Source organism: Myxococcus sp. SDU36 (assembly GCF_030168875.1).
GTDB lineage: Bacteria > Myxococcota > Myxococcia > Myxococcales > Myxococcaceae > Myxococcus > Myxococcus vastator.
This window is the reverse complement of record NZ_CP077414.1, coordinates 2,460,953-2,576,295: the sequence shown is the minus strand read 5'-3', so window position 1 is coordinate 2,576,295 and position 115,343 is coordinate 2,460,953. Positions and strand designations below refer to the sequence as shown.

General features: G+C 70.0%; 85 protein-coding genes. 41 read left to right on the top strand and 44 right to left on the bottom strand.

Going from position 1 to position 115,343, the window contains the following annotated elements; all coding sequences use genetic code 11:
• Positions 1 to 72: 72 nt before the first annotated feature.
• From KGD87_RS09950 to ald, 3 genes are all read right to left on the bottom strand, one after another.
• Positions 73 to 981, bottom strand: a complete 909-nt coding sequence (locus KGD87_RS09950; protein ID WP_284667218.1) for an anti-sigma factor family protein — start codon at positions 979 to 981, stop codon at positions 73 to 75.
• A 22-nt stretch (positions 982 to 1,003) separates the two neighbouring features.
• Entirely contained in the window at positions 1,004 to 1,645 is a 642-nt protein-coding gene (locus tag KGD87_RS09945; protein ID WP_013940756.1) for a sigma-70 family RNA polymerase sigma factor, read from the bottom strand.
• A gap of 242 nt (positions 1,646 to 1,887) precedes the next feature.
• Positions 1,888 to 3,012, bottom strand: coding sequence for an alanine dehydrogenase (ald, locus tag KGD87_RS09940; protein WP_284667217.1), 1,125 nt, complete (start codon positions 3,010 to 3,012; stop codon positions 1,888 to 1,890).
• Between the two features lie 185 nt (positions 3,013 to 3,197).
• Here ald and KGD87_RS09935 point away from each other — a divergent pair, with 185 nt between their 5' ends.
• Entirely contained in the window at positions 3,198 to 4,502 is a 1,305-nt protein-coding gene (locus tag KGD87_RS09935) for a radical SAM family protein (protein ID WP_284667216.1), read from the top strand.
• Between the two features lie 55 nt (positions 4,503 to 4,557).
• Here KGD87_RS09935 and KGD87_RS09930 read toward each other — a convergent pair whose 3' ends face one another.
• Positions 4,558 to 5,415, bottom strand: a complete 858-nt coding sequence (locus KGD87_RS09930) for a response regulator (protein ID WP_284667215.1) — start codon at positions 5,413 to 5,415, stop codon at positions 4,558 to 4,560.
• Positions 5,416 to 5,585: 170 nt separating this feature from the next.
• On the opposite strand from KGD87_RS09930, the gene KGD87_RS09925 reads away from it, so the two are divergent.
• Genes KGD87_RS09925 through KGD87_RS09900 form a run of 6 tightly spaced genes read left to right on the top strand, consistent with a single transcriptional unit; the run spans position 5,586 to position 12,780 of the window.
• Positions 5,586 to 6,068: a chemotaxis protein CheW gene (locus KGD87_RS09925; protein ID WP_284667214.1), complete on the top strand. Its 483-nt coding sequence runs from the start codon at positions 5,586 to 5,588 to the stop codon at positions 6,066 to 6,068.
• Positions 6,065 to 6,439 (top strand): Frizzy aggregation protein FrzB, encoded by a 375-nt coding sequence (locus tag KGD87_RS09920; RefSeq protein ID WP_284667213.1) that lies wholly within the window; start codon positions 6,065 to 6,067, stop codon positions 6,437 to 6,439. Before KGD87_RS09925 ends, KGD87_RS09920 begins: the two co-directional genes overlap by 4 nt.
• 5 nt (positions 6,440 to 6,444) lie before the next feature.
• Positions 6,445 to 7,698 carry a methyl-accepting chemotaxis protein gene (locus KGD87_RS09915; protein WP_284667212.1) on the top strand — a complete coding sequence of 418 codons (1,254 nt, stop codon included), beginning with the start codon at positions 6,445 to 6,447 and terminating at the stop codon, positions 7,696 to 7,698.
• 33 nt (positions 7,699 to 7,731) lie between these two features.
• Positions 7,732 to 10,023: a hybrid sensor histidine kinase/response regulator gene (locus KGD87_RS09910; protein ID WP_284667211.1), complete on the top strand. Its 2,292-nt coding sequence runs from the start codon at positions 7,732 to 7,734 to the stop codon at positions 10,021 to 10,023.
• A 37-nt stretch (positions 10,024 to 10,060) separates the two neighbouring features.
• Positions 10,061 to 11,062, top strand: a complete 1,002-nt coding sequence (locus tag KGD87_RS09905; RefSeq protein WP_284667210.1) for a chemotaxis protein CheB — start codon at positions 10,061 to 10,063, stop codon at positions 11,060 to 11,062.
• Positions 11,056 to 12,780, top strand: a complete 1,725-nt coding sequence (locus KGD87_RS09900; RefSeq protein WP_284667209.1) for a CheR family methyltransferase — start codon at positions 11,056 to 11,058, stop codon at positions 12,778 to 12,780. The genes KGD87_RS09905 and KGD87_RS09900 overlap by 7 nt, the downstream gene beginning before the upstream one ends.
• Before the next feature lie 27 nt (positions 12,781 to 12,807).
• On the opposite strand, the gene KGD87_RS09895 is transcribed toward KGD87_RS09900, so the two are convergent.
• Positions 12,808 to 13,128 carry a polyhydroxyalkanoic acid system family protein gene (locus KGD87_RS09895; protein ID WP_284667208.1) on the bottom strand — a complete coding sequence of 107 codons (321 nt, stop codon included), beginning with the start codon at positions 13,126 to 13,128 and terminating at the stop codon, positions 12,808 to 12,810.
• Positions 13,129 to 13,232: 104 nt separating this feature from the next.
• Positions 13,233 to 14,699 carry a deoxyribodipyrimidine photo-lyase gene (locus tag KGD87_RS09890; protein ID WP_284667207.1) on the bottom strand — a complete coding sequence of 489 codons (1,467 nt, stop codon included), beginning with the start codon at positions 14,697 to 14,699 and terminating at the stop codon, positions 13,233 to 13,235.
• Between the two features lie 159 nt (positions 14,700 to 14,858).
• Between KGD87_RS09890 and KGD87_RS09885 the strand changes: the two genes are divergently transcribed.
• The 4 genes from KGD87_RS09885 (at position 14,859) to KGD87_RS37040 (ending at position 18,891) form a co-directional block, all read left to right on the top strand.
• Entirely contained in the window at positions 14,859 to 16,265 is a 1,407-nt protein-coding gene (locus tag KGD87_RS09885; protein WP_284667206.1) for an MFS transporter, read from the top strand.
• Positions 16,266 to 16,333: 68 nt separating this feature from the next.
• A complete protein-coding gene (locus KGD87_RS09880; RefSeq protein WP_284668610.1) occupies positions 16,334 to 17,479 on the top strand; it encodes a DUF1015 family protein in 1,146 nt (381 codons plus the stop codon).
• Between the two features lie 7 nt (positions 17,480 to 17,486).
• Positions 17,487 to 18,284 (top strand): tRNA1(Val) (adenine(37)-N6)-methyltransferase, encoded by a 798-nt coding sequence (locus KGD87_RS09875; RefSeq protein WP_284667205.1) that lies wholly within the window; start codon positions 17,487 to 17,489, stop codon positions 18,282 to 18,284.
• A gap of 400 nt (positions 18,285 to 18,684) precedes the next feature.
• Complete coding sequence (locus tag KGD87_RS37040) at positions 18,685 to 18,891, top strand: imm11 family protein (protein ID WP_502888037.1); 207 nt, start codon at positions 18,685 to 18,687, stop codon at positions 18,889 to 18,891.
• Positions 18,892 to 19,088: 197 nt separating this feature from the next.
• On the opposite strand, the gene KGD87_RS09865 is transcribed toward KGD87_RS37040, so the two are convergent.
• From KGD87_RS09865 to KGD87_RS09810, 12 genes are all read right to left on the bottom strand, one after another.
• On the bottom strand, positions 19,089 to 20,522 hold the full coding sequence (locus KGD87_RS09865; protein ID WP_284667204.1) for an ice-binding family protein: 1,434 nt from the start codon (positions 20,520 to 20,522) through the stop codon (positions 19,089 to 19,091).
• 222 nt (positions 20,523 to 20,744) lie between these two features.
• Positions 20,745 to 21,683: a pirin family protein gene (locus KGD87_RS09860; protein ID WP_284667203.1), complete on the bottom strand. Its 939-nt coding sequence runs from the start codon at positions 21,681 to 21,683 to the stop codon at positions 20,745 to 20,747.
• A 60-nt stretch (positions 21,684 to 21,743) separates the two neighbouring features.
• A complete protein-coding gene (locus KGD87_RS09855; protein WP_284667201.1) occupies positions 21,744 to 22,679 on the bottom strand; it encodes a LysR family transcriptional regulator in 936 nt (311 codons plus the stop codon).
• A 416-nt stretch (positions 22,680 to 23,095) separates the two neighbouring features.
• On the bottom strand, positions 23,096 to 24,832 hold the full coding sequence (locus tag KGD87_RS09850) for a HEAT repeat domain-containing protein (RefSeq protein WP_284667200.1): 1,737 nt from the start codon (positions 24,830 to 24,832) through the stop codon (positions 23,096 to 23,098).
• 406 nt (positions 24,833 to 25,238) lie between these two features.
• On the bottom strand, positions 25,239 to 26,636 hold the full coding sequence (locus tag KGD87_RS09845; RefSeq protein WP_284667199.1) for a DUF1552 domain-containing protein: 1,398 nt from the start codon (positions 26,634 to 26,636) through the stop codon (positions 25,239 to 25,241).
• Between the two features lie 5 nt (positions 26,637 to 26,641).
• Positions 26,642 to 28,960 (bottom strand): DUF1588 domain-containing protein, encoded by a 2,319-nt coding sequence (locus tag KGD87_RS09840; RefSeq protein ID WP_284667198.1) that lies wholly within the window; start codon positions 28,958 to 28,960, stop codon positions 26,642 to 26,644.
• A gap of 188 nt (positions 28,961 to 29,148) precedes the next feature.
• Positions 29,149 to 30,975 (bottom strand): monovalent cation:proton antiporter-2 (CPA2) family protein, encoded by a 1,827-nt coding sequence (locus KGD87_RS09835; RefSeq protein ID WP_284667197.1) that lies wholly within the window; start codon positions 30,973 to 30,975, stop codon positions 29,149 to 29,151.
• Between the two features lie 102 nt (positions 30,976 to 31,077).
• Positions 31,078 to 32,397 carry an ArsB/NhaD family transporter gene (locus KGD87_RS09830; protein WP_284667196.1) on the bottom strand — a complete coding sequence of 440 codons (1,320 nt, stop codon included), beginning with the start codon at positions 32,395 to 32,397 and terminating at the stop codon, positions 31,078 to 31,080.
• Positions 32,398 to 33,036 (bottom strand): hypothetical protein, encoded by a 639-nt coding sequence (locus tag KGD87_RS09825; protein ID WP_284667195.1) that lies wholly within the window; start codon positions 33,034 to 33,036, stop codon positions 32,398 to 32,400.
• Positions 33,033 to 33,524 (bottom strand): hypothetical protein, encoded by a 492-nt coding sequence (locus KGD87_RS09820; RefSeq protein ID WP_176421457.1) that lies wholly within the window; start codon positions 33,522 to 33,524, stop codon positions 33,033 to 33,035. The genes KGD87_RS09825 and KGD87_RS09820 overlap by 4 nt, the downstream gene beginning before the upstream one ends.
• Positions 33,525 to 33,699: 175 nt before the next feature.
• Complete coding sequence (locus KGD87_RS09815; RefSeq protein ID WP_284667194.1) at positions 33,700 to 34,749, bottom strand: aldo/keto reductase; 1,050 nt, start codon at positions 34,747 to 34,749, stop codon at positions 33,700 to 33,702.
• 34 nt (positions 34,750 to 34,783) lie between these two features.
• Complete coding sequence (locus tag KGD87_RS09810) at positions 34,784 to 35,584, bottom strand: SDR family NAD(P)-dependent oxidoreductase (RefSeq protein ID WP_284667193.1); 801 nt, start codon at positions 35,582 to 35,584, stop codon at positions 34,784 to 34,786.
• A gap of 122 nt (positions 35,585 to 35,706) precedes the next feature.
• Here KGD87_RS09810 and KGD87_RS09805 point away from each other — a divergent pair, with 122 nt between their 5' ends.
• Positions 35,707 to 36,615 carry a LysR family transcriptional regulator gene (locus KGD87_RS09805; protein WP_284667192.1) on the top strand — a complete coding sequence of 303 codons (909 nt, stop codon included), beginning with the start codon at positions 35,707 to 35,709 and terminating at the stop codon, positions 36,613 to 36,615.
• Positions 36,616 to 36,724: 109 nt separating this feature from the next.
• On the opposite strand, the gene KGD87_RS09800 is transcribed toward KGD87_RS09805, so the two are convergent.
• Positions 36,725 to 38,389 (bottom strand): Ig-like domain-containing protein, encoded by a 1,665-nt coding sequence (locus KGD87_RS09800; protein WP_284667191.1) that lies wholly within the window; start codon positions 38,387 to 38,389, stop codon positions 36,725 to 36,727.
• A gap of 104 nt (positions 38,390 to 38,493) precedes the next feature.
• On the opposite strand from KGD87_RS09800, the gene KGD87_RS09795 reads away from it, so the two are divergent.
• From KGD87_RS09795 to KGD87_RS09775, 5 genes are all read left to right on the top strand, one after another.
• Positions 38,494 to 38,874 carry a DUF4190 domain-containing protein gene (locus KGD87_RS09795; RefSeq protein WP_163780373.1) on the top strand — a complete coding sequence of 127 codons (381 nt, stop codon included), beginning with the start codon at positions 38,494 to 38,496 and terminating at the stop codon, positions 38,872 to 38,874.
• 124 nt (positions 38,875 to 38,998) lie between these two features.
• The gene (locus tag KGD87_RS09790) at positions 38,999 to 39,652 is read left to right on the top strand and encodes a hypothetical protein (protein WP_284667190.1); all 654 of its coding nucleotides are present in this window, start codon (positions 38,999 to 39,001) and stop codon (positions 39,650 to 39,652) included.
• 190 nt (positions 39,653 to 39,842) lie between these two features.
• Positions 39,843 to 40,259, top strand: a complete 417-nt coding sequence (locus KGD87_RS09785) for a hypothetical protein (RefSeq protein WP_284667189.1) — start codon at positions 39,843 to 39,845, stop codon at positions 40,257 to 40,259.
• Positions 40,259 to 41,284: a hypothetical protein gene (locus tag KGD87_RS09780; RefSeq protein ID WP_284667188.1), complete on the top strand. Its 1,026-nt coding sequence runs from the start codon at positions 40,259 to 40,261 to the stop codon at positions 41,282 to 41,284. The genes KGD87_RS09785 and KGD87_RS09780 overlap by 1 nt, the downstream gene beginning before the upstream one ends.
• Before the next feature lie 84 nt (positions 41,285 to 41,368).
• Positions 41,369 to 43,705 (top strand): exonuclease/endonuclease/phosphatase family protein, encoded by a 2,337-nt coding sequence (locus tag KGD87_RS09775; RefSeq protein ID WP_284667187.1) that lies wholly within the window; start codon positions 41,369 to 41,371, stop codon positions 43,703 to 43,705.
• Between the two features lie 51 nt (positions 43,706 to 43,756).
• Here KGD87_RS09775 and KGD87_RS09770 read toward each other — a convergent pair whose 3' ends face one another.
• From KGD87_RS09770 to KGD87_RS09760, 3 genes are read right to left on the bottom strand one after another with little or no spacing between them, the layout of a single operon-like run.
• Complete coding sequence (locus tag KGD87_RS09770) at positions 43,757 to 44,869, bottom strand: hypothetical protein (RefSeq protein WP_284667186.1); 1,113 nt, start codon at positions 44,867 to 44,869, stop codon at positions 43,757 to 43,759.
• A gap of 1 nt (position 44,870) precedes the next feature.
• Entirely contained in the window at positions 44,871 to 45,707 is an 837-nt protein-coding gene (locus tag KGD87_RS09765) for an ABC-2 transporter permease (protein WP_284667185.1), read from the bottom strand.
• Positions 45,704 to 46,591: an ABC transporter ATP-binding protein gene (locus KGD87_RS09760; protein WP_284667184.1), complete on the bottom strand. Its 888-nt coding sequence runs from the start codon at positions 46,589 to 46,591 to the stop codon at positions 45,704 to 45,706. Before KGD87_RS09760 ends, KGD87_RS09765 begins: the two co-directional genes overlap by 4 nt.
• Positions 46,592 to 46,891: 300 nt before the next feature.
• Here KGD87_RS09760 and KGD87_RS09755 point away from each other — a divergent pair, with 300 nt between their 5' ends.
• The 7 genes from KGD87_RS09755 to KGD87_RS09725 all read left to right on the top strand — a co-directional run bounded on the left by KGD87_RS09755 (position 46,892) and on the right by KGD87_RS09725 (position 53,144).
• A complete protein-coding gene (locus KGD87_RS09755; protein ID WP_255217069.1) occupies positions 46,892 to 47,101 on the top strand; it encodes a hypothetical protein in 210 nt (69 codons plus the stop codon).
• A gap of 62 nt (positions 47,102 to 47,163) precedes the next feature.
• Positions 47,164 to 48,132: a porphobilinogen synthase gene (hemB, locus tag KGD87_RS09750; RefSeq protein WP_284667183.1), complete on the top strand. Its 969-nt coding sequence runs from the start codon at positions 47,164 to 47,166 to the stop codon at positions 48,130 to 48,132.
• A 192-nt stretch (positions 48,133 to 48,324) separates the two neighbouring features.
• Positions 48,325 to 48,714, top strand: a complete 390-nt coding sequence (gene sglS, locus KGD87_RS09745; protein WP_255217070.1) for a type IV pili motility protein SglS — start codon at positions 48,325 to 48,327, stop codon at positions 48,712 to 48,714.
• Entirely contained in the window at positions 48,711 to 49,355 is a 645-nt protein-coding gene (locus KGD87_RS09740) for an RDD family protein (protein ID WP_284667181.1), read from the top strand. The genes sglS and KGD87_RS09740 overlap by 4 nt, the downstream gene beginning before the upstream one ends.
• Positions 49,340 to 51,529, top strand: coding sequence for a D-alanine--D-alanine ligase family protein (locus tag KGD87_RS09735; protein WP_284667180.1), 2,190 nt, complete (start codon positions 49,340 to 49,342; stop codon positions 51,527 to 51,529). Before KGD87_RS09740 ends, KGD87_RS09735 begins: the two co-directional genes overlap by 16 nt.
• 100 nt (positions 51,530 to 51,629) lie before the next feature.
• The gene (locus KGD87_RS09730; protein ID WP_284668609.1) at positions 51,630 to 52,982 is read left to right on the top strand and encodes a DmpA family aminopeptidase; all 1,353 of its coding nucleotides are present in this window, start codon (positions 51,630 to 51,632) and stop codon (positions 52,980 to 52,982) included.
• Positions 52,983 to 53,024: 42 nt separating this feature from the next.
• Positions 53,025 to 53,144, top strand: coding sequence for a hypothetical protein (locus KGD87_RS09725; protein ID WP_002636551.1), 120 nt, complete (start codon positions 53,025 to 53,027; stop codon positions 53,142 to 53,144).
• A gap of 31 nt (positions 53,145 to 53,175) precedes the next feature.
• Here the strand turns inward: KGD87_RS09725 and KGD87_RS09720 are convergent, their stop codons facing one another.
• Entirely contained in the window at positions 53,176 to 53,649 is a 474-nt protein-coding gene (locus tag KGD87_RS09720; protein WP_284667179.1) for a hypothetical protein, read from the bottom strand.
• A 104-nt stretch (positions 53,650 to 53,753) separates the two neighbouring features.
• Between KGD87_RS09720 and KGD87_RS09715 the strand changes: the two genes are divergently transcribed.
• The 3 genes from KGD87_RS09715 to KGD87_RS09705 are packed head-to-tail and all read left to right on the top strand — an operon-like array spanning position 53,754 to position 56,542.
• Positions 53,754 to 54,899, top strand: coding sequence for an AI-2E family transporter (locus tag KGD87_RS09715; RefSeq protein ID WP_284667178.1), 1,146 nt, complete (start codon positions 53,754 to 53,756; stop codon positions 54,897 to 54,899).
• Between the two features lie 60 nt (positions 54,900 to 54,959).
• A complete protein-coding gene (locus KGD87_RS09710) occupies positions 54,960 to 55,979 on the top strand; it encodes a hypothetical protein (RefSeq protein WP_284667177.1) in 1,020 nt (339 codons plus the stop codon).
• Between the two features lie 50 nt (positions 55,980 to 56,029).
• The gene (locus KGD87_RS09705) at positions 56,030 to 56,542 is read left to right on the top strand and encodes a hypothetical protein (RefSeq protein ID WP_284667176.1); all 513 of its coding nucleotides are present in this window, start codon (positions 56,030 to 56,032) and stop codon (positions 56,540 to 56,542) included.
• A gap of 16 nt (positions 56,543 to 56,558) precedes the next feature.
• On the opposite strand, the gene KGD87_RS09700 is transcribed toward KGD87_RS09705, so the two are convergent.
• Genes KGD87_RS09700 through KGD87_RS09690 form a run of 3 tightly spaced genes read right to left on the bottom strand, consistent with a single transcriptional unit; the run spans position 56,559 to position 58,104 of the window.
• Positions 56,559 to 56,894: a Carotenogenesis protein CarS gene (locus KGD87_RS09700; protein ID WP_284667175.1), complete on the bottom strand. Its 336-nt coding sequence runs from the start codon at positions 56,892 to 56,894 to the stop codon at positions 56,559 to 56,561.
• Positions 56,891 to 57,556, bottom strand: coding sequence for a DUF1109 domain-containing protein (locus KGD87_RS09695; RefSeq protein ID WP_284667174.1), 666 nt, complete (start codon positions 57,554 to 57,556; stop codon positions 56,891 to 56,893). The genes KGD87_RS09700 and KGD87_RS09695 overlap by 4 nt, the downstream gene beginning before the upstream one ends.
• Entirely contained in the window at positions 57,553 to 58,104 is a 552-nt protein-coding gene (locus KGD87_RS09690) for an RNA polymerase sigma factor (RefSeq protein ID WP_284667173.1), read from the bottom strand. Before KGD87_RS09690 ends, KGD87_RS09695 begins: the two co-directional genes overlap by 4 nt.
• Positions 58,105 to 58,296: 192 nt before the next feature.
• Here KGD87_RS09690 and KGD87_RS09685 point away from each other — a divergent pair, with 192 nt between their 5' ends.
• Positions 58,297 to 59,061, top strand: coding sequence for a ZIP family metal transporter (locus KGD87_RS09685; protein ID WP_350102512.1), 765 nt, complete (start codon positions 58,297 to 58,299; stop codon positions 59,059 to 59,061).
• Positions 59,062 to 59,076: 15 nt separating this feature from the next.
• Here the strand turns inward: KGD87_RS09685 and KGD87_RS09680 are convergent, their stop codons facing one another.
• Positions 59,077 to 60,273: a metallophosphoesterase gene (locus tag KGD87_RS09680; RefSeq protein ID WP_284667171.1), complete on the bottom strand. Its 1,197-nt coding sequence runs from the start codon at positions 60,271 to 60,273 to the stop codon at positions 59,077 to 59,079.
• 170 nt (positions 60,274 to 60,443) lie between these two features.
• Here KGD87_RS09680 and KGD87_RS09675 point away from each other — a divergent pair, with 170 nt between their 5' ends.
• From KGD87_RS09675 to KGD87_RS09660, 4 genes are all read left to right on the top strand, one after another.
• A complete protein-coding gene (locus KGD87_RS09675; protein ID WP_176416172.1) occupies positions 60,444 to 60,920 on the top strand; it encodes an FKBP-type peptidyl-prolyl cis-trans isomerase in 477 nt (158 codons plus the stop codon).
• A gap of 118 nt (positions 60,921 to 61,038) precedes the next feature.
• Positions 61,039 to 62,229 (top strand): cyclic nucleotide-binding domain-containing protein, encoded by a 1,191-nt coding sequence (locus KGD87_RS09670; RefSeq protein WP_284667170.1) that lies wholly within the window; start codon positions 61,039 to 61,041, stop codon positions 62,227 to 62,229.
• Between the two features lie 437 nt (positions 62,230 to 62,666).
• Entirely contained in the window at positions 62,667 to 64,775 is a 2,109-nt protein-coding gene (gene fusA, locus KGD87_RS09665) for an elongation factor G (protein WP_284667169.1), read from the top strand.
• Between the two features lie 325 nt (positions 64,776 to 65,100).
• Positions 65,101 to 66,588, top strand: a complete 1,488-nt coding sequence (locus KGD87_RS09660) for a DEAD/DEAH box helicase (RefSeq protein ID WP_284667168.1) — start codon at positions 65,101 to 65,103, stop codon at positions 66,586 to 66,588.
• 85 nt (positions 66,589 to 66,673) lie between these two features.
• Here KGD87_RS09660 and KGD87_RS09655 read toward each other — a convergent pair whose 3' ends face one another.
• The 6 genes from KGD87_RS09655 to KGD87_RS09630 form a co-directional block, all read right to left on the bottom strand.
• Positions 66,674 to 67,141: a DUF2269 family protein gene (locus tag KGD87_RS09655; RefSeq protein WP_284667167.1), complete on the bottom strand. Its 468-nt coding sequence runs from the start codon at positions 67,139 to 67,141 to the stop codon at positions 66,674 to 66,676.
• A complete protein-coding gene (locus KGD87_RS09650; RefSeq protein WP_284667166.1) occupies positions 67,138 to 80,568 on the bottom strand; it encodes a non-ribosomal peptide synthetase in 13,431 nt (4,476 codons plus the stop codon). The genes KGD87_RS09655 and KGD87_RS09650 overlap by 4 nt, the downstream gene beginning before the upstream one ends.
• On the bottom strand, positions 80,565 to 89,711 hold the full coding sequence (locus tag KGD87_RS09645) for a non-ribosomal peptide synthetase (protein WP_284667164.1): 9,147 nt from the start codon (positions 89,709 to 89,711) through the stop codon (positions 80,565 to 80,567). Before KGD87_RS09645 ends, KGD87_RS09650 begins: the two co-directional genes overlap by 4 nt.
• A complete protein-coding gene (locus KGD87_RS09640) occupies positions 89,708 to 96,166 on the bottom strand; it encodes a type I polyketide synthase (protein WP_284667163.1) in 6,459 nt (2,152 codons plus the stop codon). Before KGD87_RS09640 ends, KGD87_RS09645 begins: the two co-directional genes overlap by 4 nt.
• 723 nt (positions 96,167 to 96,889) lie before the next feature.
• Positions 96,890 to 97,162, bottom strand: a complete 273-nt coding sequence (locus tag KGD87_RS09635) for a M12 family metallopeptidase (protein ID WP_284667161.1) — start codon at positions 97,160 to 97,162, stop codon at positions 96,890 to 96,892.
• Entirely contained in the window at positions 97,122 to 97,511 is a 390-nt protein-coding gene (locus KGD87_RS09630; protein WP_284667160.1) for a hypothetical protein, read from the bottom strand. The genes KGD87_RS09635 and KGD87_RS09630 overlap by 41 nt, the downstream gene beginning before the upstream one ends.
• Positions 97,512 to 97,668: 157 nt before the next feature.
• Between KGD87_RS09630 and KGD87_RS09625 the strand changes: the two genes are divergently transcribed.
• Positions 97,669 to 98,205, top strand: a complete 537-nt coding sequence (locus KGD87_RS09625) for a DUF2378 family protein (protein WP_284667159.1) — start codon at positions 97,669 to 97,671, stop codon at positions 98,203 to 98,205.
• Positions 98,206 to 98,209: 4 nt separating this feature from the next.
• Here KGD87_RS09625 and KGD87_RS09620 read toward each other — a convergent pair whose 3' ends face one another.
• On the bottom strand, positions 98,210 to 101,812 hold the full coding sequence (locus KGD87_RS09620) for an ABC transporter permease/M1 family aminopeptidase (protein WP_284667158.1): 3,603 nt from the start codon (positions 101,810 to 101,812) through the stop codon (positions 98,210 to 98,212).
• A 9-nt stretch (positions 101,813 to 101,821) separates the two neighbouring features.
• On the bottom strand, positions 101,822 to 102,703 hold the full coding sequence (locus KGD87_RS09615) for an ABC transporter ATP-binding protein (RefSeq protein ID WP_284667157.1): 882 nt from the start codon (positions 102,701 to 102,703) through the stop codon (positions 101,822 to 101,824).
• A 66-nt stretch (positions 102,704 to 102,769) separates the two neighbouring features.
• On the opposite strand from KGD87_RS09615, the gene KGD87_RS09610 reads away from it, so the two are divergent.
• Entirely contained in the window at positions 102,770 to 104,041 is a 1,272-nt protein-coding gene (locus KGD87_RS09610; RefSeq protein ID WP_284667156.1) for a glycoside hydrolase 5 family protein, read from the top strand.
• Between the two features lie 16 nt (positions 104,042 to 104,057).
• Here KGD87_RS09610 and KGD87_RS09605 read toward each other — a convergent pair whose 3' ends face one another.
• The 3 genes from KGD87_RS09605 to KGD87_RS09595 all read right to left on the bottom strand — a co-directional run bounded on the left by KGD87_RS09605 (position 104,058) and on the right by KGD87_RS09595 (position 106,573).
• Entirely contained in the window at positions 104,058 to 104,798 is a 741-nt protein-coding gene (locus tag KGD87_RS09605) for a response regulator (RefSeq protein ID WP_284667155.1), read from the bottom strand.
• Positions 104,795 to 106,078 (bottom strand): sensor histidine kinase, encoded by a 1,284-nt coding sequence (locus KGD87_RS09600; RefSeq protein ID WP_284667154.1) that lies wholly within the window; start codon positions 106,076 to 106,078, stop codon positions 104,795 to 104,797. Before KGD87_RS09600 ends, KGD87_RS09605 begins: the two co-directional genes overlap by 4 nt.
• Before the next feature lie 108 nt (positions 106,079 to 106,186).
• Positions 106,187 to 106,573, bottom strand: coding sequence for a hypothetical protein (locus KGD87_RS09595; protein WP_284667153.1), 387 nt, complete (start codon positions 106,571 to 106,573; stop codon positions 106,187 to 106,189).
• 122 nt (positions 106,574 to 106,695) lie between these two features.
• Here KGD87_RS09595 and KGD87_RS09590 point away from each other — a divergent pair, with 122 nt between their 5' ends.
• The 7 genes from KGD87_RS09590 to larE all read left to right on the top strand — a co-directional run bounded on the left by KGD87_RS09590 (position 106,696) and on the right by larE (position 110,977).
• Positions 106,696 to 107,466 (top strand): HesA/MoeB/ThiF family protein, encoded by a 771-nt coding sequence (locus tag KGD87_RS09590; protein ID WP_284667152.1) that lies wholly within the window; start codon positions 106,696 to 106,698, stop codon positions 107,464 to 107,466.
• On the top strand, positions 107,454 to 107,693 hold the full coding sequence (locus KGD87_RS09585) for a sulfurtransferase TusA family protein (protein WP_163783391.1): 240 nt from the start codon (positions 107,454 to 107,456) through the stop codon (positions 107,691 to 107,693). Before KGD87_RS09590 ends, KGD87_RS09585 begins: the two co-directional genes overlap by 13 nt.
• 7 nt (positions 107,694 to 107,700) lie before the next feature.
• On the top strand, positions 107,701 to 107,973 hold the full coding sequence (locus tag KGD87_RS09580; protein WP_284667151.1) for a MoaD/ThiS family protein: 273 nt from the start codon (positions 107,701 to 107,703) through the stop codon (positions 107,971 to 107,973).
• A 5-nt stretch (positions 107,974 to 107,978) separates the two neighbouring features.
• On the top strand, positions 107,979 to 108,620 hold the full coding sequence (locus tag KGD87_RS09575; RefSeq protein WP_284667150.1) for a ThiF family adenylyltransferase: 642 nt from the start codon (positions 107,979 to 107,981) through the stop codon (positions 108,618 to 108,620).
• Complete coding sequence (locus KGD87_RS09570; RefSeq protein ID WP_502888013.1) at positions 108,578 to 109,030, top strand: M67 family metallopeptidase; 453 nt, start codon at positions 108,578 to 108,580, stop codon at positions 109,028 to 109,030. Before KGD87_RS09575 ends, KGD87_RS09570 begins: the two co-directional genes overlap by 43 nt.
• Positions 109,031 to 109,222: 192 nt before the next feature.
• Positions 109,223 to 109,981: an adenylyl-sulfate kinase gene (cysC, locus tag KGD87_RS09565; RefSeq protein ID WP_284667149.1), complete on the top strand. Its 759-nt coding sequence runs from the start codon at positions 109,223 to 109,225 to the stop codon at positions 109,979 to 109,981.
• A 99-nt stretch (positions 109,982 to 110,080) separates the two neighbouring features.
• Positions 110,081 to 110,977, top strand: a complete 897-nt coding sequence (gene larE / locus KGD87_RS09560; protein WP_284667148.1) for an ATP-dependent sacrificial sulfur transferase LarE — start codon at positions 110,081 to 110,083, stop codon at positions 110,975 to 110,977.
• 42 nt (positions 110,978 to 111,019) lie between these two features.
• Here larE and KGD87_RS09555 read toward each other — a convergent pair whose 3' ends face one another.
• The 6 genes from KGD87_RS09555 to tnpA all read right to left on the bottom strand — a co-directional run bounded on the left by KGD87_RS09555 (position 111,020) and on the right by tnpA (position 115,293).
• Positions 111,020 to 112,342 carry a hypothetical protein gene (locus tag KGD87_RS09555; RefSeq protein ID WP_284667147.1) on the bottom strand — a complete coding sequence of 441 codons (1,323 nt, stop codon included), beginning with the start codon at positions 112,340 to 112,342 and terminating at the stop codon, positions 111,020 to 111,022.
• Between the two features lie 124 nt (positions 112,343 to 112,466).
• Positions 112,467 to 112,748 carry a hypothetical protein gene (locus KGD87_RS09550; RefSeq protein WP_284662566.1) on the bottom strand — a complete coding sequence of 94 codons (282 nt, stop codon included), beginning with the start codon at positions 112,746 to 112,748 and terminating at the stop codon, positions 112,467 to 112,469.
• A gap of 67 nt (positions 112,749 to 112,815) precedes the next feature.
• Positions 112,816 to 113,493, bottom strand: a complete 678-nt coding sequence (locus tag KGD87_RS09545; RefSeq protein ID WP_284663043.1) for an IS66 family transposase — start codon at positions 113,491 to 113,493, stop codon at positions 112,816 to 112,818.
• 11 nt (positions 113,494 to 113,504) lie between these two features.
• The gene (locus KGD87_RS09540; RefSeq protein ID WP_284663042.1) at positions 113,505 to 114,476 is read right to left on the bottom strand and encodes an IS66 family transposase; all 972 of its coding nucleotides are present in this window, start codon (positions 114,474 to 114,476) and stop codon (positions 113,505 to 113,507) included.
• A gap of 58 nt (positions 114,477 to 114,534) precedes the next feature.
• Positions 114,535 to 114,906, bottom strand: coding sequence for an IS66 family insertion sequence element accessory protein TnpB (gene tnpB / locus KGD87_RS09535; protein WP_095959537.1), 372 nt, complete (start codon positions 114,904 to 114,906; stop codon positions 114,535 to 114,537).
• On the bottom strand, positions 114,907 to 115,293 hold the full coding sequence (gene tnpA / locus KGD87_RS09530; protein ID WP_284662560.1) for an IS66 family insertion sequence element accessory protein TnpA: 387 nt from the start codon (positions 115,291 to 115,293) through the stop codon (positions 114,907 to 114,909). It lies immediately after the preceding gene.
• Between the last annotated feature and the right edge of the window lie 50 nt (positions 115,294 to 115,343).

Sequence of the window (115,343 nt, the reverse complement as noted above, 5' to 3'; positions counted from 1 at the left end):
CGTCAATGCTTGGACCAGGCGGAGTTCCGCCCGCCCCGGAGGGGGAGCGCCGTCACGCAGCCGACGTTTCCGTCACTGGGGGTACGTCGGGTACGTCACCGGCTCGAAGGAGATGGGGGGCCGGGAGTACGGCGAGCGCGGCGTGGGCGGGAGCGAATACAGCGGCTCGTCGGCCTCCGGCGCGGACTGTCGCGCGAGCTTCTCTCCGCTGTCGCGCTCGGCGAGCATCCGGCGGATGTCGCTTTCGTCCATGTCCGTCACCATCTCGTAGACGATTTCATCGTCGCGCCAGGTGACGACATTGAAGCCCTGCGCGGAGTCCACTTCCACCGCTTGCAGGGCCTGGAACTTCGGGATGGCAGCTTCGTCGTGCCCAGGGAGCACGAAGACGCCCAACCGGCGGCTCGGCTCACCTTCATTGTCCGGAAGCGTCTCGTAGCTGATGTACGCGACTTCGCGGCCATTGAGGATGGAGATGCGCCCGCCCAGCGGCTTCGCCTTGGGGAGCTGCGGGACGGTGATGCGCGGATCCACCTTGTCCTTGAACCACTCCTCCACCTGCTCCGGCGCGTTGGAGGCAATCTCGAAGGGGAGCGCCTTGCTCTTGCTGTGGCGCTGCACCGCCTCCGTCCTGGCCGCGCTCAGGCGCTGCTCGGCGTGGAACGCGGCCCAGCCGCCACCCACCGTCACCACCACCAGCGCCATGGCCCCGGCGCGCAGCCAGACGCCGAACTGGACGCGGCGCTGCTCCTGCTTGAGGCCCACCTGGATGCCGGCCCGAAGCGAGGCGGGGGCCCGCATGCCCGAAACGGAGTGGCGCGCGGCTCGCCGCAGCGCCTGCTGCATCTGCTTCTCTTCCTCCGCGCGGCGCCCGCAGGCAGCGCACCCGGAGAGGTGGGTTTCGAGGTCCACTCGTTCCTCGGGCTGGAATTCGCCGTCGAGGTACGGATAGAGCAGCCGTTCGAGGTCCTGGCAGTTCATGGGGCGCGCTAGGAACGGCTTTCTAGCCTGTCTTCTTCCTGTGGCGATACTCTTCCAGGTCCGCGGGTGCGTTCACCGGCTCTCCGTCGTGCCGGAACACGCCCTGGCCCTCGGCGTACTCACGCAGGTTCTTCTGCAGGAGCTTGCGTCCGCGGAACAGGCGGCTCATCACCGTGCCGACGGGGCACTCGAGAATCTCCGCGATCTCCTTGTAGGAGAACTCCTGCAGGTCCGCGAGGATGACCACCAGCCGGAAGTCGATGGGCAGCGAGTCGATGGCTCGCAGCACGTCGTCCGACAGGAGCCGGTCGAAGAAGTACTGCTCCGGGTTGGCCGCGAAGTCCGTCGCGTCCCGGCTCACGAAGCGCTCGTGGACGGCCTCGCGCTCCACGCCTTCGACCACCGTGCGCTCCTTCACCTTCCGCCGGTAGCGGTTGATGAAGGTGTTGGTGAGAATCTTGAAGAGCCAGGCCTTGATGTTCGTCCCGCGCTCGAACTTGTCGAAGAAGCGGTACGCCCGCATGCAGGTGTCCTGCACCAGGTCCTCGGCGTCGCGCTCGTTCTTCGTCAGGCGCAGGGCCGCCGAATAGAGCGGATCCAGGTGGGCGAGCGCCAGCTCTTCGAATTCCTGCTTCGTCCGGTTGGGTTGCCTGAAGTCCAACATGTCCCGCCTTCCAAGGGCCCGAAACAAAAGGGGAATGAGTTGTCGCTTACCCGCCAAATGTATGCACGGGAACAACCAGGGCAACAACGGCATCCCACGACACCCGCCCGGACGCCCGCTTCGGGAATACACGACGCCGGCCGGGGAAACTTATTCCCCAGCAGAGATAACGGACGGGGAGGCCGGATGTCGTCATCCGAACCTCCCCGCCAGGAACCACGTCGTTTGCCTGCTTGTCGGGCTTACTTGCCAGCGAGCGCGTCGGTGATGGGCATGTAGGGGTAGCCCATGTCCTTCGCGACGGCCTCGTAGGTGACGTGGCCGTTGTAGGTGTTCAGCGCACGCGCGAGGGCGCGGTCGGACTTGACGGCCTCCACCAGGCCCAGGTCGGCGATCCTGCGCGAGTAGGGGCGGGTGACGTTGGTGAGAGCGTAGGTGGACGTCTGCGGCACGGCGCCGGGCATGTTGGCGACGCAGTAGTGGACGACGCCGTGGACCTCGAAGGTGGGGTTGTCGTGGGTGGTGGGCTTGCACGTCTCGATGCAGCCGCCCTGGTCCACCGCCACGTCGACCACCACGGCGCCCGGGGTCATCTCCGCGATGAGGGCCTCGGAGACGAGCTTCGGGGCCTTGCCGCCGGGGATGAGCACCGCGCCCACGACGAGGTCCGCCTCGCGCACGGAGCGGGCGATGCTCTCCGAGTCGGAGGCCAGCACGCCGACGCGGCCGAGGAACACGTCATCCAGGTAGGTGAGGCGCTCCATGTTGACGTCGAGGATGGTGACCTCGGCGCCCATGCCCACCGCCACCTTGGCGGCACACAGGCCCACCACGCCGCCGCCAATGACGGTGACGCGGCCGCGGCGCACGCCGGGCACGCCGCCCAGGAGGATGCCCTTGCCGCCGTGGGCCTTCTCCAGGCACCGGGCGCCCACCTGGATGGCCATCTTTCCGGCCACCTCGCTCATGGGCTTGAGCAGCGGCAGGCTGCCATCATCCGGCTGCAGCGTTTCGTAGGCCACGGCGGAGGCCTTCTTCTGGAGCAGCGTCCTGGTCAGCTCCGGATCCACGCCGGCCAGGTGGAAGTACGTATAGATGATCTGACCGGGCTGGATGCGCGCGTACTCGGGCGCGATGGGCTCCTTGACCTTGATGATCATCTCCGAGCGCTTCCAGACCTCGTCCGCGGTGGCGACGATCTGCGCGCCGACGCGCTGGAACTCCGAATCGGGGATGCCGGAGCCAACGCCGGCGTTCGTCTCGATCAGGACCGTATGACCCGCGGCGATGAAGGCGCTCACGCCAGCCGGCACCATTCCGACGCGGTACTCGCGGGTTTTGATCTCCTTGGGAACTCCGACGATCACGACTGCCTCCGAGAGGGGGACGTAAAAAGCGCGCGGACCCTAACGAGGGCCCAGGGGGGAATCAAGGCGCGGGCGGACAGCCCCGCATGGGCGCCATTCGCGGCAAACACCCCTGAAGACATGACGCGAGGCGTTGGATGCGATGCGTGATGAAGCGCGGGCCGCTCGTGTTAGTTACCCGGGACATGACGTCTGCCCCGAAGCTCCTATTCGCGGACCCCAAGGGACGGGTGATGGAACATCCGTACCTGCTCGCCACGCTGCGCAGCGGCGAAGAGCTCGTTCCTCCGCAGGACAAGCCCATCGCGCTGCCGTCCGCCGGGCGGCTCGTCCACCTGCCGGGCCGCCTCCCGGTGGGGCTGCATCCGGAGACGGGGGAGCTGGAGCTCGTCCGGGAGATGAAGATGGGGGGCAAGTCGTTTGTCCCCAACGCGGTGGGCGCGCTGCTGCCCCCGGGCTACACGCGGACGTTCCTCCCCGGCGAGGTGAAGGGCAGTGGCCCCGTCCTGCCTCAGTGGGCGTACACCGCCGCGGCCTGGGTGGGAGAGGGACCGGTGGCGTGGGCCATCCATACCGACCGTCGCTCCCACTGGGACCCGGAGCGGTTCTCCACGCCGGACATGAAGGACCTGGTGGCGAAGCACCTGGCGCGCTTCCCGGACAACCGGGTGCTGAAGCAGCTCAAGACGTGCGCGATGCTCTACCGGTGCTTCACGTCGCAGAACACCTTCTACGTGCGTGACGAGGCCGCCATCCCCGCGTCCGTCATGTGCAACGCGCGCTGCGTGGGCTGCATCTCCGACCAGCCCGCGGACGGCCCGCCAGCGTCGCACGAGCGCATGGATGACGGACCGACGGGAGAGGAGATGGGCCAGGTGGGCCTCTTCCACCTCGAGCACGCGCCGGGCCGCACCATGGTGAGCTTCGGCCAGGGCTGCGAGGGCGAGCCGCTCACCCGCTGGAAGCAGATTGCAGAGGCCATCCGCTACATGCGGGCGCGCACGCAGGCGGGCTCCATCAACATCAACACCAACGCCAGCCTCACGCGCGGCTTGGAGGCCCTCTTCGACGCGGGGCTGGACGCCGTCCGCGTGTCGCTCAACTCGGCGGTGAAGGACCTCTACGAGGCCTACTACAAGCCGGTGAAGTACGGCTGGGAGGACGTGGAGGCCTCCATCGCCCTGGCGCGTGAGCGCGGCGCGTACCTGGCGCTGAACCTGCTGCTGTTCCCCGGCGTCACCGACCGCGAGGGCGAGGTGCGGGCCTTGGAGCGGCTGGTGAAGAAGTACCGCGTGGACCAGGTGCAGACGCGCTCGCTGTGCATCGACCCGCTGCAGTACCTGGACGTGGCGCGCGAGCGCGGCGCCGGAGGCGAGCCGGTGGGCATCCGCACGCTGCTTCAGCGGCTGAAGGCGGCGCGCCCGGGGCTCATCGTGGGCAACTTCGCGCGCGGGCTGGAAGAGCGCGAGAACGCGGCCGGGCTCCGGTAGCGCCTCTTGGCGGAGGAGGGCGTTCCTTCCTCCGCCGACGGGGAGCCCCAGGGGACTACTCGTTGCCGGTGGGCATCAGCTCCTTGGCCACCAGGTTGCCCATCACCGCGTCCTTGGGGATGTAGCCGTCAGCGCCCGCCTCGCGGCAGATGCGCTGCAGCTCCTCGACGTTCTCCCCCGAGCACAGCAGCACCTTGATGCCCTTGAAGAGGCTGTTGCTCTTGATGAAGCGGCAGAACTGCTCGCCGTTCACGTTGGGCATGCGCACGTCCAGCAGCACCAGGTCCGGGCGCGTCTGCTTCTTGAGGATGATCTTCGTGGCCTTGTCGGCCGTGTCGGCGACGTGGACCTCGAAGCCCTTGGCCACCAGGTCCGCCTCGATGATGCGGGCCGTCATCTCGCTGTCATCCACGATGAGGATGCGCGGCTTGCGCCCGCCCGTGGTGGGCGCGGGCTTGAGGCCGGCCGCCGCCGCAGGGGCCGGGGCCGCGGGGGCCGACGCGGTGGGGGCCGCGGCCGGAGCGGGCGCCGCCGTGGGGACGCCCAGGGCAGGGGGGCCAATCAGACCCATGACCCCGCCGAGCACGGCTTCGAGCCCGCCGCTCTTCAGGATGTAGCCGTCCGCCCCCGAGGCCTTGGTCTTCCCGTCCAGCTCCGCCTCGGAGATGTCGGAGTAGAGGACCAGCTTCGCGGTGACCTTCTTCTGCCGGCGGAGGTACTCCACGACGTCATCGCCGAACATCTCCGGCATGTTGACGTCCATGAGGATGAGCGAGAACGGCCCCTCGGCGAGCTTCTGCTCAAGGCTGGCAAGGTCCTGCGCGCCGCTCGCCTGGTAGCCGGCGGCGGTGAGCGCCCGGACGGTGAGCTCCACCAGCATCGAGCTGTCATCAATGACCAGTACGCGCGACATCGGCCTCCTCAAGGGCTTCGCGGTGGAACCCTACACCTTTGGTGCAGCGCGGACCATCGAAACGGCGACCAGGCGGGCTGTCCGTCGGGTCCTCTTGACCGCTATTCGCCGCCTCCGGATACTTTGGCGCCTTGACCACGACCTCGACTCCCCTCCAGCGAGCACTCCGGATGGCTCCGGCCCGCGCCTTGGCCGCCCAGGCCCGGCCGGAGCAGGAGTTCTTCTGCTTCCGCGTGGGCGACCTGCGCCTGGGCGTGCCCAGTGAGAACGTGCTCGAAGTGCTTCGGGCCGGGCTGCTCACGCCCTTGCCCCGGACCCCGTCCTTCCTCATGGGGGTCACCGGCCACCGGGGCGAGGTGCTTCCGGTGCTGGACCTGCTGCGCTTCCTCTCCAAGGGAGAGGCCCGCATCGGCCCGCGCACCCGCCTGTTCGTCGGCATCACGGGCAGCTACGTGGCCGGCGTCGTCGCGGACACGGTGCTGGGCCTGCGCCGCATCCCTGTTTCGGAGATCCTCCCACCGCCCCTGGGTGGGGACGCCGCGGCCGAGCACCTGCTAGGCGTGGTGCAGGCCAGCGGCAACCACGAGGCCATCAACCTCCTCAACTTCTCCAAGCTGCTCCAGACGGCGCGGCAGCGGGCGGTGGCGCGGTGAACGACGACGCCATCCAGGAGAAGGAGGCGCAGGTAGACCTGCTCTTCTTCGACGTCGGCGCCACGCTCTACGGCACGGACGCGTCCCAGGTGCTGCGCATCGACCGCGCGCTGCCGGAGGACATCACGTTGCCGGAGCTGGGCCTGCTCCACCACGGCGGTCGCGCCATCGTCTTCGACACCCCGGAGGGTGAAGCCCACCTCAAGGTGGACGCCGTGCACGGCGTGCGCTCCATCCCCGTCAACTCCTTGCGCCGGATGCCCCCCACGGCCGGCGCCGCAGCCTACGCAGTCGGTGTGTACCTGGAAGAGGCCCGCACCGTGTTGCTCATCGATCTGGTCGAAACCGCAAGGACTCAAGGAAGGCACTGAGACACATGTCCCTGGACACCCCCAACGAGAAGCCCGCAGGCAAGGCGCGCGCCCGGAAGGCCCCCGCCTCCAAGGCCGGCGCCACGAACGCGGCGTCGACCGCTTCCTCCACCAAGGCCATCACCGACACGCTGCTGACGGTGCTGTCCGGCAACCTCCAGGCCCGCGTGCCCAAGGAGCTGGTCAGTGAGGCCGGCGCGGAGCTGGCGCACCTGCTCAATCAGGTGCTGGACCAGTTCGCGGCCTCCGAGCACCGCAAGCACGTGGCGGCGCAGGAGATTGACCAGGCGCTGGACGCGCTCATCGGCCTGGTGCGCGAGGGCGACCTGTCCCAGTGGAACACCACCACGGAAGACCCCCAGCTGGGGCCCCTGCTGGAGGGCTTTGGCAAGGTCATTGAGACGCTGCGCACGTTCGTGCGGGAGATCAACGAGGCGGCCCTGCGGCTGTCCTCGTCCGCCAACCAGGTGCTGGCGGCCTCCACGCAGCATGAGACGTCCTCCACGGAGCAGGCGGCGGCCATCCACGAGACGACCGCCACCATGGAGGAGCTGAAGCACGCGTCGGCGCAGATCGCGGAGAACGCGGGCAGCGTGGCGCGCGTGGCGGAGGAGACGCTGGGCGCGGCGCGCGCGGGCCGGGGCGCCATTGGCGAGTTCATCCAGGCCATGCAGCAGATCCGCAGCGACGGCGTCGCGGTGGCGGACTCCATCGCGAAGCTGTCCAAGCGCGTGGAGCGCATCGGCACGGTGGTGGAGGTCATCGACGAGATCGCGGACCGCTCCGACCTGCTGGCGTTGAACGCGGCGCTGGAAGGCAGCCGCGCGGGTGAGGCCGGCAAGGGCTTCTCCATCGTCGCGGCGGAGATGCGGCGCCTGGCGGAGAACGTCCTGGACTCCACCAAGGAGATCAAGAACCTCATCACCGAGATTCGCGAGGCCACGGCCGCGGCGGCCGGCGCCGCCGAGGCGTCCAAGGCCGCCACGGAGTCTGGTGAGAAGCTGGGCGCGGTGGCCGCGCAGGCGGTGGAAGGCATCCTCGCCGGCGTCCAGGAGACGAGCGACGCGGCCCGCGTCATCAACCTGGCCACGCAGCAGCAGCGCACGGCCACCGAGCAGGTGGTGGCCTCCATGGCGGAGATCGAGGACGTGACGCGCCAGACGACGCAGGCCTCGAAGCAGGCCACGGGCGCGGCCGCGGAGCTCACGCAGTTGGCCGGACGGCTGGCCGAGCTCATCAAGCGGTTCAAGGCCGACTAGCGCTTCCTGGAAGGGGAGGGGCGTACGTTGGCCATGGACACCGAGGCTCTCAAGAAATCCCTCCTGAAGAAGTTCCAGGAGGTCACCGCCGACCGACTCCAGAAGATTCAACTGGGGGTGTTGGACCTGGAGAAGGAGACCGCGGACCAGGCCGCGGAGGACGTCGCGCGCGAGCTGCACACGATGAAGGGCGAGGCCCGCATGTTGGGTCTTGCCGCCATTGGGCAGCTGGCGCACGCCGCCGAGGACGTCCTGCGCGCCGAGCGCGAGGGAAAGACGGCCACCGAGGTGGCCACCGACGTCCTGCTCAGGGCGTGCGACGTCCTCTCCGACCTCAACGAAGACCTGTCCGGCGCCAACACGGGCAACCCGGCCAGCGAGGAGATGGTCCGCATGCTCGCGGAGGTCTCCGGTCAGACGCCGCCGGCCATCGCTGGCGCGCGGCCCGCCGCGCCTCCGCCCACACCGCCGCCTGTCGCCGCGCCGCCCGTGCAGGCTTTCGTGGCCGCGTCCCCGCCACGGGCTCCCGGGGCAGCGTCGGTGGCGCACGCCGCGGCCTCCGCGCATCCGGCGGCCGGGGCGCACGGCCGTGACGAGGAGGCCCCGAGCGCCGCGAAGTCCGCGGTGGCCGACCGGAGCATCCGCGTCAACGTGGAGGTGCTCGACTCACTGGGGTTGCTCGCGGGCGACCTGCTGGTGGAGAGCGCCCGCGGCCGGCTGCGCAGCTCGGAGACGGAGGCGCTGTTCGAGCGCTTCAGCCGCCTGGGGGACCGCTTCCTCCGGCTGTCGGAGGTGGTCGACATCCCGAACGAGGTGCGCGAGCAGTTGGACCGCGTGGAGAGCGACCTCCACATGCTGCGCGACGACGCGTTCCGCTTCGTGCGCCGCAATGACGACGGCATCAACACGCTGCACGGCAACCTGGCGAAGATGGCGGACCACGTGGCCGAGGCGCGGCTGGTGCCGCTGGCCACCGTGTTCGATGCCTTCCCGCGCGCCGTTCGCGAGATGTCGCGCGCGCAGGGCAAGGAAGTGGACCTGGTCATCGAGAACGCCGACATCGGCGTGGACCGCTCCATGCTGAGCGACGTGCGCGACGCGCTGGTGCATCTGCTGCGCAACTCGGTGGACCACGGCGTGGAGTCCCCGGACACGCGCCAGCAGCTGGGCAAGCCGCTCAACGGCCGCATCCGCGTCCGCGTGCGCGTGGACGGCGACATGCTCCACATCGAGGTGGAGGACGACGGCCGCGGCATCGACCCGGAGCGGCTGCGCCAGGCGGCCATCTCCAAGGGGCTCATCAACGCCGTGCAGGCCGCGGCGCTGTCGGAGCGAGAGGCCATCGAGCTCATCTTCCGCCCTGGCTTCTCCACCCGCGACCAGGTCAGCGAGCTGTCTGGCCGTGGCGTGGGCATGGACGTGGTGAAGCGCAAGGTGGAGATGCTGGGCGGCTCGGTGGGCGTGAACAGCCGCATCGGCCGTGGCACCAACATCACCCTGCGACTGCCGCAGTCACTGGCGTTGATGAAGGTGCTGCTGGTGCGCCTGGGCGACGACGTCTACGGCATGCCCGCCGCGGACGTGGAGGCCGTCATGCGCGTCAAGCCGGATGACCGGCTGGAGATCTTCGGCACGCTGGCCGTGCGACACCGTGGCAAGCCCACGGCGCTGGTGGCGCTGGGGCCGCTGCTCGGCCTCAACGGCGGCAACCGCTTCGACAAGCCGCCCGCGGTGGTGGTGCGTCACGGCGAGGACCACGCGGCGCTGGTGGTGGACGGCTTCGTGGACGAGCGCGAGGTGGCCGTGAAGCCCTGCGGCGGCGAGTTCCTCAAGGGCGCGCCCTTCATCGCCGGCACCGCGGCGCTGGAGGACGGCCGCATCGCCGTGCTGCTCCACGTCCCGGACATCATGGCGGAGGTGCGCCGCATGGCCCGCCCCGTCACCCAGGCCCCCGCCGCCAAGCGCCTCCGGGTGCTGCTGGTGGATGACTCGCCCATCGCCCGCGCCACGGAAGGGGCGCTGGTGAAGGCGCTGGGGCACTCGGTGGAGGAAGCCCAGGACGGCGAAGAGGCCTACGTGAAGGTGCAGAACGACACCTACGACCTCATCCTCACGGACGTGCAGATGCCCAGGCTGGACGGGTTCTCGCTGACGCGGCGGCTCAAGTCGACGCCCGCGGTGGCCCGCATCCCGGTCATCATCCTGTCGTCGCTCGCCTCTCCCGAGGACAAGCGGCGCGGGTTGGATGCGGGCGCGGACGCGTACCTCGTCAAGGGTGAGCTGGGCGTGGAGGTTCTCGCGCAGGCCATCGACCGGCTGACCTGAGGAGCCAGGCTTGGGCGGTGGCGCGGCGGTCGCAGGAATGGCGTTTCGGGTGCTCATGGTGGGCAAGGGGCTGCGTGCGCTCGCGGCCCGGGGCCTGTTCGATGGGGACTCCCTTTTGCCCGTGGGGCCGGCGGAGGTGGACTTCGCCGGCGCCCTGGTGGCCGTGCAGCGGCACTTCCCGGACGTGGTGCTGGTGGACCTGAGCGCGCTGGACGCGCTGCCCGCCATCGAGCACGTCATGGTGGAGCGGCCGGTGCCGGTGCTGGCGCTGCACCCCGGGGTGTTGTCCGGCCAGGAGGCCTTCCAGGCGATGGTGGCGGGCGCGCTGGACGTGCTGGAGCGTCCGGCGAATCCCGGGCCCGAGTTCTGGGCGCACGTGTCGCGCAAGCTGGTGCTGCTGGCGCAGGTGAAGGCGGTGCGCCAGGTGCACACGCGGGCGCCTCCGCAGACGGCGCGTGAGACGAAGCCGCCGCCGTTTCCGCTGGTGGCCATCGCCGCGTCCCTGGGGGGGCCCAAGGCGGTGGCGCAGGTGCTGCGGATGATTCCGCGCGCCTTTCCGGCGCCCATCGCCTACTGCCAGCACATCAGCGACGGCTTCACGGAAGGGCTGGCGCACTGGCTGGCCAATGAAACGGCGCTGCGCGTGCTCGAGGCCGAACATGACGTGGTCATGGAGCCGGGGGCGGTGTACATCGCTCCGTCTGGCAGTCACCTCTTGGTCAGACCGGAGGGCAGGTTGGAACTGGACGCGGGCCCCGCGCTTCGCGGTTTCCGGCCGTCCTGTGACATGCTGCTGACCTCCGCGGGGGAGTCGTTCGGCCCGCGCTGCATCGGGGTCATCCTGACGGGCATGGGGCGCGACGGGGCGCGAGGGTTGAAGGAGATACGAGAGCGCGGCGGCCGGACCATTGCCCAGGACGAAGCGTCGAGCGCCGTCTGGGGCATGCCGCGCGAGGCGGTGTTGATGGGCGCGGCGCACGAAGTGCTGCCACTGAGCCGGATTGGCGCGGCGCTGATGCAGTGGGTGGACGTGTGCTGACGGCGAGCCAGAAAGTCCTGCAACAACTCGCCGCGCTGCTGCTGGAGCGCGCGGGGCTGAAAATCACGCCGGATGGCTTCCACAGCCTCCGGCTGGCGCTGTCCGCGCGCATGCCCGTGCTGGGCCTGGACGAGCCCGAGCACTACCTCCAGCGCCTGACGGGCCCGGGCGGCGAAGAGGAGCTGCGCTCGCTGTTGCCGCTGGTGACGGTGGGGCACACGGAGTTCTTCCGCGACGGCAAGCAGTTCCGCGCGCTGGAGAAGCGCGTGCTGCCGGAGCTGGTGTCCCGTTCGCGGCGGGAGATGCGCAAGGTGTCCATCTGGTCCGCGGGCTGCGCGACGGGCGAGGAGCCCTACAGCCTGGCCATGGTGCTGGCGGAGCTGGGCGCGCTGTCGCTGGAGGTGGACCTGTGGGCCACCGACCTCAACCTGGCCGCGGTGGAGGCCGCGAAGCAGGGGCGCTTCACCTCTCGGCGGGCCATCAGCATCAACCAGGACCGGCTGACGCGCTTCTTCAAGCCGGTGGAAGAGGGCTACGAGGCGCTGCCCGCGCTGCGTGAGTACATCCGCTTCGACGGGCAGAACCTGGCCGCGCCCGTTTTCGACAAGGTGGCCCTGTCGTCGCTGGACCTCATCCTCTGCCGCAACGTCATCATCTACTTCGACCTGCCCACCATCCGCGGGTTGATGGACCGCTTCCTCGCCGCGCTGCGGCCGGGCGGGTTGTTGTTCCTGGGGTACTCGGAGAGCCTCTTCAAGGTCTACGACCGCTTCGAGATGATCGAAGTCGAAGGGGCGTTCGTGTACCGCCGCCCGCTGAACGACAAGAGCATGCGGGTGCCGCCGCTGCGCATCACCCCGTACCCCGGCGAGCCCGACGTCTCCGTGCGCAAGCGGATGCAGCCCGAGGACGTCCCGTTGACCACGCGGCTGCCCGCGGTGTCGGTGGCGGCGCCTGGCGCGACGCTGCCGGCGGTGGGGACCTCCTCCAGTCCGCGCTCCGTGGTGCCGGGGCGGCTGCCCGCGGTGTCGCCTCACTCGCCGCTGCCGGCCATCGCCGCGCGCTCGCGGGTCACCTCGGAGCTGCCCTCGGTGGGGAGTGTGGACTCCGCCCGTCCGCGCATCACCACCGAACTGCCGGCGGTGGGCTCCTCGCTGAGCGCGCCCACCGTGGAGGTGCCCGCCTGGCCCACGCTGCTGCCTCCGGCGGAGCGGCTGGCCATGGCGGTGCGGAAGATGGCGCAGGGGGATTTCTCGGCGGCCATCGCCGGCGTGCAGCGGCTGCTCGCGGACGAGCCCAGTGATTTGGACGGGCTGTTGACGCTGGGCAACCTGTTCTCCCTCACCGGCCGCATCCCCGAGGCGCGCGAGGCCTTCGCGCAGGCCATTCAGCGCGAGCCGCTGTGCGTGGAGGCGCGGGTGTTCGGTGGGGTCGCCGCGTTGCAGGCAGGGGAGCTGAGCGAGGCGCGCTCCGAGCTGGGCAAGGCCCTGTTCCTGGAGCCCACGCTGGCCATTGGCCACTACCTCCTGGCGCAGGTGCACGAGCGCACGCAGGACCATGAGTCGGCGCGCCGCAGCTACCGCAACGCCATTGCCCAGCTTCGCTTTCCGCAGCGGCCCCTGGCGGGGCACTACCCGGAGATGCCGGACTCGGCGGATGCCATCTCTCGCGCGGCGCGCTACGCCCTGGCCGCGCTGGAGGAGCAGCCCCTGCGCTGAGGCAGGGGCCGCGTCCCGGGCTTCACGTCAGTCCAGGCTGCTCTTCACCTGGTCCAGGCTCTTGCTCGGGTCGAGCACCGCGCCGAACTTCTTCTGCAGGTAGCTCTTGGCCTGGCCACGCAGCAGCATGCCAGGGTCGGTGCCTTCACCCTCGACGGCCTTGTCGGTGATGACGAACGAGGCGTCCATCTGGATGCCCATCACCTTGCCGACGATTTTCGCGCCTTCCCCCTGCCAGTCCGCCTTCACGCCGTACTTGCCGCCCCAGTACTGGAGCAACTGTTCGACGCGCTGCTTGACCTCCTCCTTGGGGAGGGAGTGGGGGATATCGAACTTCATCATTCCCATGGCTGGCTCCAAGTCTCGGTGTCCCGCTTCGAGCGTTTAGCCGTGCCCGCGCGGGAATGGAACCGCCGTGTCACTTTTGGACGCGCGGATGTCAACAGGCTTGCTCACGGGCCTGCCGTCTTGCGGACGCGCTTGAGCTTCACCGGTGGGTCCTCCGGGCGGCCCCAGCGCGCCAGGTAGGGTGCCAGGTTGTACTTGGCCGCCGTGCGCAGGGAGCTCATGGGCCGCACCTTGCCCAGCACCTTCCGCTCCTGGAAGGGGCGGTCATGCAGTCCCAGCACCCACATGAAGTTGGCGACGCTCGCGGCGTCCCTGCCGTCCACCGCGTACTTGTCGTTGAGGAACGCGATGCGTTGCAGCGCTTCCTGGGGGGAGGGCGTCCACTCCAGGATCTTCTTCCCCCACAGCATGCGCAGGTAGTTGTGGATGCGGCCGCGCTCCACCAGCTCGCGTTGGGCCGCGTTCCACAGGCCGTCCGCGGTCCGCGCTGTCTCCAACTGCTTCAACGAATAGCGGTGCTCGCGCGCGTCCTTCTGGTGGTAGGTGAGCGTCTCCTTGGCCCACGGAGGCAGGGAGTCCATGGAGAGCTGCTGCGGCCCTGGGGTGTGGAAGCAGTAGTTGAAGCCCAGCTCGCGGCGGACGAGCAGCTCCTCCAGGAAGCCTTGCACCGAAGCGTCTTGAGCGCCGCGAGCGCGGATGGCGGCGCGCGCGGCCTCTCCGGCGAAGAGGTTGCCCCAGTGGAAGAAGGGGGACAGGTTGGACTGCTGCGCCAGGCCCGGGTCGCTCCGGCCTGCGTCATAGCCCTCCAGGCGTTGGTTCACGAAGGCCTGGAGCGCCTTGAGGCCCGCCTTGCGTCCGCCGCGCTCCGCGACGGGCGCCACCGAGTGGTCGAAGTCGAAGGCGGCCAGGGACTCGCGGGCCTCGCGTGCGTCCGAGGTGGCGAAGTCGGGCTCCAGCTTGCGTCCGGCCGCGGCGGCCTTCACCGCGCGGTTGGGCACGGCGCGGTCCAGGTACTCCGGCCACAGCTTCTTCAGCTTGGGCCGCAGGGTATAGGCGCCAATCTGCCGCGTGGCGATGCGCTGCATGGGCACCACGCAGGACGCATCCACGGCGAACAGCGGCACGTCCAGGGCCTTGGCGGCGCCGCGCAGGTGGCCCGGAATGATGAACGTGGGGAACAGGTCCGACACGATGGCGGCGGCGCGCCGGCCGAGCGAGGCCAGCCGGGGACGGTGCTCCTTCGCCGTCCGGGGCAGCTCCAGCCAGTAGGGCAGCCCGCGCGCGGCGCAGCCCGTGGCCATGTCCATCATCCCCTCCAGGGCCCAGGCGTGGAGCCGGTCCGACGCGTAGGGGTAGTCCGGCCGGATGGCCTGATAGACGACGACGGGCAGGCCCAGGTGGTTGCCCAGGGCGATGGCGGCATCCAGCGCGTGGTTCTGCTCGGCGCGGTGGTTGACCATGCACCAGTAGAGGACGAAGTCGCGGCGGCCGGAGGGAAGAGGGAGGTCCTTCACCACCTGCACGCGCGCTGAGTCGATGCCGAGTTCGGACCACGAGAAGCCTTCAGGCATGGGGCCACACTGATACGCGAGCCGCATTCGCGTCGCGGAAGAAAAGAAGTGCGTGGCTGTGAACGAGGGGACAGGGACGTTCGGAGGGCACTTCAATTTCCGGCACCCGAGGGCAGGTTGTGGTTTTCTGCCGCTCGGCCGGACCGAAGGAGTCCTTGCGTGTCATCATTGAGAAGCTGGAGCTGTCTCCCCATCACCGTCCTCGCTCTCGCGCTGGTCCTTCCGGAGCCCGCGAAGGCGCAGGCTGGCGGAACCTATCCATCCCCGGGGGCCGCGCAGCCGCCGTCTGCCCCCGCGGGTTATGCGGCCCCTCCGCAGCCCACGTATCGCCAGACGGAGCCGCCGCCGCCGGCGGACCCGTATGCGCCGCCGCCGTCGTCCGCGCAGCCGGTGGACCCGTATGCGCCGCCGCCGCAGACGCAGCAGCCGGCGGACCCGTATGCGCAGCCGCCGCAGACGCAGCAGCCGGCGGACCCGTATGCGCAGCCGCCGTCCTCCGCGCAACCTGCGGACCCGTATGCGCAGCCGCCGCCGCAGGGCTATCCCCCGGCGCAGAACGCCTATCCACCGTCGGATGCGCAGGACCCGGCTCGCTTTCCGGACGACTCCGCGACGGCGAGCGACGCGCCCACGCTGCCTCCGGATCCGGATTCGCTGCGGACGAAGCCGCAGTCGCCGCTGACGCCGGACGACCAGGCCATGGCGAAGCGGGGCGTGCCTCCCATCGAGGACACCGGGGTGATGCTGGACGGCAGGCCGCGCCAGGGGCCGTTCCTCTCCGGTCCGGGCAGCTTCAGCTTCATCGTGCACCACACGACGCTGGGCGCGCTGGGGGGCTTCTTCACGCAGGCGTTCGCCAGTGACTTCAACTTCGACAAGAGCTCGCGTGAGGCGATGCTCGCGGGCACGCTCATCGGCGCGGGTCTGGGCTTCGGCGCCTCGTCGTGGTGGCAGTTCAACAACTGGGTGGACCGCCCCATGGCCACCTTCGGCATCGCCAACTCGGTGGTGGGCGGCATGTTCACCGCGGGCCTGATGGACCTCTTCACGCAGGACGCGGGCATCCTGACGTGGTCCGCCTTCCTGGGCGCGGAGCTGGGCGCGTGGCTCACTGCGGGACTTGGCGGCGGACAGCTCCCGCTCAATGACGGCTTGCTGATTTCGTCCGGCGCGGGCTGGGGCGCGGCCTATGCGTCGCTGCTGTTGGCCATCGTCCACTTCTCCGGGACGCCCGTGTCCGGCAAGACGTGGCGGGACACGCTGTTGCTGGCGCCGGGCATCGGCGCGGGCGCGCTGGCGTTGGCCACCATGCGCTACAACCCGACGCCGTCTCAAATCGTCCGAGCCAACATCTTCGGCGGCGGCGTGGGCGCGGTGGTGCTGCTCCTCTCCGGCCTGGTGCTGGGTGGATTCGATCAGTCCACGCCGTACGTCCTGTCGTTCCTCGGTTCGGCGGGTGCCATCACCACGGTGAGCCTGCTGTGGGAGGAGAGCGTGGACCGCTCCGCCCTGAGGATGGCCGGCCGCTCAGAGAAGGACCGGCCGTACACGAACGTCTGGTGGTAGACGCGGCCTGAGGCAACCTGGCGAGCGCCATGGCACGGCGGGGCAGGAGGCACCACCTTCCCCCCGACATGGCGCGCGTCAATCCATTCTCGGCCCTCCTCGCCTCGCTGCAGCCCTCGCTGGAGCCCAGCAGCTACGTGCCGCGTGGCAACGCGGTCCCCCAGCCGTCCCACGTCCGGCCGCTGATGGAGGCGGCCAATCCCACGGCGGAGCTGCGGCGCCTGCGGGACTCGGGCGCGCTGCTGAAGGACTCACGCCCCGCCATGTACCTGGTGGAGGTGCAGGGCCCCGCTGGCAAGCTCGGCGGCCCACCGGTGCGCTTCCTCCTGTGTGCCTTGAACCCGGATGCGGGTGCCTCGCTGGAGCATGACCCGTACCGGCCCAGGGCCTGGGAAGCGGAGCCCGCCGTCACCCTGACGGCGGATGACCATGGCGTGCTGCGCGGCTTGCTCGCGGAGGCCTCCGAGCGCGCCATCGTCGTGTGGGAAGGGCGCTACGGGCAGAACACGCTGTCGCTGCGACGCATCGAGCCTTCGCCCGTGTCGAAGCGGCTCCAGGCCGTGTTGGATGAGGCGCCCATGCGCCCGCTGGCGGCGCTGGACGAGCGCGGCCCGACGCTGGCGGCCGTGGTGCCGCTGTCCGACCCAGGGCTGGAGTTGCTGCCCATCCACCGGGCGCTCAAGGGCGTGGAGACCTTCAAAGAGGAGACGTTCCTCACGCTGGTGACGGCGTATGCGCGCGTCTATGAGCTGGACGAGCCGCTGAACACGCCGCGCGGTCTGGCGGTGGCGCGTGAGCGTCTGGCCACGCTCATCAGCGGGCACCACGCGGTGCTGCTGGTGTTGCCGGGAGGGCGAGGCCGCATCCTCCGGTTCCGTCAGGGGTTGGACCTGGCGCATCTGAAGGGCGCGCCGCGCAATCCCACGCTGCGGAGCCTGGACCTGGCGCTGCTCAACGCGCTGGTGCTGCGGACCGTGCTGGGCATCAAGGACCCGGAGGCGCCGGGGCACTCTCAGGTGTTCCCGGTGCAGGGCCTGGAGTCGCTGGTGCAGGGCGTGGAGTCAGGGATGTTCCAGGCGGGCTTCGCCCTCAATCCGCCGCCGCTGTGGGAGGTGCGCGCGGTGATGGAGGCGCAGGCGACGCTGCCACCCAGCACGCTGCGGGTCCAACCGTTGCCGCCGGCGGGGCTGCTCTACCTGGACCGGGAAGCCTGACCTTGGCGTGAGGCTTCTGAGCCAAGACCCGCCGGAGGACCTTCCCCGGCGTGTTCCGCTCAAGCTCCAGCCAGAGCCTGGGGAGACGCTGGATTCGATTTGTAGCGGCAGGGTGCAGGTGCTGCAACGCCGTCAGGGGTACCGCTTCACGTTGGACCCGCTCCTGCTGGCGCACTTCGCCATTAATGAAGGCGCGGCGCAGCGGGGCCGGCTGATGGACCTGGGCACGGGCTGCGGAATCATCCCGCTGGTGCTCGCGCGCAGGCTGGGCCGCAAGGACATCACCGCGCTGGAACTCCGACCGCACCTGTTTTCCCTGGCCGAGCGGAACGTGTACCTCAACCGGTGCGAGCGCGAGGTGTCCCTGGTGCAAGGGGACCTGCGCCGGGTGGGGATGCAGTTCGCCGCGGGCAGCTTCGCGCACGTGCTGTGCAATCCGCCGTATCGGACGCAGGACTCGGGGCGCAGCAGCGTGTCCATGGAGAAGGCGATTGCGCGGCACGAGCTGGCGTGTGAGCTCCAGGACGTGGTGCGCGCGGCGGACCACCTGCTGGTGCCGCGAGGCACGCTGTTCATGGTGTACCCCGCGTCACGCTTCGGCGAGCTGACGTCCGTGCTGCGGGTTCATCGGATGGAGCCGCGCACCGTGCGGTGGGTGCATCCCCTGGCGGACCGGCCCGCGAAGCGGGTGTTGCTTCATGCCGTCAAGGCGGGCAGGGCGGACCTGACTGTACTGGCGCCCCTGGTGCTTCATGGGGATGACGAGCACGCGTTCACGGACGAGGTAAACGCGATGCTGATGTGAATGAAAGACGCAGGGGAGCACCTGCTCGGCCGTCCACGGATCTTCGAGCTTCCCCCGTCTTGTCCCGTTCTCATCCCTGCATGAGGGGCACACTGGGGGCACATGAGGCCCCACAGGGTCAACCGACTCGGTCGCGCTGGTCACGACGGGGGACGGCGAGTTCTTACCACTCGCTCTGGGGCGGCCCTCGCGCAGAGGCCAGGTGCGCACTCGCCGTGGGCAACCCCAGGTGCTCCAGAATCGCTCTCACCCCTCTTGCTCACTTCTTCAGGATTGCCGAGAACGTCCAGGCCGGTAACTGGTTCCTGGGGGACCCCGAGGACCCACGGGGCCAGGAAGTCCCTTGGATGTTCAGGGCAGGGCGGCCCATCCAGACTGCATCGACGAGAAGGCTTCCAAGGTGCAGTTCTGGAAGCCGGAAGACGGGCTGCCCGGGAAGGTAGGTCAGTACTACGCGGTGGATGACTTGCGCATCGACCCCAGCAAGGTGGGCGATGCGAAAATGTTCCGCACGGAAGGCTGGACCCTGTCCCTCATCGTCTCCGAGGACATCAAGCAGGCCCTGGAGCACATGAAAGCCACCGGCGTGAAGTTCACGCAGGGGTAGCCCGTGCAAACGCTCCCTTGTCCTCCGAAGGAAGGCAGGGATGGAGTTGGAGGACACTGAGAACATCGTGCCCATCCCCGGGCACAAAGGGCCTGAAAACCCAGGTGTCGGGGGGGCCGCTGCCCTTTGGCGAGAACTGAAACGCGCTCGGGGGACAGGCCACGTGGACCTGTCCCCCGAAGTTCAGCGATCCGGCTTTAGCGGGGAGGCTGGGTGAGCGTGGCCTTCTGCAGGGCCACCTGCGTCTGCGACAGGATGCGGCCGTTCATCGTCGCGCCCGTCTCCAGCGTGACGTCGGTCTTGCAGAGCAGGATGCCCTCGAAGTGCGAGCCGGCACCCATCGTCGTCCGGCCAGCGACCTGCCAGAAGACGTTCTTCGCCTGCGCGCCGCCGCTCAGGGTGATGCGCTGGGCCGCGCTCATGTTCAGGTCTCCCGTGGTCTGGAAGATCCACACGTCATTCGCGCCTCCCGAAAGCGTCACGTTCGACGGGAGGGTCACCGTGCTCGTCCACTTGTAGAGCCCCGGCGCGAGGGTCCTCCCGCCGATGTTGCCCGTGCCCAGTTCGAGGAAGTCGGGCGTCGGCCGGCTGGCGGCGTCGGTGTAGGCGCCCTCCATGTTGCCCACCGCCGTGGTCAGGTTGGAGGGCGTCGGCACCGCGTAGTTGGCGGCGTAGGCCTTGCCGACAATCTGGGGGGAGGAGGCGAAGACGTTCGTGGCGTCCGCGACCAGCGAGAAGCCGGTGAGGTAGCTCGCGGCGGCCGGGCCGAGCCCGATGTCGCCCGTCACCAAGGAAGCAGGAACCGTCGAGATGCCCGACTTCGCCAGGATGGCGTAGTTGCCCGCCGTCCCCAGCGACACCGGCGCGGGGCCCATCGCCGCCGACGTGCCCGTCGTGAAGCTCCAGGTGAAGGCGCTGGCCAGTCGATTGCCATTCAGGTCCTTGACGTCGGTGCTCACCGAGGCGGTGAGGAGGGCGCTGGTGGCCAGCGTGCTCTCAGGGGAGAACGTCGCGGAAGTTCCGGGGCCGTAGACCACGCTGCCCGGCACCAGCGTGCTGCCCTGCCGGACGGTGAAGGTGGCGGAGGTGAGGGAGAGCGGGTCCATCGCCTCGTTGAAGGTCACCGAGACCGTCCTGTTGATGGCCACGCCAGCGCTCTCAGCGGGCGGGGTCGTCGCGCTGACCTGGGGCGGGGTGGTGTCAGCCGCCACGCCCGTCGTGAAGCTCCAGGAGCGGGCCGCCGCGAGATTGGCGCCTTCCGCGGACCTGGCTCCGGCGGTGATGGTGGCGGTGTAGACGCTGCTCGCAGCCAGGCTGCTGGAAGGCGAGAAGGTCGCCGTCTTTCCATCGGCGCTGGTCGCCACGGCGCCCGCGACGTCAGTGGCTCCTTGCTTCAGCGTGAAGGTCGTCCCGCTGAGGGCCTCCATGGCCAGGTCGAAGGTGGCGGAGAGGGTCGCGTTGAGCGGCACTTCGGTGGCGGCGTCCACGGGGGAGGTCGCGGAGAGTGTCGGCGGCGTCGGGTCGGAATCGCCGCACGCGGAGATGGCGAGCGTCAGCAGGACGATGCCAAGTCGGGTCGCGAGGCTGCTTCGGACGGACGGGTGGCGTGAAGCGGAGGGAAAGACAGTCAAAGAGGCTCCGAGGAGGGGACCCACCTGGACGACGCGCAACAAAGCGCTTCGAGCCCAGGGGAGTTCGTGGGGGATGAATCCTTTGCCCCGAGCGAGTCTCGCCGGAGAAGATTCTGCTTTTACTATACCACGAGAATTGCTCACGTCAAGGCACAGACATGAGCAATCCAAGAAGTCAGAAGCGACTGCTGTCGCCTGCTCCGCAGCGTTGCTCGTGCCCCGCTATTCGGGAATCCCACCGAAGGCGCCCGACTCGAAGTCGTAGAGGGCCTGGATGAGCTCCCGGTGGTTGTTCATCACGAACGGCCCGGTGTGGGCGATGGGCTCGCGGATGGGCTCGCCCGCGAGGACGATGAAGTGCGTGTCCTCGTCGGCCCGGAGGGAGAGGGTCTCCCCGTCGTTGGCGAACACCGCGAGCTCACCGCTCTGGATGCGCTCCGCGTCCACCGTCACGCGGCCGTTGGCGACGAGCACCAGGGCGTTGTGGTTCGAGGGCAGCGACAGGTTGAAGTCCTCGCCCGCGCGCACCGTCACGTCGAGCATGGAGATGGGCGTGAAGGTCCTGGCGGGCCCCTTCGCGTCACCGTAGCTCCCGGCGATGATGCGCACCCGGCTGTGCTCCGTGGCCTCCCCGCCTCCTTGAACGGGGACCACCGGAATCTGCTCCTTCGTGAGGGGCTGGTAGCCCGGAGCGGACATCTTGTGCTCGCGAGGCAGGTTCACCCAGAGCTGGAGCATGTGGAACGTGCCCCCGCGCCGGGAGAAGTCGTGCTCGTGGTACTCCTCATGGAGGATGCCGGACGCCGCCGTCATCCACTGCACGTCCCCGGGACCGATGACGCCGGAGTGGCCCGCGTTGTCGCGGTGTGCGACGTGACCGTCGAAGGCGAGCGTCACCGTCTCGAAGCCACGGTGCGGATGCCAGCCGACGCCCCGCTGGCCCTTCGCCAGCGCGGGGTAGTCATGGGGCGGATGGTAGTCGAGCAGCAGGAACGGACTGGTCCGCTCCTGGCGCAGGCCGCCGCTCGGAACGAGGGTGTGGACGCGGAAGCCGTCACCCACCCAGTGCAGCTCGCCGCCACCATGGACACTCTCCAGGGTTCGGGGGCGGGAAGTGGCTCGAGGAGAAGTGGGGACGCTGACGTGGGTCGTGGTGCTCATGGCTCCAAACCTAAGCGCCGAGCCCCGTCTGTAAATCGCTCCAGGACGTGATGCTTTTCATCACGTCGTGTGATGGTCCGCGCCCCCGAGCGCGAGCTGGCACAGCGAGGTGAGCCGGTTCGAGGCCCACGTCGCCACCGGGCCCAGCGGCGTGCCCTTGCGGCGCACCAGGGCGAGCGGGCGCTGGGGTGGGGGACCTCCCTCCCAGGCCGCCAGTCGCAGCGCCACCAGCCGTCCGGCGGCGAGGTCGTCGCGGACGAGGTGCTCGGGCTCGTGGCCCCAGCCGACGCCGCCGACGAGGAGCGCGTGCTTGGTCATCAGGTCCGCGACACGCCAGAGACGCGAGCCGATGACGCCCCGGTCCGCCGTGCCCGTCTTGCCCGCAGGCAGCCGCTCGCTCAAGACGACTTGGATGGCGGAGGCGAGGTGCGCCTCCGTGAGGACGCCCTTCACCGCCGCGAGCGGATGCGAGGGCGCGGCGACGGGAAGCATCTTGAGGAGCGCGATGGGGCGCTGCTCCAGGCCGGTGAGGTCCAGGTCCGCGCCGGCGATGCCCAGCGTCGCGCGCCGCTCGCGCACGCGCTCCGTCACCGCGGACAGCAGCTCTACCTCCAGCGCCAGCTCCACACCCGGGTGCGTGCGCGCCAGCTCCCGCACGAAGTCCAGCAGTGCGTCGGTGGGGAACATGGCGTCCACCACCAGCGACAGCTTCGTCTCCTCACCGCTCTTGAGGCGGCCCACCACTGCCTGGAACGAGGCGATGTCCTCGTGGAGTCGCTGCGCCGCCGCGACGACGGCTTCTCCCTTCGCCGTCAGACGCGGGACGCGCCCGCTCCGGTCGAAGAGCCGCAGGCCGAGCTGCTTCTCCAGCCGCTGCATGGCTTGACTGACGGCGGGCTGCCCCTGGCCGAGCTTCCGGGCCGCCGCGGAGAAGCTGCCCTCCTCGGCCACCGCGCGGAGCGTGCGGAGCTGGTCGATGGTGACGCTTTCGAGCACCGCGTGACTGCATCACATCGACGGTGATGATGCACGCGCGCGTCCTCGCGCTCCTTCTTCGAGGGCAGCCAGGAGACGATGAGCGAGGCCGGCGTCGCGGCGGCGGTGCTCTCCGGGAGGGCGCCGCGGAGGGCCCCCGGGGGGCGGGCAATTCTGGAGCACCTGGGCTTGCCCACGGCGTATACGAGGTTGGCCCCGGCACGAGGGCCAGCCCAGGCCGCGTGGTGTTGAGGCTCAAGAGGCGCCAGCCGTCCAGGCCCCTGCCATGCACCTGATGGGAGCGCGGTCCGGGCAGGGGTGTACCCCCAGGGAGCTCAAGCGGCCTGTCCACCGGACGCGAGCATCCCTTGGGCGGCCCCATCAGCGGTCCTCCTCGGCCCTCTGTACCCTCTCCCTCGACCGGGCCCCCATCCCTCTTATGCGTTGCGGCTCACATGGTCTCCGCGCCGCGCCAGGTGATGTGTCCACTGTTCCTCGAGCTGGAGGGTGCATCCCAGCCGCACGCCCGCGTCGAGCAGAGCGGAGAGGTCTTCGTCCGTGCCAAGCCGGGAGAGCGCTTCGATGGCCGCCTCGACCTCGGGGGAGAAGACGGTTGGGAGGGAGGGGCAGCAGGGGAAGGGATGGCGGCTGCCCTTGGGGGAGGGCGCGCTGGCGAGCACCTGGAGGAACAGCGCCCGGCTGGCGTTTCCGTCCAGCCGGCCGAGCCAGCGGAGGGCCTCGGCGCGCAGGAAGGGGGTGGGCGCGTCCAAGGTCAGTTGCTGGAGCGGCGTCAGCCATTCGCGCTGGCCTTGCTGGACCAGTCCCGCGGCGGCGGGGATGCGGACCTCGGGATGAGGCTCGTGGGCCAGGGAGAGGAGCCGGTCGACCCATGCCGGTCTGGACTCTTCGAGCGCGAGCAGTCCTTCGACGGCCAAGCCGCGAATCCGTTCGTCCGGGTTTCTCAGCGCGGAGAGGAACAGCGGGCGGTCTCCGGGCGTGGGCGTGTTGAGCGCGGCATGCTGGACGACGGTGCCAATGAGTGGCGCGTTGCCGGGATATCTCTCAGCGATACATGCCCAGCGGACGGCGGCGGGGCGGTCATGGTCCGACAGGTGTTCGAGCAGGTGGCTCCGAACCTGCGGGGCCATCTCCGCGTCACACAAGAGGGGGTACAGCACACGGCGCCGGGCCACGTCCCATTGAAACAGCAGGTCATTGGCCCAGTGGAAGGCCGGGTGGTGCTCCACGAGGTTGTAGGGCACCTTGCATGCGACGCTCTCCGCGCGCACGACGCGTTCGAGCCGATGCAGCAGCTTCTCCTCGCCCCAGTGCGCAATCAGGTCTGGCAGGGGGAGCAGCAAGGCTTCCGCGGCACGGTGGTGGAGCGCCGGATGGGTGCGCGTGATTCGCGCCAGTTCGTCGCGAGAGACGCCCCAGTCCACTCGAATCAAGTCCCTTTCCAGTTCCTCCGCGCTCATGTCCTGACACCACTCGGTGAGCAATCGCCAGGCTTCGGGCCGCTCCTTCCACGTGAGGGCGATGCAGAGGTTGAGCCGTTCGTGGGGGTCCACCTCCTCGTGAATGACGTGACGGTCGGAGTGGAACCAGCGTTCGAACAGCCATTCCGCGAGCGCGTACGGCTGAGCAACGACGCCTTGCTCGGGGAAGGGGAAGCGAAAGGGATGGCGGTCAAGCCGGGCCTCCCTCGCGCGTTGCGCCTGTGTGCGTTCCGGGGACTGCGGGGCGCTGTGGCCGCGCCGCTGTGCGATGAGCAGTCTGCCGCGGGCTTTGGGCTCCAGTTGGAGGAGCGCCTCCTCCAGGTCTGGACTGAACGTCTCCAGCCTCACGAAGGAGAGGAGGTCGACCAGGGTGAAGCCTGGACCCATGCGTTCGCGATATTCCTCATCGAGTTGGATGAGTTCCCGTGCGGAGAGTTGGAGGCCGTGCCTCGCGCACGCGCGTTGTGCGAAGTCCCGGACGTTGAAGTCCTCGTTTGGGTCGAGCAGGAGGGCGCGGAAGAGGGGGAGTTGCTCGACGCCGCCGAAGCTGCCGAGCATCCAGACGATTCGGCGCTGGGTGTCGAAGTGCTCGGGCGGCGTTGCCTTCAGGAGGGAAATCAACTGCGCGCAGATGTTCTCGCGCGAGGACCACACCAGACTGGGAGACGAGGGCAATTCAGACGCCGAGTTGGGTCCGGCTGGCGACACCGGCTGCGAACACGCAGGAAGTACTGCGGAGACTAGCGACGGCGCTGGCTGTGCGCAATCCCTCGGCCCGCGGCGTGTGACGCGCGCGGACGGCTCGACGCCGTGAGTCAGTCTGCCCGCACTCTCCACTCCCGGAGATACCACCCGGGAGGGAGAGCGCATCTGGAGCGTTCGTAGCAGAAGGCGCCTTGTGCCTGTCACTCGACCGCAACCTGGCTCCAACCACACGCGCCTTTTCGAGAGAGCGGGCTCGTGCGCGGTGGGGGCGTGCCACGAACGAGCCCTTGGCTCACGTGGTGGGCCTGCCCGACTTGCCGAAGTTCAAGGAGAGCACCAGCTCCCGCGCGCCCGTGCTCCAGCTCGCGCTCACGGCTCAGCCATACAGCTCGCTCAGCGGTCCCGGCGCGATGCGCGTGCTGCCCTCCTGCCCGAAGGTGTTGAAGTCCGCGTCTCCGAACGCGTGGCCGAGCGTGTTGAAGAGGTTCGAGACCTGCCGGTTCCGGGCCGCGTCGTACTTGGGGTACACGACCGTACGCCCGTCGGTCTTCAGGCCCAGCGCGTTGCCGCCCACCACGAGCTTCGGCCACTCACGCGAGGTCGAGTGGTGCTGCTCGCCGTTGTCGGACATGAAGATGATCGCGGTGTGATCCAACATCGAGCCGCTCGCGCCGACCTCGGGCGTGGCGGCCAGCGTCCTCGCCAGGTTCGCCACCAGTTGCACGTGACGGCGGGTGACCTCGGCGACGCGATCCCAGTTCTGCCCCGCATCCAGGCCGTGCTGCAGGCTGTGTCGCGGGACGTCGGCCACGTCCGGGCCGTAGGCCACGTCGAAGCCCGAGGTCCCCGTCGCCAGCACCACCGTGTTCGTCAGCCCGCCCAGGAGCGCCGCCGTGGCGATCTGGAACTGCGCCTCGAACCACTTCAGCGAGTCGGGCGGTGCGCCCGCGCCGGTGATGAGCGGGTTGTCCTTCGGCGCCAGTGGCAGGTAGGGCCGCACGCGTTCCGCCATGCCTTCGAGCTGATCCTCCCGCGCGCGCAGCGACTCGAGCGAGGAGAGGTAGCGCTCCAGCTTCAGCCGCTCGTTGGAGTTGCCGCTGAACTCCGCCAGCGCCTTGCGCGAGTCGGCCAGCGCGAAGTCGAAGAGCATCTTGCGATCGCGTCCGTTCGTCGAGCCGCCGAGCAGCGAGCCGAAGGTGCTGTCGAACGCGAGCGACGGGTTGACGATGATGCCCGCGGGCTTGCGGGGTCCGAGCGCGCAGGTCTCGTACACGATCGACACGCGCGCGGAGCTGGTGCCCAGGCGCAGCACGTCGAACGGTGCACCACGGCGCAGGCGAGGTGCGATCACCGCGTCGAAGGTCGCGCCCGCGCCGTTCACCGCGCAGCTCAGCCCGCCCGTCCCGCTGGAGTGCCCGCCACCCGCGATGAGGTTCGAGAGCCCCAGCAGCACGGCGGAGCGGTTCACCAGGTCGATGTTGCCGGAAGACGCCGCCAGCGGCCCGAGGCTGATCGCGCTGGCGAGGTTGTCGCCCTCACGCACCAGCGGCGTGTCCTTGTACGCGTCCCAGAAGAGGCGGTCGGAGGTGTTGGCGCGCCCCCCCAGCGCCGCGCGGGTGCCCGTGCTCAGGAGCGCGCGGGGGTAGACGCCATTGCACTCGAGGACCAGCACCAGGCGCGCCGGCAACGCTGGCGACTGGGCGTAGACGTCGCGGAAGTAGGGCGCGAAGAGGCCAGCGGCCATGCCCTGCAGGACGGTTCGTCGCGAGAACATGGCAGTCACTCTCCAGCCTGCGGCACACGCCGCGTCTTCCAGGTGTCGCTGGTCATCAGCGTGGTCAGCATCTTGGAGAACGAGCCGTTGTTCTCATCATAGGCCTGCTCCATCCGCGTCAGCGTACAGGCGTCGCTCGGGTTCTCCGGGCGGCCCATGAAGTAGCGGAAGGCCTGCCGCATGAAGCAGCGTTTCACGTGCCGCGAGGTCGCCAGGCGCTCGCTCAACTCCACCGCGTCGCGCACCGGGCCGTCCAGCCCGGGGTCCGGCATCGACGTGAGCGTCGAGCTCCCGTCCGGCGTGGTCCAGCCTCCGCTGGGCGAGTGATCCCGCGCCCGCAGGAAGCCCGCATGGTTGTAGATCTCGAAGGGCAGGCCGAGCGGCTCCATCAGGCGGTGACAGCCCTGACACTGCGACCCGGCCGTCGCCTCCTGCAGGCGGCGGCGCGCGTTCTTGTCGGCGGCGTGCGCGCCGACCTGGGCTGCCACCTGCACGCTGCTGAGCGGTGGGACGAAGCCGCACAGGAGGTTCTCGCGCACCCACTTGCCGCGGTGGACGATGGACGGATCGTCCTCGAAGTTTCCGCCGTGCGCGGCCAGCCACACCGGGTGGGTCAGCACGCCCGCGCGCTCGGTGTCAGGCAGCGTCTTCCAGCGGCCCGCGACGGTCGCCGGGAGGATCTCGCTGACGTTGTAGGGGTGCGAGAGGCCCTTGTGCGAGTCGTACGCCGCGTGCTGCATGGAGGGCACGTAGAAGGTGCGCGTGGTGAGCAGGTTCGCCAGCACGTCCTGATCCTCGACGACCACCCGCGCGATCATGTCGTCGAACTGCTGGATGAAGGTCGGCTCCAGCGGATGGAAGTTGGTGAGCAGGTTGTCGTACGAGACCGAGCTGATGTAGCCGAGCCCCTCGAGCTCGAAGCGTGAGGTCGCCGCCGGGGACTCCTTGAACACCGCGGCCACGTGCTCGTAGCCGAGCCACTCGCGGAAGAAGCCCGCGACGCCGTCACCCAGCCAGTACTGCCCGCGCTTGGAGCGCTGCTCCTCGTTGTAGTCCTGAACCAGATCGAAGCGCGGCGTCCCGTTCTGGTGGGCGTCGACGCCGCCCAGGTACTTCTCAATCAGGGCGGTGGTCGTCGCATCCTGCTTGAGCGAGCCATCCTTCGCGGCGGTCGCCACGTCCGCCAGGTGCCCCTCGAGGGGCGCGGAGTAGTGCGGCCACACGAAGCTCGGCGTCGCCGAGGGCGCGCGCCCCGCCAGCGCGTAGGCCAGCTGCGCGCCCAGCTCCAGGCTGGTCAGCTCCACGCGACCGTCGGCCGGCTCGGCGCCCATCTCGCGGCGGAACATGGCGCCGGTCATCATCCACGCGGCGTTGGAGATCCGCGTGATGGAGTCCGCGCGGTTTTGCGAGGAGTGGCTCGGCTCCTGCGCGATGACCGTGGTCGCGAAGTCGGTGAGGCGTGTGAGCTCATCCTCGGTGGGCGGGCGGAAGAAGACGCCGAACTCGAGCATCTGGCCAAGGTGGAAGCGCTTGCAGGTGTCGCTCGGGTTCGCGTCGTCGAACATGCAGCGGAAGCGTCTGTCGGTGAAGACTCGCTCCATCCGGTTGCCGTCCGGGTAGTTCATCGTCCACGGCGAGGCGGCCGCGCCGACCACCGGCAGGAAGAGCTCCACCGTGGCCTCGTCCAGCGTCTCGTCCGTGGCCCAGGAGCTGTACTGCTCGATGGCGCTGGGATCGAGCGGGTTGTCGTAGAAGCTGAACCCAGTCCAACTGCGCTCGACCGAGCCACCGACGTTGCGGGTGAACTCGCGCCGGTTCAAGCGGCGGATGCGCGTCGGCGCATCCGAGCGCACGCCTTCGGTGCAGCTGAAGAGCGCGGACTGATCGAGCAGGTTGGGCTCGGGCACCACGGTCACGTCCGGGCCGCCCGTGCCGCCGCAGAGGGGCATCCCCTCCCCGATCCAGGTCTCGAGCGCGGCGAGCTCGGCTGCGCTCGCGCGCTCATGCGAGGCTGGCGGCATTGGAGACGCGTCGTCGCGCATGCGGATGAGCGCGCGCTGGGCGTTGCTGAGCCGCCCATCCATCGCCGAACTCACCCGCATGTCGTGCAGGGTGCGCAGCGGCATCGTCGCCCCCTGGGTCGGCAGCGCGCCGTGACAGCTGGCGCAGCGTTCGGCGAGCACCGACTGCACCACGCACGCGGCGCCCAGGTTCCCCCCGGGCTCACCGGGGTTGCCAGGGCCTCCGGTGTCGGTGTTTGGCTCGACGGAGCCCTTGCACGCAACGAGGCTCAAGAGTCCGGCCAGCAGGAGGACGCGGTTCATCCGGCCAGACTGGCACGGATGGCAGGGGGGATAGCAAGCAGTCCCGGCAAAGCGGGCCCAGACCTGCCTGGGCACCCTGTGGTGCCGCCGGTGGTGGCGCGCAGGTGCGCTTGCCGTCCTCTCCCTCAACAGGGCCTGGTACGGCGCGATCGCCGGCAGCGATGGCGCCGCGTCCCTGCGCCTCGCGCCTACTCGTTCCTGCCCAGGGTCGCTTCGGCCGTCTCCGGGGTGAGCGGCGTGGCGGCCTTGCGCGGAGGCGTGAACGGCGTCGGCGTCGGGCTCGGGGCGATGTTGCCGATCAGCAGGCGCGCGCCCGCGGTGAGTCCCCCGGCCAGCTCCAACTGCACGCGTTCCGCATCGCGGCGGCGCACCGCCTCGACGATCTCCAGTGCGTCTTCCTTCGGAACGCCCAGTTGGCACAGCGCGTGCTGGCCGAACTTGATCGCCGATTCGAAGGTCTCGCGCACCTGCATGTCGACGCCGGCGTTGAGCAGTTGCAGGGAATGTTCGCGATCGAAGGAGCGCACGAGCAGCTTCGCCTGGACGAACTCGGACTTCACCAGCTCGACGATGCGGTTGGCGGCCTCCTTGTTGTCGACGCACACGGCGATCACCTGCGCGCTGTCCGCACCCGATGCGCGCAGCACGTCCAGGCGCGTGCCGTCGCCGTAGTAGATCTTGAAACCGAACGTGCCGGCGCTTCGGATCATCTCCACGTCGTTGTCGATGATTGTCACGTCCACGCCGCGCGCGAGCAGCGACTGGCTCGCGACCTGGCCGAAGCGGCCGAAGCCGATCATCAGCACGCTGCCCGACAGGCCTTCGGCGATGTCCTGATTGTCGATCTTTTCTTCCTGGCGCTTGAGCCACGGACGCACCGCGAGCACGACCAGGGGCGTCAGCGCCATCGACAGCACGACGATGGCGGTGAGGTGGGCGTTCTGCGCGGCGGCGATCACGCCGCTGGCGGCGGCGGTGGCGTACAGCACGAAGGCGAATTCGCCGCCCTGCGCCATCAGCGTGGCGCGATCGAGCGCTTCGTGATGGCTGGAGTCGGTCAGCCGCGCGACGGCGTAGATGCATAGCGCCTTGACCAGCATCATCGCCAGCACCGCGCCGAGGATCAGCGCCCAGTTGTCGCGCACCACCGACAGGTCCAGCGCCATGCCCACGCCGAGGAAGAACAGGCCGAGCAGCAGGCCGCGGAACGGTTCGACATCGGCTTCGAGCTGGTGGCGGAACGTCGACTCCGACAGCAGCACGCCGGCGAGGAACGCGCCCATCGCCATTGACAGACCGCCCAGCTGCATCAGCAGCGCCGACCCCAGCACGACGAGCAGCGCGGCGGCGGTCATCACCTCGCGCGCCCGCGCCGCGGCGAGCAGGCGGAACAACGGATTGAGCAGCCAGATGCCCGCGGCGAGGAGCGTGACCAGCACGCCAGTGGCAATGCCTATCGAGGTCCAGCGCGAAGCATCGCTGCTGGGCTCGCCCGGCGCGAGCAGCGCCACCAGCACCAGCAGCGGCACGATCAACAGATCCTCGAACAGCAGCACCGAGACGATCTTCTGTCCGTGGGGCAGGGCGATGTCGCCGCGTTCGCCCAGCAACTGCATGACGATGGCGGTGGAGGTCAGCACGAAGCCCATTGCCCCGATGAATGCGACCACCGGTTCATCGCCGAACAGCAGGCCGACGCCGGTCAGCGCCGCGGTGCAGGCGGCGATCTGCAGCGTGCCCAGGCCGAAGATCTGCCGACGCAGGCTCCACAGGTGCGAGGGGCGCATCTCCAGGCCGATGACGAAGAGGAACATCACCACGCCCAGCTCGGCGACGTGCAGGACCGCCTGGGGGTCGGAGAACCAGCCCATCCCGAACGGCCCGATCGCCAGCCCCGCGGCGAGGTATCCCAGCACCGAACCGAGCCCCAGTCGCTTGAAAACGGGCACCGCGACCACCGCCGCGCCTAGCAGGGACACCACCTTCACCAGATCGTTCGAGCCCACGTCCGCCATCTGTTTCCTCAAATCATGTGTACCGCACCGGCCCGTGAAGCCTACACGGGTGGCAAGACGGCGACACGCAGCTGGAGATGCGCCAGGATGGCGCCGCGCGGCTCAAGCGGACAACAGGCCCCACGCAATCGCCACGGTCTGGATGACGGCGAAGCTCAGCAGCCCGGCCGGAAGGAACTCGGCGAACCCGAAGCGGATGAGGTTCCCCTCCGGGTCTCTCAGCGCCGCGCGTTCGGTGAGCGCCTGGGCCAGCGGTCCGGAGGTGGCCGCGGTCAGGAACAGCGAGCTGCCGGCGCACACCGACAAGGCCAGCCCGATGTAGACCGCCTCTGGAGAATGCTGCTGTGCCAGGCGCTCGGCCACCTCCAGCAGCGCGGCCATGCTGGGGCCGGCGGAGAAGACGCCGGTGAGGAGCCCGGCGGCGACGAAGAACACGCACAGCTGCGCCAGCGGCGAAATCGGCAGCGCCTGCAACCAGACCGCGGCGTCGGCGAACAGGCCGCTGCGCCCCACCGCGCCCACCATCACGAACAAGGACAGCAGGAACAGCGCCGCCTCCATGTCGATGCGCGTGCGCACAATCCGCTCGCCCAGCCCCCCCGCGAGCACGAGCGCCACCCCCGCCCCCAGCCAGGCCACCAGGTCGGGCGTCACGCCCGTCTCTCTGGGAATGGCGACCCAGGCCGCGAGCATGCACCCGAGCAGCAGCAACGGTGGCAGCAGCCTGCGGCGCTCCACCCGCACGTTGCGGTACAGCGCGCCCATGGTGGAGAGCGTCAGCGTGGCCGAGATGGGCGTCTGCCCCAGCCGGCTGCCGGGGCGGACCAGCAGGAACGCTGCTCCCAGCACACCGGCCAGCGCGACCAGCGTCACCGGCAGCGCGCGCACCAGGTAGTCGGGAAAGCTCATCACCCCGGTGCCGAGCAGCAGGATGGCCGGAAAATCTCCAATGGGTGTGGCGGCGCCGCCGAGGTTGCAGGACACCAGGACCAGCGCCAGCGTCCACGACACATACCGCTGTCGCACGCCCAGCAGCTTGAAGAGGATGAGCAGCACCGGCAGCACGAGCAACAGCGCGGTGAGGTTGTTCACCAGCCCGCTGACCACGTACATGCCCACCGCGAAGAGCAGCAGGATTCGGCGTGGGCCGGCGCGGCTCAACCGGGTGGCGTGCAGCGCCAGCACACCGAAGAGCCGCGACTCGACGAACAGCTGCGAGAGCAGCCCCAGCGTGACGAGAATCACGATGACGTCCCACGGCACCTGCGCCAGCAGCTCGGGCGCGGTGCCCGTTCCCAGCAGCGAAGACGCCAGGGCCGCCAGGCCGGCGCCCATGCTCACGACCACCAGCCGGCGCGAGGGGAGCGCCGCCTGCAGCAGCAGCGCGGTGATGAGGATGCCGGCGAGGATGGCCTGGGTCATTCAGACCAGCTCCGTGAACGTGGCGGCATCGACCTCCACCAGCCAGCGTGGATACACGAACATCGGGGCTCGGAGCACGTCCCAGGCAACCAGCGAGCGGAACTGGGTGCGCACGTCGTCGCCGGTGACGCGGAGCCACGCCGGCATCACGTGCGTCCCGGCGCCATGGACGCCGTAGGCGAAGGTGAGCAGCGTGCTCCGGGGCCCCGCCCACGACTGGAAGCGCTCGAGCTCCACCAGCTCCACCCGCCCCGCGTAGTTGGACAGCACGCGCTCCCAGTCCACCTCGAACGGCGAGCTCCGAAGCAGCGCGAGGCGGATGCCTTCCAGCTTCGGAATCAGCGCGTCGAGGAACTCCGTCTCCAGGCCGACCACCACGAGCTGCCGGGTGCCGGCGAGCGCGCCGAGCACGGCGCCGGGGTCCGTGTGGGGCTCGCGTGCGCCGGCGAGCCACTTCTCGGCGACCGCGTCCAGCACTGGGAATGAGCGGCCCAGCGCGTCGCGCAGGCCGCTCACGCCCGCGTCGCCCGCGAACCGCGCCACGTCCTTCACGTAGAGCCACGACGCGCAACACATCCCCAGCTCGCCCGCGGCGACCGAGAACGCCTGCGCCAGGCCCTGGGGCAGCTCGACGCTCACTCTTCCGGGCTCTCTGGAAGCCGCGCCAGCAGGTCCGCCAGCAGCGTCACCATGGCCACGTTCGCCAGCGCGTGCTGCGGAGGCCCGTCGGTGAGGCAGTCCACCATGGCCTCGAAGTCCCGGGTGCCCTTGCGCGCCAGGAGCTCCAGGGGCGCGCTGGGGAGCGGCAGCGGATAACTGGGCGCGTCGTCGGGCCGCGCGAGGTGTGGCGGCAGCCGCATGGGGACCTCCTGGGACGCACCGAGGTCCAGGGCTTCGCGGTCACCGCGTGCCACCCGCTCGAGCACCAGCCCGAGCAGCGAGAGCAGCACGTAGTTGGCGCCGCGGTGGTGCGCCGGCCCCTCGCCGAGCACGCACCGGACGACGAAGGCGCGCTCTTGCGGGGCCGGCAGGTACGGCGCCAGCAGTGCTTCGATGCGCGCGGTGTCGACGAACCTCGAGATGGCCGATGAGGGGAGGTGTCTATCGTGCGGAGGGCGCGGCGGCATGACGCCTCACCTTACCCGCGCCCGGCAGGTCGCTGCACGCTTTCGTTGGGATTCCAACGAACCTGGCGAAGAAGCCCTGCTCCATGGGCGGGGACGCCCCCTCGCTTGTCGTCCGGCGCGGTCGACTGCAGCACCACCAGGGAATGCGCGGGAGCGCCACGGAATCGGGGCAGGCCTACACCGAGGGCGCGGGGAACAGGGGCGGGTTGAGCCGCGTGAAGTCACCCAGCTTGTAGTACGGGGCGTAAGGGTAGGGCGGTGTCTTGAAGCTCGCCGCGTCGAGCTTCGCGAGCTGCTCCCGTGTGAGTGACCATCCCATGGCACCGAGGTTGTCGCGAAGCTGCGCTTCGGTCCGCGCGCCGATGATGACGCTGGCGACGGTCGGACGCGTCGTCAGCCAGTTCAAGGCGATTTGTGGGATTGATTTTCCGGTCTCCTTGGCCACGTCGTCGAGGGCATCCACGACGCGAAACAGATGCTCGTCGTCGACGGCGGGACCAAAGTCGGCGGTCTGGTGCAAGCGGCTCACCGCTGGCAGCGGCGCACCGCGCCGGACCTTGCCGGTGAGACGGCCCCAGCCGAGCGGGCTCCAGACCATCGCGCTGACACCCTGGTCCATCGCAAGCGGCATGAGCTCCCACTCGTAATCGCGCCCCACGAGCGAGTAGTAGGCCTGGTGTGCGACGTAGCGGGGGTAGCCGTACTGCCTGGCGACGGCGAGCGACTTCATCAGGTGCCAGCCCGAGAAGTTCGAGACGCCGACGTATCGAACCTTCCCCTGGCGCACGAGCTCGTCCAAGGTCGACAGCACTTCCTCGATGGGTGTCGCGGCGTCGAAGGCGTGCAGTTGAAAGAGGTCGATGTAGTCGGTGCCGAGCCGGCGCAAAGACGCTTCACACGCTCGAATGAGATGGGACCGCGACGAGCCGGCGTCATTGGGGCCGTCGCCCATGGGCAGCGAGACCTTCGTCGAGATGAGGGCCTGCTGGCGTCGGCCCTGCAGCGCCGCGCCGAGGACCTCCTCTGACGCTCCGTTCGAGTAGACGTCGGCCGTGTCGAACATCGTCACGCCCGCTTCGATGCAGATGTCCACCATCCGCCGGGCCTCGTTCACGCCGGCGTCTCCCCAGGCGCCAAAGAGAGGCCCTTGGCCTCCGAAGGTGCCGGCGCCGAAGCTGAGGACGGGCACCTGGAGTCCAGAGGCCCCGAGTCGTCGATAGTCCATGGTCATGCTCCTGGTTCGCGGTCCTGGTGTGCGTTCACGCGAGGGTGGGGACGACGCCACCATCGGCCCGTAGCGCGGCGCCATTGGTGGCGGAAGACAAGGGGCTCGCGACAAAGGCCACGAGCGCGGCGATCTCCTCGGCCTCGATGACGCGCTGGAGCAGGGAGGTCGGCCGCTCCTTGCGGAAGAACTCCGCCTCGATTTCGGCCATGGGCGCGTTCGGGTTCGACGCGACGCTCTTGAAGAAGTCTCCGATGCCCTCGGAGCGGGTCGTCCCCGGCAGCACGGAGTTGACCGTGACGCGGGTGCCCTTCGTCGTCGCCGCCAGGCCTCGTGAAATCGAGAGTTGGGCGGACTTCGTCATCCCGTAGTGAATCATGTCCGGTGGGATGACGAGCGCGGAGTCACTGGCGATGAAGATGATGCGGCCCCAGTCGCGCTTCAGCATTCCCGGCAGGTACTGACGTGCCAGGCGGGCGCCGCTCAGGACGTTCACCTCGAAGTACTTGCGCCAGTCCTCGTCGCTGATGTCGCCGAACGCCTTGGACTCGTAGATTCCGAGGTTGTTGACCAGGATGTCCACGTCGGAAAGCTCACGCGCGAGGAGCGCGGCGCCCTCTGCGTCGGCCGGGTTCGCCAGCACCGTCCGCACGCGTCCGGCGGTGCCTGGGTGGGCCTGCTCGATGTGGGTGACCGCCGCATCCAGCTTCGCCCGCGAGCGCCCGGGAATCACGACGTGTGCTCCTTCAGCGGCCAGCCGTGCCCCGATGGCCAGCCCGATGCCCGCGGTGCCTCCCGTGACGAGCGCCGTCTTCCCGGTGAGTTGCAAGTCCATGTCTTCTCCAGAGGTCTGCCGTTTTCAGGTGAGTGAACGCATGCGTCATGTAGCGGCGGCGCCCTTGAGAGGAAACGTCCATAATGTCAAAGTACCTGTGAATCAGATTCACAGGAGGTCCGGTGGACAACCGCGCGGGGGAGATGAGCGTCTTCCTGGCCACGGCCGACAGTGGGAGCTTCTCCGCGGCGGGCCGCAAGCTGGGGCTGTCTCCCTCGGCCGTCAGCAAGCTCATCTCCCGAATCGAGGACCGCCTGGGCACCTCGCTCATCGTGCGCTCGACGCGCGCGCTTCAACTGACGCCGGAGGGGGCGCTCTACCTGGATCGGGCGCGGCGCATCCTCGCGGAGATTGATGACGCGGAGAGCCTCGTGACGACAGGCAACGTGGTGCCGCGCGGGCTGTTGCGGGTGAACACCTCCGTGGCGTTTGGAGAAGTCCACGTGCTGCCGCTCGTGCCCCGGTTCCTCGCCCTGTACCCACAGGTCGAACTCGACGTCACGTTGACGGACACGGTGATTGACCTGATGGACCAGCGGACGGACGTCGCCATCCGGACGGGGCCGCTGCGGGACTCCAGCCTCAAGGCGCGGAAGCTGCTCGAAAGCCGCCGTGTCATCGTGGCGTCGCCCGCGTACCTCAAGGCGCATGGCACACCGAGGCGGCCGGAGGACCTCGCCCGACACAACTGCCTGAGGTTCAACTTCCGGCGCCCCGCCGACGAATGGCCCTTCCGGGACTCTGCGAGCGGCGAGGCGTTCTCGGTGCCGGTGTCAGGCAATGTCCACGGCAACAGCGGGGTCGTGCTGCGCCAGCTCGTGCTGGAGGGCGTGGGCCTGGCGCGGCTCGGCGGCTATCATGTCCAGCCCGACCTCGCATCGGGCCGGCTCGTCGCGGTGCTGGAGAAGTACAGCGCGGGGGACATCGAGCTCATCCACGCCGTGCACATCGGTCACGAGCACCTCGCCACGCGCATTCGGACGTTCATTGACTTCCTCGCGGATGCGTTGAAGGCTCGCTCCGTGAGGTAGCGAGGCCGCGCCAGCAGGTCTGGCACGGCCCCTTGGCAGAGGACGTGAGGCCACCCGGCCAGGCTGAACCGGGTGGAGCGCTACCGGGACGCCCGTGCCCGACCGCGGCTCACGGGACGGTGACCGTCACGGCGTTGCTGCGGCGGCTGTTGCCCGCGCGGTCATACGCAATGGCGACAATCACGTGCGTACCGGACTTGCCCGTGGTGTCCCACGCGCGGGTGAATGGCGCGGTGGTCGAGTAGGGGTACTGAAGCACACCGTCGATCTCGAAGACGACGTAATGGAGCAGTTGGCTGTCGCTCGCATTGGCGGACAACGTGACGACGCCACTGACGACCGCGCCGTTGAGGGGCGCGAGCAGGACGGACGTGGGCGCCGCGTTGTCGACGATCAGCGAACGGGTGTGCGTCGCGACATTGCCTGCGTTGTCGGTCGCGCGCAGGATCAAACTGTAGGAGCGATTGACCAGCACCCGCGTGTCCCACGAGAAGGTGTACCCGAAGCTGGTGGGGCTCGTTAGCGAGCCCTTGAGGTAGCCCTCCTGGAAGAACTCCGCCAGGGCCACGCCGGAGAGGCCCTGGTCCGTCACGTTCCAGCCCACGGTGATGTTGCCGCGTACATAGTTCAGGCTGTGCTGGTTGTACTGGGGCATACCCGAGATGATGACGGGAGGGGAGTTGTCCACCATGACGCTCACCGGGTCGGAGACGCCCATGTTGTCATCCGCGTCGAAGGCCTGGGCTGTCAGCACCCGGGTTCCCGGAGGGAACGTCGTCGTGTTCCAGTCCACGATGAAGGGCGGCTGGGTGTCGGAGGCGATGAGGGTGGACCCGGAGAAGAAGTCCACGCGCGTGACGCCAAGGTCATCGTAGGCGCTCGCCATCAGGGTGACCGTGCCGCGCAGGGCGCTGCCCGGGGCCGGTGAGAGGAGCGTCACGGTGGGGGCCGCGCTGTCGGTGCACAGCAGGGCTCCGAAGTCCTTCGCGAGGCGTCGCGCCTCGATGGAGTTCGAGCGCCCTGCGCCGAGGCGCGGGTCCGTCGTACCCACCTGGACCCGCCCAGGGGCGGCGGTGAAGCGGTCGGTGACGGCCTGGAGCGTGGTGTTGAATGCCTCCGTTCCAGGCGCCTGCGTGGCGAGCTCATGCCACTGACGGGCCCAGTGGAGCGCGTCCGAGGGCTTGGGAGACGGCAAGTCATACACGAGGGTGACGCTGAGGTTCAGCGGCGTGCCGTTCGCGTCGATTGCTTCGAAGACCAGGTGGCCTTCGCCGGCGCTGCGCCGGTCCGCACTGCGGGAGTCCGCGTGGTTGAGGATGGCCTTCAAGCGCAGTGGCGCCTTCATCAGGTCCAAGGTGCCGTCCGCGAGCTTCGGCCACGCTTCGAGGAGCTGGGACACGCGCGCGCGGGTGCCCGCGTCCTGCTCCGCACCGCGCTGGAGCGAGTCGTGAATGAACTCGGAGGGGGCGACCTCGCCGCTCAGCTCCGCCATGCGCCGACCAAAGCTCCACGCGCCGTCCGCGACGCCGCGCCCCTGGGGCAGCGCGCCGGACCAGGCCGTGCGCGCCGGGTCATTCACCACTGCCGCGTCCTGGATGAGCAGCTCCCGCTCCGGCCTGATGGAGGAGAGGCAATCCAGGGGCGCGCTTGCCTGCTGAAGCTCGGTCTGGGGGCTCTCCGAAGCGTCCGGGACATCACCACAGCCGATGGAGGCCAGGGCCGCCGCGCCGACGAGTGCGGAAAGGCCGCGGGCCGCTTTCGAAACGATGCGCATGTGCATTCTCCCTTGAGGAGGCTGTGCTCGCATGGAATTGGGAGCGCCAGCGGGCAACGCTATATCAAACAAACGTTCGGAGCGCGCCGTGGTAGAGAAAGGGCATGGAAGCGACGGTCGCGTTGTGCCCCCTTCATCCCGAGCGCCCCGCGGAGGGAACGTGCAGCCGCTGTGGCACCTTCTTGTGTGAAGGCTGCCGCAGGTGGCAGGTGGGGCGCATGCTCTGCCTTCACTGCCACACCGTCGCGCTGGGGGAGAAGCCCTCCCAGCGCGCGACGCTGGCGCTCATCTTCGCCACGGTGGGGTTCATCGGGTTCGTGCCGGGGCTCGTGGGCCTCGTGTTGGGCTACCAGGAACTGGCGGCCATCCGGCGCGGCACCGCCCCGGGCTCAGGGGAGGGCTGGGCCGTGCTCGCGCGTAACGTGGGCTGGTTCCATGTGGCCATGCTGGTCATCATCGGTCTCGGGGTGGCTTCGCGAAGCTGAGCGGGCCGGCTGGCGTCGTCACGGCGTCCTCGAAAGCGCCCGAGGCTTTGCAAGGCCGTCCACAGGACAGCTAGCTTCGCCCTCCTGACCCCGTTTGGGGTCGAAGTCAAAGGAGGGGGTTCACATGGGTTCGAAGAAGCTGGCGTTGGAGGCGGGGGGGCCGCCTCGCTTGGAGTTGTCGTGGGGCTGGGGGTGGAAGCGGTTCACCGTCACCCTGGATGGAAAGGTCGTGAGAACGTTGGACGGCGGGGCGGCCGAGCTCAAGCGGGGGGTGTTCTTCAACCTCCCTGACGGAAGCACGCTGAACGTCCTGCTCCAGAGTGGCGCGTTTCGCACGGGCCTGGAGGTGGTGCGCAACGGGGAGGTCGTTCCGGGGTCGGACACGGACCCGGCGCAGCAGGTCAAGCGCGCGGCGCACCTGCTCTATTTCCTGGCGGGCCTGAACACCTTGCTCGGTGTCGTCGCCATGGTGGCGCGGAGTGACCTCCTGGAGGCCGCGGGGATGGGGTTGGGCTCCCTCCTCTTTGGGCTGGTGGTCGCGGTGCTTGGCTTCTTCACCTACCGGGGCACCCGGGCGGCGCCCATGCTCGCCGGCCTCCTGTACATCGCCGACGCGCTCTTCGTACTGGCGGATTCCTTCTCGCAAGGAGGGCGCCTGCCCATCTTCCCCCTTGTCATCCGCGCCTTCATCGTCGTCACGCTCTTCAAGGCGGCGAACGCAGCGGCCAATCTGCGCCGTCGTGAACAGGAAGACGCGGGCGCGTCGCTCCAGCCCTGACTCCTGAAGGTACGGGCGCTGCTCGCGTCATGGGGGGACGCTCGCGCGTCCCGCTCGCACGCGGCCCAGACCATCCGGTCTCCAATGCCCCCCGTGTCCAGCGGCGGGGCCGGTGGCGCGTTGGTTGCTATGCCAAGGACCTCGTTGCGCCGCCGCTTCATTCGACGACTCGTTCCCCGGTCCTGGACACATGCTGACCCTCCGCGCCGAACAGCTTCGAGTGCTGGACGCCCACCGGCAGGACCAGTTCCTGGCTGGCTTGGAAGGCCATCTCCAGCGTCACTTCCCGGCCTTCGTGGCCATGCAGCCCCGCGAATCGCTGCGCACGTCCCTCCGCGCGGCGGTTGATGAGGCCGTCTCCGTGGGCTTGGAGACCCGGGGCGACGTGAGCGTCTACGTCAACCTCTGCGCGGTGCTCGGCTGGGACTTCGCGTCCGAACCCGAGAGCGCGTGGCTGGGCGCCTTGCTCCGTGACACGTCCATCCCCTCCGCCTCGTACCGGCTCAAGCTGGGCGTCCAGGAGCTCCAGCGACGCCTTGCGCTCGAGCTCCAACAGCGTGAGGCCCGGCAGCGGTTCGAGTCGGCCACGGACGCGGAGCGGCGCTGATGTTCTCGACACCCCTGGGCGTTTCATCCTTTCAGTTGGATACGGCGAACACGCAGTCGCGGAGCACCTTCGGGAGCACGCCGGTGTCTGGCTCCATGGTGCCGTGCCGGCCCGTGGAGAAGATGGCCATCGAGGTCTCGGTCGTCGACCTCCAGGGGCGGGCCCTCCCTGACCAGGTGCTCGAGCTGGCCTGGGGGCAGACCGTGTACCGGCTGAAGAGCAATGCCTTCGGGGCGGTGCGCTTCGAGGGGCTGGAGGCCACCAGCTACCCGCTGACCTTGTTGGGGCTGGACCGGCGGACGTTGGACGTTCCGTTGGTGGAGGCCCTTTCGTCCATGTGGGTGCTGAGCAGCCAGCCCGCGGAGTGGAGCGTGCTCCCGCCCTTGGCTTTTCCGGAGGCGATGCACGTCGTGCAGCCTGGCGAAGGGGTGGACACGATTGCCTTGGGCCGGGGACACCTCCCGGAGACGATCTGGGATGCCCCCCAGAATGGGACACTGCGAGCCCAGCGGCGGTGGCGGAACCAGCTCGCTGCTCAAGACACGCTCTACATTCCTCCCAGGGAGCCCGCGACCCTCCAGGTCTCCGCGGGATTCCATTACGTGCTTCGTTTCAATGGCGGCGTGTCCCGGCTGCGGCTGCGGCTGGCGGTCGGGTTCGAGCCGCAGGACGGCGTTCCCTATCTGCTGGAGGTGCCAGACGCACCCTCTCAGCAAGGGACCACGCGGAATGGGTACATCGACACGGTGGTCCCCGCGCAGACGACCCGCGTGACGTTGGTCCTCGACCAGGGAGCGACGCGCCTCGACCTCCCCGTGGGCGCCTTGTTGCCGCTGTCGGACGACCGGGGCGTCCAGCAGCGGCTGCGCAACCTGGGGTTCCCGTGTGCGTCCTCCGATGGCACGTTCGACGACGTGGCGAAGGGCGTGCTGCATCGCTTCCGGTCCGCGGTCTCCCTGCCTCACTCGGATGCCGTCGACGACGACGTCCGCGGGGCGCTCTTCGCACTCCACGACCAAGGGTGATTCATGGCGGGCCCGTTGACTGTTGCAGAGGTTCTGGAGAAGCGGAGACAGGCGCAGCTCGAGCTCCACCAGGAAGCGCTCTCCGTGGTGGAAAGACGGAGCGTGGCCCTCTCGGACCCGGAAGGCCATACGACGGTCATCAACCTCCCCCTGCCGCCCGCGGTGTTCACGGTGGTGAGCTGGAACGTGCAGACCTTCGAGGCTGGGAGGAGCCTGGGGAATCCCTTCGTCAACAAGGTCATCAACAAGGTGCTCGAGGCGGTGAGCGCCGACGTCTGCATCTTGCTGGAGAGCCGGTCGGACTCCTACATCAACATGAACGCCATTGAGACGGGCCATGTTGGCACCAAGGGGTGGAAGCAGGCCGTTGACGAGGAGGACCTGGATGACGACGGCGATGTCGATGAGGATGATGACGACGGCGTTGTCCCGGTCGACGATGAGGACGATGACGCCCTCGACGAGGATGACGGCGGCGCGCAGTTCGACCTGCTCGACGGCGGCGAGCCGCTGACCTACCAGCAGAACGTCAGCGAGATGACGGGGAAGCGCTGGCTGCCACCCAAGAAGCTCTGCATCTATGAGCCCGCCATGGTGAAGCTGCAGCGGGACGTCCGGGATTTGAACCGCATCGAGAGCCTCGAGAAGAAGACGAAGACGAAGAAGCTCACCAAGAAGGAGTCGGCGGCCCTCACGCGGCTCACAAAGAAGAAGGCCAAGAACCTGAAGGCGGACTCTCGATATTACGCTGCCGCGGAGCGCGCTCGGAAGAACGCGAGCCTGAAGAAGTTCCTGGGGGACTACGGCTATCACCCCAAGCTGCTCAAGGGCCTGTGTGTCGACTTGAAGGGCGCGCCCACGCAGGCGTGGATGGAACAGCTGCGCGACGACGCCGTCCTCCCGGTGCGGAGCTATTACAAGCTTGTCTACGTCCAGGACGACTGGAGTGAGCAGGAGCTCGACTGGAGCACGGACATCTCCACGTGTCCGCCGCAGGACAACTGGCGCTTCGTGCTTCGTCTGAAGCGATGCGCGTGTGGCGAGTCTCTGGGGTCTGGCTCTTGTGGGAGCTGTGAGGATTTTGGGGCGTACACCACTCCGCTCCAGAACCTGCGGCAGGCCGTGGATGCGCTCACGTTCTACATGTGCACCTGTCAGGAGAGCTACTCCATCCTCCTTCGGCAGGGGACAGGCACCCAGGGCTCCAGCTCGATGGGTGTCTGGATGAAGGACAAGCTCGTGTCGGTGAAGTCCGCCGCGGCGCGGCTGGTGATGCGTGCGCCAGGCGAGGAGGACACGTCGCACGGCATGCCGGTCTTCAAGGCCGGCATGCTCCTGGGCTATCAGGACAACAGCATCGGCTTCTACGGGCGCTGTCCCTATCTCCTCCCGGTGGAGCTGTGGCTGCCGTATCTCGGCACCAGCCACATGATGTACCTCGTGGCCTTTCATGGCCCGTTCGGCCCTTCCACCCTGGCGGGGGTGGAGCTCCGCGCCGCCGCGATGCGCGAGCTGATGAACGCCGGCACCGGGTCGACGAAGAAGCTCGAAGACGAAGAGGACGTGATGGTCATCGGTGACTTCAACCTGGACTGGGCTCCAGGCGTCCCGAAGCCCAGCGGGCAGCAGAAGATCGCCAATGCCCTGTACGAGGACTTCAGCACGCGCCGCTTCGAGGCGCTCATCCCGGATGGCATCGCGACCTCGCTGGCGAGCATCCATGGGGCCTCGAAGTGGAGGCAGAAGGCGCCAGACACCGCCGCCTTCACCAGCAGCGCCTATGACAACTGTTTCCTCAAGGGGAGCGCGCTGAAGTCGCACGTGGCCTCAGCCGCGGTGCTGGATGTCATCTCCTGGATTGAGGCGAACCTGTCGGAGTTCGACCTCCCGGACGACGACCCCCAGAAGGGAAAGCTCGGAACGCTCTCCACGAAGCACCAGGCGTTCTACATTTATCGGAAGTACGTGAGCGACCACCTGCCCATCGTCTGCGACATCCTGGTGGCCCCGCTGTCACCGCATACCCGGGCGTTGCAGGCGCAGGCCCGAGCCCTGACGAATCCCAATGTGGACCGCGAGGGAAGGGCGCGGACGCTCGCCTTGAGGCAATCGGTCACCCGGCCCTCCGTGGAGGCAGTGTTCCACTTCGACGAGATGATCGACTTCGGCGCAACGTCAGAGGCCGTGGACCAGTACCTGCCTTCCTATGAGGGAGAGACGCGCGTGGCGACCTGCGTGGGTCAAGTGGATCGGCACCAGGACGGGTACTTCGTCTTGAAGTGTGAGCCCTTCCAGGACCAGATTCTCTGGACGTCGTGGCGGCCAGAAACGCGGCCGCTCACGTTGGACAGGTTCCTGCGGTTCCATCCTCCGGGGACGCGTGTCCAGTGGACGATGCTCAATCCCCGGCCGGCGACGTAGCGCGGCCCTGACGGCAGCGTCGTGGGCAACGCGGGAGCAATGACTCGCGGCCTACCGGTCGGCCGCCTCCGCCGCGCTCCGCTCCTCCTTGCAGAACGCCAGTCGCTTCTGGATGACATCGAGCGGCACCGCCATCTCCAGCTTGAACGACGTCCCATCCGGCTGGACGCGCGCGAAGTCGAGCAGCTGCGCCAAATCCTTCTCACCCTCCGCCTGCGCCTTGATGCGCGCCATGCTCAGCGCGGCGCCCAGCGTCTTGCCCAGGTCGGTGACTTCGTCGCCATTCGCGCCGCGGACCTCGGCGACCATGGCCACGTCGCCGCTCGCGTCCACGTGGAGCTCCACGTTCTGCGCCACCTTGCGGATGCGCTCCGCCAGCTCCGCCTGCTCCTTGGGCAACAGCCGCGCGAGCTGGTCCACGGACAGCACGCCGTACATCTCCCCGTAGGTGCTGCCCTCGGAGATGGCGGGCGGCTCGTCCGGGCCGCGCCCCTCCACCCGGTCCACCACCGCCTTCACCTCGTCCGGCGACTTGCCAATCACCAGCAGCTCGTTGTTCCACGTCGCCACCGCGGCCTCGCTCCGGCGCCGCGCCGTGCTCCCATCCGGCCGCGTCACCGTCATGTCGCCCGGCTCGTACACCCGGGCGCCTTCGCCGTAGTCCATGGACACGCGCTCCCCCAGCAGTTCCTTGAACTTCGCGTTGCCGAAGTTGCCCGACAGCATCATCCCATCATCGGTGATGACCAGGCGGTCCAAATCCTGGAGCGGGTCCACGCCGCTGAGGTTTCGCAGCTCCTCCAGCCGCTTCCCACCATCCCGCATCAGGCAGTCCAGCAGCAGCTCACCAATGGGCGAGTGCCGCAGCGCGTTCGCCTCGATGACCACCGCCGTCTTGCCCTCTCCGCGGGGCAGGGCGGCCAGCAGCGGGTCCCTGGGCCGCGCGCGCTCCTGCGTGCCCGCGTCCACCTGCACGGGCAGGACCTGCGTCCGGCGCCGCTCCGCGCGCTCCCGCTCGGGGGCCCGCATCCGCCGGGGGAACTCCACCTTCGGCGTCTCCATGGCGGGCGCTTCGCCCTGCCCGGTGAACATCAACACCGCGGCCACCACGAACAGCATCGCCGCCACGACGAGCCACACCCGGCGGCGTCCACGGTTGTCCATGTCAGTAGTCCTTTCCCTCGAAGCGCCAGAACCCCACCGCCAGGGCCCCGAATCCAAACACCAGCACGCCGAGCAACAGCATGCCCAGCGAATGCACCTCCAGCGGCGTGGACGCGGCGATGTCGCCCGCGGCCATGGCCAGCGCGGACAGCCGCGGCAACACCAGCGTCACCGCCCGGAAGGCCTCGCGTCCGAAGCCCTCCTCGAAGAAGGGCGTCATCTGCTGCCGGTAGCCGGCGATGATGCCTCCCACCAGGAAGACGAAGCCAGAGGCCGCGCACAGCGCCACGCTGCGCACCATTGTCGCCGCCGTCAGCATCACCGCGTACACCGCCGCGAAGCCCACGCACGCCAGCAGCCCGGCGATGAGCGGCCCCGCCGTCCAGTACCCCGCCTTCACGCCGAAGATGAGCACCAGCCCCGTCGTCCCATACAGCGTCCCGCCCAGCGCCAGCACCATCACGCCCAGGAACGTCCCCGCCAGCAGGTGCCAGCGCTGAATCGGCAGCGCCAGCAGGTGCTCGATGCGCCCCGGTGACATCAGCGACGGCGCGAAGTCCGAGCACGCGACGATGCCGAACAGGATGCCGCCGTAGAACACCAGGAACGCCGCGGCCTGGTACACGGGCCGCAGGGCCACGTCGACAGAGCGGATGCTCGAGCGGAGCTCCTCGCCGAACAGCCGGGACGCCGCGAGCGCCCCATCCACCACCTCGATGCGCAAGCTCAGCGCCACCACGGCTAGCACCAGGGTGATGCCCACCATGAAGGCCAGGATGAACTTGCGCGACATCGCCTCACGGAGCACGTAGCCCGCGATTCCCAGGATGGGCTTCACGCCGCGGCCTCCACTGTTCCCATCAGCACCGACTCCAGGTCCGTTCCGTCACGCCGCAGCTCCACCATCAATGCCCCAGCCGCGCGTGCCCGGTCCAATGCTCCGTTGAGCGCCGCCGGGTCCTCTGCCTCGACGACGTACTGTCCCTCCGCGGCGCCTCGGATGAACCCCGCCGCCACCAGGGCCTCGGTGTTCGCCCCGGGGGCGAAGCGCACCAGCCACCGCACGCCGCCCCGCGCCAGGTCCTCCAGCCGGCCCTCGCGCACCACGCGGCCTCCCGCGAGGATGGCGACGCGATCGCAGACCCGCTCGGTCTCCGCCAGCAGGTGCGAGTTGAGGAACAGCGTCGTCCCACGCCGCACCTCGTCCTGAAGGATGCGCCGCACCTCCATCCGTCCCATGGGGTCGATTCCGTCCGTGGGCTCGTCCAGCACCAGCAGGGAAGGGGTGCCCACCAGCGCCGCGGCCAGGCCCAGCCGCTGACGCATGCCCTTGGAGTACCCGCCGATGCGCCGGCCCACCGCGTCCGACAGGCCCACGCGCTCCAGGAGGCGCAGGTTCACCGCGGGGGCCATGGGGAGGCCCTTCAGCCGCGTCACCGTCGCGAGGAAGGCGGGCGCCGTCCAGGTGCCGGGCAGGTGCAGGCGCTCGGGCAGGTATCCGATGCGGGCGCGGATGCGCGGGTCCTCGGGCGAGCCGCCCAGGACGCGGATGGCGCCCTCCGTGGGCTGGACGATGCCGAGGATGCTCTTGATGAAGGTCGTCTTGCCCGCGCCGTTGGGGCCGATGAGGCCGAAGGCGCTGCCCTCCGGCACCGTCAGGTCCATGCCCCGGAGGGCCTCGGTGCCTCCCTTCCGGAAGGCCCGGTGGTACGTCTTCCTCAATCCCCTCACTTCGATGGCGGGTGCCTGGCTTGTCACGGTCGGGAATGTAGACGACCGGGCCGTCCACTGATTGCGTCAGGTTGCCGGGCGGTCGCCCGGGTGGGCGGAGCGGTCTCCTGGCGACCCCCTGCGGCGCTCCGTTCGCGCCCGTGGGAAAGCCGCTTCGCACGCCTGCTGTGCCTGCCGCGCCGCGGTACCTCGTTGTTCCGGGGACTTGGCGGCTTCCGCGTTCCTTGGAGCTCCACGGTCCGGCCCATGCAATGTCCGGCGGCGGACCCCATGCCCCGAGGAGCACCGGACATGACGTACGAGGACCGCATCGAACAGCAGTTGCTGGACGCCCGCCGCGAGCTGGCGCTGGCCGACCAGGACCTGGCGACGGGGACGGAGGCGGCGCGCGTGCGCTACGCCCGCGCCCTGCACGAAGCGGACATCGCCGAGCGCCGCGCGCAGCGCCACGCCCGGGAGGCGCGCAACCATCAGCGGAGCTGGAGGCTCGTCGCAGGCTGAGCAGGCGAGCAGGGGCCAGAAACGATGAAGGCGCGGCGCCGCCGGTTTATACCGGCGACGCCATGGCCTATCCCATCCACCGACCCCGCCGCCTGCGCCGCAACGCCGTCCTGCGTGACATGGTGCGCGAGACGCGCCTCGACCCGAGCGACTTCATCTACCCCCTGTTCGTCGTGGAGGGCCGGGACGTGCGCCGTCCCATCGTCTCCATGCCGGGCATCTTCAACCTGTCGCTGGAGCACGTCGTCGCGGAGGCCCGGCAGGCCCGGCAGCTGGGCGTGCCCGCCGTCCTCCTGTTCGGCATCCCGAACCACAAGGACGCCCGCGGCACCCAGGCCTACGCCGACGACGGCATCGTCCAGCGCGCCATCCAGGCCATCAAGGCGGCCGAGCCGGACCTCCAGGTCATCGTCGACGTCTGCCTCTGCGAGTTCACCGACCACGGCCACTGCGGCGTGTTGGAGGGCGGCCACGTCGTCAATGACGCCACGCTGCCGCTGCTGGCGAAGATGTCCGTGAGCTGCGCGAAGGCGGGCGCGGACATCATCGCGCCGTCGGACATGATGGACGGCCGGGTGGCCGCCATCCGCGCCGCCCTGGATGAGACGGGCTTCGGCGAGCTGCCCATCATGGCCTACTCGGCCAAGTTCGCGTCCGGTTACTACGGGCCGTTCCGCGAGGCGGCCCAGAACACGCCGACCTCCGGCGACCGCCGGGGCTACCAGATGGACCCCGGCAACTTCCGCGAAGCCCTCAGGGAAGTGGCCCTGGACGTGGAGGAGGGCGCGGACCTCATCATGGTCAAGCCCGCGCTGGCCTACCTGGACGTCATCCGCGCCGTGCGCGAGCGCTGGGAGCTGCCCGTCGTCTCCTACAACGTGTCCGGCGAGTACTCCATGCTCAAGGCCGCCGGGCAGAACGGGTGGATTGACTACGAGCGGGTGATGCTGGAGACGCTCACGTCCATGAAGCGCGCCGGCTCCGACCTCATCATCACCTACCACGCCCTGGAAGCAGCGAAGCTCCTGTAGGCAACAGCCGGACGGACTCGCGGCGGGTTGACGCTTGATCCGCCGCGCGCGTTGCGTCCAAATGCGCGTCGCACGATGCCAACCCCCAAGCGGCCTGGACGCAAGTCCCAGAAGCCCCCGCCCCAACGCCGGCGCACCGCGAAGCCGCGGTCCGGCGCCGGTCGCGCGGTCCGTGTCTCCCCCCCAGGACCCTTGCAGTACAAAGTGGTCGAGCTGTCCACGGTGGACGAGGGTGCCCTGGAGCGCACGCTCAACGAGTGGACGGCCAAGGGCTGGAGCCTCGACGGCATCCAGTTTGCGATGCGCGAGTCCTCCAAGCGCCCGGCCATGGCCTTCATCCTCTTCACGCGCCAGGGCGGCCCCGCCGAGCACGATGAAGACGCGGCGCGCGGGCGGCTGATGCGGATGTCGGAGACGGGCAGCCCCACCGCGGCGCTCGCGGCGGAGTACACGCGTGAGCACGCCGAGTGGGCCGCGCCCATGATTTCTCCTTTGAGCGCCCACGAACGGCTGGCGCGCCTGGCGGGACTGGACGAGCCCGAGCCGCGCGAGGAAGGCCTCACGCTGGAGCCGGAGGAGTGAGCACCGCGCGAAGCCGCGTGTTCATGGCGGCCAGCAGGCAGGGTGGCCGCGCCTTGCGGCTGGTGTCCGGAGAGGCGCAACCCGATTCCCCCTATCCCAAGGCCTCGCTCTGGCTGCGCGGCGGCGCGCGGGCGGTGGACGTGTCGGTGGCGTGGGGCCTGTACGTGGTGGGGGGGGCGGCGGGCGCGGTGGTGGCGCTGCTGTTCCTGCTGCTGGCGGACGGGATGCTCCAGGGCCAGAGCGTGGGCAAGCGCATCTTCGGCGTGAAGGTGATGCACCTGCCCACGCGCTCGGCGGCGCGGCACCGCGACAGCACCCTGCGCAACGCGCCGCTGGCGCTCATCGTGCTGCTGGGGATGATGCCCGCGCCGCATGGGACGGTGGCCGCGGCGGCGGGGCTGCTCGTCATCGGAGGCGTGGAGGCGTGGCGCGTGCTGAGGGATCCGCTGGGCTGGCGGCTGGGCGACACCTGGGCGCAGACGCAGGTGGTCGACGGGAAGGTTGTCGCGGGCGTAACCGTTGCAGCTCGCACGCCGGTCGCGCATGAGCGCGCCTCCGGAAGGCTCATGTCCGCGGCGAAGGTGCGCCGTGGACGCTCGTCGTTCAGGAAGCGAAGGGGGTACCCGTGCGCATCGCGCTGACCCACAACCTCAGGCTGTCTGATTTGGAAGAAGAGGCGGAGTTCGACACGCAGGAGACGGTCAACGCGCTCGCGGCGGCCATCGAGCGCATCGGCCACCGGCTGGAGCGCTTCGAGGTGAGCGGCCCGGCTTCGCGCACCGTGGCGCGGCTGGAGGCCTACAGCCCGGACCTCATCTTCAACACCGCCGAGGGGCGCCGCGGCCGCTTCCGCGAGGCCTTCTATCCGGCCCTCTTCGACGAGCTGGGCTTCCCGTACACGGGCTCGGACGCGTACGCGCTGGCGCTGACGCTCGACAAGCAGCTCACCAAGCTGGTGCTGTCCAAGCAGGGCATCCGCACGCCCGGCTGGCAGTACGTGGAGAAGCTCAGCGAGCTGTCCGCGGAGAACCTGCGCTTCCCCGTCATCGTGAAGCCCAACTTCGAGGGCTCCTCCAAGGGCATCACCCAGGACTCCATCGCGGAGACGCTGGACGAGGTGCGCGCCAAGGTGGCCTCCGCGCTGGAGAAGTACCCGTCCGGCGTGCTGGTGGAGGAGTACATCTCCGGCCGCGACCTCGCCGTGCCGTTCCTGGAGTCGGTGGACAACGACTACGACGGCGTGCTCACCCCGGTGGAGTACGTCATCGACCCGGTCGCCACGCAGGGCCGCAAGTACGCCATCTACGACTACGCGCTGAAGACGTCTCGGGAGGGCGCGGTCAGCGTGCGCGCCCCGGCGCAGATTCCGCCTCGCACGGCGGAGGACATCCGGCGGATGGCGCAGAAGGTGTACCAGGCGCTGGACTGCCGTGACTTGGGCCGCATCGACGTGCGCCTGAGTGACGCGGGCGTGCCGTACTTTCTGGAGATCAACGCGCTCCCCAGCCTGGAGCCGGGCGCGGGCATCTACGCGTCCGCGGAGCTGGACGGCCTGCACCTGGATGGGGTCATCAACTCCATCATCACCAGCGCGGCGAAGCGGTACAAAATCAAGGACTCGTCGCGCCGCCAGGGCAAGCCCGCGCGCAAGAGCGGTCCGCTGCGCGTGGGCTTCAGCTTCAACGTGAAGCGCGTGAAGCCCACGGCCACGGCGGAGACGGTGGAGGACAGCGAGGCCGAGTACGACTCGCCGAACACGCTCCAGGCCATCCGCGAGGCGATCGCGTCGTGGGGCCACGAGGTCATCGACCTGGAGGCCACGGCCGAGCTGCCCTCGGTGCTGTCGAGCACGCCGCTGGACGTGGTGTTCAACATCGCGGAGGGCTTCAAGGGCCGCAACCGCGAGAGCCAGGTCCCGGCGCTGCTGGAGCTGCTGGACATCCCGTACACGGGCTCGGACCCGGCCACGCTGTCCATCGCCCTGGACAAGGGCCTGGCGAAGAAGATTGTCCGGCAGGCGGGCATCCTCACGCCCAACTTCCAGCTCATGGCGACGGGCAAGGAGCGCCTCAACAAGGAGTTCACCAGCTTCCCGCTCATCGTGAAGCCGGTGGCGGAGGGCAGCTCCAAGGGCGTCGTCACCAAGAGCGTCTGCCACAGCGAGGCGGAACTGCGCGAGGTGGTGCGGGAGATTGCCGGCAAGTACCAGCAGCCCGCGCTCATCGAGGAGTACATCCGCGGCCGTGAGTTCACCGTGGGCCTGCTGGGCGAGCGGCGACCCCGCGTCCTGCCGCCCATGGAGATCGTCTTCCTGGACCGGGAGGAGAAGAACCCCGTCTACAGCTTCCAGCACAAGCTCGATTGGACGGACCGCATCCGCTACGACGCGCCGGCGAAGCTGGAGCCCGCGCTGCTGGAGCGGCTGCGCACGGCGGCGCGCAGCTCGTTCATGGCGCTGGGATGCCGCGACGTCGCGCGCATCGACTTCCGCATGGACGACAAGGGGCGCATCTACTTCATCGAGTGCAACCCGCTGCCGGGCCTGACGCCGGGCTGGAGCGACCTGGTGCTCATCGCCCAGGGCGCCGGCATGGACTACCGGGGGCTCATCGGCGAAATCATGGCCCCCGCCATCCGCCGCTACAAGGAGCGCGAGGCGCGCCGCGCCGCCAGCGAGCACCCCGCTTCGGTGCTGCGCAAGAGCGCGCCCCTGGAGGAGGGGACGCCCGCCGCCGCGCAGCCCGTGGCCGCGACGGCGCCCACCCCGGCGGCCCCAGCGGCGGAGCCGTCCCCGCGCGTGGACGCGAAGGCCTGAGTCCGACGTGACGCCCCGGCCCGAGTCCGCCCACCGAGGCGGCGGGCGGGGCCGGGTGGAGTGGTTGACGGTGGGGAGTGGTCGGTTAGTGTCCGCCTCCATGGTGCACATCCCCGAGGAGACCGGTCCGCGCGTCCGGGCCCGTGAGCTGGGCCTGCCGCTGGGGCGCTTCAAGCCCGGCAAGTTCAACGCCATCACCGACGTGGAGGGGGTGCTCGTCGGGCACAGCACGTTGATACGGGGCGAGGGCCCGCTGCGCCCCGGGCACGGTCCGGTGCGCACGGGGGTCACCGCCATCCTCCCCAACCAGGGGAACATCTTCATGGAGCGGATGACGGGCGGCGGCTTCGTGCTCAACGGCGCGGGCGAGGTCTCCGGCATGACGCAGCTCATGGAGTGGGGCCTCATCGAGACGCCCATCCTCCTCACCAACACCATGGCGGTGGGGGCGGTGTCGGACGGCGTGGCGCGCTACCTGGTGGACCGCTACCCCGGCATCGGCGACGAGCACGACGTCATCATCCCCGTGGTGGGGGAGTGCGACGACTCCTGGCTCAACGACATCTCCGGGCGCCATGTGCGCGAGGAGCATGTCTTCGAGGCCATTCACACCGCCTCCTCCGGCCCCGTGGCCGAGGGGAACGTGGGCGGCGGCACGGGCATGGTGACGTGCGACTTCAAGGGCGGCATCGGCACGTCCTCCCGCAAGCTGCCGGAGGTGCTCGGCGGCTACACGCTGGGCGTGCTGGTGATGTCCAACTTCGGGAAGATGCACAACCTGCGCGTGGGCGGCCTGCCCGTGGGCGAGGTGCTGGCGGAGAAGTTCAAGGGCACGCCCAAGCGCGGCCAGACGTACGGCTCCATCATCGCGGTGGTGGCCACGGACGCGCCGCTGCTGAGCCATCAAATCAACCGCCTCTGCAAGCGCGTGGCGCTGGGCATTGGCCGGGTGGGCAGCTACGCGGCGCACGGCTCGGGGGAGATTGTCGTCGGCTTCTCCACGGCGAACATCATCCCCCGGCGCACCCAGAAGATGGTCTACAAGCTGAAGCTCCTCCTGGACCAGCGCCTGGACCCCCTCTACGAGGCCGTCATGGAGGCCACCGAGGAGGCCATCCTCAACGCCATGTGCATGGCCACGTCCATGACGGGGGCCAACGGAAACCACTGCCCGGCGCTCCCCCTGGACGAGGTCCGGCGCTTCCTGGACGCCTACAAGCCGATTTTCGCCTCCGTGAAGAAGCGCCCCCAGCAGTCGAGCGCCCCGGCGGCCAGGGAGCGGCCCGGCAACGAGGACCGGGAGGGGGACGTGAAGGCGTCCACCGCCCGGCCGACCCAGGTCCGGAGCGCCGAGGGAATCCCGTTTCCCACCCGTCCGGCACCGGACGACCCCGGCGAGCCGGGGGGGCCCGAGGGTTCCTCTTCCGGGAGCCCCGCGGGTTCTGATAGTTAAGCCCCTCTTTTCACGTCTCCGTATGGAGCACAGGAGTCACAGATGGCCCGCAGCAAGAGCAAGCACCGTCGCGTGCAGATGAAGATCAAGCAGGCCTGGAAGAAGCGGGCGAAGAAGAACAAGGCCGAGGCCAAGGCCGCCGCCGAGTCGAAGAAGAAGTAGTCGTCCCGACCGCGCTCGTGCGGCCCGTGGCTCAGTCCCGGGTCGCCGAGAACGGACTGCTGACGTTGCAGCGCTGTCCCCCCGTGTCGGACGCGCGCACGTAGCTGCCCGTGAGGACGCCGGCGATGGACGCCGTCCCGCCATCCGTCAGCGGCGCCATGTAGCTGCCGGTGAGCGTCAGCGTGTCCGTCCGGTTCGCCGAGGGCGCTCCCGTCCCCGTCATCAGGAAGGTCCCCTGCGCGGTGATGGTGCCCCGGACGGGGACGCCCGCCAGCCGGCTGGCGAGGTTTTCGCCCGAGCGGGCGATGTCCAGGACTTCACCCGTGGGAACGTCCACCCCCAGGAGCGCGCACTCCGAAGGCACGCCCGCGTCCGGGTTGAACTGCAGCCGGTAGCGGCCTTCGACGGCGGGGCACTCCGTGCAGGGGGGAGCTTCTCCGCCACAGGCGCCGGTGGTGAGCAGGAGCAACCCGGCGAAGAAGAGGGCGAAACGTCCAGAAGTCATGACTTGGTTCTCCTTGAGACGGAAGCCGGACTTCCCGGTGGGACGGCCGGTTCCTACGTTGGGAAAGGGCGGCGTTCGGTGGGCTCGTAGGGTGGGGTGGGGCGGTGGCTGACTCGAGGCGGTGGTCCAACTTTGTATTCGCCGGGCTTTTCGCCCTGGCGCTGATTCTCTTCTCCAGGATTCTGCTGCCGTTCCTGATGCCGGTGTTGCTGGGCGGCTTCCTGGTGGTGCTGTTCATGCCGGTGCAGGACTCCCTGTGCCACAAGCTGGGGGGACGCAAGTCTCTCAGCGCCGGGGTGTCCACCGTCACCGTGTTCGTCCTCATCCTGGCGCCGCTGGCGCTGGTGGGGTGGATGGTGGCGCGCGAGGTGTTCCAGTTCGTGGGCCAGGCGCAGGCCCTGCTGGAGCAGCAGCACCTGCGTCACCCGTTCCTCGCCAGCCTGCCGCTGGGCCTGGAGCGCTACCTCCGGCTGGACGCGGACAGCGCGGAGACGGAGCGGGCGCTCCTGGCCGCGGTGACGGGCGGCGCGTCGCTGCTGCGCGACGTGGCGGCGGCGGGCACGGACCTGGTCATCAACCTGTTCCTGATGTCCGTGGCCATGTACTACTTCTTCCTCGACGGCCGCCGGCTGGTGGCCGAGGTCATGCGGCTCATCCCGCTGGACCGGCGCTACTTCGAGGCCTTCGCGCGCGAGTTCACCGACGTCGCCTACGCCATCATCTATGGCAACACCCTCACCGCGCTCATCCAGGGCGCCGTGGGCTTCGTCGGGCTGCTCATCGCGGGGGTGCCACATGCCGGCGTGTGGGGCGCGGCCATGGTGCTGGTGGCGCTGGTGCCCGTGGGCGGCACGGCCCTGGTGTGGGGCCCCATTGGCGTGGTGCTCATCGCCGCCAACCAGGTGGGTGAGGGCGTCTTCCTCCTGGCCTGGGGCGCCTTCCTGGTGGGCAGCATCGACAACGTCATCCGGCCCCGGCTGTGTGGTTCGCGCATGGCGCTGCACCCGCTGCTCGTCTTCCTGTCCATGTTCGGCGGGCTGGCGGTGTTCGGGATGATGGGCTTGCTGGTGGGGCCGCTCATCGCCTCCATCTTCATGGCCATGGTCCGCATCTACCGCCGCGACTTCCTGGGCATTGGACGCGCCGAGGACCTGTCCGCCGATGAGGGGAGCACGGCGACGCCTCCCATGTCCTCCCGCAGGCCACCCGCGGCGCAGGCGATGGGGCCCGCGGCGACGTTCAACGCCTGAGCGGCGGGAGCACCGCGGAGCCTGGACTTCCCCGACGGGGTGGGTGAACCTCCCTGGGGAATGACGACCGCCCGACACTCGATGGTTCGCTGGGGGCTGTGGTGTGCCCTGGTGGTGGCGCTGGCCTCGCCGCAGGCCGCCGCGGCGAAGCGGAAGGGCATGGCGGTGGACCCGGAGTCGCACACCACCCCCGACCCTTTCCTGGAGGTGTCGCTGGACACGGGCTCGGGCGGCACGGTGGGGGATGGGCCGGCGCGCCCGCCCCTGGCGCGGCTGACGCTGGGGGGCACGACGACGTGGCGCAACTACTGCGCGCGGCCCGGCGTGAAGTCCTGTGGCGAATATGACCGGCTCCCGGCGAACGAGCGCCTGGGCGACACGGTGAGTTATGCGTCGTCGGTGCCGTACCTGGGCATCGCCGCCGAGCTGGAGCTGCTGCCGCTGGCGCACAGCGCGTCCCTGCTGCGGGGACTGGGCCTGTCGCTGGGCTACCGGCGCGGGTTTTCCTCCACGAACGTGACGCTGGTGGGTGACGCCGGCCAGTCGACCACGCGCGCGGTGGTGGCCACGGACTCGGTGCTCACGGCGCAGGCGCTGTACCGCCATGACTTCGGCGCGGAGGCGTCGAACGCGCCGCCGGGCTACGCGGGGCTGCGCGCGGGCCTGCTCACCCGCGCCTTCGACGTGGACGCGTCCGCCAACAGCCCGCTCGCCGGGACGCACCGCCTGTTCCCCGCCGTGGGGCTGGAGGTGTCGGTGCCGCTGCTGCGCTGGGTCCGGCTGGAGGGCGCGGGGCAGTTCTTCCTGAGCCCGAAGCCGGGCAAGGGCCTGGGCGGCGGCGGCGCGGCGCTGGACGCGGAGGTCAGCGACTACGGCACGTCGGTGTCCAGCTTCGGCTGGGAGGCGGAGCTGGGCGTCGGGGGCGACCTCTGGGGGCCCTTCGGCTACTCGGTCCGCTTCCGCCTGTCCCGCTTCCAGGACACGTTCTCCGGCGCCGGCACCAGGCTGGGCTGGGATGAGGGCGGCGTGGCGGCGGAGACGTACTCCAGTCTGCACTGGGGCATCACCGCGTCCTACTGAGGCGCGTTGCTGGCTCCCACTCGGGCGCGGCGGAGGCGTAGGGTGCGGACATGTCCGAGCACGTGTCCCCCCAGGAGCTGCGCAGGAAGTGGAAGCTGGCGAACGCGGAGCCGCTGGAGGGTGGACACCGGCTCTACGCGTACCGCGCGCTGGCGCACGGCTGTCCCGCGTTCGTCCCCAACCTCCTGTCGTTGAGCCGCACGTTGCTGGCCGGAAGGCACGACGCGGCGGACCCGGAGGCCGCGGCGACCGAGGCCGAGCAGGTGCTCCGCTCCGCGTCGGACGTCTCCGCGGGAGCCCCGGAGCCCCTGCTGGCGCTGGGGCACTTCCTGGTCTCCGTGCGCCAGGCGCCCGACGAGGCGGAGCGGGCCTTCTCCTCCGCGGCCAGCGCGGCGATGGCCTTGCTGGAAGAGGCGTGGGCGGGGTGGATTCACGCGCTGGGCGCGCAGGGACAACTGGACGCGGCGCTGGAGGTGGAGGAGCGGGCGCGGAGCCTCTTTCCCAGCTCCAAGGCGCTGACTCAGGCGGTGGCGTTCGCGCGAGCACAGTCGGATACGCGCTGACGCGTGTCCCGCCCCGTCAGGACATGCGCTCCAGCGAGCTCCGGCCGCCGGCCCGCACGGCCTTGCGGTGCTGGGCAATCCGGTTGCGAGCCCACTCCGGGGCCAGCTCCAGCTCCTCCGGGAAGAAGAGGTCCTCGCCCATCCCCTTGACGCGCACCTGGATGAGCGGGTCATCGGGGTACTGCGTGGCCGGGTCGTCGAACACCAGCCCCACGACGATGCCCGTCTTGCCCAGGAAGCGCTGGCTGATGGTGCCGTCCCCGGAGTGCGGCACGACCTTCACCGTCGCGCCAATGCGCACCGGGGCGCCGTCCACGTCCTGACAGATGATGAGTGAGGGGTCCTGGGTCATGGCGCGTAGGAGCGGGGCTTGAGCGACTTCGAGATGACCACCAGCACGGCGGTGATGACGACCCATGCGAGCAGGTGGTGGGTGAGGACGTGCCGCGCGTCCTTCTCGCAGGCGAGCTCGCCGAGCAGCGCGCCCGTCGCACCCACGGACAGGCCCGCCACCACGGCGCGCAGCGGCTGGAAGAAGGCGCCCCGCAGCGCGAGCAGCGCGACCCCCAGCGGCACCACGTCGATGGCCAGGTGACTGACGGTGCAGACCCAGCCCGGGAGCGATGAGGGGGCGTGTGGCGTGGCCCGGGCCAGCACCAGGGCCGCCGCGCTGACCACCGCCAGCCCCACGCCCAGCCGGCGTACCCAGCGGCCCTTGGGGGACAGCGCGCCCCACGCGCACACCGCGCTGGTTCCCACCAGCATGGCCAACAGCGGCGCGCGCGCCAGGAGCAGCGGGCCGGTGACGGCGCCCACCGCGAGCATCACCCCGGCCGCCAGCAGGCCCAGGCCCGCGGACGCCGCCATCAGCCAGACGGCCTGCGTGCGCCAGCGCCGCACCGGACGACGAAGCGCAAGCTCGCCCCGGACCGCGGCGAGCACGCGCTCCAGCGCGGCGTTGTCCTTCGTGGGCGCCTGGGTGAGCAGCGGATCCAGGTCCACCGGTGGCTTCATCGCGCCACCTCCAGCGCCAGCTCGCCCAGCAGCTCTCGCAGCCTCTCGTAGCCCCGGTGCGCCCGCAGCCGCGCGGCGCCAGGGCTGATGCCTCGCAGCGCGCCAATCTCCTCGAAGGACCAGCCCTCCACCTTGCTGAGCACCACGGCTTCACGGTGGTCCGGGGGGAGTCGTTGCAAGGCGTCCAGCAGGTGCCTGCGCAGCGCCGGGTCGCTGTCATCTGGCGCCGGGGACGCGGGTGTCGCGGTGTCCTCCCGGGAGGCGTAGGCGTCCACGTGTCGTTGGTGCCTCAGCGCGTCGCGCGCGGCGTTCGCGGCGATGGTCATCAGCCAGGGCGTGAAGCGGGTGCCGGGCTCGTAGCGGCCTCGCGAGCGGATGACGGACAAGAAGGTGGCCTGGAGCAGGTCTTCCGCGAGCGCGCCATTGCGCACCATCCGGGCCAGGAAGCCTTGGACCCGCGGCGCGTGCCGCGCGAAGAGGTCCTCGAAGGCGTCCGATGCTCCGTCGCGAAACCGTTCCATGAGCTCTTCGTCCGTTTGGCTCCGCATCACCCGGCTCCTCTACGGGCCGCTCGCGAAAGTGTTTCCAGCGGTCGCGATTCTCAAGGTCCAGCGGGAAAATCGTTGAAAAGTCGCGGGGTTGTGTGCGCCGCCAACATCCCGTCCTGCCCCGGAGGGCGAGGCCGTTAGTGTTGGGCGCGGAGGCACCTCGGACGCGTGGACCATTGGAGCATCGAAGGCATGGGGGCGGGGTTGGTGGCAAGCCTGCTGGCGGGCACGGCGACGGGACTGGGCGCGCTGCCCGTGCTCGTCACCTCGGAGCTCAGCCGGAAGGCCCAGGACCGGATGTTGGGCTTCAGCGCGGGGGTGATGCTGGCGGCCACGTCCTTCTCACTGGTCATCCCCGCGATGGAGTTGGTGAGAGGGCAGGGCCATGACGGGCTCTCGGCGGCGCTGCGCGTGGCGGCGGGGGTGTTGCTGGGTGGACTGTTCCTGCGCGTGTGGCACGACCTGATGCCGCACGAACATTCCCTCAAGGGCCATGAAGGCCACGGCGGCGCGAAGTGGAACAGCGTGCTGCTGTTCGTGCTGGCCATGACGCTGCACAACTTCCCGGAGGGACTGGCGGTGGGCGTGTCCTTCGCCGCGCCGCAGCCGGAGCTGGGCCTGTCGGTGGCGCTGGGCATCGGCGCGCAGAACATTCCCGAAGGCCTGGTGGTGGCGCTGGCGCTGCGGGCCACGGGGGCGTCCTCGGCGCGCGCCGCGTTCCTGGCGCTGCTCACCGGCATGGTGGAGCCGGTGGGGGCGCTGTTCGGCCTCCTGGCCTTGTCCCTCAGCTCCGCGCTGCTGCCGTGGGGACTGGCCTTCGCGGGCGGAGCGATGCTCTACGTCATCAGCCACGAGATGATTCCGGAGAGCCACCGCGGCGGCTTCGAGCGCGAGGCCACCACCGGCCTCATGTGGGGCTTCGTGCTCGCGCTGGTGCTGGACATGTCGCTGGGCTGACGGCGCCCGCTGGGGCTACGCGGGCAGCAGCACCAGGCGGGCAATCTCCGGAGGCGCGCCCACGCGCATGGGCGGGCCCACGAAGCCGCAGCCCCGGCTGACGTAGATGAGCGAGTCGCCCGTGCGGCTCAGGCCCGCGTTGCGCGCTCCCCAGATGAGGTCGCCCATCAGGTTGGCCGGGAACATCTGTCCGCCGTGCGTGTGCCCTGACACCTGGAGCCCCACGCCGCGCCGGGCCACCTCGTCGAAGTTGGATGGCTGGTGCGCCAGCAGCACGGAGGCCCTGTCGGGCCGCACGTCGCGCAGCGCCGCGTCCAGGTCATAGCCGCGCTCGCCCATGCGGTGCGCGCTCCAGTCATCCACGCCCGCCAATTGGAAGGACGCCGCGCCGTCTCCAATGGACACGGAGCGGTTGCGCAGCACCTGGATGCCCAGCCCCTCCAGGAAGGCGACCCACGAATCGGCGCCCGAGTAGTAGTCGTGGTTGCCGGTGACGAACCAGGTGCCGTACCGCGCGCTCAGCTTCCCCAGGCTGGCTGCGAAGACACCAAGCGAAGCGACGGAGCCGTCCACCAGGTCCCCGGTGATGGCGATGACGTCCGGCTTGAGGGCGTTGGTGCGGGCCACCAGCTCATCCATGAAGCGGCGCTGAATCACCCCGCCGATGTGGATGTCGGTGAGCTGCACCAGCGTCAGGCCCTCCAGCGCGCGCGGCAGGTGGGGCAGCCGCACGGGGATGTCGCGCACGTCGGGTGGGTGGTACGCGCGCCAGCCGCCGTAGGAGCTCACCGCCACGCCCGCGAGCCCCGCGCCCACCGCGAGCCCTTGCCCCAGCAGGGCCCGGCGCTCCGGCGAGGCGGGCGCGGTGGGGAGGGGCGTCGCCGCGCGGGCCTTGCGGCGCTCACGCCACGCGACCAGGGTCCGCACCGTGTCCACCGCCAGGGTGAACATGAGCAGGTAGAGGACCAGGCCAATCCACAGGAGGAAGACAATGCCCAGGCGCCTCGCCCCCTCGGAGGGCAGCACGGCGCCAATGGCCCGCGCGCCCAGGGCGCCCACGAAGCCCACGGCGAACAGCCCCTGGGCGGTGCGCCGCAGCCACTTGCGCTTCGTCACGTCACGGACAAGCCGGCGGTAGAGATAGACATGGCCCACCGACAGCACGGCGAGCACGGGAACGAAGAAGAGGAGCAGGCTGACCCAGCGTGGCATCGGGAACCCTGCATAACGGACGCCTTCCCGCCGCGCTCCAGGATTCCAGGGGGACAGGCAGGAAGGTGGCGCAGGCGCACCCCAGGCCCCTTTCCCGCGCCGCCGGGCCGGTGCAGGCTGCGCCGTCCCGCGAGGCCGATTCCCGGTCCGCGCACTCCTTCGAGGTCGTCATGCTCCGCTCCCTGCTGGCTCCCATGCTCCTGGCTGTCTCGCTGCTCGGCTGTGGCGACGACGAGAGCGTCAACCCCGACTCGGGAGACCCGACCAAGGTGACGTACGCGGAGTCGCTCAACGTGGACCTGGCCGCGATGACCCGCCTGGAGAGCGGGCTCTACATCCACGACACGTTCCTCGTGGAGGATGGCGCGCTGGCCGAGTCGGGCAAGCGCGTGCAGGTGCGCTACACGGGCTACCTGCCGGACGGCCGGAGCTTCGACGCCACCGGAAATGGGCCCGCCCTTGGCTTCACCCTGGGCGTGGGGCAGGTCATCGCCGGTTGGGATGAAGGCATCGTCGGCATGCGCGTGGGGGGCCGCCGCCGCCTCATCATCCCGTCGTCCCTGGGCTACGGCGCCACCGGCTCGGGCGGCCGGATTCCGCCCTACACGGTCCTCATCTTCGACACCGAGCTCGTGTCCGTCCGCTGACGCAGGCGAGGAACTCCGCTCGCCGACGTGTTATAGGATTTCCGTGTCTTCCGGGAAGTCCGGACCGGCGTGGACCGGTCCGGAGGTGCGTGGTGACCCGGAATGGGGGAGGCGCGTGATGTCGCGGTCCGAAGCGGAGATGAGTCTGGAAGGCCCCCGAGCAGCAGTCTTGGGGGAGGGCGCGTTCCACGTGCTGCTCATGCAGCCGTCGTCCGAGGTGGCGGCGCAGCTCTACGAGGAGCTGGGGAGCTCCCAGCGCGAGCGGCTCCAGAAGGAGGCCGCGCAGGCCGCGGTAGCGGAGCGCCAGCGGCTGGCGGAGGTCCTGCGCCAGGCCCGCGACTTCTCGGGGGCCGCGCGCCTGCTGGATGGCTGCGGCGCGGCGGCCCTGGTGGCGGAGTTGTACGTCCAGGGCGGGCGTTACGTGGACGCGGCGGAGGCGTATCTGCGCGCCGGTGAAGTGGAGCGCGCCGCGGCCGCCTTCGAGCGGGGCGGGGCCATGGAGCGCGCGCTGGAGGCCTACCGTGGCCTGGGCGCGCGCGAGGCCATGGCGCACTGCCTGGTGCGCCTGGGCCGTCCGTATGAGGCGGCGCAAATCTACCGCGACCTGGGCCAGCCGCACGCGGAGGTGGAGGCGCTCGCGAGCGTGCCCTCGGGTGACCCGCGTCACCTGGAGTCCGTGCTGCGCATGTGCAAGCTGCTGGACGGGGAGGGCTTCACGCGGCGCGCGCTGGCGCTCCTGGCCGACACGATGCGCGGCTCGGAGACCGCCCGGGGAGACCCGGCGCTGGCCGCGGAGAAGGCCCGGCTGCTGCACCGCCTGGGCATGGACGCGGAGGCGAAGGCCGTCATCGCGCGCCTGCCCTCGAACTCGGCGGCGCCGGAGTCCAATGGCTACCACTACCTGAAGGCCATCCCCATCTTCGGGGAGCTGTCGCTCGACGACATGAAGGACCTGTACCGCGTGGCGAGGCAGGTGCTCATCCCGGCCGGCGCGGTGCTGCTGGAGAAGGGCGCTCCGGGCAGCGGCCTCTTCGTGCTCCTGGAGGGCGCGGTGGACGTGTTCAGCGGTCCGGAGCCGGAGGCACGCCAGCTCAACACGCTGGGGCCTGGCGCGTACCTGGGGGAAATCTCCCTGGTGCAGGATGCCCCGGTGTCCGCGCAGGTCCGCGCGCGCACGGCGGTCCGCGCGCTGCGCATCACCCGCGCGGGGTTCCAGCACTACCTGGACACGCATGACGCGGCGGCGCTGCGCATCTTCCGCCTCTTCACGCACAACCTCGCGGCGCGGGTGCGGGCACTCAGCACCTGACGGCGCGCATGTCTGTCATTCCGGGCGCGCGTGTTCACACTCGCGCCCGGATTGACAGCGCGACGTCTGTGCATTACTTCAAACGCATCATGAGGCCCGTCTTCTTCAACGCCCTGCTGAGTGCGCGCGCTTTCGCGCCGGCGGCGGACGTGCGCCTCGCCCCCCGTCACGAGGTTCTGCTCGACATTTGAGTGGGCGGACCGGTGTCCTCCGGCGCGCGGGTTGGCTGGTTCCCGTGTGCCGTGAGTCCCGGCTCCGCCCTCTCTCTCATGCCGCGTCCTCGTGTGTCCTCATGCGTCCCTGAGCGGGCCTGACGCGCCCCTCCGGCGAGCCGCGCGTGTGTGCCGCCGGGGCCTTCGCGGCGTCGTCCCTTCGCTTCAACCAGCGCCTCAACTCAACCCGCGGGCCTCGCTGCCCGACGGGAACGGGAGTCCTTCATGTCTCGCCACACACGCATCGAGCGGTATCGCAACATCGGCATCATGGCGCACATCGACGCGGGGAAGACGACGCTCACCGAGCGCGTCCTCTACTTCACCGGGCGCATCCACGCCGTGGGAGAGGTGCACGACGGCTCCACGGAGCTGGACTGGCTGCCGCAGGAGAAGCAGCGCGGCATCACCATCACCTCCGCGGCCACCACCGCGTTCTGGCAACCCCGGCAGGGGATGGGCGCGGGTGTGCCCCACCGCATCAACATCCTGGACACCCCGGGGCACGTGGACTTCACCATCGAGGTGGAGCGCTCGCTGCGCGTGCTGGACGGCGCGGTCGCCGTCTTCGACGCGAGCCAGGGCGTGGAGCCCCAGTCGGAGGCGGTGTGGCGGCAGGCGGACCGGTACAACGTCCCGCGCATCGCCTTCATCAACAAGATGGACAAGGTGGGCGCGGACTTCGCCATGAGCGTCGCGTCCATCCAGGCGCGGCTGGGCGCGCGTCCGGTGGCCGTGCAGTGGCCCCTGGGTGAAGGCTCGGCGTTCCGCGGGCTGGTGGACCTGGTTCGCATGCGGGCCGTGACGTTCGACGGGGAAGACGGAGGCTTCGTCGGCGAGCAGGGCGTGCCGGAGGCGGTGCGCGCGGAGGTGGAGGCGCAGCGGCTGCGGCTCATCGAGGCGTGCGCGGACGCGGACGCCGCCGTGCTGGAGAAGTTCGTGGACGGGCGGCTGGAGGACATCACCGCCGAGGACCTGGAGCGCGCGCTGCGCGCGGGTACCCTCGCGCGGACGCTGGTGCCGGTGCTGTGCGGGTCGGCCTTCAAGAAGAAGGGAGTGCAGATGTTGCTGGACGCCATCGTCAACTACCTGCCCGCGCCGTCGGACATGCCCGCCGTGGAGGGCTTTGTCCCGGGCACGGAGGCGCGTGTGTCCCGGCCCGTGTCCGATTCGGGGCCGCCCTGCGCCCTGGCCTTCAAGCTCATGAGCGACAAGGCCGTGGGCGCCATCGTTTTCCTCCGCGTCTATTCGGGCACGTTGCGCGCGGGCACCGTCCTGCTCAACCCCGCCACCGGGCGGCGTGAGCGGGTGGGGCGCTTGATGTTCATGCACGCCAACCGCCGCGAAGAAGTGGCGGAGGTCCATGCGGGGGACCTCTGCGCGGCGCTCGGGCTGAAGGGCGTGCGCACGGGCGACACGTTGTGTGACCTGGCGGAGCCCGTGGTGCTGGAGTCACTGGGCGTCATGGACCCCGTGGTGCAGCTCGCCGTGGAGGCGCGCTCGCCCGCGGAGCTGACGAAGCTGGAGGACGGCCTTCACCGGTTGGCGGCGGAGGACCCGTCGCTGCGAGTGGGCGTGGACCCGGAGAGCGGCCAGGTGCTGCTGTCCGGCATGGGTGAGCTGCACCTGGAGGTGGTGGTGGACCGCTTGAGGACAGAGCACGGCGTGGAGGCCCGCGTGGGCCAGCCCCAGGTGGCCTGGCGCGACACCCTCCGGCGCCCGGTGCGTCAGGCGTACCGCCACGTCCGCCAGTCGGGCGGGCCCGGACAGTACGCGTACGTGGTGCTGGACGTGGGGCCGGCGCCGCGTGGCGCGGGGCTCGTCTTCACGGACGACACGCGCGGGGGCACCATCCCCAAGGAGTTGGTGCCCGCCATCGAGAAGGGCGTGGCCGGGGCCATGGCCCGAGGCGTGCGGGACGGCGTGCCGCTGGTGGACGTGGAGGTGCGGCTGGTGGATGGGGACACGCACGTGCGTGACTCCACGCCCCAGGCCTTCGCAGTGGCCGGCTCCCTGGCGCTCCAGGCGGCGGTGCACAGGGCGGGCGTGCAGCAACTGGAGCCGGTGATGGAGCTGGAGGTCACCACGCCCGAGGAGTACCTCGGCGAGGTGCTGGGAGACCTGGCGGCGCGGCGGGGGCGGGTGCTGGGCATGGAGGCGCGCGGCGGGGCGCGGCTCGTCACCGCGCGGGTGCCCATGGCCCGCCTCTTCGGCTACGTCACCGGGCTGCGCGGCCGCACCCAGGGCCGGGCCCAGGCCAGCATGCGTCTGGGGGCTTACGAACCGGTGCCGGAGGCCCACCAGGCCGCTTCGGCGGCGGAGGCCCGGGCCTGAGGTGAAGGGCGGCCCCGGGAGCCCTTCCTGGCTCCCGGGGCCGGCAGGGCATTCCGGGTCTTTCGACTTGGAAGGACCTGTGAACGCAAAACCGGCAAGCAAGCTGTTGATTTCACGGGACTTCCGGGGCGGGAAAGTGCAGGGTCCCCCGCGATTCTCCGGAATGGGTAGGGGAGACCCCCTGTTTCCATCCGCTCCCAAAGCGGTTCGGCCGGCTGGGCCCGACCGCGCACCGCCAGGCGCCCCGGACATGTGTCCGACTGGGCGCGCTGCGCGGGCTTCCTCCCCCTGGGAGGAAGTGGGCTTACCTCAACATCAGGAACCCATGACTTTCGACGAACTTCAGCTGCACGACACCCTCCTGCGCGCCGTCAAGGCGGAGGGCTACACCACCCCCACGCCCATTCAGCAGAAGGCCATCCCCCATGCGCTGGCCGGGCGCGATGTGCTCGGCGTGGCCCAGACGGGCACAGGCAAGACGGCGGCCTTCGCGCTGCCCATCCTCCAGCGGCTGTCAGCCAAGGCGCCCGCGGGCGGGGCGCGCCCGGTGCGCTGCCTGGTCCTGACGCCCACGCGCGAGCTGGCGGGCCAGGTGGGCGAGAGCTTCGGGACCTATGGCAAGGGGCTGCCCTTGCGTCACGCCGTCATCTTCGGTGGCGTGGGCCAGAATTCGCAGGTGCAGACGCTGCGCAGTGGCGTGGATGTGCTGGTGGCCACGCCGGGCCGCCTGCTGGACCTGATGGAGCAGGGCTTCGTGTCGCTGCGCTCGCTCGAGGTATTCGTGCTCGACGAGGCGGACCGCATGCTCGACATGGGCTTCATCCACGACGTCCGGCGCGTCATCAAGGCGCTGCCGCCCAAGCGGCAGACGCTGTTCTTCAGCGCCACGCTGCCCCTGGACATCGTGGACCTGGCGCGCAGCATCCTCACGGACCCCATCCGCGTTGAGGTGTCGCCCGCCTCCAGCACCGCGGAGACGGTGAGCCAGCAGGTGTACTTCGTGGAGCGCGAGCAGAAGCGCGGCCTGCTGACGCACCTGCTGACGGAAGGCAATATCTCCCGCGCGCTCGTCTTCACCCGCACCAAGCACGGCGCGAACCGGGTGGCGAAGCAGTTGGAGGGCGCGGGCGTCAGCTCGGCGGCCATCCATGGCAACAAGAGCCAGAATGCCCGGGAGCGCGCGCTCGACGAGTTCCGCTCCGGGACGCTCCGCGTGCTCGTGGCCACGGACATCGCCGCGCGCGGCATCGACATTGACGGGCTGAGCTACGTCGTCAACTACGACCTGCCCAACGTGCCGGAGCAGTACGTGCACCGCATTGGCCGCACCGGCCGCGCGGGGGCCAGTGGCACGGCCGTGTCCTTCTGCGACGCCGAGGAGCGCGCGTACCTGCGCGACATCGAGCGCACCATCCGCCGCAACGTGCCCGTGGTGGAGAACCACCCGTACCGTTCGGGCCAGCCCGCGCCGCGTCCGGTGAGCCACGCGTCCGGCGCCGCGCCGGAGGCCCGGCCTTCGGGCAACGGGGGGCGTTCCCAGGGCGCGCCGCGTCCCGCCGGTAACGGGGGGGGAGGCGGGCACTCCGCGGGCGCTTCGCGGCGCCGCCGGGGTGGTGGAGGAGGAGGCCGTGGTCAGGGCCGTCCCGAGGGTGGCCGCTCGGCCCAGGGCTCGGGTGGCTCCGGTGGCAACGCCAGCCGGGGTGGCCAGGGTGGCGCCCGCGGTTCGGGGGGTGGCCGTCCCGCGGTGGCGCCGGCGAAGGCCCCCGAGGCCTCGTCGCCTCCTCCGCGTCGCTCGTCGCCCAAGTGGTTCTAGGCGGCTGAGTCCAGACGGCGGCGACAGCCCGCCGTGAAGTCCGGGAAGGGAGCTCGCGCCAATGGGGCGGGCTCCCTTTCTCGTTTCAGTGGAGGACCATCAGCGCCATGGAGCCGAAGGCGAGCGCCATGGCCAGGATGCCCCAGCGGAACCACTTCTTCGTGAGCAGCAGGTAGTCGTCGAACGAGGCCCCGGAGGCGTCACCGAGCGCCTCGGCCATGACCAGCTGCCGCGCCTGGATGGGACGCAGCGTCTGGCTCCAGACGATGCCGCACAGCATGAAGCAGACCTGTCCCGCGGCGAGCGCCGGGTTCGTCCACAGGGGGATGCCCTGGAGGTGCGCGCGCAGCATGCCAGTGGCGGCGAGCGCGAAGACGCTGGGCACCAGCAGGTACTTGTCGGTGAACTGCACCAGGCGCAGAGCATAGGCAATCACCCGGGGCTCGCGCGTCCTGTCCGCGAGCAGCCGCCACACGGCCGTCACGACGATGTCGCCCAGGAACACCACCACGGCGATGAGGTGCAGCAGCTTCAGGACGTTATGGACGTTCATGGGGCGGGTGCCGGACGGGGAATGAGCGCGAGCAGGTGCTGGGCGAGCACCGCCGCGTGCGGGTCGCGGAGCAGCGACAGGTGCGTGCCAGGGACGGGGTAGGCCGAGCAGGCCTGCTGCGTCAACCGGCTCCAGCCGAGCGCGCTGTCTCCCACGAGCGCATCGAGCGCCGCGGTGCTGTGCCCGCTGCGGTCCTCCGCGCGGAACACCGCCAGCGGCACCGCTTGCTCCCGGCGGGGGCGGTAGTTCAGCGCGTCATGGGCCCGCGCCACGTTGAGGATGCCCTGCACGTGGACGGGCTGCGCGCCTTCGGGGAGGACCGCCGCGGCCTGGAGCCGTGCCACGAAGAACTGGAGCCGCTCGGCTTCGCTCATGGCGCGCACTTGGGGCAGGGCGAGGTCGATCTTCACGTTGAAGAACGCCTCCATGATGCCGGCGAGGTGGAGCATCCACTGCGCTGTGTCCCAGCCCTCGCCCTGGGGTCGGGTGACTTCGGGGAAGGGCGCCAGGGTGTCCAGCATGGCGACCACGCCCACCTCGCGTCCGCGGGCCTTGAGCTCCTGGGCCAGCTCGTAGGCGATGTGTCCGCCCATGGAGTGGCCACCGACGCAGTAGGGCCCTTCGGGCTGCATGGCCAGGATGGCGTCCGCGTACCACGCGGCGATGGCCTCCACCGTCTCGTGCGGTGGCGCCTCACCATCCAGGCCCTGGGGCTGGAGGCCGAACACGGCGACGCCTTCCAGGTGTCTGGCCAGGGACAGCAGGTAGAACGGCGTCGAGCCCCCACCGGGCACCAGGTAGAGCACCGGCGTCCGGTTCGAGTCCGTGGCGCCGGCCATGAAGGCGTGGGCCTCCGGGGTGAGCGGCACGAGGGGAGAGACGGCCGCGTTCTCGGTCCGGAGGACCGCCGTGAGCTGCGCGGGCGTCGGATGCCTGAACAGGGACACCAGCGGGAGCGGGCGGCCCAGGCGCTTCTCCACCGCGAGCTTCATCTTGAGCGCCAGCAGCGAGTGGCCGCCCAGGTCGAAGAAGCTGTCGTGGATGCCCACGGCGCGCACGCCGAGCACCTCCTCGAAGAGCCGGACCAACTCCAGCTCCAGTGCGTCACGCGGCAGGCCCTCCAGGGCGGTGACGCGCGCGTCGGCGAGCTCCATCGCGCTCAACGCGCGTGTGTCCACCTTCCCGTTGGGCGCTAGCGGCAGCGCGTCCAGGAGGGCGAACTGCCCGGGCACCATGCTCGCGGTGAGCTGCTGTTCGACGAAGCTCCGGAGCTCGGTGGGGTCGGGGCGCTGCGCGGACGCATGGGGCACCACGAAGGCCACCAGCCGGGAGTCCCCACCCGCGCCGCGCACCAGCGCCACGGCTTCACGCACCGCCGGGTGCCGGGCAATGGCGGCTTCGACCTCGCCCAGCTCGATGCGATGCCCACGCAGCTTCACCTGTCGGTCGGCGCGGCCCACGAACAGGAACGTGCCATCCGCCAGCCGGCGGACCACGTCACCCGTCCTGTACATGCGCAGCGTCGGGCCTCCGGGGAAGGCGTGTTCGATGAAGCGCGACTGCGTCAGCTCCGGGCGGTTGAGGTAGCCGCGCGCCAGGCCGGGCCCGGCGAGGTAGAGCTCTCCGGGGACACCCTCCGGGACGGGGCGAAGCCTTGCATCCAGGATGAGCGCTTTCATCCGGTGGATGGGCAGGCCAATGGGCTCGGTCGGGCCGTGCGCGCCCACCTGTCCAGGCTGGCAGCGGTGCGCCAGCGCGTCGATGGTCGCCTCCGTCGGCCCGTAGAGGTTCCACACCTCCGCCTTCGAGCGGCTGAAGAGCGTGGCGACGGTCGCGGAGGGCAGGGGCTCTCCGCCCACGCAGACGCGCCGGAGCGCCGGGAGGTTCACGAAGCCGGGTTCCTCCACCAGCGCCGTCAGCAATGAGGGCACGAGCTGGAGCACGGACACGTCGCGCTCGCGCAGCACCCGGGCCAGGTGCTCCGTGTCCGCGCCAAGGCCGTGCGGCGCCAGCACCAGCCGGGCTCCCACCATCAGCGGGGCGAACAGCTCCCAGACCGACGCGTCGAAGCTGAGCGACGTGCGCTGGAGCACCCGGTCGCCTTCGCCCAGCGGCATGGCGTCGCTCATCCACGCCATGTGGTTTGCCAGGGCGGAATGCTCAATCAGCACGCCCTTGGGCTGCCCCGTCGACCCGGAGGTGAACAGGCAGTACGCGAGCGCGCCGCGCCGTGGCTCGAACAACTCCAGGGCGTCATCCCCGGGCACCACCACGTCGGCCCCCGGGAACCGCGAGGTGAGGTGCGGTTGCGTGATGACCACCCGCGCGCCGCTGTCCTCGAGCATGAACGTCAGCCGCTCACGAGGGTAGTCCGGGTCGAGCGGAACGTAAGCCGCGCCCGCCTTGAGGATGCCGAGCAGCCCCGCCATCATTCCCACGGAGCGCTCCACGGCGAGGGCCACCAGTGACCCCGGCGTGACGCCGCGCTGGACCAGCGCCTGGGCAACGGCCTTCGCGCGAGCCTCCAGGGCCGCGTAGGTGAGGGTGCCGTCCTCGGCCTCGACGGCGATGGCCGTCGGCGTCTTCTCCGCCTGAGCCGCGATGACCTCGTGCACGGCGGGCAGGGTCGGCGTCGCCTCCGGCGCGCGAGGCATCAGCCGGACACGCTCCTCGGCGCTCACCAGGTCGACGTCCACGACCTTCGACCGGGGCTCGGCGGCCAGCCGCGCGATGAAGCCCGTGAGCTGGCGCACCATCGCCTGGATGCGCCACGCGTCGAAGAGGTCGAGGTCGTATTCCAGCACGCCCTCGAACCCCTGGGCCGTCTCGGACAGGGTCAGGGTGAGGTCGAACTTGGCGGTGCCGCTGGGGATGGCCACCGGGGTGACCTCCAGGCCCGGCAGCGCCATCTTCGCGGTGTGCGTCTGCTGGTACGCGAGCATCACCTGGAAGAGCGGACTGGTGCCGAGCACGCGCTCCGGCTTGAGCACCTCGACCAGCTTCTCGAAGGGGACGTCCTGGTGCTCATGGGCGTCGAGCACCTGGCGGCGGACGCGCTGGAGGAGATCGAGGAACGTGGGCTCTCCGCCCAGGTCGATGCGCAGGGGGAGCGAGTTCACGAAGAACCCGATGAGCGGCTCCGTCTCGGCGATGCGGCGGCCCGCGAACGGCGAACCGATGACCACGTCATCCTGCCCGCTCACCCGGCCCAGGTAGGCGCCGAAGGCGGCGAGCAACGCCATGTAGGCCGTCACCCCCTGCTCGCGGCAGAGCGAGGTGAGGGCCTGGGCCGCGTCGGGCGCCAACGTCAGCGGCTCGGTGGCACCCCGGTGACTCCGGACCGCGGGCCGGGGCCTGTCGGTGGGCAGGTCCAGCACGGCGGGCGCACCGGCGAGCGCCTTGCGCCAGTGGCCGAGCTGCTGCTCCCGGGCCTGACCATCGAGCCAGCTCCGCTGCCACGCCGCGTAGTCCGTGTACTGGATGGGGAGGGCCGGAAGCGCCAGGGGCTCGCCCCGGACCTCCGCGGCGTAGAGCGCCGTGAACTCACGCATCATCACGCCGAAGGACCAGCCGTCGGACACGATGTGGTGCATGGCCACCAGGAGCACGTGTTCATCGTCCGCGCGCTTGAACAGATGCACGCGCACCACGGGGCCCACGTCCAGCGCGAAGGGCCGGGCGGACTCCTCGGCCAGCCGCTGGCCGAGGCTCGCCGCGCTGGCGTGGCGGAGGTCCTCAACGGTCAGCGAGAACTCCGCGTCGGCCACCCGGGCGACCGGGAGACCATCGACGAGTGGGAAGCGCGTCCTGAGGACCTCATGGCGCTCCAGCACGCGCTGGAGGCTCCGTCGCAACGCGGCCTCGTCCAGCGCGCCCCGCAGTGTGAACGCGATGGGGATGTTGTAGGCCGCGCTCTGTCCTTCGAGCTCCGCGAGGAAGCGCAGCCGCTCCTGCGCGAAAGAAAGGGGCCGGTCCCCGGGGCTCGTCAGCCGGACCAGCGGCGGGAGCCGTGGCGCGGCCTCCTTGGCGGCAATCACCGCCGCCAGCGCCGCCAGCGTCGGCTGCTCGAAGATGGCGGAGAGTGGCACGTCGACGCCGAATGTCCTCCGCACGCGGCTCATGACCTGCGCGGCCAGCAGCGAGTGCCCACCCAGGTCGAAGAAGTGGTCCTCCGCGCCAATCGGACGGCGCTCCAGGAGTGACTCCCACAACGAGGCGAGCGTCTGCTCGGTGGGCGTGCGCGGGGGCACGAAGCGCGTCTCGCTCGCGGACGCCTCGAAGCGCGGCGGCGGCAGCCGTCGCTTGTCCACCTTTCCGCTGGACGACAACGGCAGCTCCTCCAGGTGGATGAACTCCGCGGGCACCATGAACTCCGGGAGCTTCTTCCGGGCGTACTCACGGAGCGCTTGCACCTCCACGGGCTGGGCCGAGACGACGTAGGCAATCAGCGCCTTCACGCCCCCCTGTGCGCCCGCGGAATGCACGTTGGCCACGGCCTTCGCCACGCCGGGATAGGTGGCGAGCACCGCTTCGATTTCACCCAGCTCGATGCGATAGCCACGGAGCTTGACCTGATGGTCGATGCGCCCGAGGTACTCGAGGTTGCCATCCTTGCGCCAGCGGACCAGGTCTCCGCTCCGGTACAGCCGTGCCTCGGGCTTGAACGGGTGCGGGATGAACTTCTCGCGCGTGAGCTCCTCGCGGTTCAGGTAACCGCGTGCGACACCGATGCCTCCGATGTGCAGCTCGCCCGGGACGCCCATGGGCAGCAGCGCGCCGTGACGGTCGAGGACGTACCCCTCCAGGTTGATGGCGGGGCGCCCGATGGGCGGAGCCCCCGGTTCATCCTGCCGGCAGTGGCCGAGCGTGCTGATGATGGACACCTCGGTGGGGCCATAGGCGTTGACGAACTGGACGCCGGGCCGCGCCCACGTGTGTACGACTTCGGGCGGGAGGGCCTCTCCCGCGGACGTCAGCATGCGAAGCGCGGGGTACTCGCGGTCGGTGGGGAGCGCCGCATACGACGTCGGAGGCAGCACCATGTGCGTGACGCCGTGAGCCAGCAGCACGTTGGCCAGCTCGTCGCCCGCGAGCAGCGTGTCCGCGGGAGCCACCACGAGCCGGCCCCCGTTGGTCAGGGCCATGACGATCTCCCAGACCGACACGTCGAAGGAGATGGAGGAGAACTGGAGCATGACGCAGCTCGCGTCGGCGCCCAGCTCGTGCCGCTGCATCTCGATGACGTTCGCCAGGCCCCGGTGCTCCAGAATCACGCCCTTGGGCCTGCCCGTGGAGCCCGAGGTGTAGATGACGTAGGCGGCGTTCTCCATGCGAACGCCACTGTCGGGATTGCCGGTGGGCGCGGCGTCCGCGGGCGCGTCCAGCCAGAGCGTCCGCACTTGCGGCGCTCGCCACCGCTGCTCCGCCGCGTGGGTGCTCACCAGGAGCGCGGCGCCCGAGTCCTCCAGGACGCCGTCCAGCCGCTCCTTCGGGTACGAAAGGTCCAGCGGGACGTAGGCCGCCCCCGCCTTCCAGATGGCGAGCAGGCCGATGATCATCTCGAACGACCGGGGCACGGCCAGGGCCACCAGCTTCTCCGGGCCGGCGCCCATCGCGATGAGCTGGTGCGCGGCGCGGTTGGCCCGGCGGTTCAGCTCGCCATACGTAAGCGTCTCCTGCCCCAGCTCGAGCGCGATGGCCTCCGGCGTCCGCTCCGCGTGCTCCTCCACGAACCGGTGGGCCGGGACGTGCCGCGTGGGCGCCACCACGCGTCCCTGGGTGAACGCGGTGACGACGCTGCGCTCCTGCTCGGGGAGCAGCGCGAGCTCCGACAGCCGCTTCTCCGGATGCGCCACCGCGTCCGCGAAGAGCACCTGGAGGTGCGCGACCATCCGCTCGATGCGGTCCGCGTCGAAGAGGTCCGTGCTGTACTCGATGACGCCGGCCAGGCCCTCGCGCGTGGGCTCGAAGCTCAGGGTGAGGTCGAACTTCGCGCTCTGAATCGCCAGGTCGATGGGCTCCAGCGCCAGCCCAGGAAGGCTCAGGTGGCCTTCCGGGGTGTTCTGCAGCATCAACATCACCTGGAACAGCGGGGCGTGGCTCAGGTTCCGCTCGACCCCGAGCGCCTCGACAATCTTCTCCAGGGGCACGTCCTGGTACGCGTAGGCCTCCAGCGCGGTGGCCCGGACGCGCGCGACGAGCTCCTCGAAGGTCGGGTTGGCGGACAGGTCGATGCGCAGCGGCAGCGTCCCGACGAAGAACCCAATCAGGGACTCCAGCTCCGCGTGGTCCCGGTTGGCCACGGGCGTGCCGATGACGATGTCCTCCTGCCCGGTGATGCGCGCCAGGTAGGCCGCGAAGCCTCCCATGAGGACCATGAAGCTGGTTCCTCCCGTGCGCAGGCTCAGGGCCTCGATGGCGTCGCTCAGCCCCTTGCCCAGAGCGATGCGCTCGGTGGCGCCGCGCATGCTCGTCCGGGGAGGGCGAGGCCGGTCCATGGGCAGGTCCAGGGCCGAAGGCGCGCCCTGAAGCTTTTTGCGCCAGTGGTCGAGCCGCTGCTCCAGCACCTCGCCCTGGAGGTGCCGCCGCTGCTGGTACGCGAAGTCCAGGTAGTCGACGGGGAGCTCGGGCAGCGTCACTGGCTGGCCGCTGACACGCCCGGCGTAGAGCTGGGAGAGCTCTCGCACGAGCACGCTGATGGACCAGCCATCACCGACGGTGTGATGCAGCGTCGCGACGACGACGTGTGCCGCCTCGTCGAGCCGGAACAGCTTCGCGCGGAACAGCGGGCCATTCGTCAGGTCGAACGGTCGCGCGGCCTCCTCCGCGATGAGCAGGCGGAGCGCCTCGGGGGACGTCGCTACCAGGGAGACCTGCTCGAACGGAACGTCCTGGTTCGCCCGCGGCTCCTGCCACACGCCGCCATCCCGCTCGACGAAGCGCATCCCGAGCACCGGGTGCCGCCGGACGATGTCGGCCAGGCTCTCCTGGAAGGCGCTGACGTCCAACGTGCCCGTCAGCCGCAGCGCCATGGGCAGGTTGTAGGCCGCGGTGCCGGGGTAGAGCTGATCCAGGAACCAGAGCCGCTCCTGGGAGAACGACAGCGGAATGGCGGCGCCCTCGGGCGCCCGTTCAATCCGGGCGAGCGTCAGCGTCTGACTTCCCCGGCGCCCATCGAGCACCCGGCTCAAGGCGGCGATGGTGGGATTCTCGAAGAGGTCGGTGACGCGGAACGCGGCGTCCACTTCGCCGCGAATCCGCGCGACGACCTGCATCGCGAGCAGCGAGTGGCCACCCAACTGGAAGAAGTCCTGGTCGCGTCCGACAGCACCGCGGCCCAGGACCTGCTCGAAGGCGCGCGCGACGGTCGCTTCCGTGGGTGTGCGGGGCGGCTCGGACGAGCGCTCCGTCTGCTCTGGCGCGACGGGTGCGGGGAGCGCACGGCGCGCGACCTTACCGCTGGGCGTCCGGGGCAGCTCAGGCAGCGGCACGAACAGCGCGGGGACCATGTACTCGGGCAGGTCCCTGGCGAGGAAGTCGGGCAGCTCGGACAGTCGTACCGTCTCCGGGACGACGTAGGCCACCAGTCGCTTCTCGCGCGAGGCCTCACCGTCGACGATGACCGCCGCGTCGCGGACGTCGGGGTGGGCACACAGGGCGCGCTCAATCTCGCCGGGCTCCACGCGGAAGCCGCGAATCTTCACCTGGTCGTCCGCGCGGCCGAGGAACTCGAGGGTCCCATCCACCGTCAACCGGCCGAGGTCGCCAGTCCGGTACGCCCGCACAGGGGGAGACAGGGGCAGGTCGACGAAGCGCTCGGCGGTGAGGTCCGGGTGTGACAGGTATCCGTCCGCGAGGCACGTGCCCGCCAGATAGAGCTCTCCGGGGACACCCACCGGAACGGGACGCTGGTTCGCGTCGAGCACGTGGACCGCCGCGTTGGCGATGGGGCGCCCGATGGACGGCAGCCCGGGCCAGTGCCGCGGGTCGCCCTCCAACTCGTGCGCCGTCACCACGTGCGACTCGGTGGGGCCGTAGTGGTTGTGAAGGCGCTTGCCACCTTCCTGGAACCAGCGGCGGATGGGGTCGGTGATGCGGAGCTGATCTCCCGCGGTGATGACCTCCGCGAGTCCCGGCACGCGGTGCTCGGTGCGCAGCGCGGCCTGTGCCAGATGGTGGAGCGCCACGGCCGGCAGGAAGAGGCGTTGGACGCGCGCCGCTTCGAGGAACTCGGCCAGGGCGTCCGGGTCGCGTCGCGTGCCTTCGTCGATGAGGAGCAACGTGCCACCCGAGCACCAGGTGGAGAAGGTCTCCTGGAACGACACGTCGAAGTTGAGCGGCGCGAACTGGAGCGTGCGCAGGGGGCGAGCCTGTTCGGTCTGCCACTCGATGAGGTTGACCAGTGCCCGGTGCGGCATGGCCACGCCCTTGGGCTTGCCCGTCGAGCCCGACGTGTAGAGGACGTAGGCCAGATGATGCGGTTCCACCCGGGGCCGCGGCGTCTTCGCGGCAGGCGCCTCCGCGTCATCCAGCAGGACCTGCGTCAGGCCCTGGGACGGGAGCAGACCGCTGTACTTCTTCTCCGTGAGGAGCACGCGCGGTTTGGCGTCCTCCAGCATGTAGCGAAGGCGCTCAGGCGGGTACGTCGGGTCGAGCGGGACGTAGGCGCCGCCTGCCTTGAGGACCGCGAGGAGGGCGACCTGCGCCATGACAGAGCGGTCCAGACAGATGGCGACCCGGACCCCCGGGCCCACACCCAGTGCGCCGAGCCGGTCAGCCAGGGCTTCCGCGGCCTCATGAAGCTGCCGGTAGGTCCGCGTCTCGCCCCGATGCTCCAGCGCGACCACGTCCGGCGTCTTCTGGGCCTGACGCTCGAACAGCTCGGGGAGGGTGTGACCGGTGTACCTGCGCTCGGTGCGGTTGAGGTCGGCGTACAGGCGCCGCTCCTCGTTGGACAGGAGCGGGAGCTCGGAGGTGTGAAGCTCGGGCTCCTCGGCGATGGCCTGGAGCAGACGGCCGAGGTGCGCGGCCATCCTGTCAATCCGGTCCGCGTCGAAGAGGTCCGTGTCGTACTCGATGCTGCAGGCGAGCGCGCCCTCGCGCGGCTCCACGAAGAAGGTGAGGTCGAACTTCGACGTCGAGCTCTCCGGCGCTTGAAGCTCGGCGCGAACACCCGGGAGCTGGAGCTCGCCACCGCTCTGGCCCTGGAGGACGAACATCACCTGGAACAGCGGGTTGTGCGCCAGTCCTCGCGGCAGCTCGAGCGCGGCCACCAGCTTCTCGAAGGGCACGTCCTGATGCGCATAGGCCTCGAGCGCCATCTTGCGGACGCGCAGCAGCAGCTCGGAGAACGTCGGGTCTCCCGACAGGTCGACTCGGAGCGCGAGCGTGTTGAGGAAGTACCCGACCACTCCCTCCGTCTCGTGCCGGTCGCGGTTGGCGACAGGCGAGCCAATCACCACGTCCTCCTGGCCACTGATGCGCCCGAGGTACGCGGCGAAGGCGCCAAGGAGGGTCATGAACAGCGAGGCCCCCGAGCTCCGGGAGATGGCCTCGAGCCGCTGGCCCAGCGGCGCTTCGAGCACGAAGCCATGGGTCTTCCCATGGAACCGCTGCCGTTCGGGGCGCGGACGGTCGGTGGGGAGCGGAAGGACGGGCGGGGCGTCCTTCAAGGCGTCACGCCAGAAGGCAACGCTCTCGTCCAGTCGTCCGGACTCCAGCCGCTGTCGCTGCCATGCGGCCCAGTCCGCATAGCGAACGGGCAACGCGGGCAAGGCCGGCTCCGTGCCGCTCACGAGCGCGGCATACACGACGCAAAGCTCGCGCAGCAGGACCCCGACGGACCAGGCGTCGGCGATGATGTGGTGCTGGTTGAGCACTAGGACGTGGCTGTCGGGCGCCAGCCGGAAGTGACGCGCCCGGAAGAGCGGGCCCTCGGTCAGCGAGAAGGGCGCGGCGACCTCCTCGGCGATGCGTGGGTCGAGGAGGGCGGCGGCGATGTCCTCGCTCACGAGCACGGAGGCGGCGGTCGCCTGGACGCTCAGGACGGGCAGGCCTCCACGGTCATGGAAGGTGCTCCGGAGCGCCTCGTGGCGTTCAACCAGGAGCTGGAGCGTCCTCGCGAGCGCGCTGCTGTCGAGCGTCCCCTGGAGCCGGAGCACCAACGGGACGTTGTACGCCGCGCTGTCTCCTCCGAGCGCGTCGATGAACCACAGGCTCTCCTGGCCCGGTGCGACGGGCGTGTCTTCCGACAGCTCCACACGCGGGATGGGCTCGACGGCCGTGCCCTGTCCCGAGAGCGTCTCCGCGAGCCGCGCGATGGTCCGGCGCTCGAAGATGGCTCGGACGGGAACGTCGACGCCGAAGGCCTCGCGGGTGCGCGCGATGACCTGGGTCGCCTTCAGCGAATGGCCCCCGAGGTCGAAGAAGTCGTCGTGGATGCCCACTCGCTCCTGGCCGAGCACCGCGCTCCAGATGCCAACGAGGATCTCCTCATGGGGCGTTCGGGGCGCGGCCGACGCCACCTGCGGCTGGGCCTCCAGCGCACGCGCTTCGAGCGCCGCGGTGTCGACCTTCCCGTTGGGCGTGAGCGGAAGCCGGTCGATGACGATGACTCGGCTGGGAAGCATTGCGGCGGGGAGCTTCGTCGCCAGAGCGTGTGTGAGCTCGGCCGCGTCGGGTTGGGGCACACGGTCGCTGGCCGCGAACGCAATCAGGCGAACGTCGCCGTTCTGCCGCTGCGCCTCGCTCACCACGGCCGCGGCGGTGACACCGGGGTGGGCCGCCAGCGCGGCTTCGATTTCGCCGGGCTCCACCCGCACGCCGCGAATCTGGACCTGACGATCCGCGCGGCCATGGAACGCGATGGTTCCATCCGGAAGGAACCGGGCGAAGTCGCCGCTCGCGTACATGCGCGCTTCGGGCACGCCCGCGAACGGGTCGGGGACGAAGCGCTCCGCGTTCAGGTCCGGCCGGTTCAGGTAGCCCCGGGTGACACCCGCGCCGCCGATGTACAGCTCTCCGACGACGCCCGGAAGGACGGGACGCCGCTGGCGGTCGAGGATGTAGATGCGGGCATTGGCCACCGGCCGCCCGATGGAGGGCAACCCTTGCTTGCCATCCGGAGCGACGGTTCCGGACGTCGCCACCACCGTTGTCTCGGTCGGGCCGTAGTTGTTGACGAGTTGGAAGGGGAGCCCCGCGGGCGGTGTGACGTGGAGCCGGTCGCCACCCGTGAGCACGAAGCGCAGCGCGCACGGCGAGGGCCACGGCAAGGAGAGCACGGCCTCGGCGACCACCGTGGGGAGGAAGCTGATGGAGATGTGCTGCGCGACCAGCCAGTTCGCCAGTTCGCCGGGCGCGCTGGAGAGCTCGGGCGGGACGAGGTGCAGCGTGGCGCCCGCCGCGAGCGTCGGCCAGATTTCCCAGACGGCGGCGTCGAACGCGGTGCTGGCGACCTGGGTCGTCCGGTCCTTCGCCGTGAGTCCGAAGGCCTCCGTGTGCCAGGAGACCAGGTTCATCAGGTTCCGATGCGTGACCAGGACGCCCTTGGGCGCACCGGTCGAACCCGAGGTGTAGATGACGTAGGCCAGGTCATCCAGGCGCACCGGCTCCTTCGCGGGAGCGTCGGGCGTGTCCGTCTCCATCAGGACTCGGGAGACGTCGAGCCGAGGAACACGCGTGTCCGCGATGGGGTCCGCACCCGTGTTGAGGATGGCGACCGGGGCCGCATCGCCCACGATGTAGGCGAGCCGATCGGTGGGATAGTTGGGGTCCAGGGGCAGGTAGGCCGCTCCCGCCTTGAGCACGCCCAGGAGGGCCACCACCATCTCCACGGACCTGCCAATGCACACGCCGACGATGCGCTCCCGTCCGGCGCCCAGTTGACGGAGGTGTCGCGCCACGCGCTCGGCGCGGCTGTCGAGCTCGCGGTAGCTGAGGGACTGTCCATCGGGGCCCACCACGGCCGTCGCGTCGGGCGCGGCCCGCGCCAGCAGCGTCGTCACGGGGCCGGTGACGTCGAACGCACGGGGATTCTGCCCCCACTCCGCCAGCACGCGCTGGGCGGCTTCTTCCATCAGGTCGATATCGCCGACCGTCTTCGCGCCCGGAAGCGATTCGAGCGCGGCTTCCAGCAACCGCGCGATGCGCTCGGCCATGGGCCGGGAGAACGCGTCCGCCGCGTACATGACGCGCAACTCCAGCGACTCACCCGGGATGGCGACCAGCGCCAGCGGGTAGCTGATGCGGTCGTGCGTGTTGACGGAGTTGATGGTGAGGCCACTGCGGGGCAGCAGCGTCGAGGCGTCGAGCGGGTAGTTCTCGAACACCAGGATGCTCTCGAAGAGCGGCCGGTCCTTGGGCGCGTCCGACCAGTGCTGGATGTCCGCCAGCGAGGCGTAGCTATACGGCTCGACCGCGCCCTGTTGGGCCTGAAGCCCCGACAGGAAGGCTGCGACGGGCGCCGTGCCGTCCAGCCGCGCTCGCAGGGGCAGGGTGTTGATGAAGAGCCCGACGATGGACTCGGAACCGGCCAGGTCGGCGGGGCGTCCCGAGACTGTCACGCCGAAGATGACATCGTCCGTGCCTGTCGCCCTCGCCAGCACGAGCGCCCACGCGCCTTGAACGAGCGTGTTGAGCGTCAGCCGGTGGGCCTTCGCGAAGCCCGCGAGCCGCGCGGTCAGCTCGGGCGACAGCCGCTGGGTGACCTCCGGCTGCGTGGCGCCGGCCGGTCCGCTGATGTCCTGCCGCTCGGTGAAGGGCAGGGGCGTGGGTTGCTTGAAGCCCCGCAGCCTCTCGCGCCAGAAGGACTCCGCGCGGGCGGGGTCCTGCTCCTGGAGCCAGGCGATGTAGTCGCGGTAGGGGCGCGCGGCTGGCGGCAGCGACGCGACGCCCTCCTCGAAGGCGCCGAGCACCTCCCGGAGGACGATGGAGAAGCACCAGCCGTCCAGCAGCAGGTGGTGGTACGTCCACACGAACAGGTGGCGCGCGTCGTCGAGACGGATGAGGGCGCAGCGAATCAGGGGCGGGGTGCCCAGGTCGAAGCCCTGGAGCCGGTCCTCGCGCAGGAAGTCGTCAACCCACCGCTGCCGCGCGTCCGCCGGTAGGTGCCGGATGTCCTCGACGCGCCAGGGGACCTCGGCCTCCACCGCGACGACCTGGAGCGGCTTCTCCAGCCCTTCCCAGAGGAAGCCCGAGCGCAGGATGGGGTGCCGGGCGAGGACGTGCTGCCAGGCCTCCTTCCAGCGGCCAATGGGCAGGTCCCCCCGGACCTCGCAGCTCAGTTGCTCCACGTACATGCCCGCGCCGGGCTCCATCAGCGCGTGGAAGAGCATGCCGTGCTGCATGGGGGCGAGCTCGTAGATGTCTTCAATCGACTCTTCTGACGTCATGGCGCTGTCCTGCCCCTCACCATCCACCTGGCTCATCGCGGCTTCTTGGTCAGCGTGAGCACGCGCTTCAAATCCTTGGCACTCAGACGCGCCGCCGGGAAGTCGGACGCCACCCGGACCGCCGCGGCGGGCTCCGCGCGCTCGCGAATCATCGCTCGCACGTTCGCGTGGAACTCCGCGTTCAGCCGCTCGATGGTCTCCTTGTGGAAGACCTTGGCGCCGAAGGTCCAGTCGAGCCGGAGCCGCTGGCCCGCTTCGACCACGGCGTTGAGCTCGATGCGGTGGGGCCGGGTGGCGCCCGGCGCGTGCAGCAAGCCCAGGCCCTCCTTGGCGCGTCCTCGCACCACGCCCTGCGTCGGCACGGCGCCCATCTGTCCCAGGTAGTTGAAGACGATGCCCGCGTTCGGAATCGCGCCGAGCCTCGAACGAATCGACGCATCCGGCGACAGCGCACGGAGCACGCCGTAGCCAATGCCGCCACGAGGCGTCCGGCGCAGCGCGTCCTTCGCGCGGGCCAGCGTCTCACGCACGCCTTCCCGAGCGCCCACGTGCAGGCGGAGTGGGAAGAGCGCGGTGAACCAGCCCACCGTGCGGCTCAGGTCCACGTCCTCGAACAGGAACTCGCGTCCGTGGCCTTCCAGGTCGATGCGAACGGTGCTGTTGCCGGACCAGCCCGTGAGCGTCCGGGCGAGCGCGGCAATCAGGGCCTCGTTGACCTTGACGTCATACGCCGTCGGGACCTCGCTCAGCAGCAACTGGGTCTCCTCCGCTTCCAGCCACGTCACGAGCGTGCCCGCGTCACTGACCGTGTCCGGGGCGTGGGGATCGCTCAGCGGCAGGTCCTGCGAGTCGTCCCGCTGCGCCGTGGCGAGCCACGCGTCGAGCTCGGCCCGGGCGTTCTGTGTCGCCGCATACGCTTCGAGCCGCGTCGCCCAGTGCTGGAAGGACGTCGTCTTCGGCGGGAGGCCGACCTCCTGGCCATTCGACAGCTGGCTGTACGCCGTCAGCAGGTCCTCGATGATGATACCCCATGACACGGCATCGACGACGAGGTGGTGGGCCACCAGCGCGAGCCGCGCGGAGTCCCCGCCCAACCGCAGCAGGGCGGCGCGCATGAGCGGGCCCTGCTCCAGGTCCAGGGACTCGTGGAGGTCGGCGAGCGCCTCTTCCACGTGCTCGCTCCCGTCCACGTCCAGCGTGTCCAGGGGAATGCCAGTCTGCGCTCCCTCCTCCGCGTGGAACTGCGTCCATCCGTCACCGTCCTTGCGGTAGCGGAAGCGGAGCGCGTCGTGGTGGCGCTCCACCGCCTGGAGCGCGCCGCGAAGCGCGGCCAGGTCAATGCCTGGCTCCACGTCGAGCATCACCGCCATGTTGAAGTGCTGCGGCCCGGCGCGGTTCTGGTCGAAGAACCAGTGCTGGATGGGGGTGAGGGGCGCGCTGCCCGTCACGAGCCCCTGTTCGGCGTTGACGACCTGGGTGCTGGAGGCCACGCGCGCCAGCTCGGCGATGGTCTGGTGCTCGAACAGCTGGCGCGGGCGCAGCCGGAGGCCCTGCTGGGTGGCCCGGGAGATGATCTGCAGTCCGAGGATGGAGTCACCGCCCAGCGCGAAGAAGTTGTCGTGGATGCCCACGGACTCTTTCTTCAAGACGGTGGCCCAGATGCTGGACAGGACCTGCTCCTCCCGCGTCCGCGCATCGGCGAAGGCGGCGGGCGCCTGGGCCTGCACGGGGTCCGGCAGCTTCTTGCGGTCCACCTTCCCGCTGGGCGTCAGCGGGAAGGACTCCAGCACGACGAAGTGCGCCGGAACCATGTAGTTCGGCAGCTGGCCCATGGCGTGGTCGCGCAGGGACTGAATCGCCAGCGACGAGCCCGGACGGCCCACGGCGTAGGCCGCGAGCTGCCCCTGGTGGACCACGATGACCGACCGCTGGACCGCGGGGTGACTGTCGACGACGGCCTCCACCTCACCCAGCTCGATGCGGTAGCCGCGCAGCTTCACCTGGTCGTCGATGCGGCCCAGGAAGTCGATGCTGCCGTCGGCGCTCCAGCGCGTGAGGTCGCCGGTGCGGTAGAGCCGGGCATTCGGCGCGTCCGAGTAGGGGTCCGGGATGAAGCGCGTTCGGGTGAGCTCGTCGAGCCCGTGGTACCCACGCGCGAGCGCTACGCCGCCCACGTACAGCTCGCCCGGCACGCCGATGGGGACCTGCCGTTTGTCGGCATCGAGGATGCGCGCCACGAGCCCCGGCAGGGGCCGGCCGATGGGCGGAACGCCGGTGTCGCCCTTCTTGAGCTCGGCGACCGTCGCGATGACGGTCGTCTCCGTCGGGCCATACGCGTTGACGAAGCGCCGGGTGTCCGTCACCCACTTCTTCACCAGCTCCGCGGGGAGCGCTTCTCCGGCCGTGACGAGCACGCGGAGGTCGGGATAGGCACCCTCTGGCAGCGTCGCGAGCGCGGAGGGTGACAGCACCACCTGGGTGATGTGCTTCTCCGTGAGCACCGCTGCCAGGGCCTCGCCCACGCGCGCCGTTTCATCGGTGGGCAGCACCAGCCGGGCGCCGCTGGCGAACGCCATCACGATGTCCCAGACGGACACGTCGAAGGACAGCGACGCCGCCTGCAGAATCCGGCTGTCCGGTCCGAGCCCGAAGAGCGGGACCGAGGCCACGGCGATGTTCGCCACGCCCCGGTGCTCCAGCACCGCGCCCTTCGGCTTCCCGGTGGAACCCGAGGTGTAGATGACGTAGGCGGCCGAGCTCGCGTCGGGAGATGGCAGGGTGGACGGCTCGGCGTGCTCCGGCGGGGACTCGTCCATCCACAGCGTCTGGCCCCGGAAGCCCGGCCGCTCGCCCAGGGCGCGCTCGGTGAGCAGCACCTCCGCGCCCGAGTCGTCCAGCATGTGGCCCAGGCGCGCCTGGGGGTACTCCGGGTCGAGCGGCACGTACGCGCCGCCAGCCTTCCACACGCCCAGGATGCAGGTGATGAAGTCCACCGACTTCGACAGGCAGATGGCGGCCCGCTTCTCCCGTCCGAAGCCCAGCGAAACGAGGTGCCGGGCAAGGCGCGTCGCGCGCCGGTCGAGTTCGCCGTAGCTCAGGCGCACGTCGCGATGCTCCAGGGCAATGGCCTCCGGTGCGCGCGCGACCTGCGCCTGGAACAGCTCCACCACCGAGCCGGGCGTGGGCGGGGCGCTGGGGCCCTGCTCCCACTTCGCCACCAGGCTGGCTTCGCTCGCACCCAGCAGCGCGAACTCGGGCACCCGGCGCTCCGGCGCCTGCACCGCTTCGCGGAGCATGACGACGAGGTGCTCGGCCATCCGCTCGATGCGCTCGCGGTCGAACAGGTCCGCGCTGAACTCGAGCAGACCGGCGAGGCCGTCCGCGGACTCCTGCATGGACAGCGTCAGGTCGAACTTGGCGGTGACGCTGTCCAGGTCGAGCAGCTGCACGTCGAGCCCGTCCAGCGCGGGCGGCGAGAACGGCGCGTTCTGGAGCGCGAACATCACCTGGACCAGGGGCTGCCGGCTGAGGCTGCGCTCGGGCGCGACCACCTCCACCAGCTTTTCGAAGGGCACGTCCTGGTCCGCGTAGGCGTCCAGGGCCGTGCGCCGGACGCGCGCCAGCAGCTCCAGGAAGCTGGGGTCGCCAGCCAGGTCCATCCGGAGCGCGAGCGTGTTGACGAAGAAGCCAATCAGCGGCTCCGTCGCCGCGCGATTCCGGTTCGCCACCGGCGAGCCGATGATGAGGTCCTTCTGGCCGCTCAGCCGTGACAGGTAGGCGGTGAAGGCCGTCAGCAGCGTCATGTACAGCGTGGCGCCTTCCCGGCGGCTCAGCTCCTTCAGGCGTGCCGTGAGGGAGCGGTCCACTTCGAAGCGGACCACGCCTCCGCGGTACGTCGGCGTCTCCGGCCGGGGCCGGTCGCTGGGGAGGTTGAGCGACGTGGGCGCCCCCGCCAGGCGCTGCTTGTGCGCTTCAATGGACTCCGCGAGCGCGCCGTCCCGCAGGAGCTGCCGCTGCCACAGCGCGAAGTCCGCGTACTGGACCTGGAGCGGCGGCAAGGCCAGCTCACGCTGCGAGCGCAGCGCGTTGTAACCGGCCGCGAGCTCACGCGCGAGGATGCCCACGGACCAGCCGTCGGAGACGACGTGGTGCATGGTCAGGACCAGCACATGCTCCACCTCCGAGATGCGGAAGAGGCGCATCCGGAGCAGCGGACCCCGCTCCAGGTCGAACGGCCGGGAGACCTCCAGGCCCGCCTGGACCTGGATGAGCTTGAGCAGCTCCGCCTCCGAGGCTCCGGCCGGGCGGACCAGCTCCTCACTGTGCGGAAGCTCGACCGTGACATTCGTGGAGATGGCCTGGAAGGGCTGCGCGCCCTCCGCCGGGAAGCAGGTGCGGAGCACTTCGTGCCGCTGGACGATGGCGTCCAGGCTCTGCCGCAGGGCCTCGTGGTGGAGGGGCCCGCGGAGCCGAAGCACCAGCGGGATGACGTAGATGGGGGCCCGCGTCTCCTCGATGCGGTCCACGATCCACAGCCGCTCCTGGGAGGAGGACAGCGGGATGCGCTCCGGGCGCTCCATGGGCCCGGTGAAGTCCACCGTGGCCGCTCCGGGACGCTGCCGCTGCTGTTGGACGGCCGCCACGAGCCCCGCGACGGTGGGGCCCGCGAAGAACGTGCGCAGGGGAATCTCCACGCCCAGCACGGCGCGAATCCGGGACACGACCTGCGTGGCCAGCAGCGAGTGACCGCCGAGGTCGAAGAAGCTGTCATGCACGCCCACGCGCTCCGCGCCGAGCAGCTCGGCGAAGATGCTGGCCAGGATCTCCTCCTCGCCGTTGCGCGGCTCGACATAGGCCGTCTCCAGGCCCTGTGAGACGGACGGGACGGGAAGGGCGCGCCGGTCCACCTTGCCGTTCTCCGTCAGGGGAATCCGGTCGACGACCATGATGCTCGCGGGCACCATGTACTCGGGGAGATTCGCCTGCGTCCGCTTGCGCAGCTCGCTCTCCAGGCGGCGGTCCACCCGGCTCCGGAGCGGATCATTGGCGCGGCGCGCCCCCGCGACGGCTTCCGGTGCGCTTCCGAAGAGGGCCACGGGCCCCCGCGTCGCCTTCGCGGCCGGGCTGAAGACCGCGTCGAAGGAGCCGTCCACGCCGCCGCGCGACCAGTCCAGGGCGACGTCGAGGGACAGGGCCTCCGCGAGCTGGTGGAGGGACTCGGGGTCGATGCCAGGCTCCGGGTCGCTCGCGGGCGTCGTGGCATCGCGGTCCAGCACCCGCCGGCGGAGCTTCTCGAAGGAGCCAGGCCGCGCGGACGCTCCATCCGTCACGCTCGCCAGCGCGTCCAAGGAGGCCTCGACGCGCGCGTTCCGGATGCCGCGCAGGCCGACACGCCGCGTGCCGTCCTGGGCCAGCCGGGCGCGGAGCTCGGACAGGCTCACGTTGCCCGGGCCCCAGGCCACGTCGGTTGCGGCGCTCGGCGGGGTGTCCAGGTGGATGAGCACGTCGTAGCGGAAGCGCGTCAGCTCGTTCAGGCACGCGCCCCGCTTCGGGCGAATCTCGACATGGGTGAGGCGGGGGATGCGCTCCTTCAGGGCCCAGAAGAAGTCCGGGGCGAGCACCAGCTCCTCTTCCGCCGCCATGCGCTGCGCCGCGCGGTCCTTGAGCACCTGCGGTTCGAGCGTGCCCGACGCCTGCGCCAGGACGATGGACGCGTGGAACGCCTCCAACAGGCGGAAGTTCCGCACGTCACCCACGAAGATGACGCCGCCCGTGTCCAGCCGCTGTGCGGCCTTCTCCAGGGCCTGGGCGAGGTACTCCGCGCTCGGGAAGTACTGGACCACCGAGTTAAGCATCACCGCGTCGAAGCGCATGTCGCCGAAGGCGATGCTGTCCAGCTGGTCCGCCGCGCAGTGGAAGAGCTTCGTGTGCTCCAGCCCGGCCGACTTCGCCGTGACGCCCCGGAGCATGTCGACGACGACACCCGAGACGTCCGTGGCCCAGTACGCCTCCGTGGACGGCGCGATCCGCGTGAGGAGCAGCCCGGTGCCGCAGCCAATCTCGAACACGCGGCGGGGCGCCCGCACGAGAAGCTGGTGGACCGTGTGGTCGACCCACTCCTTCATCGCCTCCGCGCTGAGCGGCGCGCCGGTGTAGCTGCTGTCCCAGCCCGCGATGTTGAAGCGGGGGTCCAGCTGCGGCTCGCTGGCCGAGCGCGCATAGAGGTCGTCGTAGAGCGCCTTCCACTCGCCCACGTGCGTGTCACCGACGCCGCCGTCCGCATCCGAGGACAGGAGCGTCTGAGCGGCGTTCTCCCTGGGGACGACATAGGCGGCGATGCGCCGGTCGTCCGCGCTGCGCTCATGCGTGGTGACATAGGCATCCGCGACCGCCGGGTGCGTGGCGAGCACCGACTGGATTTCACCCAGCTCGATGCGGAACCCGCGAATCTTCACCTGGTCGTCGATGCGCCCCAGGTACGTGAAGCCGCCATCCGGGAGGCGGATGGCGAGGTCGCCCGAGCGATAGAGCCGCCTGCCCGGCGAGGACGGGTCTTCGATGAAGCGCTGCGCGGTGAGCTCGGGGCGCTTCAGGTAGCCGCGCGCGACGCCAGCGCCGCCGACGTACATCTCTCCCGGGACGCCGGCCGGCACGGGCTGGCCGTGCTCGTCGAGCAGGTGCAGCTCGAGGTCCGGGAGCGGGCGCCCAATGGGGCTCGCGGCGGAGGTGAGGTCGGCCTCGGTCACCCGGTAGTACGTGACATGCACCGTGGTCTCGGTGATGCCGTACATGTTGATGAGCTGCGTGTCGGCGTCGCCATACCGGTCGAACCAGGGGCGCACGGTCGCCGCGTCCAGCGCCTCGCCGCCGAAGATGATCCACTTGAGGCTTCGGCCGCCCTTGCCATCCGCGATGGACGGCGCGCGCGTCAGCGCACGGAATGCGGACGGCGTCTGGTTGAGGACCGTCACGCCTTCACGCGCAAGCAGCTCACCGAAGGCCTCGGGCGCGCGCGTCATCCAGTGGGGCACGACGACCAGGCGCCCGCCGTACAGCAGCGGACCCCAGAGCTCCCAGACGGAGAAGTCGAACGCCGCGGAGTGGAACAGCGTCCAGACGTCATCCAGCCCGAAGCCATAGAGCGGCTCCGACGTGGTGAACAGGCGGGTGGCGTTGGCGTGGGTGACGATGACGCCTTTGGGGCGCCCCGTCGAACCGGACGTGTAGATGACGTAGGCGGCGCTCTCCGGCGTGATGGCCGGCTCGGGGTTCGGCGCCCGCTGGCCGCCCTGCCAGTCGAGCGCGTCCACGAAGACGGTGGACACACGCTGCGTGGGGAGGTCACCGGTGCGGCTGGACTCGGTCACCAGCGCGGCGACCTCCGCGTCCTCCAGAATCAACGCGAGCCGGTCCTTCGGGCTGGCGGGGTCCAGCGGCACATAGGCGCCGCCGGCCTTGAGCACGCCGAGGATGGAGACGACCAGCTCCGCGCCGCGGTCGACGCAGATGCCCACCAGGGATTCGGGGCCCACGCCGTGGTCGCGCAGCGCGTGCGCCAGGACGTTCGCCCGGGCGTTGAGCTCGGCGTAGCTGAGGTGCGTCTCGCCGAACGTCAGCGCGGTGGCGTTCGGGCTGCGCTCGGCCTGGGCCTCGAACCAGCCCGTGAGCGTCCGCGCGGTGGTGACGGCCGGGGCGTTTTCAGCGCGAGCCTCGTGTACGGGGGCCGGGGCCTTGACCGTCAGGGACAGCCGGGTCACCGGCGCGTCCGGCGCGCGGACCATCTCCTCGACCAGCTTCTCGAAGTAGCCGCGCCACAGGGCCACGGTGTCGTCGTTGAAGAGGGCGCGGTTGAAGCGCAGCACGCCGGAGAAGGCGCCCCGCGTCTCCCACAGCTCCAGCGTGAGGTCGAACTGCGATTCCTGGTCGCTGATGGGGAAGGGCTCCAGCTCCAGGTTGCCCCAATAGACGCGGGCGTCCTCATCGGGCGAGGCCCACAGCGCCATGCCGCCGCCGCCCTCGCGCGAGGCGTGGTGGACGATGGACGCCTGGAAGAGGGGAGACACGCCCGGACGGCGCTCGATGCCCAGCCGCTCCACGAGCGATGCGAAGGGGAGGTCCTGGTGGGCGAGCGCCTCATGGACGACGGCGCGCATCCGGCCCAGCAGCGTCCGGGTGGAGGGCGCACCGGAGAGGTCCGCGCGCAGCGCCACCGCGTTGGCGAAGTAGCCCACCACGTCGTGGAAGGCCGAGCCGGGCCGGCCCGCCGTGGGCGAGCCAATCAGGATGTCCTCCTGCCGCGCCAGGCGCCCCAGCAGGGCGGCATAGGCGGACACGAGCACGACGAAGGGCGTGGCCTCGGCGCTCTGCGCGAGCGCCTTGATGCGGGCCGTCAGCTCCGCGGAGAGGCGGAAGGGGCTCGCGCCGCTCCGGTTCGTGGCAATGGCGGCCCGGCTCCGGTCGGCGGGCAGCGCCAGGATGGGAAGCTCACCGGCGAGCTTCTTGTGCCAGTAGTCCCAATGGGCGCGCCCCGCGGCGCCGGACACCGTCTCCGCCTGCTGCGCGACGAAGGCGGCGTAGCTGCCCGTGACGGGCGGCAGGGACGGCTGCTCGCCGCGCGCGATGGCCTGATAGAGCTGGTTGAACTCCTGCTGGAGGATGCCCGCGGACCACCCGTCGTAGACGATGTGGTGGACGGTCATCAGGAGGACGTGGTCCTCGGCACCCAGGGAGAAGAGGTTGCAACGGAGCAGCGGGCCCCGCTCCAGGGAGAACGGCTGACGGTAGGCGCGGGCCACCTCGGCCTGGAGCTGCTCGGGGCTCCAGCCCTGCGCGTCGACGTGGGTGAAGCTCGGCTCGAGCGTCGGGTGACACGTCTGGACGAGTTGCCCTTCCGCGGTGGACGAGAACGTGGTGCGCAGGGACGCGTGGCGCTCGGCCAGCATCCCGAACGCGCGCTTGAGCGAGGCCACGTCCATTGGCGAGCGGATGCGCAGCGCGAAGGGCGTGTTGTAGGCCGCGCTCTCCGGGTCCTGCTGGTGCAGGAGCCACAGCGCCTTCTGTCCGGACGCGAGCGGGGAGAGGCGGGGGGCCGCCTTCCCAGACTTCGCCATGAGCTCGGCGAGCAGCTTGCGCTTCGCCTCGAGCGAGAGGCCCTTCATGTTGTCAGCCGGGGTGCTCATGCCGTCTCCCTCTCCTGCGCCGTCTGCGCGGCGAGCATCGCCTGGAGGATGGAGTCCAGCTCGCTCTCCGACATGCTGTTCACCTGCTGCTCGATTTCGGCTTCCTCCGTCACCGGCTCCGGCGCGGGCGCCGCGGCGGCGGCACCGGACCCGTCGAACTTCGACGACAGGTTGGCGGCGACCTCCACCAGGCTCCCCGCGCGCAGCAGCTCCAGCGCGGGGACCTCGATGCCGAGCGCCTCGCGGATGGTCCGCTGGACCTGCATCGACAGGAGCGAGTCCACGCCCAGCAGGGACAAGGGCTTCTGCGGCTCCACCCGCTCCATGGGAATCTGGAGGATGCTGGCGAGCCGCTCGACGAGGAACTTCTGCAGCTCCGGCTGCCGCTCCTCCGGGGTCAGGCCCGACAGGTGGCCGCGGAGCTGCTCCGCCTCGCTCTGGGCGCCGCCCTGGGCACTGCCCAGCAGGTGTGACGTCCTGGCGGACTTGCCCAGGTGCGGGGCGGCGCGGCCCAGCTTGGACCACTGCACGTCGAAGAGGCCCAACTGCGGCGTGCGCAGGCGCAGCACCCGCTTGAGCGCGGTCAACACGGTGGCGGGTGCCATCGGGTTGAGGCCGAGCGATTCGAGGTACGTCCGCACCGCTTCGTCCTGGGCCATGCCGAACTCACCCAGCACGCCCCAGTGGATGCTGATGGCCGCCAGCCCCCGCGCGGCCCGGTGCTCCGCGAGCGCGTCGAGGAAGCTGTTCGCCGCGACGTAGTTGCCCTGACGCGGGTTGCCAATCAGCGCGGCGACGGACGAGAACAGGACGAAGAGGTCCAGCGGCCGGTCCTGCGTCAGCTCGTGGAGAATCCACGCGCCGCCCGCCTTGGGCGACATGACGCGCTGGATGCGCTCCAGGTTCAGGTCGGGCATCGGCGCGTCGTCCAGCACGGCCGCCGTGTGCAGCACGCCCTTGAGCGGCGGGTGCGTGGCGTCGATGCGCGCAAGCAGCGCCCGCATGTCGTCCAGGCTGCTGACGTCCGCGGCGGCCGCGGTGACGCGAGCGCCAGCCGCTTCAAGTTCCTGGACCAGCTCCCTGGCTTCCGGCGTGGAGGCGCCCTTGCGGCCGGTGAGCACCAGGTGCCGCGCACCCTCCGCGACCATCCAGCGGGCGAGCGCGAGGCCGAACCCACCGAAGCCGCCGGTGACGAGGTACGTGGCGTTCGGCTCGAAGAGCGGCTCGTCTGCCGCCGGAGCGAGCGCGAGCGGCTCACCACCGGCGAACGTCAGCGTGAGCCGGGCCAGGCCCTGGTCCCGCGAATGCTCCGCCAGCCAGGCCGGTGCCTCTTCCGCGCGGGTGACGGGCCAGGACTCGGTCGGCAGCGCCGGCAGCGTCGGGTACCGGCCGAGGACGGACTGGAGCCGCGCGGCGACGTCCTGGGGACGCTGGCGCAGCATGGCCGCGACGTCCACGCGTGCGCAGGCCGCGCCACGAGGCCAGGCGGTGGCGAACAGGCCCTCCGCTGGAGCGAGCGGGCCCGCGTCGACGAAGCGCCCGAAGGCTCCGAGCACACGGGTGAGGGTGGGCTCCGCGTCGCAGGACGCGTTCACCAGCAGGTCCACGCCCGCGCCGTCCGTCCACGCCAGGAGGTCTTCCGGGAGGGAAGGGGAGCGCCGGTCGAAGACGCGGACACCGTCCGGCACCTGGTGCGCGCCGGCGTCCAGGATGATGGCCGTCCGGGCTCCCGCCGCGCGGCCGAGTTCGACCACGGCGGTCCCCACGCCACCAGCGTCCCCGATGACGAGGAGCCGCTCGGAGGGCTGGAGGTGACCATGCACATGGAGCGCGTACTCCGCGCCGAGGAAGGGCAGCAGCCGGCCCTGAGACGTGCCGGCGCTGACGAAGTCCCGGTCCAGGCGCAGCACCACGTGCGTCCCGACAACGGGCGCTTCTTGCGCGACCAGCGCCTGCACCACCTGGCCGGCCGTGAAGCCCCGCGCGGCCTCGCCCACCGCCACGACGACACCGCCCACCTCCAGCGGCCAGTGCGTGTCGGATGCACGCCGGCCCTGCACGGCCGCGGCGCGGGTCAGCGTCACGTGGGTGACCTTGATTTCGACCTCTCCGCGCGCGGGCGGCTTGCGCGTGGCGCGACGCGGCCGGCGCTCGGCGCCGTCGAGGGCGATCTCGAACACCTGCTCCTCCCCGGCCGGCGCGGGCGTCCCCTTCGTCTGGGCCTCCCACTCCGGCAGGGGCTTCGCGCTGAGGCGGCGGACGAAGCGGCGGGTGTCGCGCAGCGCGACCTCTTCCTCCTGCGTCTCCGCCAGCAGCTCGCTCGCGAGCCGTTCGATCAGCTCCGGCTGCGACGCCGAGGCGCCCTTCGGCAGGTCGATGGAGCGGGTCCGCAGGTGCGGGAACTCCGCGGGAACGACGCGCGCGAAGCCAATCAGCGGCGTGGCGGACAGCGCGCCTAGCGCGTCGCCCGGGGCCGCGCGCTGTGCGTCGCGGGTGACGATTCGCAGCGACGCGCCATCGCCCGGCGCCAGGGCCAGCACCACGTCGAGCAGCGCCTGGACGTCGTTCGACTCAACCCCCGGACGCGCGTCCAGGCCAGCGAGGTAGGCAACGTGCTGGATGCGGACGCGGCCCACGGCCTCCACGACGGCACGGACGTCCTCCGCGTTTCCGGGGCGAATCTGGAAGCGGTGGTTCGACTCGCGGACGAACGTCTCGCCCCGCGTCACCAGGACCAGGTCCTGGATGCCAGTCCGCTCGAGCTCACGCGTCAGCTCGGCGCCGATTCCGCCCTGGTCGGCGAAGACGAGCCAGGTGCCCTGGCTCTTCGCGGGCAGCTCCTCGGCGGTGGCCTCGAAGGCGTGCGTGTACGTCCAGTCGTAGAACGCCGGCCTGGGCACGGACTCCTCGCGGTCCGCGAGCGCGGCGCACTCGACGCCCGTCAGCCTCGCGGCCACGCGGCCCTCGCCGTCCAGCAGCGTGATGTCGCACTCCAGCGTGTGGGCCGTGCGCGCCCGAATCCGGGCATGGCACCACAGCGCCGCGTGGGGCGCGGGTGGGGCGGAGAGCTGGATGCTCCGGCAGCCCATGGGCAGGTAGAGCCGCGTGTCGTCCTCGGGGAGGCAGGACACCATGGCCTGGAGGCACGGGTCCAACCACACGGGGTCGAGCAGCATCTGCGAATCGGCGGTGATGCGGGCCACCTCCGCTTCGGGGAGGACAATCTCGGCCAGCAGCTCCTCCTCGTTGCGGCGCAGCGTGCGGATGCCGCGCAGGCTGGGGCCGTACTCGAGCCCTCGCGTCGCCAGCATCCGGTACAGCGCCTCGGTGTCGAGCGGCGCCTCGGCGTGGATGCCGAGCTCACTCACCCGGGCCTGCGTCTCCGGCGGCGTGTCGACGTTCCGGCGGATGCGCGCGGTGGCGTGGCGGGTCCACGCCGTGCGGTTGTCGCGCGGCCGGCTGTGGATGGTCACCGTCTGAGCCGTCTCGTCATAGGTGGTCCGGACGACGGGCTCGTCATGGCCGGTGACGACGAGCGCGTTCTCGAACCGCACCTCTTCCAGCGCATGCGGCTCGGAGAGGCCCATGGCGCGGCGAACGGCGAGCGCCAACTCGACATAAGTGGCGCCAGGGACGACGAGCGAGCCCCGGACGCGGTGGTCCTGGAGGCACGGCAGGAAGCGCGCGTTCAGCCCGCGCTCCCAGGTGGGCAGCGGCGCGGAGACGCGGGGCCCGAGCAGCGAATGCTCGTCCGAGCCCCGGCGGTCCGTGAGGGCCTCCTCCGACTCGTGCCAGTGCTTCTCACGCTGCCAGGGGTAGGTGGGGAGCGGCGTGTAGCGCGAGCCCTGTGGATAGAGGCCGCTCCAGTCGATGGGGATGCCCGCGACGTAGAGCTCTGCCAGGGCCTTGGTGAACGTCTGGTGCTCGGGCTCCTGCCGCCGGAGCGAGGTGAGGACGCGGCCCTCGACGCGGGCCTCCGCGCAGCACTCCTTGATGGACGCCAGCAGCACGGGGTGGGGCCCCAGCTCGATGAAGAGCCGGTAGCCGTCCTTCAGCATCTGCCCCGCGGCCTTCGCGAAGAGCGTGGGCTCGCGGATGTTGTCGCACCAGTACTCCGCGTCGTAGGCGATGCCCTCGACGCGCCCGCCCGTGACGGTGGAGTAGGTGGGCAGGTGCCCGGCGGAAGGCTGGAGCGAAGCCAGGCAGCGGCGCAGCTCCGGCTTCAGGCCCTCCATGGCGGGGCTGTGGTACGGCACCTCGACCTTCAGGATGCGCTGGAACACGCCGCGCGCCTCCAGCTCCGCGGCGATCTCCTCGATGGCCTTCGCGTCACCCGACAGCGTCACCGCGTTGGGGCCGTTTATGGCGGCGATGGACACCAGCGCCTCACGCCCCCGGATGGCGGCGCGCGCGCCTTCCTCGGAGAGCCCCACGGCGGCCATCTTGCCCTGACCCGCGGCCTTGGCCTGGATGCGGCTGCGCTCGTAGATGACGAGCATGGCCTGCTCCAGCGTGAAGCGGCCGGCGGCATAGGCCGACGCGACCTCACCCGCGCTGTGGCCAATCACCGCCGCGGGGGTGATGCCCGCGCGCCGCCACATCTCCAGCAAGCCAAGCTGGAGGAACGTGTTCGCGGGCTGCGCGATGTCCGTCCGCGCCATGTTGGAGGACTGCTCGTCCGCGAGCATCTGCTCCAGCAGCGACCAACCCGCCAGCCGCTGGAAGAGGGCGTCGCAGCGGTCCAGGGTGGCGCGGAACAGCGCGTCCTGCGCGTAGAGCTCCCGACCCATGGCCCACCACTGGGGCCCCATGCCGGTGAACACGAAGACGGGCCGGGCATCCGCGGCCTGGAGCGTCCGGCCGGAGGCGCCCAGCTCGGCGGGGTTGCCCGACGCGAAGGACGCCAGCCGCGCCGTCAGGTCGGCCACGTCCTCCGTGGCCAGCAGCGCCAGCCGATGCTCATGGTGGCCGCGGCGCGTGGCCGCGGAGAAGCAGAGGTCCGGCAGCGAGGCGGACGACGGCGCGGCGAGCAGCTCCGCGTAGGACTGGGCCAGGGCGCGCAGGGCCTCGGGGCCGCGGGCGGAGAGGGGGAGCAGCAGCGGCGCCGGGGTTGCGTCGGCGCGGGCCTGCGGCTCCGCGGACGGCGCCTGCTCGATGACGCAGTGGGCGTTGGTGCCGCCATAGCCGAAGGAGTTGACGCCCATCCGCAGCGGCTCGTTCTTTCGGGGCGCGAGCGCTTCGAGCGCGCGCGGGATGCGGATGCCCAGCGTGTCGAAGGGGATGGCGGGGTTGAGGTCGCGCAGGTTGGCCTGCGGGGGCAGCTGCCGGTGCTGCAGGCACAGGCTCGCCTTGATGAGCCCGGCGACGCCGGCCGCGGCCTCCAGGTGCCCGATGTTGGCCTTGAGCGAGCCGACCCAGGGGCCCTGGCCGTCCTCGCGCTTGGAGACGGCGCCCAGGCCCCCCAGCTCCGCCGGGTCTCCCACGGCGGTGCCCGTGCCATGGGCTTCGAAGGCATGGATTTCAGTGGGGTCCAGCGCGGCGCTGGCGCAGACGCGGCGAATCAGCGCTTCCTGCGCGCGGGAGCTCGGCGCCGTCATGGACTCGCTGTGGCCGTCCTGGTTGACGCCCGTCCCTCGAATGACGGCGTAGACGCGGTCCTGGTCCCGGACCGCGTCGGAGAGCCGCTTGAGCACCACGATGCCAGCGCCCTCGCCACGGCCGTAGCCGTCCGCGCGCGTATCGAAGCTCTTGGAGTACCCGTCCGCCGACAGGAACTTGCCCTTGCTCATGGCCACGAAGATTTCGGGCCGGAACATGACGTTGACGCCACCCGCCAGTGCCAGCGACGTGGTGCCGCTCCGCAGGTCCTGGCACGCCAGGTGGACGGCGACCATCGACGAGGAGCACGCCGTGTCCAGGGAGATGCTCGGCCCCTGGAAGTCGAACATGTACGACAGGCGGTTGGAGAGCACCGTCATCGTCGAGCCCACCGCCGTGTGCGGTCCGATGAGCTCGCGGTTCATCGGTCCCATGTGCGTGAGCATGCTGTCGAGCATGAACCCGCCGACGTAGACCCCCGTGGGGCTGCCCGCGAGCTGGTCCGCCGGAAGGCCCGCGTCCTCCAGGCTCTCCCACGCCACCTCCGCGAGCAGACGCTGCTGCGGATCGAGCGTCGCCGCCTCACGGGGCGAAATGGAGAAGAAGGCCGCGTCGAACGTATCGATGGCCTCCTGCAGGAAGCCGCCCGACCGCACGTACGTCTTGCCTGGCTTGTCCGGGTCCGGGTCGTAGTACCGGCGATGGTCCCAGCGCTCCTTCGGGACTTCGACGATGGCGCAGCGGCCCTGGGTGAGCAGCTCCCAGAGGTGGTGTGGTGACCTCGCGCCCCCTGGAAAGCGGCAGCCGATGCCAATGATTGCGATGGGGTCGTGGTCATTATTGGACGCTGCGCTCATATCCAAAACCTACACCGGTAACGGATTACCCGTAAAGTCAAGGTTGTATTCTCAACTCTTGAGAGTGATTGTGTATGAATGGGTTACAGCGTGTGTCACAGCCGCGTGCCCTCTGAGACACGACGTTTCAGGTCCGTGAGAAAACGGTCGACGCCGGGTTTCTTCACCCAATTCTTGATACGGAGGCCGTGTGGGGCTCCCCCTCTGGCATTGGCGCCCAGGGACATCCTCTCAGCCCCGTCTGACACCTGTGAGGCTTCGCCGTGTCCTTCGGTTCGCGTCTTCCGCCATGAGTCGGAATTCGGCCGCTGGGAGATGGTGGAGGGCGCGCCGGACGCCCGGCTCCGCGGGGTGGTGGCGGGGTCCTATTGGGGCTACGACGAGCGGACGCCGGGCCCCATGCGCCGCCGCGAGCTGCCGTCGCCGCAGGTGGTGCTCATCATCGACTTCGGGCCGCGGCTTCGGATTCTCGACCCGCGAGACAGCTGTGTCGCCGCGCGCCACACGGATGGCTTCGTCGCCGGGTTGGATGACTCGTTCTCACCTACTGAGACGCCGGGCGCGATGCGCGGCATGGAGGTCTACGAAGCGCGCGCCATCGCGGCGTGCGTCCCCTGGGCCTGGGCGCGGCTGGTGGCGAGTCACGGGCACCTGGGCCGGGCTGACGCTGGCGCACGGCTATTACGACCAGGGGCCCAGGTTTGGAGGTATCGGTGTAGACCGTCACACCGGCGGCGCCGCCGCCCTCCGCTTCCCAGTACTTGGGGTAGCCGGGAGTGGGGGTGCCCAGGACCACGCCGTCGCCGGTATCGATGGAAAATAGTCGTCGTCATCGTTGTTGTTCTGCTGGAAGGCGTACGCCCCGCCCGGCACGATGTTTTCCCACCGGATGATGACGTAGGTGTCCCGGTCCTGGCGGTTGTGCTCGTGGTCGAGCCCCAGGACGTGTCCGAGCTCATGGATGATGGTGCCGGTGCTGCATGTGGCTCCGGGCATGCCAGTGATTGATGGCGTCCTGGATTCGATTCTGGTTCGCGACGCCCGAGTTGATGATGTAGGGCACCACGGCGTTGGGCCAGCGGGAGTTCGGGTCGGTCTTGACGAGGCCCTGAGCTCGGGGGCCCGAGGACTCCAGCCCCAGGGCCCTCACCTCGCGCACGCGCGCCTCCATCTGCTCCACCGTTCCCAGGACCATGTCGCCCTCGAGGATGGCCAGGCCATCCACCTCGGCATAGGTCACCGGGATGTACTTCTCCCTCTCCACATTCCAGACATCGCCCTCGCGAAGCGGGGCTTCCGCCGGCACTCGGATCATCTCCGGGTCCAGGCTGGGACTCGGCGCCAAGTTCTCTTCGCCACAGGCGGTGAGCAGCAAGCTCCGGCTCCAGCTCCCGGACCACGGCGGCCTCCGCGGCGACTGAGCCCGGACGTTGGCGAGTCAAACACCGCCGGTGCCTCCGCTTCCCCAAGCCCCTTGACTCCCCTAGGGTGCCGCGCCACCGATGCCATCCGAAGTCACTGTTCAATCAACGTTGTTTGAATCCCTGGTCCGCCTGGCCCGGCCCGACGCGAAGCTCCAGGCGGAGTTCCTGGCCGCGGGCTTCGACATGGACAAGCCCCGCGCCACCTATCCCGCGGCTGTGTTCGCGGGGTGTCAGGAGGCGACGGTGCGTCATCGTTACGCGGGCCTGGACCGCAAGTCGGCCTACCGGACGCTGGGGCGGGAGCTGGTGCGCAGCTACTTCGACACCCTGGTGGGCAAGGTGGTGGGCATGGCCCTCAAGGTGGCCGGGCCCGAGCGCGCCATGAAGCGCGTGTCGCTGAGCTTCAGCTCCGTCTTCTCCCCGGTGGACATCCAGGTGGAGTCCCTGGGGCCGGCGGACTGGCGCGTCCGCTTCCGGAGCTACCCCTTCCCGGCGGAGGCCGCCGCGGGCACCTGTGAAGGTGCGCTGCGGCAGGCCGGCGCCACCGAGCCCCAGGTGAACGTGGAGCGCTACGAGCCGCCCGACGGCTTCGACCTGCGCATCCGCTGGAGCTGACCCGTCAGGGTGAGGACGGGCCCCCCAGCGCCACCTCGGACACCACGGTGGGCTCCGTCACGTTGTCGGTGGACGTGCGGTCGATGAGCACGTTGAGTGGATCAACGCCCACCTGGGCGGGCTTCACGGGAACGGTGAAGGTGAGCTCCGACTCGCCCTTCGTCACCCGGCGCTTCTCCAGGAAGATGGCCTCGCCGCGCGCGTCGAGCGCGCCCACGTCCATCCAGTCGTTGAAGTCCACCTCCGTCTGTTCGCCCTTCTCGTCGGCGCGGTACTTCTTCGCCACCACCTTGAGCGTGACGTCCCAGGTGCCCTGGTCATTCTGGCGCACCTGCGCGGAGACGGCGCGGTTGTCGTAGAGGGTGATGCGCTCGAACAGGTCCTCGATGAGGTACTGGTACTCGGGCGGCGTCTCTTCCCGCAGGAAGCCCAGCAGTTCGGTGGAGCCGGTGTACGGCGGGCCCTGGAAGCGGACCTTCTCCACGTAGCGGCGCAGGGCGCGGTTCACCCGCTCCTCCCCGATGAAGTCCTGCAGCGCGTACATGACGAGGCTGCCCTTCTGGTAGTGGATGTACGCCTGCTGCTCCACCCGGGCCAGAGGCACCTCCTTCTTCGACTCGAACGCGCGGCCCGCGAGGTAGCGGTCCAGCTCGAACTTGAGGAAGCGCTTCATCTTCGTCGGCCCGAAGCGGTGCTTCATCACCATCAGCGCGGCGTACTGCGACATCGTCTCCGACGTCATCGTGGCGCCCTGCGCGCGCGCGCCCACCACCTGGTGCGCCCACCACTGGTGGGCAATCTCGTGCGCGGTGACGTAGTACGGGTAGTCCACGTCGTCGGCGCGTTCGTCCTCCACGCGGGCGATGAAGCCCAGCGCCTCCGAATACGGAATCGTATTGGGGAAGGCCTGGGCGAAGCTCGCGTAGCGGGGGAACTCCAGGATGCGGGCCTGCCGGTGCTGGTACGGCCCGAAGTTCTCGCTGCAGTACGCCAGCGCGTCCTTCATGCCGCGCATCATCCGGTCCAGCGCGAAGGTGTGCGTGGGGTGGTGGTAGATCTCCAGCTTCACGTCGCGCCACGTGTCGCGCATCACCTCGTAGCGCGCGGACAGGACGGAGAAGAAGTTGAGGATGGGCTTGTCCATCCGGTAGCGGAAGAAGCGGCGGTCGCCCTCGGTCCACTCCTTCTCCAGGTAACCCGGGGCAATGGCGATCTGATCCTTCGCCGTGCTCACCGTGGCCTCGAAGGCGATGAAGTCCGAGTCCTGGCGGATGTAGTGGTCCTGCTTCGCCTTCGGGTCGTCGCGGTCCGGCAGGCGCTCGCGAGGCGGCAAGTCGTAGTCCTTGCGGTCCCGGTCGTCCTCCAGCTCAGCGTCCTTCTGGTAGCCCAGCACCGGCAGGTTCATGTTGTTGAAGAAGGTGCCGTTGCCCACGATGTCCGTGCGCGCTCCGCCGTGCTTGAAGCCCTTCGTGCCGAACTCCAGGTCGAACACGATGGCGGAGTCGGCGCCGGGCGCCAGCGGCGTGGGGAGCTCGTAGACGAAGATGCCGAGCTCGGCGTCATGCACCGCGGGCTTCGTCACGCCAGCCAGGGACAGGCCGCGCACCCGGGCGTCGTCCGGCAGGGCGAGCATCACCTTGGAGATGGGCACGTCCGTCTTGTTGCGGATGCGGTAGCTGCCCAGGGCCTCCAGGCGCAACTCCTCCGGGTGGATGTGGAAGGTGACCTGCGCGGCGGTGATGCGCGGGTGGGGCAGGGCGGCGAAGGACGCGTAGTCCTTTTCGTAGCGGGCCTGCTGCCGCTCCCGGTCCTTCCGAGTGACGTACGGGTTGAGGACGTGGGTGTTGTAGTAGATGAACGCGCCCGCCCCGACGAAGACGCAGAGCGACAGCGCCGCGGCCACCGTCCACGCGCCCGTGCGCCGGGCCTTGGCCGCCGCCCAGCGCTGCTTCCAGCGCGCCTCCCGGCCTCGGACGGTGAGCAGGTAGCCCGTCGCCACGAGCAGCGCCGCCAGCCCGTACCAGTAGACGCGGTGCCACACGAGCGCGGGGATGATGCCGCCGAAGCGGTTCAGGTCCGAGTAGCGGAGCGTGGGCTCGGAGCCGTAGCGGACCAGGGCATCTTCCACGCCCATCAGGCCCAGCGCGGCCTGGAGGACGAAGTAGAGCACCATCACCAGGTAGGCCAGGTACTTCTGGTGGATGAGCACCTGCGCGAAGAAGGCCAGCACGCACAGCAGCGCGTCATGCGGGAAGTCCAGCAGGAAGAGCTGCGTGGCGTAGAGGTTCCACTCGATGTCGAAGTAGCCGCGAAGCACCTGGGAGAGCAGCGCGGACAGCAGCGCCACGACCTTGAGGGAGAAGGCCACCAGCAGCAGCGCCCCCAGCTTCGCGCCATAGGTGACCCAGGACGGCACGCGCGTGGCGTCCACGATGTCCGCCAGCCCCGCGTCGCGCTCCTTCCACACCAGCTCACCCGCGTAGAAGGTGATGGTGATGAGCAGGAAGGGCTGGAACATGCTCGTGGCCGTCTCCAGCACCTGCCACGTCACCGGCCAGGTGGCGGTGCCGAACATCTGCTTGGAGAGGGACATGCCCAGGGTGCCCATGGCCAGCCCCGCCACGACGAAGGACCAGAACACCGGAGAGCGGAGGATGTCGCGGTAGGCCAGCCAGGCGGTGGCGACGGCCGTGCGCAGCCAGCTGCCCGTCGTGGGCGCCGCCACGGTGGCGGGGATGGCGACCGGGGCGGGGGCTTGCGCCTCCTTGCGCGCGCCGCGGCCCCGCTGCTCCTCCACGGTGGTGCGGAAGCGCAGGACGGCCAGGCCCAGAATCGCGGCGCCCACCGCGCTCCACAGCAGCCGGTTGGCGAGCAGCAGCCCGGCGAAGGGGATGCGGTCCCGGTTGCGCTCGGCCGCGGTCCAGTAGCGGGTCGCGTTCTCGAAGGTGAGGAAGCCGAACGGGTCCAGCAGGGACGCCAGGTCCTGGTGCTGCACGTCGGACATGGCGGCGCCGAGCACCAGGTACCCCATCACCAGCACCACGACGCCCACGTACACGGCGGCCATGCGCCGCGTCAGCGCGGCCAGCGAGAAGAAGACGGCGCCCGCGAAGAAGAGCGTGGGCCAGACGCCGACGACGTAGGGCCAGAGGTACGAGCCGAGCTGGAACGAGGTGAGCCGCTCGGAGTCCACCAGCCACACGCCCGCGGCGCCCACCATCAACCCGGGGATGATGGCCAGCATCAGCACCGCGCTGAAGAGGTACGCGCCCAGGAACCGGCCGAGCAGGTACGGGCCCTTCTTCACGTTCTTCGTGAAGATGAGCATCCAGGTGTTGTGGCCGAAGTCCTGGTAGGCGGCCTGGCCGAAGACGGCGGCCACCATGAAGAGGCCGAAGTAGGCCAGGCTGGTGGTGAAGTTGAAGATCGTGTGCGGGCTGTTGACGCGGACCAGCTCCGGGCCCGACGACACCGAGAAGCCCTTGAACACGGCGCCAATCGCCAGCGTCATCAGCGCCGCGGCGGCGGCCAGCACCAGGGCGTAGACCCAGGTGGAGATCATCTTCATCCGGCGCCGCAATTCGAAGGTCAGGAGGGCGGTGAACATGGCGGGCCCTCAGGACTGCTTGGACGCCCGGGCGAGCGCGTGGAAGTAGACGTCCTCCAGGTCGGGGCTGGCCGGCTCGAAGCCCTCCGGCGGGGCCTCCGCGTAGACGTGGACCAGGCGCTGACCGGCCACGCGCCGCACGGCGATGACCTCCAGGTCCTTCATGAGCACGTCCAGCTCCTCCTGGTGGGTGACGAAGCGCTTCCACACGCGCTGGCGCAGGGCCTCCACCAGCTTCAGCGGGTGGCCGCTGGCCACGACGTTCCCCTGGGCGAGGATGGCCATGTTCTGACAGAGGTCCGCCACGTCGGAGACGATGTGCGTGGACAGCAGCACCACCACGTCGGTGCTGATCTCCGCCAGCAGGTTGTGGAAGCGGAAGCGCTCTGCGGGGTCGAGCCCGGCGGTGGGCTCGTCCACGATGAGCAGCTTGGGGTTGCCGAGCAACGCCTGGGCGATGCCGAAGCGCTGCTTCATGCCGCCGGAGAAGCCACCGAGCCGCCGGTCGCGGTGCTCCCAGAGGTTCGTCTTCTGCAGGAGCGCCTTCACCGTGTCATGGCGCGGGCCGCGCTGGGCCAGGCCCTTGAGCTGCGCCAGGTGGTCCAGCATGTCCCAGGCCGTCACCTTGGGGTACACGCCGAAGTCCTGTGGGAGGTAGCCCAGCACCTCGCGCAGCCGGTCCTTGTCCCGGCGCACGTCGATGCCGTCGAAAGTCATCGTGCCCGCATCCACGTCCTGCAGCGTGGCGATGCTGCGCATCAGCGTGGACTTGCCGGCGCCGTTGGGCCCGAGCAGTCCGAACATCCCCCGCGGAATGCTGAGGTTGACACCCTGCAACGCACGGGTGCCGTTGGGGTACGTCTTCGACACGCCTTCCAGTCTGAGCTCCATGGTGGTGAACCTAACCCAGTCCTCGGGACCGATGCGTGGCGCGCGCGGCGTCGTTACCATGCAGGCATGCCCCTTCCTCCCTGGACCTGCACCTCCACCGCGGCCCTCGCCGTCCTCCTGGGGGCCTGCGGAGACGGGGACCCGGTCATGCTGGAGGCGGTGGCCGCGAACTGCTCGGGCGGCCCGGCGCAGCACCTGGACCGGTTGCCGTCCGGCGCCATGGTCCTCAATGCCTACTTTCTGCAGGAAGAGGCCACCCGGGACGCGCGGCGGGGAGCGGCCGACTCCCCGGTGCTGGAAGAGGTGCTGGCCAAGGCCGCCGCGCTGGGCGTGCGGGCGCTGCGCACCAACGGGCACAACGACGCGCTGTCGAAGGTGGGGGACACCGCCATCCAGGTGGCGCCGCTGGAGTACGACGAGGTGGCGCTGGTCGGCCTGGACCGGGTGCTCGCCCGCGCCCGCGTCCATGGCGTCCGCCTGGTGCTGACGCTGGGGAACTACTGGGACGCCTATGGGGGCGCGCGCCAGTACGTGGCGTGGGCGGGGCTCCCCCGGCCCGTGGAAGGGGACGCGCGCTTCTTCACCGACGCGGCGGTGGTGGCGCACTTCAAGGCGCACGTGGCGCGGATGCTCAACCGGGTGAATACCGTGGACGGCATCCGCTATGGCGACCACCCGGCCGTCCTGGCCTGGGAGCTGCTCAACGAGCCACGGGGGCGGGGCCTGGACAAGGAAGGGGCGCGGCTGCGCGCGTGGATTGATGACGTGGCGCGGGAGGTGAAAGCGCACGCGCCCGGCCACCTGGTGGGCACGGGCGAGGAGGGCTTCGAGCCGTCGCCCGAGGGGTACGACGCCGGCTTCTGGTCCCGGTCCGGCTCGCCGGTGCTGCGCACCCCGGGGGCCAGCTTCACGCGCAACACGGCGTCCCCGTACATCGACTTCGCGTCGGTGCACTTCTATCCGGAGTCCTGGGGCCTGGGCGGCATCGACACGGCCGAGGCCGGCGCCCGGTGGATTCGGGAGCACGCCGCCATCGCCCGGAGCCTGGGCAAGCCCTTGTTCGTGGGCGAGCTGGGGCTGCGCAACGAAGGCGCGTTCGACGTGTCCCAGCGGCGCGCGCTCTATCGCGGCTGGCTGGAGTGCATGCGGAAGGAAGGCGTGGGCGCGGGGGCGCTGTGGATGTTCGCCAACGACGCCCGGCCGGACGGCTGGGACGGCTACACCTTCTACTACCGGGACGGCACGCTGCCGGGCGATCCGGTCAACCGGTACGCGGACCTGGTCATGGAGGCCGCCGCCGCGGAGCGTCCGGGCGCGGCGGTCTCCACGGGGCGCTGAGCGCGGGTGCGCCGGCTCAGACGGAGATGAGGCCCTTGCGGATGCCCTCGGTGACGGCCTCCACGCGGTTGGTGACCTCCAGCTTCCGGTAGATGTGCTCCAGGTGCGTGCGGATGGTGGCCTTGCTCAGGTCGAGCAGGCGCGCCGCCTCGCTGTTGGACACGCCCTTGGCGATGAGCTGGAGGATTTCGCGCTCCCGGTCCGACAGCGGCTTGAGCAGGGGCTCCTGGAGCGCGTCAGGGGCGGGCTGCGCCGGCTCGGAGGGCGGCGAGGCCACGGGGTTGGCGTCGGGCTCCACGCGGAAGTGACGGAGCAGCCGGCGGGCCAGGTTGGGCTGGATGACGGTGCCGCCCGCGCGGACCTCCTTGATGGCCTCGATGATCTTGTCCACCGGGGCGCCCTTGAGCAGGTAGCCGGAGGCGCCCGCCTTCACGGCCTCCAGCACTTTGTCCTCCTCGTCGAAGATGGTGAAGATGAGGATTTCAATCTGCGGGAAGCGCGCCTTCACCTCGCGCGTCACGTCGATGCCGCTCATGCGGGGCAGGCCCAAATCCAGCAGCAGCACGTCCGGCATCAGCTTGGGCACTTCCTCCAGCGCGGCTTCACCGGAGAGCGCCGTGCCGATGATGTCCATCTCCGGGTGGTTCTCGAAGAGGCGGAGCTGGTTCTTGAGGATCTTCGTCTGATCCTCGACCACGAAGACGCGAATGGGCGGCGAATCGGGAGGCTGCGGGGCGTCCACGGGAGCTCCGGTCATGACGGACGACAGGGAAGGGAGAATGCCACCTGGGCGCCAGCGCCGGGTGACGAGTCCACGATGAGCTGGCCACCGAGCTTCATGGCGCGCTCACGCATGTTCAACAGGCCGTAGTGGCCGCGCGGCGTCCGGGAGGGGTCGAAGCCCTTGCCGTCGTCGCGCACGACGAGGTTGACGCGGTCCTCGCTGAAGTCGAGCCGCACCTGGACGCCCGTGGCCTCCGCGTGCTTCACCGCGTTGGACAGCGACTCCTGGAGGATGCGGAACAGCGCCAGCTGCGCGTCCGGGTTCAGCTTGCGCTGCAGGCCGGTGCGCTCGAAGCGGATGTCCAGGCCGGTGCGCTCGCGGAACGTCTTCGCGTAGTCCTCCAGGCCCTGCGCCAGCTCGAAGTCCTCGCGCATCATCCGCAGGCTGCGCCGCAGCTCCTCGATGGACTCCTCCGCGGTGAGCTTCAGCTCGCGGATCTCCTCGCGCAGGCCCTCCTCGCGCGCGAGGTTCAGGATGTACTCGGACTGGATGATCATCGACGACAGGGACGCGCCCAGGCCGTCGTGGATCTCCCGCGCCAGCCGGTTGCGCTCCTCCACCACGGCCAGCTCCTTGAGGTCTCCCTGGAGCGACACGACCTCGCGGTGCGCGGCGGCCTCGCGCTCGTTCAGGTACACGAGCACGTAGACGATGATGAAGTTGAGCGCCAGGTACCAGAGCAGGGTCAGCAGCTCCACCGCCGTCACGGAGCGGTTGAGGAGCAGATCCAGCCGGGTGGTGATGGGCAGCGCCAGCAGCGGCGGAAGAATCGCCAGCGGCTTGGGGTAGAGGATGGCGAAGAGCGTGGTGAAGAGCAGCTGCGTGGCCAGCAGCGGGCTCTGGAGTCCGCCGCCGACGTGCGGCTTGACGATGAGCACCACGCTGATGGCCACGTCCAGGCAGAGGGTGATGTACGTCACCCAGCGGCCGGCCTTCGGGTGGTCGATGACGAGGAGGTTGGCGACGCTGTAGAGCAGCATCGCGAAGTAGCCCACGAAGGCGAAGGGCCCGGTGAGGCCGAAGTAGCCGCTCCAGGCCGGCACCGCGAGGATGAGCAGGCCCAGCGTGAGGAACATCATCCGCGCGTAGAAGAGCGCGCGGGCCCGGGCCACGAAGCGGTCCTGCTCCCACGAGGCGGTCGCCTGCTCCGCCGACACGCTGTCCGTCAGCTTGCGGCGCTCCAGGACCTTCCGCACCCGGGCGCGCAGGTCGTTGGCAGGCGTCTCCTCGCTCAATGCGAGTTGGGAATCCATTCGGCCGGCAGTCTACGGGAGCGACCGGGGGGCGGGAATCCCGGAGGTGGCTCGCCTCGCTTTCTGGAGGGCGAGGGGGCAGGCCCCGCGCCGGCCGGAAGCACCGCGTTACTCCGCGGAGGCGTCACCCGCACACGCCTGGCGCGCCTCGGGCTTGTTCTTGAAGATGAACGCCAGCCGGTCCGTCTGCTCGCCCGTGCGCTCGTCGAAGAGCGGCGTGCCGCCCGCGTACATGCTGCCCTCCGGGTTGCCATAGGCGTCCAGCCCCTGCTTCTGGAGCCACGCGTCCACGCAGGACTCCTGCGCCGCGCGCGCCGTGCCGCCCGACCCCGCGTCCTCCGCGCTCAGGGCCCCCTTGCTGGCGCCGGTGTGCGCGGCTTCGTCCGTCGCGGCGGAGGCGTCGGTGGGCCCCGGGGCCTCGCCCGTCTTGCGGGTGCAGCCAGGCGCCAGGAAGAGGACAGCGGAAAAGACGAGCACGCCGGTCAGGTTTTTCATATGTCCTGGCAGGTGGGGGCCGCGCGGACGCGGGACGGTGGAGAGACACCTGCGCCCTTCTGCAAGGTGGTACGCAGGCGGCCTCACCATATTCGTTTCCGACCGCGTGGAGCAGCCATCCGATGCATGGCCACGGTACAGACCACCATCCCCGAATTCCCCATGCGTCCCGGCTGGAGCGCGCGCGCGTCCTGCTGGTGGGGGCTGGGGGGCTCGGGTGTCCGGCGTCCCTGGCGCTGGCCCAGGCCGGTGTCGGGCACCTGACGCTGGCGGATCCGGACCGCGTGGACGTGACGAACCTGCCGCGTCAGCTCTGGCACCGGGGCGAGGACGTGGGCCGGAACAAGGCGGAGTCCGCGACGGCGGGCCTGGCGCGGGCCTTCCCCGGCCTGAGCACGGAGGCCATGCCCGAGCGCGTGGACGCGAGCAACGCGGAGGGGCTCTTCCGCGCGCACGACGCCGTCATCGACGCCACGGATGGCGTGGCCACCAAGTTCTTCCTGTCGGACGTGGCGGTGCTGACGGGGGTGCCGCTCGTCTATGGCGGGGTGCTGCGCATGCAGGGACAGGCGATGCGCGTGGACCCGGGCGGGCCGTGCCTGCGCTGCCTCTATGAAGCGCCGCCTCCGCCGGACGCCGTGCCCACGTGTGCCCAGGCGGGGGTGCTCGGCTCGCTGGCGGGGCTGGTGGGCGCGGTGCAGGCCCTGCTGGCGCTGGAGCTCCTGTCGGGCGCCGAGGCGGGAGGGGGGCACGGCGAGGCCACGCTGCACGTGCTGGACGCGGTGTCGCTGCTGGGGCGGAGGACGCGCGTGACGCGGGCGCCGGACTGCGAGGGCTGCCGCGTCACGGCCATCCCGGCGTACCCGGAGTCTCCGGAGGCGTGCGCGACATGACGGCGACGCTGGACATCACCCGCGAGGTCTGTCCGATGACCTATGTGCGGACGAAGCTGAAGTTGGAATCACTGGAGTCGGGCACGTTGCTGGAGGTGCTGCTTCGAGGCACCGAGCCGCTGAAGAACGTGCCTCGCAACGCGCGCGAAGAGGGCCACGAGGTCGTGTCCCTGGACGCGCTCCCGGACGGGACGCACCGGCTGGTGCTCCGCAAACAGGGCAGGTGAGAGAGCCATGGCGACCCTTCGTATTCCCACCCCCATGCGGGGCTTCACCGGCAACCAGGCGGAAGTCGCCGCCCCCGGCGCCACCGTGCGCGAGGTGCTGAACAACCTGGACGCGCGCCACCCGGGCATTGGCGGCCGGGTGCTTGACGAGCGCGGCGCGGTGCGGCGCTACGTGAATGTGTTCCTCAACGACGAGGACATCCGCGCGCTGAGCGGGCTGGACACGCCGGTGAAGGACGCGGACCGCATCATCCTCATCCCCGCCATGGCGGGAGGCTGAAGGCCGTGGCGCTGCGTGAAGAGCAGATTCAGCGCTACTCCCGGCAGATCCTCCTGCGCGAGGTGGGCGGACGTGGCCAGGAGGCACTGCTCGCGGGCGCGGCGCGGTTGGATGGCCTTGGCGCGTCGGGGTTGACGGCGGCGGCGTACCTGGCGGGAGGTGGCACGCCGGTGACGGGCGCGGGCTCGCTGACGCTGGGGCCCTGGGCGCCGGGCTTCCTGATGGGGCCTTCCGACGTGGGCCTGCCCGTGACGGAGGCGCTGGCCCGCGAGGTGCCCGCGCTGAACCCGGACGCGGCCTCGGTGGGGCAGGGGGGCGGACTGGTGGCGGAGCTGCCCGCGGCGTGGAGTGGCGAGGCGCCCTGGGTGGCCCTGGGCGGTGATGGCATGCGGGCCGCCGTCGTCTTCCGAAGCGCGGAGGGGTGCCTCTGGTGCTTCGGGGAGACGGTGCGGCACCTGGGCTCGCCCCCGGATGGCGCGCTGGGCGTGGCCGTGGGGACGCTGGGGGCGCTCGTGTTCCAGCGGCTGCGGCTGGGCCTGGGGCCCGCGTTGGGAGGCCGGTGGCTGGTGGCGCCCGGCACCGTGGAGGCGTTGGAGTTGCGCAGGTGCTCACGCTGCGCGGGCCGCGAGCCGCCTGGCGCGCCGTGAGTCGCTGGTCCGAGCACATCCTCACCGAAGTCGGTCGGCACCTGGCGGCAGCGTATCCCTTCGAAGGCTGTGGGGTGATCCTCCGCGCCGAAGGGACAGGGGCCCTGCGGATCCGTCCCTTGCGCAACGCCGCCGGGAACCCGCGGGTGGCGTACGCCTTCGCGCCCGAGGAGTGGCTGGCCGTCTGCATCGAAGCGGATGCACGCTCGGAGCGAGTGGTGTGCGTGTTCCACTCGCATGTGGATGCACCGGCGACCTTCTCCCAGGAAGACCTGCTGCGGGCGGCTCCGGGCGGGTGTCCGTTGCTCCCCGATGTTTCCTATCTCATCGGATCCATACACTGCGGCCGTGTTCACTACGTGTCGGAGTATGAGTGGCGTGCGGGAAACTTCGTGTCACGGACGCACTGAAAAGTTCATTGCAGAAACGAAAAAGCCTTGTCTGAGCAGGCACTTGAATGCCCGTCACCCCCACCTGCGGAAAGGTGGGCGCGAATTGTCAAGTGGCCGGGTTTTCGTCTATAACCGCGTCCATCTTCTGGATCTGCGGCGTCCCTACGAGCTTGCAAGAAGTGCTCCGGACGCAGGGAGTAGACGACCCATATGGCCTCCAACACTGGTTTCACCCTCTGGCTGACCGGCATGTCCGGTACCGGGAAGAGCACCACCGCCGCCTACATCGCCGCGCGCTTGCGGCAGGTGGGCCGCAACGTCGAGATCCTCGACGAGGGTGAACTCGGCGAGGCGCTCTGGGCGGGGCTGGGGGATGGCAAGGAGGACCGGACGACCGTCGTGAAGCGGCTGGGCTTCGTGGCGAGCCTGCTGACGCGCAACGGCGTGGCGGCGCTGGTCCCCTGCGTCAGCCCCTACAAGCCGGGCCGCGAGGAGAACCGCCGGACCATTGGCCGCTACGTGGAGGTCTACGTCGACTGCCCGACCGAGAAGCTCATCGAGCGCGACAGCACGGGCCGCTACAAGAAGGCGCTCAACGGGGAGATCCCCAACTTCATCGGCATCACCGAGCCGTACGAGCCGCCCAACTCGCCGGAGGTCACCATCCACTCCGACGTGGAGTCGGTGGACGACGGCGCGGCGAAGATCTTCCAGTCGCTTCTGGACCTCGGCTACATGACCACCGAGGAGCTGAAGATCATCACCGGCAAGAAGATGAAGGCCAACCCGCTGCCGGCGAAGGGTGAGAAGGCCGAGAAGGGCGGCGCCAAGGCCCGCCGCGCCGAGGAGTCCAAGCCCGCGGCGAAGGCGCCGAAGGCGGACAAGGGCGCCAAGGCTCGTCCGGCCACGCGCGCGGCCCGGGTGGCGAAGCCCGCGGCGAAGAAGTCCTCGAAGCGGAAGGCTCGCTAGGCGGCTGGGCTTCCGGGCCTGGGTTTCATGCCTGAAGGGCTCCAGGTTGCCGCGCGACGACGCGTGCAATCCGGGGCCCTTTGGTTTTAGGAGAGCTTCATGTTGAGCCCCGAGCGGATCCAGTCCCTGTGTGAGTCCTCGCGTCCCAAGCTGGAGTCGATGCGCGCCGCGCTGCGGGCTCATGGCAGCGCGCTGGTAGCGTTCTCTGGCGGCGTGGATTCGACCTTCGTGCTGAAGGTGGCGGTGGAGGAGCTGGGCGACCGGGCGCTCGCGCTCACCGCGCTGTCCGCGTCCGTGGCGCCGGAGGAGGCCGACGAGGCGCGCTCGCTGGCGAAGCGGCTGGGCGCCCGGCACGTGGTGCTGGGCAGCAACGAGCTGGCGAATCCGGAGTACGCGGCCAACCCGACGAACCGTTGCTACTTCTGCAAGACGGAGCTGTACGACATCTGCGAGGCGCAGCGGACGTCGCTGGGCCTGGCGGTGGTGCTGGACGGCTTCAACGCGGACGACTTCAAGGACCACCGGCCCGGCCACAAGGCGGCGCGGGAGCACCGGGTGGTGTCACCGCTGGCGCAGGCGGGGCTGACGAAGGAGGAGATCCGCGCGTGGAGCCAGTCGCTCGGGCTGCCGACGTGGGACAAGCCGCAGATGGCGTGCCTGGCGTCGCGGATTCCGTATGGTACGGCGGTGACGCGGGACCGGCTGCTGCAGATCGCCGCCGCGGAGTCGGAGCTGCGCAAGCTGGGCTTCCGGCAGTTCCGGGTGCGGTACCACCAGGACGTGGCGCGGCTGGAGGTGGCGGCGGAGGAGTACGAGCGCTTCCTCGCGGCGGACGTGCGGCAGCGGATCAACACCGCGTTCCTGGCGCTGGGGTTCAAGTTCGTGGCGCTGGACTTGGAGCCGTTCCGCTCTGGCCGGATGAATGACGCGGCGGGTGTGGTGAGGCCGGGGGCCACGGGCAAGCCGGACGGGTTCCCTCTGCCCGTGGTGAGCTGAGCCGCGTCTCCTTGGCGGCAGTCAGGTGGCTTGGGGAGCGGCTCACGGCCCGGTGATGAGGTGGATACCGTGTTCTCGTGCCAGGGCCTCCCTGGCCTCCGTGGAGACCGCGGTGCCTCGAAGGTCGAGTTCCCTGAGACGCGGCAGCTTGAGCAGCGCTGGCAGGCCGGCGTCGGTGACCTTCGTGCGTGTCAGGTAGAGCGTGCGGAGTGAGCGGGGGAGGTGGCCGAGCGCCTCATCGCCGGTGTGTCCGCCCGCGAGGCTCAGCCAGACGAGCCTTGAGAAGCCCTGGAGCGCATGCTGTCCCTTTACTTCGAGCCAGGTCGCACCCAGGTCGAGCGTCGTGAGCCGCGCCAGGGTGTGCAGGCTCGCGAGGCCGGAGCCGTTGACGAGCGTTCCCGCGACATGGAGTGCCTCCAACTCTGCCAGCCCGGCGAGCTGGCCCAACCCCACGTCTGTGAGGAGCGTGCGTTCAGCTTTCAATGAATGGAGGCCGGGAAAGGCTTTCCGTATGGATGGCACCCATTCGTCAGTGAATCCTGTCTTGCTCAAGTCCAGGTGTCTCAAGCGTGGGCGGGAACCCAGGTTGTTCAGCGCCTCCGGGCCAATCGGCGTGTGGCTGAGCGCGAGCCTCGTCAGTTGGCTGAGGGGAGCGAGTGCCGTGAGGGAGTCGTCAGTCAGCGCGAGCCCTGAGAGCCAGAGCGATTCGAGCGCCACCAAGGTGCTCAACACTTGAAGTCCCGTGCCCGTAACGGCCGTGTGCGAGAGGTCAATCTCTCTCAATTCGTTGAGTCCTCGGAGATGGCGCAGCGCTCTGTCTCCGACGAAGGTCTCGTCCAGGTGGAGCGCTTCCAGGCGAGCGATGCCTGCGAGGTGGCGAAGTCCTGCGCCTTGGATTCGCGCCTTGCTGAGAACCAGCGCACGAAGCGCGGGCAGCTTCGCGAGGTGGAGCAACCCGGCGTCCGTCACCTGCGTGCTGCCCAGGTGGAGGGCTTCCAGTTCACGTAGTTCCCCGATGTGCACGAGGCTGGCGTCCGAGGCGGCGGTACGGGCAAGGCCCAGCCGCCTGAGGGAGGGCATTGCGTTGAGACCGCGGAGTCCGGCGTCCGTGACTTTCGTGCCGCTGAGGTTGAGCGTGTGTAACGGGGCGCCCGGCAGCATCGCGAGGACGGTGTCGTCCACCGCGGTATCGGAGAGGTCCAGTTCCTCCAGCCCCGGTTGCCTCGCGAGGAATCCAAGTCCCTGGGATGTGACGGCTGTGCCAGCGAGGCTTACTCGACGCAGGGTGGTGTGTGCTGACAGCGACGCAAGACTGGCGTCGGAGACAGGCGTCTCGTTCAGCCGCAGCACAGCCAGGTGTCGCATGCGTTTGAGAGGAGCCAGGCCCGCGCTGGTGACTCGTGTCCCTCCGCCCGAGCGCACCCGGCAGGCCCTTGAAGTCTGAGCGGAGAGAGTGTTGGGCGGGCCGCCAGCGGCGCGTCGTCAGTCGTCAGAGCACCGACTCGAGCGCGTCCGAGAGGGCCAGCAGCAAGGCCAGCTTCCGCTTCTGGCGGCGGTCGGCGTGGTTTGCATCACCGGCAACCCAGCCGGCGAGGCTCTCGAAGTCATCACGGGTGCCGCTCAATTCGTAGTCCAAGCCCTCGTCTTCGAGCCCTTCGACTCGCTTCGCCGAGGCGAGCACTTCCTCGGAGCATGGGTAGTCGAGGTGCTTGAGCAGCGCGAGCGCGTCGGCGGAGATGTAGATGCGGAGCTTCCTCTGGTTCTTCGGCATGCCGTCCTCCGCCGAGGACCATACGAGAGGGCCACGCCTGCCTGCGAGGCGCGAGGCGCCCTGGCGCTCAGCGCGCGGCTGCCGCCTTGCCGCGCACGGCTTCGGGATGCGAGCGCTTCCATTCCGCGGGCAGCAGCGCGGGCATGTCGCGGAGGCACAGCTTCTTGGTGGCCAGCCGGGGCAGGACGTCCGCCAGGTATGCGACGGGGTCTACCTCAGCCAGCTTGCAGCACCCCAGGAGGGTGTACGCAATGGCGGCGCGTTCGCCACCTGCGTCACTGCCGGCGAAGAGGAAGTTCTTCCTCGTCAGCGCGGTGCGGATGTGCAGGCGCTCCACGACGGTGTTGTCGATGGGGATGACGCCGTCTTCGAGGTAGCGTCGCAACGCCTGTTGGTGGTTGAGCAAGTACCGGATGGCCCGGCCCAGCGGGGAGGAGGGCGGCTCATTGGGTTGGTGGGCAATCGCCCAGGCAATGAGGTCGTCGTAGACGGGTTTGCTGCGCTCCTGCCGCCCTCGCCGCCGCTCGTCAATGGTACAGGCCTGGAGCCTTCGCTCGATGGCGAAGAGTCGCTTGAAGGCCGCCAGCGGCAGCGCGGCTCGCTTGTCGCCGCCGTCCAGGGCCTTCCGGAAGTAGCGCCTCGCGTGCGTGTTGCAGCCACATTCCAGCAGGCCCGCCCGCTTGAAGGACGCGTCGAAGAGGCCGGCCGCATCGGCCACCGTGAGGCCCACTCGCATCGCCAGCATCTGCGCGGGGCCTATCTCCCCTCGCGCTGGCCCTCCCGCTTGCCCGTCGAGTTGTACAGACACAGCGCGGTGTGCTGCGTGCCGCAGTCTTTCACGTCGGCGCCCACATAGCCCCAGATGGCGCCCAGGCGAATGCCCTTCGCATTCTTCGAGTCCAGCACCGGCAGCGACGTCGCATCCAGGTGCATCACCGTGGCGCCCAGTACCTTGGACATGGCCGCGCGCCACACGGGCCGGAGCGCCTCGGTTGCCCAGGCCACCTGGTCGGCGAGGGTGGAGAGGGCCACCTCGAGTCCCAGCCGCTCAAAGCGCTCCACCTGCCGGCTCAGCGGCAGCCCGTCGTAGTACTTCTCCACGAGAAGCTGGGCCACCAGCCTGGCGCCCATCCTCCCGCCGCTCACCACCTTCTCGCCCAGCGGGGCGCGGACCACCTCCGCCTCGCACAGGTGGCACGCGAGCTTCTCCCGCTTGTCCTGCCGGACGATGACCTCCGCCGGAATCAGGTCGATGACCTCCGTCACCTCGTGCCCGACGCACTTCCGCACCTCGCCGCACCGAGGGCACGGACGCTGCTGTGCAGGCACCGGGATGACGTTCTCCACCCGGCGCAGATTCGTCGGAATGGGGCGGCGGGCGGGACGCGTCCGCTTCGGCCGCGCTTGTTCCTTTTGCGGAGGCTCCTCGTCAATGCCGGACGAGCGGCGAAGTCTTGCATCCACTTCCGCCACGTCACCATCGGAGTTCGCCGGCAGTCCGCCCAGGAGCAGCTTCAGCTGCGTGGTGGACACGCCCTCGCTCTTCTTGCCCTTCGTCTTGGCGTCCTGAAGCAGCCGCTCCAGCTCCGAGTTTCTCGACACCAGCCTGGCCACCAACGCCACCACCTCTTCGGTGCGGCCCTCGGCGAGGAGCGCTTTGAGCACCTCCAGCACCGGGCCTCGGCGCGGCTTCTTCGTCGTCTCGGAGGTGGGCGCGGTACCTGGCAAGGCGCGGGAAAGGTAACCAGCCGCCGTGCCCGCGCCACACCCTCGAAGGAGATTTTCTTCAGGCCGAGCGCAAGTGCCCCGGGGGCTCCCAGCGCTGCGACGTCCGCGCGCGCTGCACGTCGATGCCCTCGAGCAGCATCGCCAACTCATGCACGTCGAGTTCAATGCTGGTGGCGCCCAGGGCCACCTGGCTCGGAAAGGTGAAGGTGCCACGCTCGAGGCGCTTGTGTACGAGGGTGAAGCCGCCGCGCGTCCACAGCAGAAGCTTCACCTGGTTCTTCCGGCGGTTGAGGAAGACGAAGACGTGGCCGCTCAGTGGGTCCTTGGCCAGCACCTCGCGGACTTCGTTGCTCAAGCCATCGAAGCTGCGCCGCAGGTTGCACGGCGCCATCGCCACGTACACCTTCACCGCCCGGGGCAAGAGCAGCATCTACCCGCCCCCCGCAGCCAGCGCACCCACCAACTCTGCGACCCAGGCAGGGGGGATTGCGGCCGCGTCCAACAACTCCAGCACACAGCCGCCCGGCAGCCTCACCACCACCGCGGCACTCCCTTCCGCGGGCAGCGTCGGCGCAGCGCTCATCCCCCTCAGCACGGCCGGTACCCACCGCGCTGGGCCGTTAACGGGCGCCGCCTCCTCCCACTCCCCGAGGCGCTCCCGCCACCAGCGCAGTCGCTGGTCCGAGACGCCGCGCTGCCGCGCGTACGTGGCCAGCGGCAACCCGCTCCTCTGCAACGCCGCCAACTCCCTGCGTGCCTCGTCAGGCGTCCACTGCCGCCAACCGCCCCGCTTCTTCGTCGTCCTGAGTCCGTGCATGGCTCGCTACCTCCGCGGCCAGCCTCAGCATACCTCCTGGCGGAGCGCAG

What these genes read in the sequence shown, in the direction of transcription:
- KGD87_RS09950 (WP_284667218.1), bottom strand. Translation starts at nt 981, where the DNA reads ATGAACTGCCAGGACCTCGAACGGCTGCTCTATCCGTACCTCGACGGC.
- KGD87_RS09945 (WP_013940756.1), bottom strand. Translation starts at nt 1,645, where the DNA reads ATGTTGGACTTCAGGCAACCCAACCGGACGAAGCAGGAATTCGAAGAG.
- KGD87_RS09935 (WP_284667216.1), top strand. Translation starts at nt 3,198, where the DNA reads ATGACGTCTGCCCCGAAGCTCCTATTCGCGGACCCCAAGGGACGGGTG.
- KGD87_RS09930 (WP_284667215.1), bottom strand. Translation starts at nt 5,415, where the DNA reads ATGTCGCGCGTACTGGTCATTGATGACAGCTCGATGCTGGTGGAGCTC.
- KGD87_RS09925 (WP_284667214.1), top strand. Translation starts at nt 5,586, where the DNA reads ATGGCTCCGGCCCGCGCCTTGGCCGCCCAGGCCCGGCCGGAGCAGGAG.
- KGD87_RS09915 (WP_284667212.1), top strand. Translation starts at nt 6,445, where the DNA reads ATGTCCCTGGACACCCCCAACGAGAAGCCCGCAGGCAAGGCGCGCGCC.
- KGD87_RS09910 (WP_284667211.1), top strand. Translation starts at nt 7,732, where the DNA reads ATGGACACCGAGGCTCTCAAGAAATCCCTCCTGAAGAAGTTCCAGGAG.
- KGD87_RS09905 (WP_284667210.1), top strand. Translation starts at nt 10,061, where the DNA reads ATGGCGTTTCGGGTGCTCATGGTGGGCAAGGGGCTGCGTGCGCTCGCG.
- KGD87_RS09895 (WP_284667208.1), bottom strand. Translation starts at nt 13,128, where the DNA reads ATGGGAATGATGAAGTTCGATATCCCCCACTCCCTCCCCAAGGAGGAG.
- KGD87_RS09890 (WP_284667207.1), bottom strand. Translation starts at nt 14,699, where the DNA reads ATGCCTGAAGGCTTCTCGTGGTCCGAACTCGGCATCGACTCAGCGCGC.
- KGD87_RS09880 (WP_284668610.1), top strand. Translation starts at nt 16,334, where the DNA reads ATGGCGCGCGTCAATCCATTCTCGGCCCTCCTCGCCTCGCTGCAGCCC.
- KGD87_RS09860 (WP_284667203.1), bottom strand. Translation starts at nt 21,683, where the DNA reads ATGAGCACCACGACCCACGTCAGCGTCCCCACTTCTCCTCGAGCCACT.
- KGD87_RS09845 (WP_284667199.1), bottom strand. Translation starts at nt 26,636, where the DNA reads ATGTTCTCGCGACGAACCGTCCTGCAGGGCATGGCCGCTGGCCTCTTC.
- KGD87_RS09840 (WP_284667198.1), bottom strand. Translation starts at nt 28,960, where the DNA reads ATGAACCGCGTCCTCCTGCTGGCCGGACTCTTGAGCCTCGTTGCGTGC.
- KGD87_RS09835 (WP_284667197.1), bottom strand. Translation starts at nt 30,975, where the DNA reads ATGGCGGACGTGGGCTCGAACGATCTGGTGAAGGTGGTGTCCCTGCTA.
- KGD87_RS09830 (WP_284667196.1), bottom strand. Translation starts at nt 32,397, where the DNA reads ATGACCCAGGCCATCCTCGCCGGCATCCTCATCACCGCGCTGCTGCTG.
- KGD87_RS09820 (WP_176421457.1), bottom strand. Translation starts at nt 33,524, where the DNA reads ATGCCGCCGCGCCCTCCGCACGATAGACACCTCCCCTCATCGGCCATC.
- KGD87_RS09815 (WP_284667194.1), bottom strand. Translation starts at nt 34,749, where the DNA reads ATGGACTATCGACGACTCGGGGCCTCTGGACTCCAGGTGCCCGTCCTC.
- KGD87_RS09810 (WP_284667193.1), bottom strand. Translation starts at nt 35,584, where the DNA reads ATGGACTTGCAACTCACCGGGAAGACGGCGCTCGTCACGGGAGGCACC.
- KGD87_RS09800 (WP_284667191.1), bottom strand. Translation starts at nt 38,389, where the DNA reads ATGCGCATCGTTTCGAAAGCGGCCCGCGGCCTTTCCGCACTCGTCGGC.
- KGD87_RS09795 (WP_163780373.1), top strand. Translation starts at nt 38,494, where the DNA reads ATGGAAGCGACGGTCGCGTTGTGCCCCCTTCATCCCGAGCGCCCCGCG.
- KGD87_RS09790 (WP_284667190.1), top strand. Translation starts at nt 38,999, where the DNA reads ATGGGTTCGAAGAAGCTGGCGTTGGAGGCGGGGGGGCCGCCTCGCTTG.
- KGD87_RS09785 (WP_284667189.1), top strand. Translation starts at nt 39,843, where the DNA reads ATGCTGACCCTCCGCGCCGAACAGCTTCGAGTGCTGGACGCCCACCGG.
- KGD87_RS09780 (WP_284667188.1), top strand. Translation starts at nt 40,259, where the DNA reads ATGTTCTCGACACCCCTGGGCGTTTCATCCTTTCAGTTGGATACGGCG.
- KGD87_RS09770 (WP_284667186.1), bottom strand. Translation starts at nt 44,869, where the DNA reads ATGGACAACCGTGGACGCCGCCGGGTGTGGCTCGTCGTGGCGGCGATG.
- KGD87_RS09755 (WP_255217069.1), top strand. Translation starts at nt 46,892, where the DNA reads ATGACGTACGAGGACCGCATCGAACAGCAGTTGCTGGACGCCCGCCGC.
- hemB (WP_284667183.1), top strand. Translation starts at nt 47,164, where the DNA reads ATGGCCTATCCCATCCACCGACCCCGCCGCCTGCGCCGCAACGCCGTC.
- KGD87_RS09730 (WP_284668609.1), top strand. Translation starts at nt 51,630, where the DNA reads ATGGTGCACATCCCCGAGGAGACCGGTCCGCGCGTCCGGGCCCGTGAG.
- KGD87_RS09725 (WP_002636551.1), top strand. Translation starts at nt 53,025, where the DNA reads ATGGCCCGCAGCAAGAGCAAGCACCGTCGCGTGCAGATGAAGATCAAG.
- KGD87_RS09720 (WP_284667179.1), bottom strand. Translation starts at nt 53,649, where the DNA reads ATGACTTCTGGACGTTTCGCCCTCTTCTTCGCCGGGTTGCTCCTGCTC.
- KGD87_RS09710 (WP_284667177.1), top strand. Translation starts at nt 54,960, where the DNA reads ATGACGACCGCCCGACACTCGATGGTTCGCTGGGGGCTGTGGTGTGCC.
- KGD87_RS09705 (WP_284667176.1), top strand. Translation starts at nt 56,030, where the DNA reads ATGTCCGAGCACGTGTCCCCCCAGGAGCTGCGCAGGAAGTGGAAGCTG.
- KGD87_RS09700 (WP_284667175.1), bottom strand. Translation starts at nt 56,894, where the DNA reads ATGACCCAGGACCCCTCACTCATCATCTGTCAGGACGTGGACGGCGCC.
- KGD87_RS09695 (WP_284667174.1), bottom strand. Translation starts at nt 57,556, where the DNA reads ATGAAGCCACCGGTGGACCTGGATCCGCTGCTCACCCAGGCGCCCACG.
- KGD87_RS09690 (WP_284667173.1), bottom strand. Translation starts at nt 58,104, where the DNA reads ATGCGGAGCCAAACGGACGAAGAGCTCATGGAACGGTTTCGCGACGGA.
- KGD87_RS09685 (WP_350102512.1), top strand. Translation starts at nt 58,297, where the DNA reads ATGGGGGCGGGGTTGGTGGCAAGCCTGCTGGCGGGCACGGCGACGGGA.
- KGD87_RS09680 (WP_284667171.1), bottom strand. Translation starts at nt 60,273, where the DNA reads ATGCCACGCTGGGTCAGCCTGCTCCTCTTCTTCGTTCCCGTGCTCGCC.
- KGD87_RS09675 (WP_176416172.1), top strand. Translation starts at nt 60,444, where the DNA reads ATGCTCCGCTCCCTGCTGGCTCCCATGCTCCTGGCTGTCTCGCTGCTC.
- KGD87_RS09670 (WP_284667170.1), top strand. Translation starts at nt 61,039, where the DNA reads ATGTCGCGGTCCGAAGCGGAGATGAGTCTGGAAGGCCCCCGAGCAGCA.
- fusA (WP_284667169.1), top strand. Translation starts at nt 62,667, where the DNA reads ATGTCTCGCCACACACGCATCGAGCGGTATCGCAACATCGGCATCATG.
- KGD87_RS09660 (WP_284667168.1), top strand. Translation starts at nt 65,101, where the DNA reads ATGACTTTCGACGAACTTCAGCTGCACGACACCCTCCTGCGCGCCGTC.
- KGD87_RS09655 (WP_284667167.1), bottom strand. Translation starts at nt 67,141, where the DNA reads ATGAACGTCCATAACGTCCTGAAGCTGCTGCACCTCATCGCCGTGGTG.
- KGD87_RS09650 (WP_284667166.1), bottom strand. Translation starts at nt 80,568, where the DNA reads ATGAGCCAGGTGGATGGTGAGGGGCAGGACAGCGCCATGACGTCAGAA.
- KGD87_RS09645 (WP_284667164.1), bottom strand. Translation starts at nt 89,711, where the DNA reads ATGAGCACCCCGGCTGACAACATGAAGGGCCTCTCGCTCGAGGCGAAG.
- KGD87_RS09640 (WP_284667163.1), bottom strand. Translation starts at nt 96,166, where the DNA reads ATGAGCGCAGCGTCCAATAATGACCACGACCCCATCGCAATCATTGGC.
- KGD87_RS09635 (WP_284667161.1), bottom strand. Translation starts at nt 97,162, where the DNA reads ATGCCCGGAGCCACATGCAGCACCGGCACCATCATCCATGAGCTCGGA.
- KGD87_RS09625 (WP_284667159.1), top strand. Translation starts at nt 97,669, where the DNA reads ATGCCATCCGAAGTCACTGTTCAATCAACGTTGTTTGAATCCCTGGTC.
- KGD87_RS09620 (WP_284667158.1), bottom strand. Translation starts at nt 101,812, where the DNA reads ATGTTCACCGCCCTCCTGACCTTCGAATTGCGGCGCCGGATGAAGATG.
- KGD87_RS09615 (WP_284667157.1), bottom strand. Translation starts at nt 102,703, where the DNA reads ATGGAGCTCAGACTGGAAGGCGTGTCGAAGACGTACCCCAACGGCACC.
- KGD87_RS09610 (WP_284667156.1), top strand. Translation starts at nt 102,770, where the DNA reads ATGCCCCTTCCTCCCTGGACCTGCACCTCCACCGCGGCCCTCGCCGTC.
- KGD87_RS09605 (WP_284667155.1), bottom strand. Translation starts at nt 104,798, where the DNA reads ATGACCGGAGCTCCCGTGGACGCCCCGCAGCCTCCCGATTCGCCGCCC.
- KGD87_RS09600 (WP_284667154.1), bottom strand. Translation starts at nt 106,078, where the DNA reads ATGGATTCCCAACTCGCATTGAGCGAGGAGACGCCTGCCAACGACCTG.
- KGD87_RS09595 (WP_284667153.1), bottom strand. Translation starts at nt 106,573, where the DNA reads ATGAAAAACCTGACCGGCGTGCTCGTCTTTTCCGCTGTCCTCTTCCTG.
- KGD87_RS09590 (WP_284667152.1), top strand. Translation starts at nt 106,696, where the DNA reads ATGCATGGCCACGGTACAGACCACCATCCCCGAATTCCCCATGCGTCC.
- KGD87_RS09580 (WP_284667151.1), top strand. Translation starts at nt 107,701, where the DNA reads ATGGCGACCCTTCGTATTCCCACCCCCATGCGGGGCTTCACCGGCAAC.
- cysC (WP_284667149.1), top strand. Translation starts at nt 109,223, where the DNA reads ATGGCCTCCAACACTGGTTTCACCCTCTGGCTGACCGGCATGTCCGGT.
- larE (WP_284667148.1), top strand. Translation starts at nt 110,081, where the DNA reads ATGTTGAGCCCCGAGCGGATCCAGTCCCTGTGTGAGTCCTCGCGTCCC.
- KGD87_RS09555 (WP_284667147.1), bottom strand. Translation starts at nt 112,342, where the DNA reads ATGCGACACCTGGCTGTGCTGCGGCTGAACGAGACGCCTGTCTCCGAC.
- KGD87_RS09550 (WP_284662566.1), bottom strand. Translation starts at nt 112,748, where the DNA reads ATGCCGAAGAACCAGAGGAAGCTCCGCATCTACATCTCCGCCGACGCG.
- KGD87_RS09545 (WP_284663043.1), bottom strand. Translation starts at nt 113,493, where the DNA reads ATGCTGGCGATGCGAGTGGGCCTCACGGTGGCCGATGCGGCCGGCCTC.
- tnpB (WP_095959537.1), bottom strand. Translation starts at nt 114,906, where the DNA reads ATGCTGCTCTTGCCCCGGGCGGTGAAGGTGTACGTGGCGATGGCGCCG.
- tnpA (WP_284662560.1), bottom strand. Translation starts at nt 115,293, where the DNA reads ATGCACGGACTCAGGACGACGAAGAAGCGGGGCGGTTGGCGGCAGTGG.